Source organism: Variovorax sp. YR750 (assembly GCF_900109805.1).
In the GTDB taxonomy this organism is placed as follows: domain Bacteria; phylum Pseudomonadota; class Gammaproteobacteria; order Burkholderiales; family Burkholderiaceae_C; genus Variovorax; species Variovorax gossypii.
Map to the genome: position 1 here is coordinate 283,858 of NZ_FOBJ01000006.1, position 94,163 is coordinate 378,020.

Sequence of the window (94,163 nt, forward strand, 5' to 3'; positions counted from 1 at the left end):
GTTTGCGCAAACGTTTTCTTTACATAGGATCGCAACCGCGACGCCGTTCATTTCGAGGAGACAGACCGCATGCTGAAGTCCATCCACCCACTGCTCAATGCCGACGTGCTCTACGCCCTGCGCGCCATGGGCCATGGCGACGAGCTGGTGCTGTGCGACGCCAATTTCCCGGCCGACTCGGTCGCTCGCCAGACTTCGCTGGGCCGGCTGCTGCGCATCGACGGCGTGGGCACTACCGAGGCGGCGCGCGCCATTCTTTCGGTGCTGCCGCTGGACAACGCGGTGGACGATCCGGCGCGGCGCATGGAGATCATGGGCGCGCCCACCGAAATTCCGCCCGTGCAGCAGGAGATGCAGCGCGAGATCGACGCGGCCGAAGGGCGCGCACGGCCGATGGGCTCCATCGAGCGCTTCGCCTTCTACGAGGCCGCGCGCCGCGCCTACTGCGTGATCGCCACCGGCGAGCGCCGCTTCTACGGCTGCTTCGTGTTCAAGAAGGGCGTGCTCGCCCCCGAGGCCTGATCGCGATGAGCGCCGTTTCCTCGCATCAGCAACAACAGCACGGCGTGGCCGTGCTCGGCATCTTCGTGGCGGACCTCGCCTTCCGCGCGGCCGACCTCCCGGGCGTGGGCCAGACCATCGCCGGCTCCGGCTTCGCCATGGGCCCCGGCGGCAAGGGCTCGAACCAGTCGGTGGCGGCGGCGCGCGCCGGCGCCCGGGTGACCTTCATCTCCAAGCTCGGGCAGGACTCCTTCGGCGCCAATGCGCTGGCACTGTGGGCGCAGGAAGGCATCACGCCGCGCGTGCCGCAGGTGGCGACGCAGCCGACCGGCGCAGCCTTCATCTATGTGCACGAGGTCACGGGCGACAACGCGATCATCGTGGTGCCCGGTGCGGCGGCGCTCATCGACTCGGCTGACGTCGATGCCGCCGCCGACGCCATCCGTGGCGCGCGCGTGTTCGTCACGCAGCTGGAGCAGCCGGCCGGCGCCGCGCAGCGCGGCCTGGAGCTCGCTCGCGCTGCCGGCACGGTGACGGTGTTCAACCCCGCGCCTGCGCTGCCCTTCGACGACGCCGTGTACCCGCTGTGCGACTACATCACGCCCAACGAGCATGAGGCGGCGGCGCTCAGCGGCATCGCCGTCGAGACCATCGACGACGCGCGCCGCGCGGGCGACTTCTTCCTTTCCAAGGGCGTGGGCTGTGCGCTCATCACGCTCGGGGATAAGGGCGCGCTGCTGCACAGCGCGAAGGAATCGGTGCACCTGCCCGTGTTCCATGCCGGCGCGGTGAAGGAAACGGCCGGCGCGGGCGATGCCTTCAACGGCGGCTTCGCGGCCGCATTGGCCGAGGGAGCGTCGCCGCTGGAGGCCGCGCGCTTCGGCTCGGCCGTGGCCGCCATTTCAGTCACGCGCGCGGGCACCGCGCCGTCGATGCCCACGCGCGCCGAGGTCGACGCGCTGCTGGGCCGGGCGGCAGCCTGAACCGCGAGCCGCAAAGGAGCCTTCCGTGAAATTCAGGTTTTCAGACCGCGAGCTCAACTTCCTGGTCGGCATCAACGTCGCGATTCTCGTGGTCGCCACGGTGCTCTCGAAGGGCGATTTCCTCGACGTCTACAACTTCCAGTCGATGGGCGGCCAGCTGCCCGAACTCGGCCTGCTGGCGATGGGCGTGGCGCTGTCGATGATCTCCGGCAACGGCGGCATCGACCTCTCGGGGGTGGCGCTGGCCAATCTCTCGGGCGTGGTCGCGGCCACGCTGGCGCCGATGCTGGTGGATGCCGATGCCTCGCCGTGGCTCTACACCGGGTCTTTCGCCGCCATCGCGCTGGCGACGGGGCTGGCGGGCGGGCTGCTCAACGGCGTGCTGATCGCGCGTGCGGGGCTCACGCCGATTCTCTGCACGCTGGGCACGCAGCTGCTCTACACCGGCCTGGCGGTGGTGCTCACCGGCGGCTCCAGCCTGCGCGTGGGCAATGCGGAGCCGCTCTCGGCCATCGGCAACGAGAACGTGCTGGGCGTGCCCATTCCGTTCGCGATCTTCGTGGCGATGCTGCTGGCCGTGGGCTGGCTGCTCAAGCAGAGCCCGTTCGGCATCCGGCTCTTCCTGCTCGGCACCAATGCCAAGGCGGCGCGCTACGCGGGCATTCCGCAGGGCCGCATGCTGATCGCCACCTATGCGCTGTGCGGCGTGCTGGCGGCGGTGGCGGGCGTGATCATCGCGGGCCGCACGGCCAGCGTGAAGTCGGACTACGGCAACTCCTACCTGCTCATCGCCATCCTCATCACCGTGATGGCGGGCGTGCGGCCGCAGGGCGGCTACGGGCGCATGGTGTGCCTGTTCTTCTCGGCCGTGGCGCTGCAGCTGCTGTCGAGCACCTTCAACCTGCTGGGCATTTCCAACTTCTTCCGCGACTGCGCCTGGGGCCTGCTGCTGCTGTTCTTCCTGGCATCGGCGCGCTTCAGCCTGGCCGACCTGCGCAGCTTCGTCCCCGTTTCGCGCACCAGCGCACCGCCGCATCAGCCCCCTCCTGGCGCGACGCAGAGAACCACCGAGGGCTAGGAGACAAACGAACATGCTGAAGAAAACCAAGATCGCCTGCACCGTACTGGCACTCGGCACCGTGGCCTTCGCCTCGGCGCTGCATGCGCAGGGCAAGCCGCAGGACATCGTCACCGTGGTGAAGATCACCGGCATCAGCTGGTTCAACCGCATGGAAGTGGGCGTGAAGGAGTTCGGCAGCAGCACGCCGGGCGTGGCCACGCGCCAGATCGGCCCGGCCCAGTCCGACGCCGCCCAGCAGCAGCGCCTGGTGGAAGACCTGGTGGCCAAGAAGGTCGATGCGATCGCGGTGGTGTCGATGGACCCGCCCACGCTGGAGCCGGTGCTCAAGCGCGCGATGGAGCGCGGCATCAAGGTCGTCACGCACGAGGCCGACAACCAGAAGAACACCATGGTCGACATCGAGGCCTTCGACAACACGGCCTACGGCGCGCGTATCAACGAGCGCCTGGCCGCCTGCATGGGCCAGCAGGGCAAGTGGACCTCGCTGGTCGGCTCGCTGGGCAGCCAGTCGCAGGTGCAGTGGGCCGACGGCGGCGCTGCCAATGCGAAGAAGTACCCCAAGATGCAGCTGGTCGACGCCAAGAACGAGTCGCTTAACGACGCCGAGAAGGCCTACGGCAAGGCCAAGGAAATGCTGCGCAAGCACCCGGACCTGAAGGGCTTCCAGGGCTCGTCGTCGCTCGACGTGCTGGGCATCGGCCGCGCGGTGGAAGAGGCCGGCCTGCAGGGCAAGATCTGCGTCTTCGGCACCGGCCTGCCGAGCGAGGCGGCCAAGTTCCTCGAGTCGGGCGCGGTCGGCGGCATCGCCTTCTGGGACCCGAAGGACGCCGGCATCGTCATGAACAAGGCGGCCAAGATGCTGCTCGACGACAAGACCATCACCGACGGCACCGACATGGGCGTGCCGGGCTACAACAAGGTCTCGGTCAAGAAGGGCCCGGGCGTCGGCATCATCGTCACGGGCCAGGCCTGGGTCGAGGTCGACAAGCAGAACTACAAGAAGTACTCGTTCTGAGCTTCCGCCGGCCATGACTCTTACCGCGCCTTCCACGCAAGCAAGCCCGGCAAGCTCAGAGAGCACGGCCGGGCGCCGGGTCTTCCTCGAGGTGCAGGACGTGCACAAGCGCTTCGCGGGCGTGCACGCGCTGCGCGGCATCGACCTCGTCATCGAGGCCGGCGAGATCTACCACCTGCTCGGCGAGAACGGCTGCGGCAAGAGCACGCTGATCAAGATCATCTCGGGCGCGCAGCCGCCGAGCCAGGGGCGCATCGTGATCGACGGGCAGCCGTACGAATCGCTGTCGCCGCTGCAGGTGCTCACGCTGGGCATCGAGACGGTCTACCAGGACCTGTCGCTGCTGCCGAACATGAGCGTGGCCGAGAACGTGGCGCTCAGCGAGCAGCTCGTGGCCACCGGCGGCCGGCTGGCGCGGCGCTTCGACCGCAAGGCGGTCGCGGCCACCGCCACGCGGGCGCTGCAGGCGGTGAAGCTGCCGACCGACGCGGCATTCCTCGCGCGGCGAGTGGACGAAATGCCTATCGCCACCCGGCAGTTGGTGGCCATCGCGCGCGCGGTGGCCACCCGCGCGCGCATGGTCATCATGGACGAGCCCACCACCTCGCTCACGCAGAAGGAGGTGGACAACCTCGTGCACGTGGTCGAAGTGCTGCGCGAGCAGGGCGTGGCCGTGCTGTTCGTGAGCCACAAGCTCGACGAGTGCATGGCCATGGGCGGCCAGGCCATCGTGTTCCGCGACGGCACGAAGGTGGCGCAGGGACCGATCCGCGATTTCACCAAGGCGCAGATCGCGCACTGGATGACCGGCAAGCACCTCGACGGCGAGCGCTACCGCCACGGCACGCATGGCGGCGACGAACTGCTGAAGGTGGAATCGCTGGGCCGCGGCGCGCAGTTCAGCGACGTGAGCTTCGCGCTGCGCAAGGGCGAGATCCTCGGCGTGACCGGGCTGCTCGATTCCGGCCGCAACGAACTCGCGCTGGCGCTGGCCGGCGTGCAGGGCGCCGACCGCGGACGCGTGCTGCTCGACGGCAGGCAGATCGTGCTGAAGACGCCCACCGACGGCATCCGCCAGGGCATCGGCTACGTGCCGGAAGACCGGCTGAGCGAGGGCCTGTTCCTCGACAAGCCGATCCGCGACAACATCGTTACGGCGGTGCTGAACCGCCTGCGCGGTCGCTTCGGCGCGCTCGACATGCGGCAGTGCCAGGCGCTGGCCGAGCGCACCGTGGGCGAGCTGCAGATCGCCACGCCCGACGTCGACCGGCCGGTGCAGTCGCTCTCGGGCGGCAACCAGCAGCGCGTGCTCATCGGGCGCTGGCTGTCCATCGGGCCGCGCGTGCTGATATTGCACGGCCCCACCGTGGGCGTGGACGTGGGCTCCAAGGACACCATCTACCGCATCGTGCAGCGGCTGGCCGAGCAGGGGCTGGGCGTGATCCTGGTGAGCGACGACCTGCAGGAGCTGCTGCAGAACTGCGACCGCATCCTGCTGATGCGCAAGGGCCGCATCGCCAACGACTTCGACGCGCAGGGGCTCGCCGAGAGCGACCTCTACCACGCGCTGGTTTCCGACACACCTTCCCCCGCATTCTCATGACGGCTTCCACCATGCAAGCGCATTCCGCGCCGGCCACGCCGGAATCGGCTCCGCTCCCGCCCGAGGCGCGGTTCTCGCTGCGCGGCTGGCTCGCGCAGCGTCCCTCGGTCTTCACGCTCGCGCTGATCGTGCTGGCGAGCCTGGCGGTGGGCGCCATCAACCCGAGCTTCTTCCAGCTGCCCGTGCTCTTCGACATCGTGCGCGCCTGCACGGTGCTGGGCCTGTTCGCGCTGGGCGTGCTGATCGTGCTGGCCGCCGGCGGCATCGACGTGTCGTTCGCGGCCATCGCGGCGCTCACGATGTACAGCATCACCAAGCTGGTGCTGAACTACTTTCCCGAGGCGCCCATCGCGCTGCTGCTGATCGCCGGCGCGGCGAGCGGCGCGCTGCTGGGCGTGCTCAACGGGCTGCTGGTGCATTGGCTCAAGGCGCCGTCGCTGATCGTGACCATCGGCACGCAGTACCTGTACCGGGGCATCCTGCTGACCTTCGTGGGCACCGTGTTCTTCATGAACGTGCCCGCGCCGATGGACGCCTTCGGCAAGCTGGCGCTGTGGCGCTTCGACACCCCGCAGGGCCTGCACGTGGTGCTGCCCGCCACCGTGCTGGTGCTGGTCTTCGCGGCGGCGCTGACCTGGTGGCTGCTGAACCGCACGCTGATCGGCCGCGCGGTGTACGCCATCGGCGGCAGCCTCGCTATCGCGGAGCGGCTGGGCTACAACCTTCGCACGGTGCACGTCTTCGTGTTCGCCTACGCGGGCTTTCTCTCGGGGCTGGCGGGCATCGTGCACGTGTCGAGCACGCGGCTGGCGAACCCCTTCGACCTGGTGGGCAACGAGCTGGACGTGATCGCTGCCGTGATCCTCGGCGGCGCGCGCATCACCGGCGGCAGCGGTACCGTGGGCGGCACCTTGCTGGGCGTGGTGCTGGTCACGCTGATCAACAACGTGCTGATCCTGGCCGGCGTGCCCAGCACCTGGCAGAAAGTGATCATCGGGGCGTTCATCCTGGTGGCGGGGGGCTTCTTCGCGATGCGCAGGCAGGACTGAGGCTGGTGGCGCTTGTTTTCTCGGAATTTCGACAATCGGAAAAGAAAATCGTATTTTTCCGATTGAATGAAGAGGATTTTTCTCGAAACAAGGGTCTGCCCTAGCGTATTGAGGAAGCACTTCCCCGGAGGGCGGCAGAACAATTCCGGGCATGAATGCCCCACTCAATGCCACCGCGATAAGACGGCCCGGCTACCAACTCTCCGACAACATCTGGGCCGAATCCGGCTCGGTTTTCCTGACCGGCACGCAGGCGCTGATCCGCGTGCTCGTGATGCAGGGCCGGCGCGATGCGCAACGCGGCCTGCACACCCAGGGCTTCGTCAGCGGCTACCGCGGCTCGCCGCTGGGCATGGTCGACCAGGCGATTTGGAAGGCCGGCGCGCGCTTCAAGGAGACGGGCATCCGCTTCGTGCCGGCCGTCAACGAGGAACTGGCCGCCACGCAGGTGCTGGGCACCCAGCGCGTGGAATCGGACCCCGAGCGCACCGTCGATGGCGTGTTCTCCATGTGGTACGGCAAGGGCCCCGGCGTGGACCGCGCGGGCGACGCGCTCAAGCACGGCAATGCCTACGGCTCGTCGCCGCACGGCGGCGTGCTGGTGGTGGCGGGCGACGACCACGGCTGCGTGTCGTCGTCGATGCCGCACCAGAGCGACCACGCCTTCATGGCGTGGCGCATGCCCATCATGCAGCCCTCGAGCGTGGCCGAGTACCTGGAGTACGGCCTGTACGGCTACGAGCTCTCGCGCTACTCGGGCGCGTGGGTCGGCATGGCGGCGCTGTCCGAGGTGGTGGAGAGCGCGGGCACCGTCGACCTGGACGCGATCAACACCCGCGTCGATGCCTGGGAAGACGCCGAGGCGGTGAGCGCCGCCACCGGCCACCGTGCGCCGCCGGACGGCCTGCACTACCGCTGGCCCGACCTGCCTTCGCTGCGCATCGAGTCGCGGCTCGAAGACAAGCTCGCGGCCGTGGCCGCATTCACCAGGCGCAACAGCATCGACCGGCACGTGATCGTGAGCGAGCACGCCAAGGTCGGCATCGTCACCTGCGGCAAGGCGCACCACGACCTGATGGAAGTGCTGCGCCGGCTCGAGCTTTCGCCGGAGCAACTGGCGCGCGCCGGCGTGCGGCTCTACAAGATCGGCCTGAGCTTTCCGGTGGAGCAGACGCGCATCAAGGCCTTCGCGCAGGGGCTGGAAGAGATCCTCATCGTCGAGGAGAAGGGCGCGGTCGTCGAGACACAGCTGCGCGACATCTTCTACAACGCGCCCGCCGATGCGCGCCCCGTGCTCGTCGGCAAGCATGACCGCGAGGGACAGCCGCTGGTGTCGGCGCTGGGCGAGCTGCGCCCGTCGCGGCTCATCGAGCTGGTCGCCCACTGGCTGGCCGTTCACTTCCCCGACAACCACGACCTGGGCGACCACCTGCAGCACGTGCGCGACTTCACGCCGCCGGAGCTGCTCGGCAACGCGAGCGATGCGGTCAAGCGCCTGCCGTACTTCTGCGCGGGCTGCCCGCACAACACCAGCACCAAGGTGCCTGAAGGCTCGACGGCGCGCGCGGGCATCGGCTGCCACTTCATGGCGAACTGGATGGACCGCAGCACCGCGGGCCTCATCCAGATGGGCGGGGAGGGCGTGGACTGGATCTCGCACGCCATGTTCACGAAGACGCCGCACGTCTTCCAGAACCTGGGCGACGGCACCTACTACCACTCGGGTTACCTCGCGATCCGCCAGGCCGTGGCGGCCAAGGCGACGCTCACCTACAAGATCCTGTTCAACGACGCGGTGGCGATGACGGGCGGGCAGCCGGTCGACGGTGTCATCAGCGTGGACGCCATCGCGCGGCAGGTGGAGTCAGAGGGGGTGAGCAAGGTCGTGGTGGTCAGCGATGCGATCGGCAAGTACGACGACATCAAGGGCCGCTTCCCGCAAGGCACCGAGTTCCACGACCGCGCCGCGCTCGACGAGGTGCAGCGCCGCCTGCGCGAGATGGCGGGCGTGACAGTGCTCATCTACGAGCAGACCTGCGCCGCCGAGAAGCGCCGCCGCCGCAAGAAGGGCGAGCTGGCCGATCCGCCCAAGCGCCTCTTCATCAACGAGGCCGTGTGCGAGGGCTGCGGCGACTGCACCGTGCAGAGCAACTGCGTGGCCGTGCTGCCGCACGAGACGCCGATGGGCCGCAAGCGCAAGATCGACCAGACCAGCTGCAACAAGGACTACTCCTGTGCCAAGGGCTTCTGCCCCAGCTTCGTGGGCGTGACGGGCGGCAAGCTGCGTCGCAAGAGCGGCGCGCTGGCAGCGGGGCGCGATGCCTTCCTGCACCGCGTGGCCGCGTTGCCGTACCCGGCGGAGCACGCCTGGACCGCTCCCTACGACCTGCTCGTGACCGGCGTTGGCGGTACCGGCGTGGTGACCGTGGGCGCGGTGATCGCCATGGCCGCGCACCTCGAGGGCAAGGCCGCGAGCGTGCTCGACTTCATGGGCTTCGCGCAGAAGGGCGGCTCGGTGCTGAGCTTCGTGCGGCTGGCCGATTCGCGCGAGCGGCTGCACCAGGTGCGCATCGACACGCAGCAGGCCGACGCGATCCTCGCCTGCGACGTGGTGGTGGGCGCATCGGCCGATGCGCTGCAGACCGTGCGACACGGGCGTACGCGCGTGCTCGCGAACATCCACGAGATTCCGGTCGCCGAGGCGCTGCGCAACCCCGATGCGGACCTGCATGTCGACCTGCTGCTGGAGAAGATGCGCTTCGTGGCCGGCGACGAGCAGGTCGAGACTTTCGACGCGCAGAGCCTGGCCGAGGAGTTCCTGGGCGACACGCTCGCCGCGAACATCGTCGCGGCCGGCTATGCGTGGCAGCGCGGGCTGGTGCCGCTGAGCCTGGAAGCGCTGATGCACGCGATCGAGCTCAACGGCGTGGCGGTTGCCGCGAACCAGTCGGCCTTCTCGTTGGGGCGGCTTGCGGCTGGCAATCCCGAGGCGCTCGATGCGCTGCGCGCCGCGCCCGTTGATGCACAGGCCTCTTCCGCCGACGAACGCCCGCTCGACGTGCTGATCGCCGACGCGCGCCGCCACCTGACGGGCTACCAGAACGCCGCATGGGCGGATCGCTTCGAGACGCGCATTCGCAGCCTGCGTGCGCGCGAGGCCGGGCTGCAGGGCGGCGACGCGAGCCTGCCCTTCACGCGCAACGCGGCGCGCAGCCTGCTCAAGCTCATGAGCTACAAGGACGAATACGAAGTCGCGCGGCTTTACACCGACGGCGCGTTCCTGCAGAAGCTCAACGAGCAGTTCGAAGGCGACCTGAAGCTCGAATTCCACATGGCGCCGCCGGTGCTTTCGCGCGGCGCGCACGGGAAGGCGCCCGCCAAGATCCGCATCGGAAGCTGGATGCTGCCCGCGATGCGCTGGCTGGCGCATGGCAAGCGGCTGCGCGGCACGGCGTTCGATCCGTTCGGGCGTACCGGCGAACGGCGCATGGAGCGCGAACTGATCGCGCACTTCGATAGCCTGCTCGAATCCATATCGGGTGAGCTCTCGGCCGGGAACCAGGCGACGGCCGCGCGCATTGCGGCGCTGCCGCTGTCCATTCGTGGCTTCGGCCACGTCAAGCTCGCGAATTTCGAAGCCGCCAAGGTGCAGGAGGCGGAACTGCTGCACCGCTTCGCGCCGGCGCGCTATCCGAAGCCCGAGCGCACGCCGGCGGCAGGGCAGATCAGGGGGATCGCGATCGTGGCGGGCGCGCGCTGAGGCCGAGGTTCAGCCCACTGCCTTGATGAGCTTGTCGCGCCCCGCCTTCGCGAGCATGGAGGCGACGGCGCACGAAGCGAGCCGCGCGGATTCGGAGTCGGCGCGGCTCGTGAGGATCACGGGCACCTTCGTGCCCAGCACTATGCCTGCCGCATAGGCGCCGCCAAGGAAGGTCAGGCTCTTCGCGAGCATGTTGCCCGCGTCGAGGTCGGGCACGATGAGCACGTTGGCGCGGCCCGCCACCGGCGAATTGATGCCCTTGATGCGCGCGGCCTCGGCGTCGATGGCGTTGTCCATCGCAAGCGGGCCGTCGAGCACCGCGCCGGTGATCTGGCCGCGGTCGGCCATCTTGCAGAGCACGGCCGCATCGAGCGTGGAAGGCACCTTGGCGTTGACCGTCTCCGTTGCCGAGAGCACAGCCACGCGCACCGCCGGCATCAGCAGCGCATGCGCGAGGTCGATGGCGTTCTGCACGATGTCGACTTTTTCCTCCAGCGTCGGCGCGATGTTGATTGCCGCGTCGGAAATGATCAGCGGCTGCGCGTGGCCGGGGATGTCCATCACGAAGCAATGACTGATGCGACGCGAGGTGCGCAGGCCTCCTTCGCGACGCACGACGGCGCCCATGAGCTCGTCGGTGTGGAGGCTGCCCTTCATCAATGCATCGACTTCTCCGCGCAGCGCCATCGCGACGGCTGCGTCGGCCGCCGCATGGCTGTGAGGCGCGTCGACGATCGCGATGCTGGAGAGGTCGATGCCGATCTCGTGCGCCGCGGCTTCGATCTTCGCGCGCGGGCCTACCAGCGTCGGCGCGATGAGCCCCAGTGCTGCGGATGCAAGCGCCGCTTCGAGCGACACCGCGTTGGCCGGATGCACCACCGCAACACGCAATGGAGGAAGGCCGCGCGCGGTTGCGATGAGGCGGTCGTAGTGCGGGTGTGTTGCGAGTGTCGAAGACGCCATGCGGGCTCCTGTGGATGATCGGGACGAGATGAGTTGCCGCAACGGTACTTGAAAAAAAGTTTGTCCAAGCAGTTGACGATTGTGTAAAGACTATTTACAGTCCGCTCCACTCAACGCCAACAGGACACATCGTGAAAGCAGCAAAGATCCGCATCTACAGCACCTGCCCCGTATCGGGCAACGTGTTCGTGCGCGTCGCTTCGCATGCTGTTCTCGGCCTGCAGCCGGTGCTGCAGCAGCTCGATCAACTCCCGTATCCGATGCTCAAGCCGCAGGCCAATCTGTGGTCGTGCGATTACGAGGATCAGGTGCAACCGGGTGGAGGAAGCGCGTAGGCGCAGACCTCCCAAGCTCTCTCCAGCAGAGGCCCGGACACCGAAAGGTTCCGGGCCTCTTTGTTTTTCGTTCAAGCCATTTTTCCGAGCAGCGATCGTGCTGCATGACACAAGGCTCAGGCCTTGTGGACGCTCCTTAAAAATTCGCAAGCATCGAAGCGAGACCGGCCACCGGTACGGATCGTCGCTTCGCACCATCTTTTCTTTCAGCCCTGGTGACGCAATTGGTAGACGTGTCCGCCTTAGAAGCGGAATTCTGGGAGTTCGAGTCTCCCCTGGGGCACCAAATTTTTCTCTGGGTGTAGTGTCAATCTGGTAGACGGCCTGCCTTGGAAGCAGGAGGCTGCAGGTTCAAATCCTGCCACTCAGACCATCTCTTTTCTTTCTTCTTTTTCTCTTACGCGTGTGTAGCTCAATTGGCAGAGCACTGGACTCCAAACCCAACGGTTGAAGGTTCGACTCCTTCCGCGCGCGCCATTTCTTCATTTCTGTTTCAACGTCTCGTTCGTCTAGCGGTCCAGGACCTCGGAGTTTCATCCCGAAGATCGTGGGTTCGAATCCCACACGAGGCACCATTTTTTACCGGCCCTTCGCCTAGTGGTCCAAGGCACCGGGTTTTGATCCCGGGATCCAAGGTTCGAATCCTTGAGGGCTTGCCAGCTTTTCTTCTTTTTCTCTTTTCGTTCCGCTAACTCAGTGGCCAGAGTGCCTCCCTGTCCAGGAGGAAGCCAGGGGTTCGACTCCCCTGCGGAACGCCATTCGTCAATCGGCTTGTCCCTTCATGGATCGTGAGCAGCACTGGCGACTGCAGCGGGCTGTAACCCCGTCTCCTCTGGAATACTTCGTTCGACTCGAAGACGATCCACCATTCTTTCTTCAATCTCAACATCAGGTTCCGGCGCGATAGCAAAGCGGCTGTGCAGCGGATTGCAAATCCGTCCAGCCCGGTTCGACTCCGGGTCGCGCCTCCATCCACACTCTTCAATCCACTTTTCCCCGGTAGCTCAGCTGGTAGATGCGGCGCACTGTTAATGCGCAGGTCACACGTTCGATCCGTGTTCGGGGAGCCAGCAATTCATCGTCAACACCAAAGGAGCGCCGAAGCATGAAACTCCAGGTCCAACCGAACAAGATCGTCGTGCTCTCGGGCTCCGGCGTGAGCGCCGAGAGCGGCCTGCCCACGTTCCGCGACGCCAAGGGCTTGTGGAACAGCTACTCGTGGCAGGAACTCGCAAGCCCCGAAGGCTGGCAGAGGCACCCGGAGGCGGTGCTGGACTTCTACAACGAGCGCCGGCAGAAGGCATGGCAGGCACAGCCGAATGCCGCGCACGCTGCCATTGCATCGCTCGAAGCCGCATATGAAGTCGTGATCGTCACGCAGAACGTCGATGCGCTGCACGAGCGCGCCGGGTCGAGCAACGTGGTGCACCTGCACGGGCAACTCGCCTATGCGCGTGGTACTTCGGAGCCCGAGCCGAAGCGCTATCGCATCGATGGCAGTCCCATTGCCATGGGGCAGTTGTGCGAAGACGGCACCCAGTTGCGCCCCGACATCGTGTGGTTCGGCGAAGCGGTGCAGCACTTCGAGGAAGCCGAGGAGCACGTGGCCACGGCGGCACGCGTGCTGGTGGTGGGCACTTCGCTCACTGTCTATCCGGCGGCATCGCTCGTGCGGTATGCAGACCGCAGTGCGCAGAAGGTGCTTGTGGCGCTCGACATGGAAGAGGTGCCGCACGGCTTCACTTTCCTGCAGGGCAGGGCGGCGGAGCTGGTGCCTGCGCTGGCCGCGAAGTGGTTGAGCGAGGCGCAGAAGGCGTCGTAGCTGCGTTCGATGCCTGCAAATCAAAGGGCCCGCCATCGTGTCGATGGCGGGCCCTTTTTGCATTCGGCGAGGTCAATGAATTGTTTGGTTCTCAGGGTCTGGGCTTTGGCTAATTTTGATTAACTCCTTTGGTCTTCATATTTCGGATGCTCGAAAAATGATTTGTGAGAAATGACTCGAAGAGGAAAGGAATTCGCCCGAATTCAATCGATTTGTCACAGTCAGATCCGAACATCGCATTCACCCAGCCCCGGAGGCGCACGACAACCGTGTTGCCGCAACCGGATTTCAATATTGCCCGCCGCAATGGCGGCAAATGTTCAAGGCGCCCGGAGGGGCGCCACAACCGAGGGAACGATCAATCATGGCAGTAGACATGTTCATGCGCGTCGAAGGCGCGAACGGCGAATCGAAGGACTCGAACCACAAGGAGTGGACGGACATCAAGTCATTTGCATGGGGCGCAACGCAGCCCGGCAACATGGTCAGCGGTGGTGGCGGCGGTGTCGGCAAGGCCAGCTTCAATGATCTGCAGGTTCTGGCGCGCATCGACAAGGCGGCGCCTTCGGTCATGAAGAACTGCGCCAGCGGCAAGCACCTGAGCAAGGTGGAAGTGTCGGTGTGCAAGGCCGGTGGCTCGCAGATCGAATACACGCGCGTCACGCTCGAAGAAGTGCTGGTGACTTCGGTGCAGTACACGGCCGAACAGGGTTCGGACGCCGTGTTCGTTCAGTACTCGTTCCAGGCCGCGAAGGTGAAGCAGCAGTACTGGGAACAGACCGACAAGGGCGGCAAGGGCGCCGAGACGGTGCTGGCCTGGAACATCAAGGAAAACAAGGAAGCCTGATCCTTCCTTGTGTGAACATGAAACGGAAGCCGGTCGCTTCCGTTTCATCGAGCCGCATGAGCCGGCTCGTCGTCCCGACTTTCGTGCGTCGATCCGAATTCCAGGGAGAGTGCCATGCCGACAGGCGCAGCGCGGTCCATCCGCGTCCTGACCGCTTCTTGCGCCGCCATGCCCACGATGGGCGGGCAACCCGCACTGGAGCCCATCGCCATGGAGGGCGACGAAGGCCTGAGCAAGCTGTTTCGCTACACCCTTGCGCTCGGCACACCCGAGCAGGCGGGCTACAACGAGCGGCAGGCTGCCAACGTGAACATCAAGCAGCTCGTGGGCGAAACGCTCACGGCGCACATTGTGCTCGACGGCCGTCCCGGCGCGGGTGATGGCAAGCGGCACATCTCTGGCCTCGTGACACGCGTGCGCTTCCTGCGCCTGGAAAACCGCCGCGCGCTGTACGAAGCGGTGATCGAGCCCTGGCTTACGCTGGCCACGCGCACGAGCGACTACCGCATCTTCCAGAACAAGACCGTGCTCGACATCCTCGGCGAGGTCCTGTCCGGCTACGACTTCGCCCATGAAGTGAAGGCCACCCGCAGCTACCCGGTGCGCGAGTTCCAGGTGCAGTACGGCGAGAGCGACTTCGACTTCGTCGCGCGGCTGATGCACGAGTGGGGCCTGTACTACTACTTCGAGCATGCCGAAGGCGGCCACAAGCTGGTGGTCGTCGACGACATGTCCGCTCATCAGCCGTACGCCAACGCGGGCTACCAGAAGATTCCTTTCTACGGCGCAGACGACACCGTGCGCGCCGAGCACTGCGACCGCTTCAACGCATGCGAGTCGCTGCAAAGCGGCCGGTGGGTCACCGACGATTTCGATTTCAAGCGACCCAAGGCGCGGCTGCAACAGGTGAGCGCCATGCCGCGCAAGACGGCGCAAGGCAGCCAGGAGCGCTATGGCTGGCCGGGCGACTACGTCGTCGAGTCCGAGGGCGAGCAACTGGTGCGCACCCGCATGGAAGAAACCGGCAGCCAGGGCGAGCGCGCCAGCGGCTCGGGCAACCTGCGCGGGGTGGTGCCGGGCTGCCTGATGACGCTGGAGCGGCATCCGCAGGACGAATCCAACCGCGAATACCTTGTCACCGATGCGCACCTGCGGCTGCAGGACATCGGCGATGCGAGTGCGCAGCAGGAGTTCGAGTGCCGCGTGGATTTCGAGGTTTTGCCCAGCAGCAAGGTGTTTCGTGCGCAGGAGCCGGAGGCACCCAGGCCGCGCACCACGGGCCCGCAGACCGCCATCGTCACGGGCCCGGCAGGCCGCGAGATCTGGACCGACGAATACGGCCGTGTAAAGCTCAGCTTTCACTGGAACCGCTACTGCACCAAGGACGAGAACAGCTCATGCTGGGTGCGCGTGTCTTCCCCCTGGGCCGGCACGAATTTCGGCGGCATCCAGATCCCGCGCATCGGGCAGGAGGTGATCGTCGACTTCGAGAACGGCGACCCAGACCGGCCCATCGTGACGGGCCGCGTCTACAACGCCGACAACATGCCGCCTTGGACGCTGCCAGCCAATGCGACGCAAAGCGGCCTGCTCACACGCAGTTCAGAGGGCGCGACGGACGCCAACGCCAATGCATTGCGCTTCGAAGACAAGAAGGGCCAGGAGCAGGTGTGGTTGCACGCCGAGCGCAACCAGGACATCGAGGTCGAGAAGGACGAAACCCACTGGGTCGGCCACGACCGCACGAAGACCATCGACCACGACGAGACCGTGCACGTGAAGCACGACCGCACGGAGACCGTGGACCATGACGAAACCATCACGGTGCACAACAATCGCACCGAGACGGTCGATGGCAACGAGACCATCACCATCCACAAGAACCGCACGGAAACCGTCGACCTCGACGAGACCATCACGGTGCACAAGAACCGCACCGAGACCGTCGACCTCAACGAGACCATCGGCATCGGCATGAACCGCACCGAGAAGGTCGGCCTGAACGAGACGATCAACATCGGCGAGCACCGGACCGTGACCATCGGCGGCGCGAAGATGGAGACCATCGCGCTGGCCAAGGCCGAGACCATCGGGCTCGCGAAGGCGCTGACCATCGGCCTCGGCTACCAGATCACGGTGGGCGCGGCCATGAACACCACCGTCGCGCTGATGCAGACCGAGCAGGTGGGGCAGTCCAAGCGCGTGGACGTGGGCAAGTCGCTGACCCTGCATGCCGGCGATCGCATCGAGCTGGTGTGCGGCAAGAGTTCGCTGGTCATGACCTCGGATGGCGCGGTCTCCATCAGCGGGTCGACCTTCGACTTCTCCGCGAGCGGGCCGGTGCAGATCAGCGGCAAGGACATCGACCTCAACTGAGTGCCTCGCAGTGGAGTTTCGCAACCTCACGCCCTTCGACGCGCTGTGCTTTCGCGCGGCCACGCCGGGCGACCGCGAGTACAGGGTTGTCGCCATGAAGGTCGGCTACAGGCTCGTGCGCGGCAGGCACGGCCGCTGGCAGGCCGAGGTCAACGACGACGACCCGGTGCCGCTGGCACTGGCCGATGCCTACTGGGGCGAGGAGGGCGCATCGAGCCCGCGCGAGGAGAGCGACCTGGCTCCCTACAAGCCACGCTGCGACGTGATCGTGAATGCCACCGCTCATGCCCCGGAGGGAACTCCCGCGCCCGAATGGGAAGTGCGCGTGAAAGTGACGGCCGGCCAGCAATGGGCGCAACCACCGGAGCCGCCCAAGCCGCTGCACCCCGGAGCCCGGCTGACGCCGCAGCAGCACGCCGCATGGGAAGACGAGAAGCGCCGGGCCGAGGCCCTGGCCGCGCCACGCACGGTGCTCGACAAGCGGCTGCTCGTCAGCGGTCCTTCTCTGCTCTATCTGCGCAATGGCCGTGAATGGGCGCGCATTGTTTCGCAGCCCGTCGAGAGTGTGCCTATGCGCTGGGAGCATGCTTTCGGCGGGCGCAGCTTCTTGCGCCGGCCCGACGCTCCCGACGATGAGCCGCCATTGCTGAACGAGGTCTGCTTCTCCAACCCGCTGGGCCAGGGCTGGGTCGACCGGCGTGCCGGCGATCTGGCGCGCCAGGCCGGGCTGCCTGCCGTCGAGCGGATGCCCGCACCCCAGATCGAAGCAGCGCACGAGCGCATGCAACAGCCGGTGCTGGCGAAGCACGCCGGGGTGAATCTGGATGCGCGGGCCATGGCCGAAGTCGCGAAAGGCTATGGCCGCGAACCGGCCGGGCTAGGCGTCGTGGGCCGGGCCTGGGCACCCAGGCTGGCGCTCGCAGGCACCTACGATGACACATGGCTCGCGCAGCGCCACCCCTGGCCGCCGCACGACTTCGACTTCGGCTACTGGAACGCGGCGCCCGCCGACCAGCAGATTCCGTATTTGCCGCCCGACGCGCGCATCGAGCTGTGGAACCTGACCGACCCCGCGTCGGCGCCGGACGGCCACCTGTCGGTCACCCTGCCTGGTCACCGCGCGCTGGTGCTGCTGCGGCTCGACAACGGCGCATTGCTGCCGCTGCCCATGGTCACCGACACCGTGCTCGTGGATGCCGAAGCCCTGACGCTGTCGCTCGTGCATCGCGTGTGGATTCCGTCGGACGCGCCCGTGCGCGTGCTCGAGGCGCGCTTCGAGACCGATCCGCATGCGCCACTGGTTCGTTCCGCGCCACAGCCCGGCCAGACGGCGAACCTGGAGCCCACGCCATGAGCGCCAACGTCGCCGCGCGCAAGCAGGGAGGCTGGAAGGTCGTGAGCCTCGCCCCCGACGTCTGCAAGACGCCCATGGGCAGCTCGATTCCGCCCGTGCCTTACCCCGTGACGGCGCAGCTGAACAGCACGACGTCGGTGGCCCTCAGCGTGCGCGCCAACGGGCATCCGGTGGTGGTGTACGACATGAGCATCGTGCCCACCACCATCGGCGACGCGGCGGGTGCTGCCAAGGGCGTGAAGAGCGGGACCGTGCAGGGCAAGTGCTATCCCAAGGATCACAGCGGAACCGTGCGCGCCGAGGGCAAGCTGGTGGTGCGGCATGACGATCTGTTCTGGATGAACGGGAAGTAGGGCATGACGGAACTCACGACCTCCGCGACCTTCGTCCCGACGGGGGATGGCGGATCGATCGGCATTGCCTTCATTCCGGCCGATGTTCCGAAGCCGGTGGTGATCATGCGGTACCCCACGTACCCACCGCAGGGCGAGCCGACCTCGTTCATTCAGCTCAGCCAGGAAGAGTACGAAAAGCTCCAGCGAGACACGCCCAACGTCAAGCTTCCTGATTTCAAGCCCCGGAAGCCCGGCACCAACGCCAACGGCAACACGCTCGGCCCCGCCGTCGGCGACACCCCGTTCACGCAGGTGCCCGCCAAGCAGGCAAACCCCGAGGTCAAGCCCGAGACGCCGAAGGAAGAGAGCTGGTGGAGCAGTTGGGGCAGTTCGATCACCCACACCGTGCTGGACGTCGGCGGCGTCATTCCCGTGGTGGGCATCTTCGCCGACGGTGCCAACGCGGCGATCTATGCGGCCGAAGGCGACTACGTCAATGCCGCCATCTCCGGCGCATCGGCCGCTGCCAACCTTGTGCCGGGTGGCGGCATTGCAGCCAAGGCAGGCAAGGTCGCGATCAAGGGCGCGCTGAAGGGCGGCGAGCGGGTCGGCATCAAGCAGGCCGAGAAGCTCCTTGCCGAGCGGATCGCGAAAGAGAAGCTCGAGAAAGAAGCAGCGGAGGCCGCGGCAAAAAAGGCCGAGAAGGAAGCCGCAGCTGCAAAGGCCGAATCGGGGGGCGGATCGAAGAACAAAGACACCCAGGTCAAGAAGAAGGTCAAGCCAAAGCCGAAGTGCGGGCAGAAGGGCCCCTACAAGGACCGTTCGAAACACGACAATGAAGGGATGAACTGGGATCACATCCCGTCACAGAAAGCGCTGCTCGAGCGTGCCGCCGAGATCAAGGGAGCACCGCTCACCAAGGCCGAGAAGGCCGCCATTGTCGACAACGCCCCCACCATTGCGACGCCGACCGAATTGCACCGGGACCACAGCGAATCGTTCGGCGGCCGACAGCATCAGAAGATCGACGGCGTCAGGCGCCCGACGAGAGACGCGCAAGACCTGCAGAGAGCCGCCAAGGAGAACACCGAGAAGATCCTCCAGGAGATCGACAAGTACGACCCCGGCTGCAAGGGAAAGTACCGCGAGGCGGCCGAGGAGATCACCAAGATGACCCACGATCAATGGACGAAGTGGCTGAAGCAGGCCATGAAATCGGCTAGAAAATGATTTGAAAGTACAGGAGCGCAACGCATGACACTGAACGAACTACTGCCCTTCCTCGGACATTCCGAGCTGAACGCCAACCTCGATCAACTCCTGAAATCCGCGGGAGCAAGCGTCCAGGCTCTGTCGGCCAAGACACTCCGCGCCGAAGGCTCGGACGCCATCGAGCTCAAGTCGCTGGGGCTCGAACTGGCATTCTGGGAGCGGGAAGGCTACGAACGAAAGATGGGCGCCCCGAAAGACGCGGGCAAGGCGATCCTGGCGGCCGTGTTTGCGTATGGCCCGGGCGGCAAGAGCTTCAAGCCCTACAAGGGGACGGTTCCGTTCAGCGGCGGTCCGATCGCCAAGCGGCAAGATGCGCTGACCGAATTCGGCACGCCGGCCCTGACCGAGGAAGACGACGACGTGGTCGAGTGGGACCAGTGGATCAAGGACGGACTGCAAGTGCGCGCCACCTACAACGACGATGGTTCGTTGTGGAATCTCTCCTTCTCGGTGCCCTTCAAGTGACGCCTTGCGCGCCCTGGTTCCACAGATGAGCAGCCGGACTCACGCCTTCGAGACGAGCAATTACCTGCTGGGCCACGCCTGGCAGAGCGCGCGGGCGCGCGCGCTGGTCGAAGGCTGGGAGCAACTGGAATGGATCGACGACGAGGCGCTGAAGAAAGCCCGCACGGACCATCGCCTCTCGCTCGTGAACCCGGCGCAAGGCATCTATCTGTTCTTCACCGATGCGGACAGCTACGAGGCTCGATATGGGGAGCCTCGCAGCAAGGGCAACTTGATACTGAGCCGGGTTTCGCTGCTGCTGCACTTCGACCCGCAATGGACTCCGTACGCGGGTTCATTGCCTCTCGCGCTCCGCGCCGATGACATGGTTGGCGATGTGCTGCGGCGACTGGGTTCGCCGGTGGAACTGTGGCGGGTAGGCCTGAATGTCTCCAAGGCGCGATGGTCCACGCCGGATGCCGAAGTGGACGTGAGCTTCGAGCGCGACACGGGGCGGCTCAAGCTGGTGACGATGACGCCGCCCCGGGTGGCTCCAGTGTCTGCAAGCGCGATGCCCACACCCGAACAGTTCGCACGGCAGTTCGGCCGGCCGTTGGCCGAGCTGCAGGATGACGCCCAGTTCGCTCCCTTCTCCCTGGGCGAGAAGGCCCGCGAGATTGCCGAGTACGGCGAAGCCGACTACTCCCGGGAGTTCGGCATCGAGCTCTACTTCAAGCCAGGCGCAGAGATGGCGGATGCCGTGCCGGGAGCACCGCGAACCAGCGAACCCTGCCTGAGCGGCGTGCGCTACCGGACGGATCTGGATTTTCAGAGCAGCGGCTACGCAGGCCCCTTGCCATGGGGCTTGCAGATGAGCGACACCGTCGACGTGACGATGTCCAAAGCCGCGGCGCGCCCATTCAAGGAAGCGCTGGATCGCGACGATGGCTATCAGCTGTGGCGCACGGACCTTTGCGATGTTCATGTGCTTTACAGCTTTCTTGAAGATCGCATCTATCGGGTCACGTTGCTTGCGCGTGGGTGTTACGACTAAAGGGTCAAGAGCCAAAAGCCGCATAGCCACGTCGCACTACCCCAAGGAACATCGCTGAAAAGGCGTCTCGCCCGGCCATCATTGTTTCCGTGAAGCAAACTGGCAACAGTTTGCACCACAATGTGTTCATTCTCAGCAATGAACACGATGAGCCCCATCCACGCAGCGCGCGAATATGTCCTTGAGGCCGTCCAGAGACCCGCACTTGCTAGCTCTTTGCCGGAGTCGACCAAAGCCAAAGTGCGGCACTCCAATATCTGGCTGAACCAGTTCAAGCGTGTAGGGGACCTGTTCGCATACCTGAAGCGATTCAGCGCGGACAAGCAGGATGAGACATACCTCGAAATGCATGCGCTTGGGCTGCAGACATTCGAAGATATCGTCGAGCCCTTTGAGAAGCGGTTTGGTGATTGGGTTGGCGACCGAATGCGAGCGTCGGACTTCGTCATCGGTGAGACGTACAGCGCGCATGACATCCTCATCTTCTCGGCGAACTACGACACCCGAGCTGGCGGGATGTTCGTTATCGAGTCAGCTGGTCAGCCGACCGCAGTGGTTATCAAGGCGACGTTGAGCGGGGGGAGATATGCAAACGAATGGCTGGAGCGGGGCCGACGACTGAAGTACTTCCTGAAGAGCAAGACACTGAAGGATGGAAGCGTTCAGTTTGGTGAGCACTTCAAGCCCAATGCCGCGATCTTGAATGTGCCGAGCCTTCCTGTGCTTGCTTTCGTTAGGCAGACGTCAAACGATGGGTTCGTGTACGCAGGGGCGTTCGCGAATCAGCAAATGCACGAGGAGGCTGATGGTGCGAAATGGTTTGAGCTTGTCCTCACGACTTCTGATGAAGTGATCGCGGATGCGGGATATCTGCAGCAAGAGCTGCAGGGCCTTGTGGCCCAGGCATCTACGCGGTCGAGACAGCAGCGCCTTGAGCGTTTGGCTAAGGCGCCGAAGAAGCCCAAAACCATCCGGACCATTTCAACGGCGTACGTGAGGAATCCCGACGTGGTTGCCGAAGTCCTCTTCCGATCAGAAGGGTGCTGCGAAGGGTGCAAGAAGCCAGCGCCGTTTGTCAGCAAGGCTACTGGCGATCCATATCTGGAGGTGCATCACATAACGCCGTTGGCGCAAGGCGGTGATGACACTGTCGACAACGCTTGGGCCCTCTGCCCAAACTGCCATCGCGAAAAGCACTTCGGCTAGCAGCTAGAACGATTCGACTAACCGCTGCTGTATCGCTAGTCCCAGTAGATCAAGCCTGAGCGCCAACACCGCAACGATCACGATCATGCGCGTAAAGTCGATGCGATCCCCAATTTGTTCACTGCATGGAGTCGCCGGCTAGCGCGGTTCTCCCATACATTTGAACGACCGCTGCGCCTCACGGCGGGACATCGATGCACACCGCGGCGATGTCGATGTGAGGCACAAAAGGCGACGGCCAAGGTGCGCTAACACCATGGCCGTCTGACCACTCAACGTGCAACAACTTTGGAAGAGCGCACATCAAATGGCTGATCGAATTATCGCCGGGCAAAACACGCCCACCCCTGACGACGAAACCCGCGAGCAAGACGCGTCAGACATTCTTGAGAACAAGTTGTCTCAACTGCAATCTCTGTTGAGTTGCTGCTACGGGGATTGCAGCGAATGGTTCGATGCGATTGGGGCGAGGCATCGAGACAACATCATGTGGATTGCGGCTGACTTGGCCGACGATGCATCGAGACTGCACCAGCGAGCAATGGCGGAAAGAATCTAGCAGCGTGCGTCAGGATTGATCTTCTGGGTGGTTTGCTGGTCGATCGATCTGGCATCGTAGGTTACTAATCTCGAACAAAGGCGGTTGAACGTTACGATCCGCCGCATGAAATCGCTGCCATTTGCCGAACTGCCGCCGGAGACTCCGCTGACCGCTTGGCACGACGCTCTTGCGGGTGATTCTCAAACGAGTTCTGAACGGTACTTAACGGCGCTTGCTCGGAGAGCATTTCTTACGCTTTGGAGTTATCCAAATGTGTTCACGGATGAGGGGCGAAGCCGAGGGAAAGGAGATGGCAAAGAGCTTTGCGATCTGCTGGTCATTTTTGGTAGCGACATCCTAATTTTCTCGGACAAGCAATGCGAATTCATCCCGCACGCTGACGTCAGCGTGGCGTGGGGGCGTTGGTATAAGCGAGCCATAGAGAAATCAGCTAACCAGTTGGCCGGTGCGAAATCTTGGATTCTTCGATATGCTGATCGGCTTTATTTGGACAAGCAATGCCAACATCGATTGCCAATTGAACTGCCCGGTATCGAAGATTGCCGAATTCACCTGATTGCAGTCGCAAAAGGCGCCACTGAGCATGCCGCTAGGTACTGGAAAACCGTCGCGGTAGAACTTGCGGAGATGGAGGGTTTGTTCGATGCGGTGTCTGGCCCCAGCTCCGGCAGCTTGATGATCCGTACTGATATTGAGGGTGCTGAGCACAGAGCGGCACCCTTCCAAGTAGGGTGGCCGCTTGGAAGAGGGCACATGGTTCACGTGTTTGACGAAGAGACGCTCGATGTAGTTTTGGGTGAGTTGGACACCGTCCCTGACTTTGTTGCATATCTTCGTAAGAAGGAGGAGTTCTTTAGGCGAGAAGATGCACTTCTCATAATTCCCGGTGAGGAGGATCTACTTGCCTGCTATCTCTCGTCATCAACTTACGAGTTTGACGGGCCGAAATTCCCCGACATACCCGTTGGCGCAGCATTTCTTTTAGGCGAGGGTGAGTGGAAGGCGCTAAGAATTAGCAAGCGCTACCGGAATCGAGTGAAGGCAAATCGGGTCAGCTATCTATGGGACGCGCTCATTGAATTTCAGACCTCGCACATATTGGCCGGATCGTCAGGCGTAGTTCGTTCATCAGCTTCGCTAGAAGGTCTCGCTTCTTTGGTGCAGCAGGAAACGATTCTTCGCAAGATGGCAGAAGAACCTCGATCTACTCGGCGAATGCTTGGGGCGGCCGTCGATCGAGCGCGCAGTGTCAAAAAGAAAGATGCGCGATACACATCAACCGTGCTTGGACGCAGCAATGGCACGAGGGCATATGTGGTCATGACATTGCCGAAGCCTCATTACATGTCGTACGAAACGTATCGAGAGCATCGGCAGCGTCAACTGCTGATCTATTGTGAGGGATGCAAGCTCAAAAATCCGCACTTGAAGGAAGTACTTGGCATCGCGATGGAGCCCTATTCGACCAGAACGGTCTCAGTGGATTTCTTGCTCATGATCGTACGCGACGAAAATCTGGTGGCTGACTCGGCTGAAATTCTTCAACGGCAGTTGGACGAAGAAGGTATGTGGCAGCCAGAGTCAATAAAGTGGTCGCGAGTTTCGCTTAGCGAGCTTCCTGGCGGGCCATCTCTATGGAGCAAGGTTTGGGCGACGCTGCTCAAGCGTATGCGCTCCTAGGTCATTGTTGCCTTTGCCAGGTTGCAAGAGCTTGAGGTTGGATGCACCCTAATAACGCGGCGCACCTTCTGCTTCATCTCGTTTAGCTTGAGACCGCCCGAGCGGCGCAGAGAGAGCACTTTCTTGTGTGCCCCCATGTGAGCTTTGTGAGCAGGCTGCGCTGTCTCGTCGAACAGGAGGACAACCCTATCTGGAGCCTCATCACACTGCACGCGTTTCAGACGGCAGTCCGGATCACCCTCAATTTGTTGCTGCACTTTGTCCCAGCCGCCGTCGCCAAGTTCGCTATGGAGAATATGCCCAAGCAAGGAATACGGGGCTCATTGAGAATCTCCATAAGATCGAGCCACGTGACAATCAATAGATGAAGGCTGCCTGAGTTGATTCGCTTAGACCGCGACCGCACAAGGAAAAAGCCCGCTACCTTTTGGATAGCGGGCTTTTAATCTTGGTGCCGGAGAGATGAATCGAACACCCGACCTTCTCATTACGAATGAGCTGCTCTACCGACTGAGCTACACCGGCGAAGCCTCAGATTATAGCCAAGAAATCACGCTTTCTCGGCGTGGTACTGCGTCAAACGCTCAACTTCGTTTCTAGAACCCAACATCACGCTCACCCGCTCATGCAGTTTCGTGGGCTGCAGGTCCAAGATGCGCTGCTTGCCGTTGGTGGCCGCGCCGCCGGCCTGCTCGACCAGCCAGCTCATCGGGTTGGCCTCGTACATCAGGCGCAGCTTGCCGGCCTTTTCGGGCTCGCGCTTGTCCCACGGGTACATGAAGACGCCGCCGCGCATCAGGATGCGGTGCACGTCGGCCACCATGCTGGCGATCCAGCGCATGTTGAAGTCCTTGCCGCGCGGGCCTTCCTTGCCGGCCAGGCATTCGTCGATGTAGCGCTTCACGGGCTCGTCCCAGTGGCGCATGTTGCTCATGTTGATCGCGAATTCCTTGGTGTCGGGCGGAATCTGGATGTCTTCCTGCGTCAGCACGAAGCTGCCCTGTTCGCGGTCGAGGGTGAACATGGCCACGCCGTTGCCCACGGTCAGCACCAGCGTGGTCTGCGGGCCGTAGATGCAGTAGCCGGCGGCCACCTGCTGGGTGCCCGCCTGCAGGAAGTCGGCTTCCTGCACGCCGGGGTGGTCGTCGGGTTTCTTCAGCACGCTGAAGATGGTGCCGATGCTGACGTTCACGTCGATGTTGCTGCTGCCGTCGAGCGGGTCGAACATGAGCAGGTATTCGCCCTGCGGGTAGCGGTTGGGCACCACGTAGATGCTGTCCATTTCCTCGCTGGCCATGGCCGCGAGGTGGCCGCCCCATTCGTTGGCCTCGATCAGCACTTCGTTGGCGATGATGTCCAGCTTCTTCTGGATCTCGCCCTGTACGTTCTCGCTCTCGGCCGTGCCGAGCACGCCGCCCAGCGCGCCCTTGTTGACGGCCTGGCTGATGCTCTTGCAGGCGCGCGCGACCACTTCGAGCAGCAGGCGCAGCTGGCCGGGAATGAGGCCGTCGGCACGCTGTTGTTCGACGAGGTAGCGGGTGAGGGAAATCTTTTGAGCCATGTGTCTTCCGGGTTCGGGTTGCTTCTTCAGTTGCCAGCCAGGGCGCGGGTCACGACTTCATGCGTGTCCTTGCTCAGGTCGGGCTTGGCTGCCACGCGGGCAATCGCCTCGCGAGCGGCGCTGCGGTACGGCTCGGCCAGCTTGCTCCAGCGGTCGAGCGCGCGCGCGAGGCGGGCGGCAACCTGCGGGTTGATGGCGTCGAGCTCGATCACGCGCTCGCTCCAGAACACGTAGCCGGCCGCGTCGGGGCGGTGGAAGGCGCCGGGGTTGGCACTGCAGTAGCTGAAGATCACGCTGCGCGCGCGGTTCGGGTTCTTCAGCGAGAAGTCGGGGTGCTTCATCAGCTGCTTCACCAGCGGCAGGATGTCGCCGCCGCGGTCGGGCGCGCCGGCCTGCAGCGAGAACCACTTGTCGATGACCAGCGCCTCGTCCTTGAAGATGGCGTGGAAGCGCGCGAGCGCCTGCGCCGCCAGGCTGTGGCCCGACGCCACCAGCGCGTTGAGGGCGTTGAAGCGGTCGGTCATGTTGCCCGCGTCCTTGAAGCGCTGCAGCGTCTTGCCCGGCCACACGACGTCGCCCGAGGAGCGCGCCGCCAGGCACAGAAAGTTGAGCGCCATGCCGGCCAGCGCGCGGCGGCCCGAGGAGGTCGGGTCGGGGCTGTAGGCGCCGGTGTCGTGGTTCTCTTCATACGCCCACTGCCAGTCGGCGAAGAGGGCGGTGGCCAGCTGGGCGCGCATGGCTTCGCGCACGAGGTGCACGCGTTGCGGGTCGACCACGTCGAGCTGCTCGGCGATGTAGGTTTCCGACGGCAGCGTGAGCACCAGTTCCTTGAAGGCGGCGTCGAGCTGCGGGTTGCGCAGCACGCTGCGCATGGCGTCGATGTAGGCGTCGTTCAGCACCGGCGTGGTGTCGGTGGCCAGGGCGGCAATGCCTTGCAGAGCGGCGCGCAGGCCTAGGCGCTGGCCGGCTTCCCAGCGGTTGAACGGATCGGGGTCGTTGGCCAGCAGGGTGAGCAGCTGGGCGTCGGTGTACTCGAAGTCGAGGATCACCGGCGCGCTGAAGCCGCGCAATATGGAGGGCACCGGCTCTGCGTCGAGACCCACGAAGGTGATCTGCTCGCCGGCGCGCGACAGCACCAGGGTGCGGGTGCCGCGGGTCACGTCGCCTTCGCCTTCGAGCTGCATCGGCAGCTCGCGGCCGCTCGCGTCGAGCAGGCCGATGTTCAGCGGAATGACGAAAGGTTCCTTGGTCGGCTGGCCCGGCGTGGGCGGGCAGCTCTGCACCACGCTCAGGGTGTAGCTGCGGTTCTGCGCGTCGTACACGCCATGGGCGGCAAGGCGCGGCGTGCCGGCCTGGCTGTACCAGCGCTTGAACTGGGGCAGCAGGCGGGCGAGTTCCGACTCGGGGTTCGCGTCGGCAATGGCCTGCGCGAAGTCGTCGCAGGTCACGGCCTGTCCGTCGTGGCGCTCGAAGTAGAGCGTGATGCCCTTCTCGAAGCCCTTGCGGCCGACCAGCGTCTGCATCATGCGAACCACCTCGGCACCCTTTTCGTAGATGGTGACGGTGTAGAAGTTGCTGATCTCGATGTAGCTGTCGGGCCGCACCGGGTGGGCCATGGGGCCGGCGTCCTCGGGGAACTGGGCGGTGCGCAGCACGCGAACGTCTTCGATGCGCTTCACGGCGCGGGCCGAGGCGTCAGCGCACAGGTCCTGGCTGAATTCCTGGTCGCGGAAGACGGTGAGGCCTTCCTTCAGCGAGAGCTGGAACCAGTCGCGGCAGGTCACGCGGTCGCCGCTCCAGTTGTGGAAGTACTCGTGGCCGACCACGCTCTCGATGTTGCTGTAGTCGGCGTCGGTGGCGGTGGCCTGGTTGGCCAGAACGTACTTCGTGTTGAAGATGTTCAGGCCCTTGTTCTCCATGGCGCCCATGTTGAAGTCGCTGGTGGCGACGATCATGAAGCGGTCCAGGTCCAGCGGCAGGCCGAAGCGGGCCTCGTCCCACAGCACCGAGTTGATGAGCGAATTCATCGCGTGCTCGGTCTTGTCGAGGTCGCCGGCGCGCACGTACACCTGCAGCAGATGCTCCTTGCCGCTGCGCGCCTTGATGCGCTGCTCGCGCGCCACCAGCTTGCCCGCCACCAGGGCGAACAGGTAGCTGGGCTTCTTGAACGGGTCGACCCATTTGGCGAAGTGGCGGCCCTCGGGCAGCTCGCCTTGCTCGACCAGGTTGCCGTTCGACAGCAGCACCGGGTAGGCGGCCTTGGCCGCGCGAAGGGTGACGGTGTAGCTCGCCATCACGTCCGGACGGTCGAGGAAGTAGGTGATGCGGCGGAAGCCCTCGGCCTCGCACTGCGTGAAGAAGGTGTCTTCGCTCACGAACAGGCCCATCAGCTTGGTGTTCTTGATGGGGCAGCAGGTGGTGAAGATCTCGAGCTCGAAGCTGTCGGGCAGGCCGTCGATGACGAGCTGGTCGCCCTCCATGCGGAACGATGCGCCCTGGCCATTGACCAGCACGCGCGCCAGGTTCAGCTCGTCGCCGTCCAGGCGCAGCGGCTGCACCGGCGCCTCGGGGTTGCGGCGCATCTGCATGCGGTTGAGCACGCGGGTCTTGGCGGGGTCGAGGTCGAAGGTCAGGTCGACGGTGTCGATCCAGTACGCCGGGGCGGCGTAGTCTTCGCGGCGGATGGCGATGGGTTGGCCTTGTGCGTCACGTAGCAGCATCGAGGGTCTCCAGAAAGTTCGAATGGGCGAGTTCGTCGTAGTCGCGAACCGCGGCGATCACATGGGGGCCGGCCAGCTCGGCGGCGGTATGGGTGCTGCAGACGGCCACGGCGCGCATGCCGCCGCGGCGGGCGGCCTCGATGCCGAAGGGGGCGTCTTCGAAGACGATGCAGCGCTCGGGCGCAACGCCTATGCGGCGCGCGGCTTCGAGAAAGATGGCGGGCGTGGGCTTGCCGCTGAAGCCCTCGTCGCCGCCCACGATGGCCAGCGGCAGCGGGTCCATCTTCAGGCGCGACATGGCGAACTCGATGTTGTGCCTGTCGCCGGCCGTGCCGACCGCCACCTTCAGGCCGCGCGCAACGGCGGCCTTGGCGAAGGCGGTGAAGCCTGCCACCTCGGTGAAGTTGTCGCTGAACATGGCGCGGTAGATCTCTTCCTTCTCGTGCACCATGGCCTGGCACTCGGCGTCGGAGAGTTCGCGCTCGAACAGCTCGCGCATGCACTCGGTGCCGGTGCGGCCCGTGGTGCGCGCGAGGATGTCGCTCACGTCGAGTTCGAGGCCGTGGCGCGCCACGAACTCCACCCACGACCGCGCATGCCAGGGCATGGAGTCGATCATGGTGCCGTCCATGTCGAAGATGAAGGCTTCGACCTTGCCACCCTTCAGGCTTTGCAGGCTCATCGGTTTTACACGCCCTGCTTGAGAGAGGCTTCGATGAACACGTCGAGGTCGCCGTCGAGCACCTTCTGCGTGGCCGAGACTTCGACGTTGGTGCGCAGGTCCTTGATGCGGCTGTTGTCCAGCACGTAGCTGCGGATCTGGTGACCCCAGCCCACGTCGGTCTTGCTGTCTTCGAGCTTCTGCTGTTCTTCCTGGCGCTTGCGCATCTCGTGGTCGTACAGACGCGAGCGCAGGCGCTTCCAGGCCACGTCGCGGTTGCTGTGCTGGCTGCGGCCGTCCTGGCACTGCACCACGATGCCGGTCGGGATGTGCGTCAGGCGCACGGCCGAGTCGGTCTTGTTGATGTGCTGGCCGCCGGCGCCGCTGGCGCGGAAGGTGTCGGTGCGCACGTCGGCCGGGTTGATCTCGATCTCGATGGAGTCGTCGATCTCCGGGTACACGAAGATGCTGGCGAAGCTGGTGTGGCGGCCACCCGAGGAGTCGAACGGCGACTTGCGCACCAGGCGGTGCACGCCGGTCTCGGTGCGCAGCAGGCCGAAGGCGTAGTCGCCTTCCACCTTGATGGTGGCGCTCTTGATGCCGGCGGTGTCGCCGGGCGTCTCGTCTTCGAGCTGCGCCTTGAAGCCCTTGCGCTCGGCGTACTTGGTGTACTGGCGCAGCAGCATGCTGGCCCAGTCGCAGGCCTCGGTGCCGCCGGCGCCGGCCTGGATGTCGATGAAGGCGTTCAGCGGATCGGCCGGATTGCTGAACATCCGGCGGAATTCGAGCTGCTTGATGTCGGCCTCGAGCGTCTCGGCGTCATCGGAGATGGCCTGCAGGCCGGCGATGTCGCCGTCTTCCTTCGACATCTCGTAGAGCTCGGTGTTGTCCGACAGGCCGCTGGTGAGCCGGTCGAGCGTGACGACCACGTCGTCGAGCGACTTCTTTTCCTTGCCCAGTTCCTGGGCCTTCTTCGGGTCGTTCCAGACGTTGGGATCTTCGAGCGATGCGTTGACCGTCCTCAGGCGTTCGGCTTTTGCATCGTAGTCAAAGATACCTCCGTAAATCGACCGTGCGGGCGCTCAGGTCCGCAAGCATTGCGCCGATTTGGTTGATTTGTTCTGCGTCCATGGGGTGTCCTGACTGTCTGGCTGTGTAGGGGAGGGTGTCCCGGGGGAACCCGCCATTTTCTCACGGGTGACAGATGACCCCGGAAGCAGCGTTATTCAAGCTGGAAGTCCACGCTGATCGTGGCCGTGATGCTGATCTGGCCGACCGACAGGTCACCTTCGCCGCCTTCGCCCTGGCCGCCGGAGCGCGGGGCCACCTGCATCACGTTCTGCTGCATCAGCTGGCCCTCGTTTCGGTAGCGGCCGGCCCAGCCGCCCCAGTTCCAGCCCGAGCTTTCGCTGATCCGCATCGCGCGGCCGCGCTTCACGCCCAGCTGGGAGGTCAGCGCGTCGGCCTTCTCGCGCGCCGCGATCACCGCCAGCTCGCGGGCCTTGTCGCGGTGCTTGCGCATGTCGGTGTTGCGGAATTCGATGTTCTCGACCTGGTTCACGCCCACCGCGTACAGGTCGGTCAGCAGCGGCTCGAAGGTGTCGAGCTTCGTGACCTTGATGCCGATGCTCTTGTGGGCCACGTAGGCCTTCGGGACGGTATAGCTGCTCTGGTAGTCGTACGTGGGCTGGACGTCGATGTAGTTGACCTGCACGCTCTTCTCGGGGATGCCGTAGCGCTTGATGACCGCCAGTGCCTTGGCGATGCGCTCCCGGTTGTCGGTCGTGGCTACCTGCAGGTTCTTGTCCCGGCTCTCGACGCCGACCGTGAGATAGACCTCGTCCGGCGCCACGCGCACGGCGGCCGAGCCGCTCACGCTGATCTGGCCGGGGGCCTGGTTGCCGGCTTCCCTGGGTGCGAGCTGCGCCGGAGCGGTGGTCGCGGCGGCCAGCGCGAGGGCGCCAAGGCCGGCGGAAAAGGTGCGTCGAGAGAACATGGAAAGGACCCTCCGGGTTGATGAAGCCCGAAAGATACCTTCAGACACATGTCAGGCGTAAAAAGAAAAAGCCCCCGGCGCGGCGCGAGCGCACGGGGGCAAGGGGGACAACCGGGTGCGTGTCAGAACGCCGGAACCAGCGAGCCCTTGAACTGGGTCTCGATGAAGCTCTTCACCTCGGGCGACTGGTAGGCCGCCACGAGGCGCTTGGCCCAGGGCTTGTCCTTGTCGGCGCGGCGCACGGCGATCAGGTTGGCGTAGGGGCTCTTCGGCGATTCCTTGATCACCGCGTCCTTGTTCAGCGACAGCCCGGCCTTCTCGGCGTAGTCGTTGTTGATGGAGGCGATGGTCAGGTCGTCCAGCGAGCGCGGCAGCTGGGCCGCGTCGAGGGCCACCAGCTTCAGCTTCTTGGGGTTGGTCACCACGTCCAGCGGCGTGGCGTTGTTGTTCTTCACAGCGTCGGGCTTCAGCGTGATCAGGCCGGCCTGCTGCAGCAGCAGCAGGGCGCGGTTGCCGTTCGACGGGTCGTTCTGGATGCCGACCGAGGCGCCGTCGGGCAACTGGTCGATCGACTTGATCTTGCGCGAGTAGAAGCCCAGCGGCGCGGTGATGGTCAGGCCCACGGGCACGATGTCGAAGCCGCGCGCCTTGTTCTGGTTGTCCAGGAAGGGCTGGTGCTGGAAGGCATTGGCGTCGAGGTCGCCCGAGGCCAGCGCGGCGTTGGGCAGCTGGTAGTCGTTGAACACCACGACCTGGATGTTCAGCCCGTCCTTGGCGGCGACCTTCTTGACCACCTCGAAGATCTGCTCGCCGTTGCCGACGGAGACGCCGACCTTGATCGAGTTCTTGTCCTGTGCGAAGGCGCTGCCGCCGGCGAAGAGGGCGACTGCCAGGGTAGCGAGGGCAAAGGTGCGGCGGCGGAAATTGGTGTGCATGTCGTTGCGCGAATCGAAAAAATGAAGGCGCGAATGTGGCATTGCCCGGTGCCGAAGGGAACGAACCAATGCTCATATCCATATGGCCCATATGGCGACGGAAAGCGGTGTAGGCTGTGCCCTTATGTGCTTTGGTGCATAAGCAAGCGCCGATTTGTTCGTTCCCTTTCGCTGCGTTTCTTTTCATACTCGGCACCTTTTTGCGAACCTACGCGACTTGCGCCATCCGCTCGGGCCGCGCTTCTTCTCCATGACCCACCCTACGCCTGACGAGGGCCGCGGCGATCACGCGGCGCCAGTCATCCGTCTCCAATCGGTGCAGAAATCGTTCGCCTTGCCCAACGGCGAGGTGTTCGACGCCGTGCAATCGCTGTCGCTCGACATCCAGCAGGGCGACGTGTTCGGCCTGATCGGCAAGAGCGGCGCCGGCAAGTCCACGCTGCTGCGCCTCATCAACCTGCTGGAGCGGCCCGACGCGGGCCGCGTCTTCGTCGGCGGGCGCGACCTCACCACGCTCTCGCGCAGCGAGCTACGCGACACGCGCCAGAACATCGGCATGATCTTCCAGCAGTTCAACCTGCTGCAGAACGCCACGGTGTTCGACAACGTGGCCTTCCCGCTGAAGATCCATGGCCGCCACTCCAAGGCCGAGATCGACGCCCGCGTGCGCGAATGCCTGGCCCTGGTCGGCCTGGCCGAGAAGATCGACACCTACCCGGCCCAGCTTTCCGGCGGCCAGAAGCAGCGCGTGGCGATCGCCCGCGCGCTGGCGCCGCGCCCGCAGGTGCTGCTGTGCGACGAGCCCACCTCGGCGCTCGACTCCGAGACCACGCGCTCGCTGCTGGAAACGCTGCGCGACATCAACCAGAAGATCGGCGTGACCATCGTGATCGTCACGCACGAGCTGTCGGTGGTCGAGGTGCTGTGCCGCAACGTGGCCATCCTCGAGAAGGGCCGGCTGGTGGAGCAGTTCGCCGTCGACGCCGCGGGCGACGCCGAGCGCAAGACCGCGCTGGGCCGCGAGATCGACGAGCTGGTGCGCCGTCGCGAGCGCGAGGCGCGCGAATCCCGTTCCGCGCAATCATCCGCCCAGGTGGGCGCGCAGGAGCTGGCCTATGTTTGAGAACATCGCCCCCATCCTCCCCGAACTCTGGGTCGCCACCGGCCAGACCTTCATGATGCTGGCCATCGGCCTCTCGGCCGCCGTGCTGATCGGCGGGCCGCTGGGCATCCTGCTGTTCCTGCTGGGGCCGGGCCAGTCGCTGGAGAACAAGCCGGCGTTCCTGGTGCTCAACTGGCTGGTGAACACGGTGCGTTCGTTCCCCTTCATCATCCTGCTGGTGGCGCTGGTGCCGTTCACGCGGGTGATCGCGGGCACCTCCATCGGGCCGCTGGCCGCCGCGGTGCCGCTGTCGTTCGCGGCCATTCCCTACCTGGCGCGGCTGGTCGACCAGTGCCTGCGCGAAGTGCCGCGCGGCGTGATCGAGGCGGCCCACGCCATGGGCGCGACCGAGCTGCAGATCGTCTGGCGCGTGCTGCTGGTCGAGGCCCGCTCGGGCCTGGTGCTGGCGCTGACGGTGCTGGCCGTGAGCTTCCTCTCGTACTCGGCCGTGGCCGGCGTGGTGGGCGGCGGCGGCATCGGCGACCTGGCCATCCGCTACGGCTACTACCGTTTCCAGACCGACGTGATGGTGCTCACCGTGGCACTGCTCGTGGTGCTGGTACAGATCCTGCAATTCGCCGGCAACGCCACGGCACGCAGGCTCGACAAGCGCTGATCCCTCTTTCCCTTTTCACTGTTTCTCCAATCTCATGAAGACCGTTTTCCTGCGCCGTTCCGTTCTCACCCTGTCGCTGGCAGCCCTTTCGCTGGGCGGCCTCTCGCTGCAGGCCCACGCGCAAGACCCCGCCAAGAAGAACCTCGTGATCGGCGGCACCGCCGGTTCCAACACCGACCAGCTCAAGGCCGGCATCGTGCCCATCCTCGAGAAGAAGGGCTACAAGGTGAAGCTGGTCGAGTTCAACGACTACGTGCAGCCCAACCTCGCGCTGGCCCAGGGCTCGCTCGACGCCAACTTCTTCCAGCATCAGGTCTACCTGAAGAAGTTCGCTGCCGACCAGAAGCTCGACCTCGCCGAACTGGTGCAGGGCCCGATCGCGCCCATGGGCGTGTACTCGACCAAGCGCAAGACGCTGGCCGACGTGAAGGAAGGCGACCGCGTGACGCTGCCGAACGACCCGAGCAACCTGGCCCGCGCGCTGGTGCTGCTGGAGCAGAACAAGCTGATCACCATCAAGGCCGGCATCGACCCGCTGCGCGCGTCCGAAAAGGACGTGGCCGAGAACCCGAAGAAGCTGAAGTTCATTCCGCTCGAAGCCGCCCAGCTGCCGCGTTCGCTCGGCGACACCGAGTACGCCATCGTCAACGGCAACTTCGCGATTTCGTCGGGCCTGAAGCTCACCGAGGCCGTGGTGCTCGAGAAGACGCCCGACTACTACCTGAATGTGGTCGCCGTGAAGACCGCCGACAAGAACACCCAGTGGGCCAAGGACATCGCCGAGGCCTACCGCTCGAAGGAGTTCAAGGCGGTGGTCGACAGCAAGTTCCAGGGCTACGCGAAGCCCAGCTTCCTGCAATAACTCTTCCTTCAGAAAAGGACGCCCCATGCCCGTTCTGGCCGTATTCGATGCTCAGGGAAGCTGGCGCGACACGCACGTGTGCGACGGCTGGATCACCGAACACCTGGCCGGGCAGGGCGTGAGCTGGGGGCGCGGCAAGAAGAAGGGGCAGCGCGTGCTCGAGAGCGCGGGGCTGTTCTATGTGCCGACCGCCGACGGCTATCTGGGGCTGCTGCTGGAGGCCGGCGAATGGGCCTCGATGCCGGTGGGCAAGCCGCATTTCTTCGATGCGGGCGAGGCCGAATCCATCGAGGGCCTGCCCGCGGAGCTGCCGCTCTTCGAGGCCTTCGTCGAGGAAGTGCTGTCGCTCACGGGCAACGACGCCGACGAGGAGTGACGAAAAGGAAAACGAAAAAGGCCGCGGTTCTCGCGGCCTTTTTCTTTGCCTTGCCTGTCGCGCTTCAGGCAGCCAGTCGTTGCGCCGTTCGCCCGCCAGGCCGCGCCAGCCCCAAGTGGTCGCGCAACGTGCGCCCTTCGTACTCCGTGCGGAAGATCCCGCGCTTCTGGAGGATCGGCACAACGCCGTCGACGAAATCCTGCAGCCCGTGCGGCAGCGCATCGGGCATCAGGTTGAAGCCGTCGGCCGCGCCGGCCCTGAACCATCGCTCGATGTCGTCCGCGATCTGCTCCGGCGTGCCCACGATCACGCGGTGCCCGCCGCCGCCCGCGAGTTCGCGGATCAGCTGGCGTACCGTGTAGCCGTGCGTGCGGCCGGCAGCGACCACCGCGTTGAAGAAGGTATGGTTGCCGTTGCCATTGGCGGGCAGGGGAAGGTTGTCTGGCAGGCGCTCGTCCAGCTTCAGCCGGTCGGGCGTGATGCCCAGCGTGCCGGCGATGCGCGTCAGGCTGTAGTCCCACGGAATCAGGTCGACCAGCTCGTCGCGCCGGCGGATGGCTTCGGCCTCGGTGGAGCCGACGATGGTGGTCAGGCCCGCGAGCACCTTCACCGCGTCGGGGCCGCGACCCAGCTCGGCGGCGCGAGTCTTCAGGGCGCGCGCATAGGCCAGCGATTCCTCGAAGGACTGCGAGGCCGAGAACACCGCCTCCGCGTGGCGCGACGCCAGCTCGCGCCCGTCGGCCGAAGCTCCGGCCTGCACCAGCACCGGGTGCCCCTGCGGCGGTCGCGGCAGGTTCAACGGTCCCTGCACCGCGAAGTGCTCGCCGCGATGTGCGATGGCTTGCACCTTCGCCGTGTCGATGAAGCTGCCGGTGGCCTTGTCGCCGACGAAGGCGTCGTCCTCCCAGCTGTCCCACAGTGCCTTCACGATGTCGGTGAACTCCGAGGCGCGTGCGTAGCGCTTCGCATGGTCGGGCACGGCGTCGAAGCCGAAGTTGCGCGCCGAGGGCAGGTCGGCCGTGGTCACCATGTTCCAGCCTGCGCGGCCGCCGCTCACGTGGTCGAGCGTGGCGAAGCGGCGGGCGATGTTGAAGGGCTCGTTGTAGCTGGTCGAGGCGGTGGCTATCAGGCCGATGTGCGTGGTGGCCGCGGCCACGCAGGCCAGCAGCACCGTGGGCTCCAGCGCGGTGATCGGGCGGAAGTGGATCTGGTCGACGATGGCCGCGTTGTCCGCGAGGAACACCGCGTCGAGCTTGCCCGCCTCGGCGATCTGCGCCGTGCGGATGTAGTGCGCGATGTCGGCGAAGGCCCGCGGGTCGCTCTCCGGCAGGCGCCACGCCGAGGGCACGAAGCCCGAATGCAGGATGTTGACGTTGAGGTGCAGCTGCCGCGGCCGGGTCTTGTTCGGAAGGCTCATTGCGAGAAGTAGTCCGGCAGCCGGTAGCCGGCCCATGCCGGGTTTGCCTTGAAGAAGCGCTGGAACTCGGCCGACTGGTAGGCGGCTGCGATGTCCTGCGCGAACTTCGCCTTCTCGTTGCTGCGCTTGACGGCCACCACGTTCACGTAGGGCAGCGTCATGTTCTCAAGCTTCAGTGCCTCGGTCAGCTTCAGCCCCGAGGCGATCGCGAAGTTGCCCTGCACGGCGGCGATGTCGGCATCAGCCAGCGAGCGCGGGGCCTGCGCCGCTTCGAGCGGCACCAGCTTCAGGCGCTTGGGGTTGGCCACGATGTCGCGCTCCGACACCGAGATCGGGCTTACGCCCGGCTTGAGCGTCACCCAGCCGATGCCCGCGAGGATGTTGAGCGCGCGCGCCGCGTTCACCGGATCCGAAGGCAGCGTGACCGTGGCGCCGTCGGGCACCGTGTCGAGCGACTTGTGGCGCTGCGAGTAAAGGCCCATCGGCGGTGTCGGCACGTGCACCACCGGCACCAGGTCGAAGCCCTGCTGCTTGTTGGTGGCCTCGAGATACAGCGTGTGCTGGAAGATGTTGGCGTCGATCTGCCCGCGCTCCACCGCGTCGTTGGGCTGCACGCCCTGGCTGAACTCGACGTACTTGACGGTGTAGCCCAGCTTCTTCAGCTGGGGCTCGATGCCGTTGGTGAAGGCATCGCGGTACGGGCCGGGCATGAAGCCCACGCGCAGGTCGGCGGCGTGGGCGGAAAGCTGGAGCGCCAGGCCGAGGGCGAGGCCGCCCAGCGGCAGGGCAAGGCGGCGCAGCCACGAAGCGGAGGGCGCGCGCGAAGGGGAAGGCATGAAAACAACTCCGGAGAACGGCGAAAGGAGCTGGGCACTCTAGGCCGCGATGCCTGCGCGGCGAACGAAGATTTGCGCGCTTCCTTATCCGCTGGCCGGATATGGGGCCGGCCCGGTTCCGGCTACCCGGGCTGCGCCCGAGGCTTTCAGGGCGACAGGATCATCACCTTGCACTGGCTGGGCACGATCCGCATGCCCACCATGTTGCCCCGGTTCTGCGTGCTCAGGCTGGTCATGCGCGTGGCCGGCGTGCCCTTGACCAGCACGGTGAACGCACCCGTCACGTGCCGCGACTGGCTCATGAAGGTCTGCGAGACGATGCCGCCGCCCGCGCCCGTGGTGTCGCCCAGCGTGATCGGCGTGGTGGTTGCCATGTTGTGCGCGGGCATGCACATGAAGAGGATGTTCCAGGCGTTCGGCACGGCCGTGGGGCCGAACGCCATGTTGGGGTATGGAATGGGCGCCATCGCGGCGGGCGGCGTCTTGCAGACGTCGGGAAAGGCGAGGTCCATTCCCATCAGCTGGCAGTTGGCGAACATGGCGGTGCTCCTTTCGGCGGGGGACGGGTCAGCCCATGTGGATCTGCGCGGCATCGACCTTGACGAGGTCGCTCGCAGTGACCACCGTGTGCCGGGCGTGCAGGCGCGCCGTGCCGCCGGCTTCGCAGTCGAGATGGCCGACGCGGACCTGTTCGGTCTCGTCCACCACGCGCAGCGCCCTGCGTGCCATCTGCACCACGCGGTCCGCCACCGACTCGAAGACCTGGCCGACCAGCCGCAGCCGGCCCACCGTCGCATCGAGCGCCTGGCCGGTGAAGCGCATGTCGTCGACACGGCACTGGCCGCTGTCGGCCTGGAGGTTCCACTGCGCGGCCCGCATCTGCAGCTCCGCGCCGCTGCTCAGCCGCAGGCCGCCCGGGCTCTCGATCGAGAGTGCGCCGGCAGCATCGAGCCGGCTGACCGAACCGTCGGCTTGCTCGAGCACTGCGATCAGATACACCCGGCTGCGGTCGGGCCCGGAGAGCAGCACGGTGTCGCCCGCCTCGGGCCGCAGCAGGCAGCTGGCCGCGCGGCGGCAGCGCCAGGTTTCGCCGTGCTCGTCTTCCACCTCGAGGTTCGCATCGGGCAGCGAGGCCGTCAGCCGGCCGACGAAATGGACCGGCGCGGCGGTCGTCGCGGGGGCAGGGCGCAGTGGAACGACATTCATGGCTGATTCCTTCTCGATGTTGGTTGGTGTGTTTCTTCGGAAAGCGGGTTGTCGGATGCGGGGTTCAGTGCGGGCCGGACCAGGCCTGCGCCTTGAAGAGTTCGGGCTCGTTCTCGATGATTCCGGCGCGGCTGGAGAACCGGGCGCCTTGCTGCTGCGCGCGATGCAGGCGGGTGCGCAGGAAGTGCGCGCCACCGAGGTCGGCGCCGCTCAGGTCGGCATACGAAAGGTCGGCATCCTGCATCGCGGCATCGCGGAAGCTCGCGCCGGCACAGCGTGCGCGGTGGAACACGCAAAGCGGCAGGCGGGCTCCCGAGAAATCGGCGCGTTCCAGCAGTGCTTCCGCCCAGATCGACTGGTCGAAGCGTCCGCCCCTGCAGTCGGCGTCGCCGAGGTCGGCCTCCGGAAACAGGGCCTGGCACGCGTCCGCGTTCGAGAAGTTCGCCCGCTTCAGCGTCGCGCCCTTGAAGTTGGCCTGGGTGAGCGTGGCACCGCCGAAGTCGGCGCCGTCCAGGCGGCTGTCGGTGAACTGGCACATCGGCAGCGAAAGGCCGGCGAAGCGCTGGCCGCTCAGGTCGCACTCCAGGAACATCGCGTTCGTGGCCGACGCGCCCTGGAAGACCGCCGTCCTCAGGTCGAGCCGGTGGAAGGTCACGTAGGCCAGCGCCGCGCCGCTGAAATCGGCGCGCCCGAGCTGCGACTCCATGAAGCTCGCCCGTTCGAACCGGGAAGACCCGAGGCGGCTTTCCGCCAGCTCGCAGCGAAAGAACCGGGTGTAGTCGAGCCTTGCCTCCACGAAGCTGGCCTGCGCCGCATGGCATTCGGCGAAAGAGGCTCCCTCCAGCATGGCGGCTTCGAGCCGCGCGGCATCGATGCGGCTGCGGAAGAACTGCACTTCCTTCAGGCGAGCGAAGGAGAAGTCGCAGCCCGACAGCCTGCAATGCGAGAGCGAGCTGCCCTCGAGGTCGGCGTGCGAGAAGTTCGCGTCGCCGAAGTCGACGTCGTCCATCATCGCGCCCGAGAGGTCGAGGCCGCTCAAGTCCCATCCCCTGCAGTCGGCGCTGCCGACCTGGATGCCGTGGCGGACCTTGTCGACGAGTTCATCGCGGGTCATTCGGCGGAAGGGGCGCGTCGCGCGGGCAAGGTTCGGGCGTGCTGCGTGTAGGCGCCGAGCAGGTGGGTGGTGCCGTCGATCAGGCTTTGCGACACGTCGGTGCGGAACAGGTTGGCTCCGCTGAGATCGGCCTGCGTGAAGACCGCCTTGGAGAAGTTGGCATCGATGAGGTTGGCGCCGCGCAGGGTGGCGCCGGTGAGGTCGGCGCGTACGAAGAGGCTTTCGCCGGCGACGAGCCGTTCCAGGTTGGCCTCCTGCAGCGCGCATTCGGAGAAGTCGCAGTTGTCCAGGCGCGCCTGTGCCAGGTCCGCGCGCGTCAGCGGCGTGGTGCGCAGCCCGCAGTGCCTGAGCACGCAGCGGCGCAGGACGGCTCCGGCGAGCGTGCTTCCGTGCGCGAAGCTGCAGGCGTCGAGCCGCGCGTCGGAGAAATCGGTCGACCGGCTGCAGTCGGTGGTGACGAAGCCGCAACGCACCAGTGACGCGTTGACGAAACGCACGTCCGCCAGCGTGCATTCGAGCCACACCACCTGCCGGAAGGAGGCTCCGTCGAAGGCGATGCCGTTCATGCGCAGCTTCGTCAGGAACACCTGGTGCCAATCGGAGCCACGGAAGTCGCACCGGCTCATCTCGCTCTCGGCCAGGCGCGTCTGGTCGAAAGTGGTGTTGGCCATGTTGCATGACTCGAAGCGAGCCTTTTCGCAGTTGGCCCCGCTCAGGTCGGCGCCGGAGAAATCCGAGAACTCGCATTGCGCGCCGCCGAGGTTGGCATTGCGCAGGATCGCATTGGCCAGCGAGGCGCGCGACAGCCTGGCGCGGGCCAGCACCGCGCCGCTGAAGTCGGCGTTCGCGAGCAGGGCTCCCTCGAGGTTGGCGTCTTCGAGGGCGGCGCCGGAAAAATCCGCTCCGCTCAGGTCCATGCCCGAGAGGTCGGCGCCGACAAGCCGCATGCCGCGGAAATCGCGCTCGCCGGGAGCCGCCGCCGCCAGCTGCCGGCGCAGCTTCGCGGAGCGGAACGAGGGCATGGGCGGCGCGGGGTCGAAGAGGTGGGCACCGTGGAGGTAGCCCTGCCTGATCTGCACCGTCATCCGCTGCGTGGTTCCGGCGGGTATGAGCGCGGGGGGCGGTCCCGAGGTGGCTGGCGCGGCGGCAAGCTGTTCGAGCTGCCGGATGAGCGCGTCCGGATCGAAGCGCTGCGGCTGCCCGCGGCTCTTGTCGAGCAGCGCCGGGTCGATTTCTTCTTCCTGCCTGCGGCGCATCTGCGCGCCTTCTGCCTCGAGCTTGCGTCGGGCTTCCATCATTTCTTCCTGCATTCGCTCGAAATACTCGGGCACGTCGTCGAAGGCCAGCGGCGCGGCTGGAGGCAGGGGCGCTGGCAGGTATTTGTCGGGGTCCACGCCCAGCGCGATGAGTTCGGCTCGCCGGCTTTCGTGGTCGCGCTGCTGTCCGGCGCGGAGGTTGCGCACCAGCGGCCGTGCCATCGGGTCGGGTGCGTCGAGGACGCTCCAGTTGCCGAGAATGGCCTTGGGCGCGAGGTCGCTGTCGCGAAAGGCGAGCAGGCCGCCTCGCGCGGTGTCCAGCCGCTGGAGCAGCACGGACTGGTAGTGCTCGGGCGTGCGCGGCTGCCGGGGCAACTCCAGCGCCGGCATGATGTGCCGCACGTCCGCCGCGTCGTCCTCGCGCACCGGCAGCACGCCATGCCAGACGAGCGCCACGCGCTCGCGATGCGGAAAGAACCAGGCGGTGGTCAGCCGCAGGCCGATCTCGCGCAGCCCGTTGCCCTCCTTGTCGAAGCTCGCGAAGCAGCGCGCGCGCCAGTCGGGCAGGGTGCCGGCCAGCACCGGCTTGTCCGGGTGCATGTTGAGGATCTCGTAGGGAGCACCTGGCGGCAGCTCCTGCAGGGCCGGCCAGCGCTGGTCTTCGGGCGCGGCGTTGAAGAAGCGCCAGTCCATGTCCGGGGCGAAACCGGGGAAGTGCCGGTCCAGCCAGTGCTGCCCGAAGCTGCTGCCCATCAGGGCCATGCGCCGGGGGCTGTCGATGGGCACCGGGCCGAAGCTGGCGGGTGCCACCTCCTGCCCGCGCGAGCGCACGCGCCCATGAACGGCTTCCACGTTGGGCGCGCGGCGGGTGCGCACGCCGTTGACCGTCTCGTCGAACGCGCCAATGCCGGTGGGGTTCTCCGGCACGTCGGGCCCGCCGTAGGCATGCGCCCAGTCCAGCGGCATCGCCTCGAAAGGCTGCGGCGCGCTCAGACGGCCGTCGAGCCAGTAGCGGTCGCCGGATACGTGCAGGGACTTCTCCAGGCCGGCGACGCGCAGGCGCACGGCGCACGCGGTCTTGTCCTGCTGGTGGCGGGTGTATGCGTGGCCGCTCGCCAGCACTTCCGGCATGCACTTGGGCACGCCCATGTCGAACACGCCCATGCCGCCGATTTCCTCGCCGACGGTCTGCCACAGCTCCTGGTCGGCCATGAGCTTGGGTTCTGCTTCCAGGCTGGCGAATGCCGTGACGGCCACGCCGAGCTGGTCGACGCCCTGCCAGCGGTAAGGCCGGGTGAGGATGCCAAGGCGCAAGGGCTTGACGGTCTTCATCGGCCGGCAGCCTCCGCGGGTGGACGAGGCCGGGAGCTGTCTGCGCCGTGGTGGACCGGCGAGTTGCCACGACGCTCGAGGACGACTTCACGGCTCGCCGGGTCGAAGCGCACGGCGATGGCTTTTCCGGCCGCGTGGTCGGGCAGGTCGGGCAGGGCGATGGCGGTGGTCTGGTCGACGTCGAAGGCCTCGTTGCTCGCCGTGGCCTGCACGCGAAGATGCAGCTTCGCGATCGCCCAGGTGGTGCCCTCGCCCGAGAGGCGCTGGCCCGTGTCGTGAAGGGAGATCACCTGCGCCATGGCGGGCGTGCCGTTCGCGAGGATGCCGACGGCCTTGCGCGTGCGCGCGAGTCTTGCGGAATGCCGGCGGCGCTCGCGCACGAGCGTGACGCACAGGGTGAACGCCAGCCACGCAAGCAGCGGAGCCAGCACCCACCAGATCGAGAAGGAGACATCCGGCATCCGGCCTGGGCGCTCAGCCGAAGAGCACGAAGCCCTTGAGCGCGCCCCAGAAGCCTCCGGCGTGCTCCTCGGCCACCACGTTCGAGAAGCTCACGGCGCCGAAGTTGGCCTGGTGCGCGTACATGTTCAGGATCTGCGCGGTGGCGTCCATCTTCTTGATGTTGCTCGTGATCGTGAGGCCGGCGTTGCTGTTGTTCACGCCGTAGGTCGCGCTCGAGAGGCCGGTGGCCAGCACGGCCGTGGGCGACCAGTCCCACAGCAGCACGCGGTTCACGCGCTTGACGTGATTGCCCTCGAAGGTGAAGTCGCCGCTGGCCTTGATGTCGACGTCGCCCGCCGTGGCCTCGATGGTCACCTTCTGCGCCTTGCCGTGGTAGTTGCCGGACGAAACGGTCGAGTTGTGGTCGCCCGTCTCGATGGTTTCCTCCAGGCCGCCCTTGATGTTGTCCTTGCCGCCGCCGCCCACGACGTCGCGCTGCCAGCCGGTCTGGTAGGTTTCCTGCCGGTTGCCGGCGAGCGTCTTCAGTATGGAGTTGCCGGTGTGGATCTCCTCGTCCATGCCCTCCTTCACGTCGACCAGCAATCCCTTGTCGAAGGTCTCGTGGCGCAGGCCCGCGTTGACGACGACCTCCGACTGGCCGCTGAGCACCGTCTCCTTCGAGCCGAGCCTGGTGGTGGTCTCGATGCGGTTGTCGAAGAAATGCTCGGTGAGCGCGCCCGAGACGGTGAGCTTCGAGCCGTTGCGGTACTCGGCGGTGTCCTTCTGCTTGACGATGGTGTCGCGGGTGCGGTCGACGGTGAGGGTGTCGGTCTTCAGGACGTGGGTGTTGCGGTGGCCGTCGATGGTCTCTGTCTCGTCGTTCTCGACGTGGATCCTCAGGTCGTTCTCCACGTCGATCTCGAAGTCCTTCTCGGCATGGATTCGCACCAGCTCGCAGCCCGGCGCGTCGTCAAGGATGAACTCGTTGGCGTTGGCGGCGGAGCCGTCCCTGCTGCGGCTGACGAAGCCGCTCACCGTGACCTTGGCCGGCAGCTCCAGCGGCGGCATCTGGTCGGCGTTGTAGACGCGGCCGATGATGATCGGCCGGTCGGGGTGTCCTCCGATGAAGTCGACCACCACCTCCTGGCCCCGGCGCGGATGGTTCACTGCTCCGTAGTTCGAGCCGGCCCAGGCGCTGGACACGCGCACCCAGCACGAGCTGTTCTCGTCGCTCTTTCCGTAGCGGTCCCAGCGGAACTGCACCTTCACGCGGCCGTACTGGTCGACCCAGAACTCCTGTCCTGCCTTGCCCACCACGGTGGCTGTCTGCGGGCCGTTGGCGCGCGGCATCGGCGTCACGCGCGGCGCGCGAAAGGCGCAGCTGGCGGGCTGCACCGCGAAGTCGAAGCTGCAGGAGCCGGGTTCGCTGCCGCTCGCATAGCCTCCCTCGCGCAGCGCATAGGAGACCGACACCACGAGGTACTCGCGGTTGTCGTCCTCGCGCGGGCAGTTCTGCATGGTGAAGCGGTAGCCGGGCGCCATGCCGCGCACATTGGTGTGGCCGATGTCGCGCTCGGCCTGTGCCTGCGCCTCCTCGAGGCGGATGCGCGCGTAGTGCTCGCCCTGCTCGGACTCGCTGAAGCCGCCGAGCCATTCGTACATCTCGTACTGGCCGTGATCGCCGCCGCGCGGCTGGTTTCGCACGTTCATGAGATCGGCGCGCGGCTTTTTGAAGTCGAAGTCGTCCACCACGTAGCTGCCGGGGCGGATTTCTTCCGTGACCTGCCACTGGTCGATCACTTCCTGGAACGGGGCCAGGTCGCGGTCGGTGGCGAGGTAGCTGATCTTCGGATAGGCCGGCAGGGGCTCGTGCGCGCCGATGTCGTCGGCCAGCACCAGCGTGTGCTGGTTCTTCGCATGCTCGAAGAAGTAGTAGATGCCTTCGTGCTCCATCAGGCGACTGACGAAGGCGAAGTCGGTTTCCTGGTACTGCACGCAGTATTCCCACTGCCGGTAGCTGCCGCCGAGCCTCTTCTCGAAGGCGAAGCCGTAGTCGGCGAACACCTCCTCGAGGATCTCGACCACCGACTTGTTCTGGAAGATCTTGCAGTCGCTGCTGCGCGTGAGGTACCAGAGCCAGGGCCGCACGCTCGCGCGGTAGACGATGTGGCGCGAGGTGTCGCCTTCCTTGCCGATCATCGTGAAGCGAACGATCTGGCCGTTGAGGAAGCGCGGTTTCCCGGCCGTCTGTATCTCGAGTGCGAGAGGCTTGCCGAGCACTGCCTTCATGTCGATCGACATGCTCGGGCTCAGCAGGTCGACGTCGAACTCGAACAGTTGCGACAGCCCCTCCATGCCGCGCATGGAGCGGAACATGAGCTGCTCTTCGCCCAGCGGCGTGTGGGCGCGTACGACTCTGGTCATTCGAGGACTCCCTTTCGCTCAAGAACACCCAAGACGTGCCGGCTGCACCAGCATCGACCACCGCGCGTGCACCTGCAGGCCGTGTTTGCGAACTTAGGTGTGAAACGTTTGCTCGCCTGGGCGCGCACGCGCACCACGGTCTGCCTCATCGTTGTGCCAACGAAGCGGCGTGAGGCTTTCTTTGCAAGTAGCAGGCCAAGAGGCCGAGCAGCCGCGCCGGCCGCGATGTCGCGCCGCGCGTGGAAGAAAAAGGGAGTAGGGGGAGTACCAGGCCGCGGCCGGCTTCTTCAGGCGATGAACTCTTCGATCATCCGCGCGACGATGCGGGGCTGGTCGTGATGAAGCATGTGCCCCGCATCCGCGAGCCGCTCGATGCGAGCGTTGCCGACCGACTTCAGCCGCTCGTGGAATTCGTCGAGCGTGTAGCGGTTCTTCCACCAGCCGTGCAGGCTGTCGTCGGAGGCTTCGACCATCAGCAGCGGCGCGGTGATGCGCGAATACAGCGCCAGCGTCTCGTCGACGCGGAAGATGTGTGCGTTGACGATCTTGTGCGCCGCCTCGCCGAGGATCTGCCAGCGCTCGCTGCCGTCGGGCTGCGCGTGGTTCACCGACCAGTGGCTGGCGAGCCAGGCGGCCTTGTCGGGCGTGAGGCGCGGGTTGGTCTTCATGAGGCGGCGGGCCACGCCGTCCACGGCCGAGTAGCCGGCCAGCGCCATCTCGCCGCGGTGCAGGCGCTTGAGTTCGTCGATCCACTGGCCGTAGCGCGCGGGGGCTTCGTCGGGCTTGCGCGCGGGCATGCCGAAGCCTTCGAGGTTGACGAGGCGGCGGATGCGCTGCGGCCGCACGCCGGCGTAGTGCATGGCGACGTTGCCGCCCATGCTGTGGCCGACGAGGTCGACCTGCCGGCCGCTTTCGCCTTCGCCCGCGTAGTGGTCGAGCAGCCATTCGAGGTCCGCCAGGTAGTCGGCGAGCCAGTAGTTGTCGACGCCGCCGCCGTCGGTGAGGCCGAAGCCGCGCCAGTCGGGGGCGATGATGAAGCGGTCTTCCTCCATCGCGTCGACCACGAACTGCCACGACGCCGCCACGTCCATCCAGCCGTGCACCAGCACCAGCGGCGGGCGCGCGTCGGAAGGCTGGCCCCACAGCCGCACGTGGTAGCTGAGGTTGCGCACGGGCACGAATTCGCTGCGGGAGGGGCGGAGGGCTTGGTACATGGGCGTCGATGATAAGGAGGCCTTTGTACTGACGCAGTCCGGCACAGGACAGTGCCCGGGGGCGCGGCGCTCGGGTTTTGGCGGGGCCGTCTGCGGGCTGCGGACCGGGGCGGTAGCATCCCGCGCATGAAAAAGATCCAACTCGGTCAAAGCGACCTGCACGTCACCCCGATCTGCCTCGGCACGATGACCTTCGGCGAACAGGTCGACGAGCCCACCTCCCATGCCATCCTGAGCCGCTCGCTGGAACGGGGCGTCGACTTCATCGACACCGCCGAGATGTATTCGGTGCCCACGCGCAAGGAAACCTACAGCGTCACCGAGACCATCATCGGCAACTGGTTCGCCGCCAACCCCGGCGCGCGCGAGAAGCTGGTGGTCGCGACCAAGGTGGCCGGTCCCTCGCGCGGCATGCCCTGGGTGCGTGAAGGCAGCGGCATGACGGCCGCGGACATCGAAGCCTCGTGCAACGCCAGCCTGAAGCGGCTGCGCACCGACGTCATCGATCTCTACCAGATCCACTGGCCCGAGCGCCACGTGCCCCTCTTCGGCAACATCTACTACGACCCGGCGAAGGAAACCTCGAAGACGCCGATCCACGAGCAGCTGGAAGCGCTGGGCAAGCTGGTGAAGGCGGGCAAGGTGCGCGCCATCGGCCTGTCGAACGAAACGCCCTACGGCGTGCACGAGTTCGTGCGACTGGCAGAGCAGCACGGTCTGCCGCGCGTGGCGACGGTGCAGAACGTGTACAGCCTCATCAGCCGCGGCTACGAGAACGGGCTGGACGAGACGATGCACCGCCTGGGCGTGTCGCTGCTGGCGTATTCGCCGCTGGCCTTCGGCCTGCTGACCGGCAAGTACGACCAGAGTGGCATCGAGGGCCCGGACGCACCGAAGGGCGCGCGCATCTCGAGCTACGAGTCGGTGCGCAAGCAGCGCTGGGGCCGCCCCGATTCGCTGCGCGCCGCCAAGCGCTACAACCAGCTCGCGCGCGACAACGGCCTGACGCCGACGCAGCTGGCGCTGGCCTTCTGCTACACGAAGTGGCAGGTGGCGAGCACGATCATCGGCGTGACCTCGCTGGCGCAGCTGGAAGAAGACCTGGACGTGTACGGCACCACGCTGTCGCCGGAAGTTCTGGCGGAGATCGACAAGATCCGCTGGGACATCCGCGATCCGGCGGCATGAGCCAAGGCTGCCGGTGCGACTGAGTCGGCTTCCTCGTCTTCTCGGACGCCTCGCGCTTGCGGCGTCGCTGGGGGCTGCTTCTCAATCGGTCTGGAGTTCTTCGCCGGTTGCCTATTACGTTGACGCCGCGTTCCCGTTGAATGCTGCAGAGATCGGAGGCGATCAGCTCGATGCGCTGGAGGTGTTGCTGTGCCGGTTTGGCAGCACCCAGCTCGAAACAGCCGTTGTGATCGGGCATGCGGCTGCGGACGAGCGCAATCCCGAACTGATCGCCAGACGAAGGGCGGAGCGAGTCGGGGAGTGGTTGATGGCGAATGCCGGATGGACGGCTGCACAAATCTATACGGAGGGAAAGGCTGCGAAACAGCCGGTCGCGACCAACACCACCAGTTTGGGACGCGCCAAAAACCGGCGAGTGGAAATCGAGTTGGTTCGCGCTTCAAACAGGGGCGCGCCGCTGCGACAGGATTGCCGACCCGTTTGGCAGGACCAGCTTTTCTCGCTGAGCGGTGAATCCGCGATGGTGATGGCCCGTGCGCTGGTGCGTTCGGGGCGAGTGTCGGCGGACGCACCTCTTTCGGCAGCACTGCAGGCCAGGCGCCTCGACTTGTTCGAGGCTTTGGCGAGCCAAGGGGCGGGACTGAAGCTCACGCCGGTTCAGCATGAAGGGGTCGCGCGGCGCGCATTGCAGTCCGGGCAGATCGACTATTTCAGGCATTGGATCAAGACGCCTGATTTCGCGGCAAGACGAGGCGAACTCGAAGAGCTGTTCCTCGCAACTTGCGAAAGCCGCGGCAGCGAAGGCGAATTGGCGAAACTGGTCGCCGAACTGCATGGGGAAGGGCTGGCAATTGGTGATGAGAAAGCACTGGCCTGTGCGGTTTGGCGGAAGTCCCCGGTGTTGGCTGAGGCCTATTTGAATGCTGGGGCCGCGCGGTTCATGACGCCGCAGGTGGTCGTGGACGCCGGGCGGGCACCAGCGGTGTTGGCGCGACTGTTGGTCAGAGGTGCCGATCCGCGCGCTCGCACTGCCATCGGCACGATGCTGTTTCACACCATGCGCCTCGACACGACAGCCGATGTCCGGCGTCTCGTGGATCTCGGGCTGGACATCAACGCGCAGGGCCGTACTTTCCCGAGCAACCGGGAAACTACGCCGTTGAGGGAGGCGCTCTCCTATGCATCCGTCGAGGTGCTCGACGCGATGAGGCAGGCCGGCGCACGCCTCGAGGGCGCAGGGCCGCTCGAGGAGTTTCGAGGCAATCCGGATGCGCAACTCTGGCTGCTTCGCCATGGTTCTCCGGTCACTGATGCGGGCAGAACGGTTGTCCAGATTGCAGCGCAGGACAAGGGTGCCGTGCAGGTGCTCGCGGCCTTGCGAGAGCGAGGTGTCGACGTGGGCGCGCAGAATACGTCCGGGCAGAGTGCCCTCGGAATCGCGATCGAGCGGTATCGGCCTGACGTGGTTCGCTTCCTGGTCGACGCCGGCGTCGATACCCAAGGGATCGTTACCTATCGGGTGCGCACACCGAAGTCGGCGCTCGAAGTTGCCGAGAGTTTGTCAGTCATGGCGCATCCTGTATCCATCAGCGGAATGCCTGCTCCCGAGCCTTTCTTCAGTCCCGATTTGCAGCAGCGAAAAGACCTGATCATCGAGATCCTGCAAAGCACGAAGCGATCTGATGCCACCTTGTGACGGCTGATTCAGCGAGCGCATTCACCGCTTGCGGCGGCCAGGGCGAGCGCGGGCAGGCTCAGCAGGCCCATGCCACCGCCCTTGAACTCGCCTTTCCTGCAGTCGCCGCGGGCGGCGCCCGAGACGCCCGCGCTCAGCGGGGAATCGAAAGCGGAGCGCGGGTTGCCGTTGAGGTCCTGGTTGGCCTGGTCGGCGAAGGAGTGTTCGCGGCCTATGTCGCGCAGCGCTCGGCGGGCGCTTTCCGAGTGAAGGATCAGCGGCGGTGGTGGTGCGGCGCTCGCGGACTGCGGCGCTTCTGGGTCTGTCGTCGGAGCATCGGTTGCGGGCGGCGCGTTGCCGCGCAAAGGTTTAGGCGTGCGGGCGGCGCCTGTAGGCGGTGAAGGTGCCATCGGAGCGCGTACTACCGCTTCCTTCGGTGGTGCCGGTGGCTCGACTTTCACCCTGGGAGTGATCTGCACCAGCGCCATCACGATGCGCCTGGCCGGATGAGCGCTATTGCCTTCGTGCGGTCTGGTGGCGATCACCAGCAGCCAGAGCACCGCCGCGTGCATCGCCACCACGGCCAGCACCAGCGCCGGCAGCGCGGGGCGGCGCATCAGTCCGTGGGCGGCGGCTGCCACTCGAGCAGGTCGCCGGGCTGGCATTGCAGCACCTCGCAGATGCGCTCCAGCGTGTCGAAGCGCACGCCGCGCACCTTGCCGCTCTTGAGCAGCGACAGGTTCTGTTCGGTGATGCCGACGCGCTCGGCCAGTTCGCGCGATCGCATCTTGCGGCGGGCGAGCATCACATCGAGGTTCACGACGATGGGCATGGCGGGGTCAGACGAAGCCTGCGTTGTCGTCGGCCAGGCGGCGCGCCTCGGCCATGACCCGGGCGATGGCCACGAGCACGGCGCCGAACAGGATGTGCAGGCAGTCGAACCAAGCGATGCTGATCGCCAGGAAGCGCTGGCCCGGCGGGTAGCCGATGCTGAGCGCGACGGTCATCAGTCCGCGCGCAAGCGGGAGCAGCAGGGCCAGCAGCAGCACGGCCCAGGCAAAGCGCACCAGCGCATCCTGCGCCGTGGCGCCGAAGACGCGGCCACGGCCGTATTCGCCGAACAGTCGCCACAGATGCAGCAGCGCATAGAGGCCGCCGCCCACCGGCAGCAGGCTGACCAGCGCGGTGCGCCAGCGGCCCGCCGCGTCGGTCGGCAGGCTGGGCAGGCCGAGGAAGCTGCCGATGCCGAAGACGTCGAGCCAGTCGCTGGCCGCGAGCAGCAGCACGGGTTGCACGAGCAGCAGGGCAGCCCCGGCCAGGACGAGCGCCTGCACGACCTGCGCGTGGCGCTTCAGGTAGAACGAGGGCGTGGCGGCCGAGGCTGGCGTATGCTGCATGAGTGAGCCGGTATTCAATGCAATACGGCAAGTTTTTATCGTAAAACAATAAATTTCCTGAAGCATTCCTGAAGCCGTCCCTGAAACCGGGCGGCCGCCGAGATGGCCAAGAAGAGCACCCACACCTCCGAGACACCCGCCACCCAGCTGCTGCGCGCGCACAAGATCGCGTTCACCGAGCATCCCTACGAGTACGTCGAGCACGGCGGCGCGCAGCGCGGCGCCGAGATGCTGGGGCTCGACCCATTCACCGTCATCAAGACGCTGGTGATGCAGGACCAGGACGCCAGGCCGCTGATCGTGCTGATGCACGGCAACCGCACGGTGTCGACCAAGAACCTCGCGCGGCAGATCGGCGCCAAGTCGGTCGAGCCCTGCAAGCCCGAGGTGGCGCAGCGGCACAGCGGCTACATGGTGGGCGGTACTTCGCCCTTCGGCACGCGGCGCGAGATGCCGGTGTACGTGGAGTCGAGCATCCTGGAGCTGCCGCGCATCGTGCTCAACGGCGGGCGGCGCGGCTACCTGATCGGCATCGATCCGCAGGTGTGCGTGGCGCTGCTGGGCGCGAAGCCCGTGCAATGCGCGCTGGCAGAATAGCCGCCGCCATGGCGACATCACCGTCTTCCAACTCCGGTTTCTTTCCTCCGCTCTGTCCGGCCAACGAGGGCGGCGGGCCGTCCTTCGAGGTCGAGTTCAACGACGGCAAGAAGGACTGGACCGAGGTCTTCGACCTCACCGACCTGCTGCTCGAAACGCTGGAAGCACGCGGCCACGCGCCGGCACGCGAGCGCGAAGGCTGGCTGCGGCTGCCCGACAGCGGCCTGTGGCTGTGGCCGCAGATCACCAGCTACTGGGCCAACTCCGACGGCAGCGTGCGCACCAGCAGCACCATCGAGGTGGCGCATGCCGAGCTGCTGCCGCAGGGACTCTTCGAGTTCCAGCATTCCCTCGGCGCCGACATCGCGGCCTCGCTGACCCGGGGCTTCGATCTCTGGGCGCAGGTCGACCTGGTCGTGTTCCTCGACGCGCTTTCGGCCGATGCGGCCGGCCTGAGCCACTGCACCTCGATGCAGATGAACTGGAGCGCGAAGGAGGGCGAGGGGCAGCCGGCTCGCGAGCGGCGCGTGCTCTTCGGGCCGGTGGCGCACCAGCATGCGAAGGAAGCCACGGAAGAGGAAGAGCATCCGTTCTGCCCCTGCTGCCTGTTCACCAACACCTGGGACGCCTTCAAGCCGCAGATCGAGTCGGACGGCCTCTATGGCGTGCGGCTCTATGCCGCGCGCGACGCAGAGGGCGAGGTGCAGGCCGATTGCCGCATCAACGGCGAGGACTGGCCCGCCGGCGCCGATGCCCTGCGTGCCTATGCGGCGCAATGGCCCGACCGCGGCTTCGAATTCCGCAAGCAGTACGTCGTGATCCAATCGCCGCCCGGGGCGTAGATTGCCCGATACGCCGAACACAGAACAACAACCATCCCCGCGGAGTGCCGTCTTGAGCTTCACCTTGCCTTCCATCATTGCCATCGTGGCGTCGTACCTGATCGGCTCGCTTTCCTTCGCCGTCATCGTCAGCAAGGCGCTCGGCATGGCCGACCCGCGCAGCTACGGCAGCAAGAACCCCGGCGCCACCAATGTGCTGCGCTCCGGCAACAAGGGCGCGGCGCTCGCCACGCTGCTGCTCGACGCACTCAAGGGCTGGGTGCCGGTGTTCCTCATCCACCAGTTCGGCGCCCAATGGGGGCTGGGCGGGGGCGTTGCCGCGGTGGCCGGCGTGGCCGCGTTCCTCGGCCATCTCTACCCGGTCTTCTTCGGCTTCCAGGGCGGCAAGGGCGTGGCCACGGCCGCCGGCGTGCTGGTGGGCGTCGCGCCCTGGCTCGGGCTGGCCACCGGCGCCACCTGGCTGATCATCGCGATCTTCTTCCGCTATTCGTCGCTGTCGTCGCTGGTGGCAGCTTTCTTCGCACCGGCCTACTACCTGATCGGCGGCGGCATCGCATGGCCGCTGGACCGCACGGCGCTGGTCGCGATCATCGTCATGAGCCTGCTGCTGATCTGGCGGCACCGCGAGAACATCCGCCGGCTCGCCGCCGGCACGGAGTCGAAGCTCGGCTCCAAGAAGAAACCAACCTGAACCGAAGAAAGAACACGTCCATGGCTTCCATCACCCGCTACCACGTCGGCCCGCGTCTCTCGGAGACGGCCGTGCACAACGGCACCATCTACCTCGCGGGCCAGGTGCCCGACGACACCACCCAGGACATCCGCGGCCAGACCACGCAGGTGCTCGGCATGGTCGACCGCCTGCTGGCCGAGGCCGGCAGCGACAAGTCGCGCATTCTCATGACGCAGATCTTCCTGGCCGACATCAACGACATCACCGCGATGAACGAAGTGTGGGACGCATGGATCCCGGCCGGCAACACGCCGCCGCGCGCCACCGTGCAGGCCAAGATGGCCAACGCAGCCTACAAGATCGAGATCGTGGTGACGGCCGCCCAGGCCTGATCCGACAGGGTTCTTTTCGCGAGGGCCGCCGCGCACGGCCGCCCGAAGCGGCCGGCCCGCCCCCGGCAGGGGGTTGGCGAAGCGCACGCAGTGCGCGCAGCCTGGGGCGAGCAATCAATACCGCTTTTCGAGGACCATCTGGTCCGCGTCGCGACGCATCGAGAAGCGGTTGATGAAGCTGTTGCCCAGCAGCACGAAGGGCATGGCCTGCTGCGAGACGATGGCGTCGATGTCGTACACCTCCACGTCGCCCACGCGCACCGACTGCAGGCGCAGCTTGTAGCCGGTGGCCGTGCCGTTGGCGGTGTTCATCAGGACGCGCTGGCCCTTGCTGTAGTCCAGACCGATGCGCTGGGCGTCGTCGGCCGACAGCGCGATGGCCGTCGCGCCCGTGTCGAGCATGAAGGTGACCGGCCGGCCGTTGATTGAGCCCTGCGTCATGAAGTGCCCGCGGCTGTCGGCCGACAGAACCACGCGGTTTCCGCCTCCGCCAGAGCCGCCTCCGCCGCCGATGCTGACCGGCGTGTCCATGCGCAGGTTGACGCGCTTGCCCTCCAGCTCGACCACGGCCTGGTCCGCCTGCAGCGACACCAGCTTCACGCCCTGGTAGCTCTCGCCGACCGCCACTGTCTTGGGCGGGTTGCCGTTCACGATCAGGATCGCGCGGCTGCCGATGCTGCCGGTCAGGGTGACCGAGCCGGCCGCGTGCGCCACGGCAGCGGCAATGAAGAGCTGCGCTGCGACGACGAGTTTTTTCATACGAGGCTTGCTACTCCAAGTGCCGGTTGTTCGGCGTGAATAGACCAGGAATACCGCGGAACCCGCTCCACCGGGCCGCCGGTATTGCCCCCGGCGAGGGGGTTGGCGGCCACACGAAGTGGGCAAGCCTGGGGGTGTGCGTCAATCCCTGAAGTTGTTGAACGTGAGGGGCATGTCCGGCACGTCCTTCTTGATCAGTGCCATGGCCGCCTGCAGGTCGTCGCGCTTGGCGCCGGTGATGCGCACCGCGTCGCCCTGGATCGCGGCCTGGACCTTGAGCTTGCTGTCCTTGACGATGCGGGTGATCTTCTTGGCCTGGTCGCTCTCGATGCCGCTCTTGACCTTGATGACCTGCTTGACCTTGTCGCCGCCCATCTTCTGGACGTCGCCCTTGTCGAGGAAGCGCACGTCGACGCTGCGCTTGGTGAGCTTGTTGCGAAGGATGTCCTCGACCTGGACGAGCTGGAACTCGGCGTCGCCGATCATGGTGATTTCCTTGTCCTTGAGCTCGACGGCGGCGGCCGTGCCCTTGAAATCGAAGCGCGTTGCGATTTCCTTGGCGGTGTTCTCGACTGCGTTCTTCACCTCGGGAAGGTTGGGCTCGCAGACGGTATCGAAGGACGGCATGGACTCTCTCCTGAATTCTTCACGGGTGCAGATGAGACAATTCTCCCATGATCGTGGAGTCCAACGTCCCGCTGCAGCCCTACAACAGCTTCGGCATCGTCGCGCGCGCGCAGAACCTGGCGCGCATTGCCGGCGAGGCCGACCTGGCCGCGCTGCATGCCGATCCGGCATGGCGCGACGCGCCCCGTTTCGTGCTGGGTGGCGGCAGCAACATCGTGCTGACGGGCGACGTGAAATCGCTGGTGCTGAAGGTCGAGATCAAGGGCCTGCGGCTGCTCGAGGAAACACCCCGCGCCTGGATCGTGGAAGCCGGTGCCGGCGAAACCTGGCACGACGCTGTCGAGTGGATGGTGCGCAACGGCTACCCGGGGCTGGAAAACCTGGCGCTCATTCCGGGCACGGTGGGCGGCTCGCCGGTGCAGAACATCGGCGCCTACGGCGTCGAGCTGCAGGACCGCTTCGATTCGCTCGACGCCTTCGACCTCGAGACCGGCCGCAGCTTCACCCTCGATGCCGCCCAATGCGCCTTCGGCTACCGCGACTCGGTCTTCAAGCACGTGCGCAGCGGCCCGAACGATTTCGGGCTGGCGGGCAGGGCGGTGATCACCCGGGTGCGCTTTCGCCTGCCCAAGCCCTGGAAACCCGTGGTCGGTTACCTCGATCTCGAGCGGAAGATGGAGGAAACCGGCAACTTCACGCCGAGCGCGCAGGACATCTTCGACTGGATCTGCGCCATCCGCCGGGCCAAGCTGCCCGACTGGCGCGTGCTGGGCAATGCCGGCAGCTTCTTCAAGAACCCGACCGTCACGCCGGAGCAGTGCGCCGACATCATCGCGCGCGACCCGAAGATCGTGCACTACCCGATGGACGACGGCAGCATCAAGCTGGCTGCCGGCTGGCTCATCGACGCCTGCGGCTGGAAGGGCAAGTCGGTGGGCAACGCCGGTGTCTACGAGCGGCAGGCGCTGGTGCTGGTCAATCGCGGCGGCCGCGAGAACCCGGTGACGGGCGGCGAGGTGATGACCCTTGCCAAGGCCATCCAGACCAGCGTGTACGAGCGTTTCGGCATCCGGCTGGAGCCGGAGCCGGTGGTGGTCTGAGCTGACGCCGGCGCCAGCATGGATCTCGACTTCCTCCACCTGAATTTCCGCCGCCGCATTGGCGCACTGGTATGGGCCCGACGGGCCGTGCCGCTCGTCGCGCTGCTGGCGCTCTTCCTCGGAACGCGGCGGTGGGGATCGATGGTGGCGGTGATCGTGTTCGCGCTGCTGTTCGCGGCGGTGCTCAAGTTCCTCGAGAACAGCCTGCGGCGCCAGTTCATCCGCGAGGCCCGGCTGCCGCCCTTCCTGATCGGCAAGCTCTGCGAGGCGCATCCGCAGCTCAGCCGGCGCGACGCCGAACTGGTGCTGCGCGGCCTGCGCCAGTTCTTCATGGCGCACCTGCGCAGCGACCGCAAGTTCGTGGCGATGCCCTCGAAGGTGGTCGACACGGCCTGGCACGAGTTCATCCTGCACACGCAGGGCTACCAGAACTGGTGCAAGGCGGCCTTCGGCGGCATGCTGCATCACAGCCCGGCCGAGGTGCTGGGCAGGGATGCCCGGCGCAACGACGGCCTGCGCCGCACCTGGTACTGGGCCTGCAAGGAGGAGAGCATCGATCCGCGCAAGCCGGGGCGTCTGCCATTGCTGTTCGCGCTGGACATCAAGTTCGCCATTGCGGGCGGGTTCCACTACGTGCCCGACTGCCGTGCGGTGGAGCGGCACATCGGCTCGGACGCCCACTGCGGAACCAGCTTCGGCGAGTCGTCTTCGTCGGATGGCGGCAGCGCCGGCGATGCCGGCGGGTTTGGCGGCAGCGAGTCGTCGAGCAGCGGCGATGGCGGCTCCAGCGATGGCGGTTCGTCCGACGGCGGTGGCGGATGTGGCGGTGGCTGCGGCGGAGGCGGCGGGGACTGACATCGCAGTGCGCCTGCAATGGCAATGAAAAACGGGCCCCGAGGGGCCCGTTGTCGTTTCTGCCTCGCGCGGGAGGCAGAGGGGAGGTCGATCAGCTCGCGTCGCCGTCGTTCGCCAGCTTCGGCAGCGCCGCGCCTTCGTTCGGCGACAGCAGGCCGACCTGCGTGTAGATGCCCAGCTTCTCGCGCGTGTCGGCGATGTCGAGGTTGCGCATCGTCAGCTGGCCGATGCGGTCCAGCGGCGTGAACGCGCCCTCGACCTTCTCCATGCTCAGGCGCTCGGGTTTGTACGTGAGGTTGGCCGACTCGGTGTTCATGATCGAGTAGTCGTTGCCGCGGCGCAGCTCGACCGTCACTTCGCCGGTGATGGCGCGCGCCACCCAGCGCTGGGCCGTCTCGCGCAGCATGATGGCCTGCGGGTCGAACCAGCGGCCCTGGTAGAGCAGGCGGCCGAGCTTGCGACCGTTCTCGCGGTACTGCTCGATGGTGTCCTCGTTGTGGATGCCGGTGACCAGGCGCTCGTAGGCGATGAACAGCAGCGCGAGGCCGGGAGCCTCGTAGATGCCGCGGCTCTTGGCCTCGATGATGCGGTTCTCGATCTGGTCGCTCATGCCCAGGCCGTGGCGGCCGCCGATGCGATTGGCCTCTAGGATCAGGTCGACCAGGTTCGAGTAGCGCACGCCGTTCAGCGCGACGGGCACGCCTTCCTCGAAGCGCACCGAGACGGTCTCGCGCTTGACTTCGACTTCGTCCTTCCAGAAGGCCACGCCCATGATCGGCTGCACGATGGTGATGCCGCTGTTCAGGTGCTCCAGGTCTTTCGCCTCGTGCGTGGCGCCGAGCATGTTGGAGTCGGTGGAATAGGCCTTCTCGGCCGACATCTTGTAGGCGAAGCCGGCCTTCTGCATGAACGCCGACATCTCGGCGCGGCCACCCAGTTCGTCGATGAAGACCTGGTCGAGCCAGGGCTTGTAGATCTTGAGGGCAGGGTTGGTCAGCAGGCCGTAGCGGTAGAAGCGCTCGATGTCGTTGCCCTTGTAGGTGCTGCCGTCGCCCCAGATGTGGACGTCGTCTTCCTTCATGGCCGACACCAGCATCGTGCCGGTGACGGCGCGACCCAGCGGCGTGGTGTTGAAGTAGGTGACGCCGGCGGTGGTGACGTGGAAGGCGCCGGCCTGCAGGGCGGCGATGCCTTCGTTGGCCAGCTGCGCGCGGCAGTCGATCAGGCGGGCGTTCTCGGCGCCGTAGAGCATCGCCTTGCGGGGGATCTCGTCGTAGTCGGGCTCGTCGGGCTGGCCGAGGTTGGCGGTGTAGGCGTAGGGAATGGCGCCCTTGTTGCGCATCCAGTGGAGCGCCGCGCTGGTGTCCAGGCCGCCGGAGAAGGCGATGCCGACCTTCTGGCCGGCGGGAACGTTTTGGAGGATGGTCGACATGTCTGGGTGGTCCGGTTGGCGTTGTTTCGGGCGGCTCAGCCGAAATGACAGATGTAGCTGTAAGGCTCGCCGGTGACGCGGATCTTGAAGCTCGAGTTGCCGGGCACGTTGAACTTCTGGCCGGGGCCCGAGGCGACCCACTCGTCGGAACCCGCGAGCTGGTATTCGCAGCTGCCGGCGGTGCCTTCCATGATCTCGGGGGCGCCGGTATTGAAGGTGAGGGTGGACGGCAGGATCACGCCGACCGATTTCTTCGTGCCGTCCGCGAGGGTGAGGCTGTGGCTCACGCACTTGCCGTCGAAATACACATTGGCCTTGGTGGCCACTGCGGCGCTGTTCAGAGTGTCGGTAGTCGTCGTCATTGGGTGGCGCCGGCGGGTTGGCTGCCGGCGAATCGAGGACGCACCGCACCAGCGGCGCACCCGTCAAGGGTTGGAAAAGTCCTCGATTTTAGGGGTTCGGGCGGCTCGGGCCGCCGGCCGGCGAATCAGCGGTGCCAGCCGCGATAGCCCCAGCCGCCGCGGTAGTAGCCGCCGCCCCAGCCGCGCGAGTACCCGAGGTTCAGCGAGATGCCGACCGGCGGGTAGGCGTACGGGTAGGCATAGGGGTACGTGTAGGCCGGTTCCACGTAGACCGGGGCGCTGTACACGGGAGCGGCGTACACCGGAGCCGGCTGGTAGACCGGTGCCGGCTGGTAGACCGGTGCCGGGGCGTTGGAGACGACGACGCCGGGCTCGGGCACCACGTTGTCCCACGGCGAGCCGCCGGACTGCGGGGCATAGCCGCCGCTGTTGGCTTCGACCGGGTACGCCTGCAGCTGCGATTGGGGCACCACCGGGGAGGTCGTCACACCCGTCACGCCATAAGCGCTGGCCTGGATCGGGATGGTCGCGCCCGGCCGGGTGTTCATGCGGGTGGTGTACTGGCGTCCGTTGTATTCGTACGTGACGTTGTAGTTGACGTCGCTGCCGGTCGTTTCGCGGATCGGGGTGGCGGAGATCACCCGGGCCTGGACCACCTGGTTCTGCTGTGCATGAACGAGGCCGGTGCCGGCGGCCAGCATGCCGGCGACCGAAATGCCTGCGAGAGTGCGAAAAGTGCGATTGTTCATGGTGTGTCTCTCCTGCGGATCGAGGTTCGACGCCGGGCGGCAGGTCGGGTTCCGGGATTTACACGGCGTTGACAGCCCAGGCTTCGGCGTCGAATCCCGTCGTAACGGGCTTTTCCGGGCCCCAGTTGACCACCGGCCGCTTGATCAGGCTGGGGTTGGCCAGCAGCACGGCACGGGCGGAGGCCGCGTCGACCACGCCTTCGCGGGTGGCTTCATCGAGCTTTCGCCAGGTGGTTCCCTTGCGGTTGACCAGGGCCTCCCAGCCGGGCTTCTTGAGCCACTGGTCGAGCTCGGCCTCGGGAACGCCCTGTTTCTTGAAGTCGTGGAAGGCGTAGTCCACGCCGTGTTCGTCGAGCCAGGCGCGGGCGCGCTTGACGGTGTCGCAATTCGGAATGCCGTAGAGGGTTGTCATGGCCGCGATGATGCCCCGGCCGACGGGTCGGCGACAATGCCCGCCTCCATGGAAACCCTGAACGACTGGCTCGAGCGCGCCGAGCGACTCCATCCTAAGAACATCGAGCTCGGACTCGAGCGCGCCAAGGAAATGGCGCAGCGCCTCGGCCTGCGTTTCGGCTGCCCCGTCATCACGGTGGCGGGCACCAACGGCAAGGGCTCGACCTGCGCCATGCTCGAATCGATCCTGACGCACGCGGGCTACCGCACGGCGGTGTTCACCTCGCCGCACCTGGTGCGCTTCGAGGAGCGGCTGCGGCTCCTGGGCGAGGCGGTTGATGCTTCCAAACTGATAGCAAGCTTCGAGGTGGTGGAAAAGGCGCGCGGCGAGATGCCCCTGACCTATTTCGAATTCACCACGCTCGGCATCCTGCACTGCATGATCGAGCAGAAGCCCGACGTGGCGATCCTCGAGGTCGGCCTGGGCGGCCGGCTCGACGCGGTCAACATCATCGACACCGACTGCGCCGTCATCACCAGCATCGACCTCGACCACATGGAATACCTCGGCCCCGACCGCGAGAGCATCGGCTTCGAGAAGGCCGGGATCATGCGCCCGGGCAAGCCGGTGGTCGTGAGCGACCCGGTGCCGCCGCAGAGCGTGATCGACCACGCCAACGCCATCGGCGCCGACCTCTGGCGCTTCGGAACCGACTTCAACGTCTCGGGCGACAAGCAGCAGTGGGGCTGGTCGGGACGGGGGCGGCGCTACAGCGGGCTGGCCTATCCGGCCCTGCGCGGCGCCAACCAGCTCATCAATGCGGCCGGCGTGCTGGCGGCGCTCGAGGCGCTGCGGCCGCAGCTGCCGGTCACGGCGCAGGCCGTGCGCAACGGCTTCGCGATGGTCGAGCTGCCGGGCCGCTTCCAGATCGTGCCGGGCGAGCCGGCGCTGGTGCTCGACGTGGCGCACAACGCGCACGCCGTGGCCGCGCTGGCCGAGAACCTCGACGCGATGGGCTTCTATCCGACCACGCACGGCGTGTTCGGCGTGATGGCGGACAAGGATCTCGCGCCCATCCTGGCGCGCATCGGCCCGCTGATCGACCGCTGGTACTTCACCGACCTGCCCACGCCGCGCGCGGCCAAGGCGGCCGATCTGCTGGCTGCCTGGCAGGCGCAGAACAAGCGCACCGATGCCTCGGGCAGCGTGCACGCGAGCCCCATGGAAGCGCTGGGCGCGGCCATCGGACAGGCGGGGGCCGCTGATAGAATCGTGGTCTTCGGATCGTTCTTCACCGTGGGTGGCGTGCTCGAAAACGGCACCCCCCGGCTGCAAGCCAAACACCTGTCGCCGGGCGGCTGACCGTCGGGCCGTACACACCTTCTGGCGCAACCTCGCTGCACTCCTTCAGGGATCGAACTTCATGGCGTTTTTCAAGTTCCGCACGCGCGGCCAGCAAGGCAACGAAGGACGAGGCGCCCCGGCAGCCGTCCCGGCGGAAAGTGTCGAAACCATGCGTCGGCGTGCGCGCCACCGGCTGCTCGGCGCGGCGGTGCTGGTGCTGCTGGGCGTGATCGGCTTCCCGCTGCTGTTCGATACCCAGCCGCGGCCCGTGTCGGTCGACATTCCCATCGAGATTCCCGATCGCAACAAGGTCAAGCCGCTGCCGGTGCCCGCCACGCCGGCGCCTGCCGCGACCACCTCGCCGGCTGCGCCCGACAACAGCGGCAGCTCGCGCGTCGCCTCGTCGTCTTCCGGCGGCATGATCACAGAAACCGCCGACGGCACCGTGATCGACCCCGGCAAGCCCTTGCCCGCCACGCCGCCCGTCGCGGCCGTGGAACCCAAGCCCGAACCGAAGCCGAAGCCCGAGCCCAAACCGGAGCCGAAACCGGAAGCGAAACCCGAACACAAGCCGGAATCCAAGCCCGAGGCCAAGCCGAAGCCGGAACCCAAGCCCGAAGCGAAACCCAAGCCCGCCGCCGCGGACGACGGCGCCCGGGCCCGCGCGCTGCTCGAAGGCAAGCCCCTCACCGCTGCCGCGGCCAAGCCTGCCGCAGCCGACGAGGGCGGTCGCTTCGTGGTGCAGGTCGGTGCCTTCGCCGATGCCGACAAGGCGCGCGAAGTGCGCCAGAAGCTCGAGAAGGCCGGTCTCAAGACGTATGTGCACGTGGCCAAGACAGCCGACGGTGAGCGCACGCGTGTGCGTGTCGGCCCCTTCGGCTCGCGTGCCGAGGCTGACCGCGCCGCCGAGAAGGTCAAGGGCTTGTCTTTGTCGGCCGCGATCCTCACGTTGTAAGGGCCGTCGCCCGCTGTCGCCGTTGCCGTGGCCTTGTTCGACTGGATCGCCGTCGCGCTCATCGGGGTGTCGATGCTTCTCGGCCTGATGCGCGGGCTGGTGTTCGAAGTGATTTCGCTGATCGGATGGGTGGCCGCCTTCATCGCAGCCCAGTGGCTGGCGTCGGGCGTGGCGGCATGGCTGCCGTTCGGCGACCCGCAGGGGGCGTGGCGCTACCCGCTGGCCTTCGTGCTGGTGTTCGTGGCGGTGGTGTTCGGCGTGGGGCTGGTGGCAGCGCTCACGCGAAAGTTGATCACGGTCGTGGGTCTGCGGCCGGTGGACCGGATTCTGGGAGCGGCGTTCGGCGCGGCGCGGGGCGTGGTAGCCCTGCTCGTGTTCGCCGTCGTTGTCCATTTGCTGGTGTTGAGCGACAGTGCCTGGTGGCACGAATCGCGCAGCGCCATTGTTCTCGATGCGGCATTGCAGGGCCTCAAGCCCTCGCTGCCTGAAAAGTTGGCAAGCTACCTGCCCTGAGAGGAATAGTTCATGTGTGGAATCGTCGGCGTTGTCAGCAACGCACCCGTCAATCAGCTGCTCTATGACGCGCTGCTGCTCCTGCAGCACCGCGGCCAGGACGCCGCAGGCATCGTCACCCTGCAGGAACGCAAGTTCTTCATGCACAAGGCCAAGGGCATGGTCCGCGACGTGTTCCGCACGCGCAACATGCGCGCGCTGCCCGGCAGCGTGGGCCTGGGCCAGGTGCGCTACCCGACCGCCGGCAACGCCTACAGCGAGGAAGAGGCCCAGCCCTTCTACGTGAACGCGCCCTTCGGCATCGTGCTCGTGCACAACGGCAACCTGACCAACGCGCATGCGCTGCGTTCGGAGCTGTTCTCCACCGACCACCGCCACACCAACACCGAGAGCGACTCCGAAGTGCTGCTCAACGTGCTGGCCCACGAACTCGAGCGCGCGTCTCGTGGTGTGCCGCTGCATCCGGCCGAGGTGTTCGCCGCGGTCAAGAGCATGCACAAGCGCCTGCGCGGCTCTTATGCCGTGGTGTCGCTGATCGCGGGTCATGGCCTGCTGGCCTTCCGCGATCCGTACGGCATCCGTCCGCTGTGCATGGGCCGCAGCGCCGACGGCACCGTGATGGTTGCGAGCGAATCGGTCGCGCTGGAAGGCTCGGGCCATACCTTCGAGCGCAACATCAACCCGGGCGAGGCCGTGTTCATAGACCTCGAGGGCAATGTGCATTCGATGCAGTGCGCCGAGTCGCCGACGCTCAACCCCTGCATCTTCGAATTCGTCTACCTGGCGCGTCCGGACTCGGTGCTCGACGGCATCTCGGTCTACCAGGCGCGCTTGAACCTGGGCGAGACGCTGGCCAAGCGCGTGGTGTCGACCGTGCCGCCGAACCAGATCGACGTGATCATCCCGATCCCCGAGTCGAGCCGCCCGAGCGCCACGCAGCTCGCGCACCTGCTGGGCGTGCCGTACCGCGAAGGCTTCGTGAAGAACCGCTATGTCGGCCGCACCTTCATCATGCCGGGGCAGGGCGTGCGCAAGAAGTCGGTGCGCCAGAAGCTCAACGTGATCGGCAGCGAGTTCAAGGGCCGCAACGTGCTGCTGGTCGACGACTCCATCGTGCGTGGCACCACCAGCCGCGAAATCGTGCAGATGGCGCGCGATGCCGGCGCCCGCAAGGTCTACCTGGCCAGCGCCGCGCCGCCGGTGCGCTACCCCAACGTCTATGGCATCGACATGCCGACCAAGGACGAGCTGGTGGCGCACGACCGCACTGTCGAAGAAATCCGCGAACTGATCGGCTGCGACGCGCTGATCTACCAGGACGTCGACGCCATGAAGCGCGCCATCGGCTCGCTCAACACCAAGCTCGACGGCTTCGACGCATCGTGCTTCGACGGCGTGTACGTGACCGGCGACATCGACACCGATGCCATCTCCCGCATGAACGGCAACCGTCCCCGCATCGAAGAGACCGAAGAGGATTCCTCGCGCCTCGCGCTTCCCAATCACAGCGAGTGAGAGCAGACGAAGTGACCGACGACGAACGAACACTGCCGCCGGGGTTGCATCCCGACACGCTCGCGCTGCGCACCGGCCTCGCGCCGAGCCAGTACGGCGAGCATTCCGACGCGCTCTTCCTGACCAGCGGCTTCGTGCAGCCCGACGCCGAGACCTCGATGCGCCGCTTCGCGGGCACCGAGCCGGGCTTCACGTACTCGCGCACCTCGAACCCGACGGTGACCAGCTTCGAGCAGCGCATCGCGGCGCTCGAGGGCACCGAGGCGGCGATCGGCGCTTCGACCGGCATGGGCGCGATCCTCATGATGTGCATGGGCCTGCTGAAGGCCGGCGACCATGTGGTCTGCTCGCGCTCGGTATTCGGCTCGACGCTGAACCTGTTCGGTAAGGAGTTCGCCAAGTTCGGCGTCGAGACCACATTCGTCTCGCAGACCGACGTTGCCGAATGGCGCGCGGCCGTCAAACCCAACACCAAGCTGCTGTTCGCCGAGACGCCCACCAATCCGCTCACCGAGGTCTGCGACATCCGCGCGCTGGCCGACGTGGCGCATGCGGCGGGCGCGCTGCTGGCGGTCGACAACTGCTTCTGCACGCCGATCCTGCAGCGTCCGGCGGCGCTGGGCGCCGACCTCGTCATCCACTCGGGCACCAAGCACCTCGACGGCCAGGGCCGCGTGATGGCGGGCGCGATCTGCGGTCCTTCGAAGCTCATCGTCGACGTGTTCGGACCCATCGTGCGTACCGCCGGCATGGCGCTGGCGCCGTTCAATGCGTGGGTCGTGCTCAAGGGCATCGAGACGCTCGGCATCCGCATGAAGGCGCATTGCGCGAACGCGATGGACATCGCGCAGTGGCTCGAGAAGCAGCCCGGCATCGCACGCGTGTACTACCCCGGGCTCGCTTCGCATGCGCAGCACGAACTGGCCATGCAGCAGCAGTCGGGGCAGGGCGGTGCGGTGGTGTCGTTCGACGTGGTCGGCGATTCGCCCGAAACGGCGCGCGCCAATGCCTTCCATGTCATGAACAGCACGCGCGTGGTGAGCCTCGCCACCAATCTCGGCGACGTGAAGACCATCATCACGCATCCGGGCACCACCTCGCACGGCCGCCTGACCGAAGCGCAGCGCCAGGCCGCCGGCATCGGCCAGGGGCTGATCCGACTCGCCGTCGGCCTCGAGCATGCCGAAGACATCAAGGCCGACATCACGCGCGGCCTGAGCACCCTGAATCCACGATAACGAAATGACCGGCAAAGTACGCACCCGCATCGCACCATCCCCCACGGGTTTTCTTCATCTGGGCACGGCACGCACGGCCCTCTACTCGTGGGCCTATGCGCGCCACTATGGCGGCGAGTTCGTGCTGCGCATCGAGGACACCGACGTGGCCCGCTCTACGCAGGACTCGACCGACCAGATCCTCGCGTCGATGCACTGGCTCGGCCTCGAATACGACGAAGGCCCGATCTACCAGATGCAGCGCCTGGAGCGTTATCGCGAGGTGATCGCGCAGATGCTCGCGGCCGGCACGGCCTACTACTGCTACTGCACGCCGGCCGAGCTCGACGAGATGCGCGAGGCGCAACGCGCGCGCGGCGAGAAGACGCTGTACGACCGCCGCTGGCGTCCCGAGCCGGGCAAGGTGCTGCCGCCCGTGCCCGAAGGCGTGCCGCCGGTGGTGCGCTTCTGCAATCCGCCCGAAGGCGATGTCACGTGGAACGACCTCGTGAAGGGTGAGATCACCATCAACAACCGCGAGATCGACGACCTCATCATCCTGCGGCCCGACGGTGTGCCGACCTACAACTTCGCGGTGGTGGTCGACGACTGGGACATGAACATCACGCACGTGTTCCGCGGCGACGAGCACATCAACAACACGCCGTGGCAGATCAACATCTTCCGCGCGCTCGGTGCATCGCTGCCCGAGTTCGGCCATGTGCCGGTGATTCTTGGCGACGACGGGCAGAAGCTCTCGAAGCGTCGTGGCGCAGTGAGCGTCACTGCCTATGAAGACAACGGCTACCTGCCCGAAGCGATGCTCAACTACCTTGCGCGCCTTGGCTGGAGTCATGGCGACGACGAGCTCTTCACGCGCGAGCAGATGGTGAGCTGGTTCGATGGTTCGCACCTGTCGAAGAGCCCCGCGCAATGGGATGCGGCCAAGCTCGCGTGGGTCAACGCGCAGTACATCAAGGCGAAGAGCGGCGACGAACTCGCGCCGCTCGTTGCAGCACAGTTGCAGAAGCGCGGCATCGTTGCGGACGAGCGGCTGCCTGCGATTTGCGCGCTGTTCAAAGACCGTTGCGAGACCACGGTTGCGCTCGCCGATTGGGCTGTTGCGTTCTATGCGGACATCACAGTGACCGAAGCAGATCGCGCGCAGCACATCACTGACGCAGTGAAGCCCGCAATCGCAACGCTCGCTGAAAAAATGATGACGGTCGCGTGGGATAAGGCCTCGATCGCAGTTATGATCAAGGAAGTCCTCGCGACACACGCATTGAAGATGCCGGTGTTAGCGATGCCAGTACGAGTGCTTGTGATGGGAACACCGCAAACACCGTCCTTGGATTCAGTCCTCGAAATTTTTTCCCGCGAAAAAGTTATCGAACGATTGAGAAAGGCCTGAAATTCGGGCTATAATCTGAGGCTCGACACCCACACGGGGGTATAGCTCAGCTGGGAGAGCGCTTGCATGGCATGCAAGAGGTCAGCGGTTCGATCCCGCTTACCTCCACCAGAGTGTCGAGATGGTTAGAGATGCTGATCGCAGCACGTCCAAGGTTTTGACCCTATCGTCTAGAGGCCTAGGACACCACCCTTTCACGGTGGCTACCGGGGTTCGAATCCCCGTAGGGTCGCCAGTTTCACTTCAGTGAAGCTGGCACGAGTCGTCAACACTCGGTTCCGCAAGGAACGAACGTTGTCTACCAGGAGTGGTAGTTCAGTTGGTTAGAATACCGGCCTGTCACGCCGGGGGTCGCGGGTTCGAGTCCCGTCCACTCCGCCAGTCAGAAGCCCTTGCAGCTCAATGAGTTGCAAGGGCTTTTCACTTTCTGGCCTCTTCTCTTCTTCCCTCTATTCGATCAGCGGACTCGGGCGCATCACGCCCGCGAGTTGCTGTTTGCCCGACAGCAGGAAGTCGATGAAGGCACGCACGCGGCGCGGCATCGAGCGACTCGCCGGATAGACCAGCGATGCAAGCTTTGGCGCAGGCTCGAAGTCCTGCAGCAGTCTTTCCAATCGACCGCTCGCGATGTGCTCGTTCACGACGAACATTGGCAGGTGCGCGATGCCCAGTCCTGCCACTGTCATCGCCGCAAGGTGATGCATGTCGTCCGAGCGCACATCGGCGCGCGTCTCGATCTGCAGCGGCCCTTCCGGTGTCTTGAAGTTCCATGACTCCTCCCGACCATCCGGCCGCGCATAGGCCAGGCACTGGTGCGCGAGGAGTTCTTCAGGTCGTGATGGCCGCGGCTTCTCTCTGAAACACGCTGGAGCCGCAACGGTGACGAATTGCCCGTATCCCAACGGACGCGCCACGAGGCTCGAATCGGGCAGGGCGCCCACGGCTATCGCGACGTCCAGCCCCAGATCGAAGATGTCCGACAGCAGCATGGTCGACACGATCTCGATGCGCAGTTTCGGATGTCGCGCGAGCAGAGCCGGCAGCATCGGCGCAACAACGAATGTGCCGAAGAGCGGCGGCAATCCCACGCGCACGGTGCCGGACACCGCGTACGCGCCCGCCCCGGCTTCTTCCGCCGCTTCCGCCAGCAGTTCGAAGGCTCGCGCGCAACGTTCATGAAACGCCATGCCTTCCTCGGTCAGATGCAGCGCCCGCGTCGTGCGCGTCAGTAGCTGCACGCCGAGGTCGCTCTCGAGTCGACCGATGGCTTTGCTCACGGCCGACGGCGTCATCGCGTGCAGCGCCGCGGCGGCAGTGAAGCTGCCCGCGTTGGTCACCGTCACGAATACGCGTGCATCGGCTTCCGATATGGGCAACTCGTGAGTCCGGCTCATCAGTCTTGTGCCTTCAGCCTGCTTTTTCATGAAGCTCCTCGCGGCCACCATTCGTGGCGTGCACATCGATCACATCGACACAGCCCGTCTGACCATCAACAGGAGCCGATCATGAAACTCTTCTACAGCCCCGGTGCTTCTTCATTGTCCCCGCACATCGTGCTGCACGAGGCCGGCCTGAGCGCGGAGATGATCCGTGTCGACCTCGAAACCAAGACGCTGCCTTCCACCGAGCAGAGCTATCTGCCGATCAACCCCATGGGCAAGGTGCCCGCGCTCGAGCTCGACGACGGCGAGGTGCTGACCGAAGGCATTGCCGTGCTGCAGTACCTTGCCGATCTCGCTCCGGCGTCGCAGCTTGCACCGACGGCCGGCACCATGGCGCGTCATCGTTTGGCCGAGGCCCTGAGCTTCGTCGCGACCGAGCTGCACAAGGGCTTCGCGCCCATGTTCGATCCCGACGTGCCGGCAAGCTACAAGCAGAGCCTCATCGCCGACACCCGGGCCTTCGAGCGCGTCGCATCGCTGGTGCAGCCGGGGCCGTACATCCTCGGCGAATGCTTCACCATCGCGGATGCGTACCTCTATCCAATCCTGCGTCTCGGCCGTCATGCAGGACTCGATTTCTCGCCGTGGCCGGCGATCGTCCGCTACATGGAATCGGTCGCGAAACGCCCCGCCGTGCATGCAGCAATGCAGGCAGAAGGACTGATCGAAGATCGATAGATGAAGGTTTGAAGCGACCGCGTTACATCCGGGCTCTCGCAGTCGAATAAACTCCGCCCCGCTTGCAGCTTGTATTCGTGCTGCGCCGCCATAGGCAACATGGCGAAATTAAACCTATCAGGAAACTCAGTTGAACCGCATCGAACTCGTCGAAAAAATCGCCGCCGCCCACAACCTCAGCAAGGCAGAAGCCGCGCGCGTTCTCGAGACCATCACCAGCTCGATCGTCGCCGCCGTGAAGAAGGACGACCCCGTCCAGATCGTCGGCTTCGGCACTTTCAAGCAAGTGGCGCGCGCCGCTCGCTCGGGCTTCAACCCCAGCGCCGGCACCAAGATCAAGATCGCCGCACAGAAGGTGCCGAAGTTCGTGCCGGGCGCAGCCTTCAAGGCCGCCGTGGACCCCAAGGCTGCAAAGCGCAAGGCCGACAGCAAGGCTGTGGCCGCCAAGCCCGCAGCAAAGAAGGCTGCCGCGCCCGCCAAGAAGGCCGCCGCTGCCAAGAAGAAGTAAGAAGCAGTGACGAAAGCGTCGCGGCCATGCGCTGCGAACGCAGAAACGAAAACGGCCCGAAAGGGCCGTTTTTTCATGGGCGGCGCACTTTGCCTGCCAGTGCGCGAATTCTTCCTCAGTCGGGTTGGATCACGCCCTCGCTCAGATAGCGTTCGTACTCGGCGATCGGAATCGCCGTCGTCTGCATGTTGCCGGCGTCGCCCCAGCTCAGCACGGCGCTGTCAGGCGCCAGTTGAATCTCGATGGGGCCCTGGGGAATGAGGATCAGGGGGCCGTCGCCAGCCCGATATTCGACATTTCCTGTGACTTTCGCATTGGCTGCCATGGCTTCGTTCCTCGGGATGTTGGGGAATGCGGGGGACGGAACCCAAGCGTATAGGAATCCGGTGTCCTGCGGGTGCTTTGGCGTGCGCTTATCCGTGCAGATCGAATGGCTGTCCGCCGGGTGATGGCACGTCATACCGGCGTCACGTGCCGCGTGGCACGCTCGCGCCTCGAATGACGAAGCCCATCCGAAGATTTCTTGCGCTGTCGATTGCCTGCCTCGCGATCCTGGCGGCGGTCGTCGGATGGCACCTGGCCTGTGGCAGTGCCACCGAAGTCCGCGTGGCCGACGCAGCTCCGTCGCTCGAAATCCGATGGCACGGCGGAGGCATCGTGCTGCAGGGAACGGTGCAGGACGTCGCCACCCAGCGCTCCCTCGCGGAAGGCGCGGCCGCGCGCCTGGGCGGCGAGAGCGACCAGGTGACCGACTGGCTCGACATCACGCCCACCGCGCCGCCGGTGGCAGACGCGGCGGCGCTCGCCAAGGTCATCCTCCTCGGACAGGAGGGCTGGCACCTGCAGCGTCGGTCGACCGAAGGCTTGCTCGCGGTGCAGTCGCCGACCGACGAGCGCAGCATGCAGGCAAAGGCGCTCCTGCAGGCTGCATTCGGCCCTGGCATCGCGATCCGCCTCGTGCAGTTGCCCTGAGCGGCGACGACGCCTCTTTGGATCTTCTCGCCCCGTCATGGGGCCTTCATGGCCTCGTCATGAGTCGTGTCCAGCATCCGCTGCGGCATTTCCAAAAACCGAGGAGAGAGGTTCCCATGCACCCATCGTTGAAGCACTTCGCCCTCGCCGGCGTGGTGGTGGCTTCGCTGACTGCCTGCGGCGGCAGCGGCAATTCGAACAATTTCATTCCTTTCGTGCCGCCACCCACGGCCGGCAATCTTCCGGCACCTGCGCCCGCCGTTCCCGGCAGCATGGACGTGAAGCTCATCGCCTTCAACGACCTGCACGGCAACCTCGAGCCGCCGAAGCTGTCGATCACCGCGCCCGCCAAGAGCGGTGGCACGGTGCCCGTGCCTGCCGGCGGCGCGGCCTACATGGCTTCGGCCATCGCCTCGCTGAAGGCGCAGAACCCCAACAACGCCGTGGTCTCGGCCGGCGACATGATCGGCGCGTCGCCGCTGGTCTCCGCGCTCTTCCTCGACGAATCGACCATCGAAGCCGTCAACGCGATGAAGATCGACTTCAACGCGGTCGGCAACCACGAGTTCGATAAGGGCCAGACCGAACTGCTGCGCATGAAGAACGGCGGCTGCGCGAAGAACACCGCGCTCGAGCCCTGCCGCGTGAACAAGAGCTTCCCGGGCGCCAACTTCGGCTTCCTCGCAGCCAACACCGTGAAGGGCGACGGCAACACGCTGTTTCCCGCAACCGGCATGAAGACCTTCGCGAAGGACGGCGCCACGGTGAAGGTGGCCTTCATCGGCATGACGCTGAAGGGCACGCCGAACATCGTGACGCCGGCCGGCGTTGCGGGCCTCACTTTCAAGGACGAAGCCGACACGGCCAACGCGCTGATTCCGCAGCTGAAGTCGCAGGGCGCGGACGCCATCGTCGTCGTCATCCACGAAGGCGGCACCACCACCGTGGGCTACAACGACAAGAGCTGCACGGGCCTGAGCGGCGACATCCTGCCGATCCTCAACAAGCTCGACTCCGCGGTCGACGTCGTGATCTCGGGCCACACGCACCGCTCCTACGTGTGCGACTACGGCAAGACCAATCCGGCCAAGCCTTTCCTGCTGACCAGCGCGGGCCAGTACGGCACGCTGCTGACCGACATCAACCTCACCATCGACACGAAGACGCGCAAGGTGACGGCCAAGACCGCCGACAACGTGATCGTGCAGGGCGAGGCCTACACCAGCGGCGCCACCACCGTTGCGCTGACCGACCAGTACCCTGTCTTCGGCAAGAACCAGGAAGTGGCTGCGCTCATCAGCCAGTACCTCGCGATTGCGGGGCCGCTGGTGCAGCGCGTGGTGGGCTCGCTCACTACGACGGCTACGCGCGCGCAGGACCCGCAGACCAAGGAAAGCGTGCTGGGAGACCTGATCGCCGATGCGCAACTGGCCGCAACCAGTCCGGCCGGCAAGGGGGCTGCGCAGATCGCCTTCATGAACCCGGGCGGCGTGCGCGCCGACCTCGCGCCCGCCGGCGACGGCAGCGTGACCTACGGCCAGATCTTCGCCGTGCAGCCCTTCGGCAACAGCCTCGTGGTGAAGACCATGACCGGCGCGCAGATCAAGGCAGTGCTGGAGCAGCAGTTCAACAGCGGCTCCAACACCACGACTTCGCCCAAGGTGCTGCTGCCTTCCGCAAGCTTCAAATACAGCTTCAACCTTTCGGCACCCGCTGGTTCACGCATCACCAACATGTCGCTCAACGGCACCGCGATGGCCGACGGCACAAGCTACCGCGTGACGATGAACAGCTTCCTGGCCACCGGCGGCGACAACTTCACCGCCTTCAACCAGGGCACCGACGCGCTCGGCGGCGACCAGGACGTGGATGCCCTGGAGGCCTACATCAAGGCGAACAGCCCGCTGGCGCCTCCGACGCCCAACCGCATCTCAGTCTTGCCCTGAGCAGGCGGTGAACGAGGGGGCAGGCTGTGTTCAGACAGCCTGCCCCTCAGGATGTGCCCACCTCACGGACCTCGAGCGAGACCGCGCGAGCCATAGGCAGCTGAACACGGCCTGCAGCAAGGCAATCGCGACACAGGGCACGGCAACCCCCAGCAGGAGCCCGAAGCGCGGCTCCAGCGCATGGAAAAGGCCAAGCACGAACAGCACTTGCACGAGGTAGTTCGCCCATGCCATGCGTCCCATGGGGGCGAGCTTGCACAGCCGTCGACGCCAGCGCGGTTGCTGGAACATCAGCACGAATGCCGCGATGCCGAACGTGAACAGAGCCGGCGCGATCGATGCGGGACCTTGCGGCAGCGCGATCGCGACAAGGCTGACGGCAAGTGCAGCCTGCAGCAGGCGAGCCCACAGGTGCCGGTACGCAACCGACTCCTTCAGCATGCGTTGCACGAGCAGGCGCACGGCTCCAGTCTTTTCGTCGGGCCCGTCGACCCGCGTCGCGAAGCTCACGCCGAAGAGCAGCGCGAGGAGGGCGGCGGACGTTGCGGCGAACTCGAGCGCCGAAGTGCTGAACAGATTGAGCACAGGCGCGCAGAGCAGTGCGAAGCCGCGCAGCGCGTCCGGCAGTGCGAGGCGGCGGACGCTGCCGGCGCGAGAGTGGCGCGGAAACCTTGCGAGATCGAGTGTCATGGGAGTGCGCGAAGTCGGTTCGATGCCAGATCGCGGACGGCCTTGTGCAGCCGCCCGCACCAGAGCCGCGATGCTACGAACCCGCATTGCACGAACATTGCGCCTGATTCGGTAGGACGAGCGGCCATCGGTTCATCGACGCCGTGACCTTGCGTAGGCCGATGCCTTCAACCGGATTTGCACGGTTTTCGCGGACTTAGCATGAGCCGATCTGCCATCGCAGGCAGAGTTCTCGTTCATTGCCGATCCATGTTCTCAACAAGGAAAGGATTCCGTCATGAAAGCCATGAACTTCCGAACGCTGGCGTTCTCGTCCATCGTGGCGGCGTGCAGCCTGGCATTCGTCGGGTGCACCACCACGCGGCCGCAGGACCAGGCCAGCAGCGCGTCTTCGCGCACTTCCATCGACGCTCAGGTCGATGCATCGCTCTCCAAGCTGTACGACTCCGTGAAGGGCTCGCGTGAGCTGGTAGCCAGGTCGAGCGGCGTGCTGGTCTTCCCCGCCGTGGTGGGGGCCAGCATGGGCGTGGGCGCCGAGTACGGGCGGGGCGCCCTGCGCGTGAACGGGCGCACGCAGTCCTACTACAGCACGACCGCCGGCTCCGTGGGATTCCAGGCCGGTGCGCAGTCGAAGGCGGTGATCTATGTCTTCACCACCCAGGCGGCGCTTGACCAGTTCCGTAACAGCAAGGGCTGGACGGCCGGTGCGGATGCCACCGTGGCACTCGCAACCATCGGGGCCAACGGCAGCATCGACACGAACACCCTTCGCCAGCCCGTGGTGGGATTCGTGATGACCAACGTGGGGCTTGAGGCCGGCGTTTCGCTGTCGGGCGCGAAGATCAGCGCGATCCAGCCCTAGTCAGCCCTGGTAGAGAAACCCGCCGGTCCTGAGTGGACCGGCGGCGAGCTCAATGCCCGAGCTGCGCCTGCAGCTCGGCGACCTGCCTGCGCAGGGATTCGTTCTCGGCAGTGAGTTCCGCCACGCGCTGTTGCAGCGCCTGAAGCGTGTCCACGCTGCCTTCGTCGTCGGAAGGCGCTTCGGCGGATTCCGCGCGCGGCTTCTTCTTCGACTCGCGCACGCGCTTGGCTGCCTGCTTGAGTTCGTCCTTGCCGGCGTTCGCGGCCGAGACCTGCTCTTCGGCCGGCAGCGTGGCCACGGCCGCCGCGGTGTTGATCGAGATCACACCCGATTTCACGGCCGCCACCAGTTCCGGCGCAGCCTGCTTCTGGATCTTCTCGATCATCACGACCTGACTGCTGCTCAGGCGCGCAGCCTTGGCGATGGCCTCGCGACTGTTGAGCGGCGCGGGCGGCGGCAGGGACGCCGCAGCCGCATCGTCTTCCGGCGTCGCGTCGGCGGGCGGATCGACGTCGAACGGCGCGTCCGACGAGGAGGCTGCCGACTCCGCCGGTGCCATTGCTGAACGGCTGCGCTGCTGGTCGACGATGTCCTTCTTCCTCAGCGCGAGCACGCCGCGCAGATAGTCCGAAATGCTGCGCCGGCCCAGGTGCTGGTCGATCATCCAGAGGTGTACGTCCTCGATGGTCTTGAAGCGCGGGTTCTGCACGGTCTTGAACGGCAGGCCATGTTTCTGGCAGATGCCGTAACGGTTGTGGCCGTCCACCAGCACGTCGCCCCACAGCACCAGCGCGTCGCGGCAACCCTCGGCGAGGATGCTCCGCTCCAGCGCCTCGTGTTCCTCCGGTGTCATGGGGTCGATATAGGCTTTGAGTTCTTCGTTGACGACGATGTTCATGGGGACGCGATCGGGATAGGGGCGGCATTTTAGGTGGCGCCGCCGGCCCGCCCGGCGTGGGCCGGAGCTGTCTCGCTTTCGGCCGTTCAAACGTCTAATGAAGTGAGAGATAAGGGGAGGAGCAACTGCAAGAGCAGGCCTTCTTTTGTCCAAAGATGGTAATAGTTCTTATTTGCATTATCTCAAATTGAATACTTCAGGAGTACCCATGGACATGTCGCTTCAGCCAGCCGAGCCCACGCTGGGGGAGGTCTTCATCGCAAACCGTGCCCAGCTCCAGCGCGTCGCGCAAAAAATCGTCCGTACCGCGGACCTCGCCGACGAAGTGCTGCAGGACGCGTACCTCAAGCTCGCCGACGGCGCCTCGGTGCGCGACGTGCGCAAGCCGCTCGGCTATTGCTGCCAGGTGGTCCGCAACGTGGCGTTCGACTATCACCGCCACAACTCCGTCGAGGCCAGCTATCGCACCTACTGCGAGGACGTCGAGCTCGTGAGCCCGCCGAGCAACGATGCGCCCGAGCGCGTGCTCGACGGGCGCCAGGCGCTGGCGGCGATCGATCGGGTGCTCGAGGCGCTGCCCGCGCGCACCCGCATGGCCTTCGAGCTCAACCGCCTCAGCGGCATGACCCAGCGCGAGATCGGCGTGCGCCTGGGCTGCTCCGCCACGCTGGTGAATTTCATGATCAAGGACGCCGACGCGGCCCTGGAAAGCTGCCGCTATCTGGTCCAGGGTGGCTGAATCCGCCGCGCCATCGGCGATACGATGTCGCCGATGACAAAGACGGACAAGGATCACGACCCGGTCTGGCAGGCTGCATGGACCTGGGTGCGCCGCCAGCACGAGCGCGGCGGCCTCGGCGACGCGGCAAGCGAGGAGTTCGCACGGTGGCTGGCCGAGAGTCCTCTTCACCGCAAGACCTACGACGAGGCGGCCCGTCTCTGGCTGCTCGTGGGCCTCGTGCCGCCCGCCAACGACGTTCCTCCGCCGGACGACACGGAAGAGCCCGCCGGGCGGTAGCCGCCGCTGTCGTCGGGCTTCGCGCTTTTCCTTCCCGTTCCCCGCCACCCGCTGTTTTCCCGCGGCCCGGCCGCGGCGCAGCCGCGACCTCGCGCGGCCGCCGGACCTGCGTCAACAGTCCTAAACACCCGGCCTCCTGCCCCGTCATGTATCGCAAGGGAAGGTGCCCGTGCCCCGCCGAGCGAAACGCGCGGCGGACGGCGCGGGGTTTCCTCGCCCGCCGATCTCAACAACCCAAGAGGACCGCACATGTCTACCAGCTGCTTCGACCGTGAGGACGAGACCTTCATCGTTCTCGTCAACCACGAAGAGCAATACTCGATCTGGCCGCAATGGAAGGCCGTGCCCGGCGGCTGGAAGGCCGTCGACGGCGTGCAGGGCGACAAGAAGACCGTGCTCGACTACGTCGAGAAGAGCTGGACCGACATGCGCCCGAAGTCGCTGCGCGACTGGATGGCGCAGCAGGAAAACACCTCCGCTGCAGCCTGAGGAGCGAATGCAGGCTCCTCTCTCGCTGCTGTGCCTGCCCTGCGCGGGCGCCAGCGCCACCATGTACCTGCGCTGGCGGCGCGTGCTGCCGCGCTGGATCGAGGTCGTGCCGATGGAGCTGCCCGGTCGTGGCGGCCGCCTGGGCGAGGATTTCGTCCAGGACTTCGATTCCATGGTCTCGCTGCTGTGCGCCGAGCACGATGCGGCGCTGCGCGGCAACTTCGCGCTTTTCGGTCACAGCATGGGCGCCTTGCTGGCATGGGGCATCGTGCAGCGCCTGCGTGCGAAGGGGCGTTCCCTGCCCAAGGCGCTGCTCGTGTCCGGCAGCGCCGCGCCCTCGCACCGCGACCCCGACCGCTTCGTCGACATGAACGACGACGAAGCCCTCGTCGGTGATCTGCGCAAGCAGGGCGGCACGCCCGAGGAGCTCTTCGACAGTCCCGAGCTGCTGCGCATGACGCTCGACACGCTGGCCGCCGACTACCGAGTGTGCGAAAGCTTCGCGCACTCGGGCGATGCGCCGCTGCCGCTTCCGCTGCACGTCTTCGCGGGGCGTCAGGACGACATCGAGCCCTGGCGCATGGAGGCCTGGTCCGGCGAGACCGCGAACCCCGGCTTCACGCTCGACTGGTTCGAGGGTGGCCATTTCTTCATCCGGCAGCACGAGACCCGGGTGCTCGCCGCGCTGGTGCAGCGCCTGGCCCGGTCGGTGGCGGGGGAAGCCCATGCGCCTCGTGCCCTTGCATGACTCGCTGCCGCCGGGCTGCGCCGTGTCGCCGGTCCGGCAAATCAAGGAATCGATGTGAATCCGATGCATCCCGTGGACTTCGTGAGCCACCTGCGCGACCTGGCCGCACGCCGGCCCGATGACACGGCGCTGATCGCCGTGACCGACCGCGAAGGCGCGCCCCTCGACACGCCCGTCAGCTACCGCCGGCTCGACGAGCGGGTGCGCGGCCTCGCGGCACGGCTGCAGCAGTCCTGCGGTCGCGGCGAGCGCGCGCTGATCATGCTCGACAACTGCGACGACTACGTCGTGAGCTTCTTCGCCTGCCTCTATGCGGGTCTCGTCGCCGTGCCCGTGTTTCCGCCCGAGTCCACGCGCAAGCGTCATCTGGGCAAGCTCGAAGGCATCGCGGCAGACGCCGGTGCCTGCTGCGTGCTGACCCACGCCGCCATCAAGGCATCCATCGCCGCCGTTGCCGATGCCTTCACCAGCGTGCCGCTGATCGCGGTGGACGAGATCGGCGGCGAGGACGCCGACCGCTGGGCGCCGCACACGCCGGCGGCCACCGACATCGCCTTCCTGCAATACACCTCCGGCTCGACTTCCGCGCCAAAGGGCGTCATGGTCACGCACGCCAATCTCATGGCGAACATGCGCGCGATCGAGGAGGGGCTTTCCGTCCGTCCGGACGATCTCTTCGCAAGCTGGCTGCCGCTGAACCACGACATGGGCCTGATCGGTGGCCTCCTGCAGCCGCTGCACCGGGGCATTCCGGTGGTGCTGATGTCGCCCCGCTATTTCCTCGAGCGGCCCGTGCGCTGGCTCGAGGCCATCTCGCGGCATCGCGCGACCATCAGCGGCGGCCCCGACTTCGCTTATCGCCTGTGCCTCGAGCGGGTGTCGGAAGCCCAGTTGCAGAAGCTCGATCTGTCGAGCTGGAGCCTGGCGTTCTCGGGCGCCGAGCCCGTGCGTGCCGACACGCTGCGCGAGTTCAGGAGGCAGTTCGCGCCCGCGGGGGTCGCTGCCGGCGCGGTGTATCCCTGCTACGGCCTTGCCGAATCGACGCTGTTCGTGACCGGCGGGCAGCGCGGCTCGGGCATGGTCGCGCAGGACTTCTCGAGCCAGGCGCTCGCGCGCGGCGTCGTAGAGATCGAGGCCGAAGGCACCACGCTGGTCGGCTGCGGCCGCACCGTCTCCGGCCACGCGGTGCGCATCGTCGATCCAGCCTCGCTGGCCGCGTGCGACGCGGGCGGCATCGGCGAGATCTGGGCCACCGGCCCCAGCATCGGAAGCGGCTACTGGAACAAGCCCGAGGTCTCGCAGAAGACCTTCGTCGAGCATGACGGCGCCAGGTGGCTGCGCACCGGCGACCTCGGCTTCGTGCACGACGGCCAGCTCTACGTGGCCGGGCGCATCAAGGACATGATCATCGTGCGCGGCCACAACCTGTACCCGCAGGACATCGAGCGGATGATCGAGCTCGAGGTCGACATCGTGCGCAAGGGGCGCGTGGCGGCCTTCGCGGTCGATGGTCCCGACGGAGAGGGCATCGGCCTGGCCGCAGAGGTATCGCGCAGTACGCAGAAGCTGGTGAAGCCCGAGGCGCTGGTCGAAACGCTCAGCGCTGCGGTGAGCGAGCAGTTCGGCGAGCCGCTGTCCGTCGTCATGCTGCTCAACCCCGGCGGCATGCCCAAGACCACCAGCGGCAAGCTGCAGCGCGGCGCCTGCCGGCAGGGCTGGATCGACCGAACGGCCGACGCCTATGCGATGTACGCGCATGGCGAGTTCGTGCTCGGCGGTTCCGCTGCGGCGAGCACGCCTGTCGCGGAGCCGGCGCTGGACGAGGTCGAACAGTCCGTCGCGGCGATCTGGAGCGAAGTGCTGCGCGGCGATGCCCGGTCCGCGCGGCCTTCCTTGAAGCGGGACACGCACTTCTTCATTCGCGGTGGCAACTCGCTCGCCGCCACGCAGGCGGCGGCCCGCATCGCCGACCGCTGGGAAGTCGAATTTCCCGCGCGCTTGCTGTTCGAGCGCCCCCGATTGGGCGATCTCGCGGCGGAGGTGCGCAACGCGCTCGCCGCCGGCCACCGCAAGCCGCGCAGCCTGATCCCTGTTCTGCCCGCCGAGCGCCGTGCGGGGCCGCTCGCGCTGTCGCATGCACAGGAGCGCCAGTGGTTCCTGTGGCAGCTCGACCCGAAGAGCACGGCGTACCACGTCAGCGTTGCGCTGGACCTTTCGGGCCCGCTCGACGTCGTTGCGCTTGGCGCGGCCTTCGACGGCCTGGTCGAGCGCCACGAGAGCCTGCGCACCGTGTTCCGCGCGGCGGCGGATGGAGCCGTCAGCCAGTGGATCCAGCCCGCCCATCGGCTCGCGCTGCGGCAGGTCGACCTGCGCGCATTGCCCCTCGAGGCGCGCGATGCCGCTGCCGCGCAGCACGCAAGCCAATGCCACGCCGAGCCCTTCGATCTTGGTGAAGGCCCGCTCTTGCGCGCGGTGCTGGTCCGCGTCGACGAAGCGCGGCATCTGCTCGTCGTCGTCACGCATCACATCGTGTCCGACGGCGCTTCGATGCAGGTGCTGATCGACGAACTCGGCGCAGCCTATGCCGCTCGCGCCAAAGGCGAGGCGCCGCAGTTCGCGCCGTTGCCGATCCAGTACGCCGACTACGCCCTCTGGCACCGCGACTGGCTCGCCGCGGGCGAAGCCGCGCGCCAGCTCGGCTACTGGCGCGCGCAACTGGGCGACGAGCACCCCGTGCTGGCGCTGCCCACGGACCATCCACGGCAGGCAGTGGCGAGCTATCGCGCCGCCAGCCATGCCTTCGAAATCGACGCCGTGCTCGTCGAGCGGCTGCGGGTCACCGCGCAGGAGCAGGGGGCGACCCTGTTCATGGCGCTGCTGGCCGGCTTCCAGGCGCTGCTGCACCGATACACCGGCCAGCAGGACGTGCGCGTCGGCGTGCCGGTCGCCAACCGCCACCGCCCCGAGACAGCAGGCCTGGTCGGCTTCTTCGTCAACACGCAGGTAATTCGCGCCGGAGTGCACGGCCGCATGAGCCTCGCGCAACTGCTGGCGCAGACGCGCGAAGCCGCGCTCGGCGCGCAGGCTCATCAGGACCTGCCGTTCGAGCAGCTGGTCGAGGCACTGCAACTGCAGCGCAGCCTGAGCCACAGTCCCTTGTTCCAGGTGATGCTCAACCATCTGCGCGAAGACGCGGACATGGCGGGCGTATTGCCCGGCCTGCATGCGCGCGAGCACCGCGTGGCCGACGGTGCCGCGCAGTTCGAGCTCGTGCTCGACATCCGGGAGCGCGCTGACGGCAGCACCGGAGCGGTGCTCACCTATGCGGCGGAGCTGTTCGACCCCGCCACCATCGGCCGCATGGCTGCGCACTACCGCGCGCTGCTGCAGGCGCTGGCGACGCAGTCCGCACAGGCCCTCGGAGAGGTGCAGTGGCTCGATGCCGGCGAGCAGCGCCAGCTGGGCGACTGGTCCGCGGGCGAGCGGCAGTCGTTGAGCGCTCAGCACGTGCATCGCCTGTTCGAGCAGCACGCCCGCAAGAGTCCCGATGCCGTCGCCCTCATCGACGGCGATGCCCAGTCGAGCTATGCCGCGCTGAACGAGCGCGCCAACCGCCTCGCGCACCGGCTGATCCGCGAGGGCGTGAAGGCCGGCACCATCGTCGCCGTGGCCATCGAGCCCGCCGTCGATCGTGTGGCAGGTCTGCTCGGCGTGCTGAAGGCCGGCGGCACCTACCTGCCGCTGGACCCGTCTCATCCCGCGCAGCGGCTTGCGCAGTTGCTGGAAGACAGCGGCGCCGCGGTGCTGCTCTCGACCGGCCGGCATGCGGCGGAGCTGCCCCCGGGCGTCGCGAGCGTCATGCTCGACGAGGCGGAGCTCCGGAATGAAGCATCCGCCGATCCCGACGTCGCGCTGCACGACAACCATCTCGCCTACGTCATCTACACCTCCGGCACCACCGGCCGGCCCAAGGGCGTGGGCGTGCCGCACGGCGCGCTGTCGATGCATATCCAGTCGATGGCGCAGGCCTGCGGCATGCGCGCCGAAGACCGCTCGTTGCAGTTCGCGCTGCCGCACGTCGACGCGGCCGTCGAGCAATGCCTGCTGCCGCTCGCCAGCGGCGCAGCCCTCGTGGTGCAGCAGCAGTGGTGTTCGCTGGCCAGCGAGCTCGATGCACTGCTGCAGCGCCACCGTGTGAGCGTGGTCGACCTGCCGCCGGCCTATGCCCGCCAGCTGGTGCAGGGCCAGGCGCCGTTCGCGCATTCCGTGCGGCTCGCGCTCTTCGGTGGCGAGGCCTGGACCGGCGAAGACCTGGCGCTGATCCGCCGCGTGCTGCGCCCCGAACAGATCGTCAACGCCTACGGCCCGACCGAGGCGGTCATCACGCCCACCGCGTGGCGCGGAACCGCGCACGACGAGATGCAGGGCAAGGCACAGGGCTATGTGCCCATCGGCCGGCCGGTCGGCCATCGCACCGCGCATGTGCTCGATGCCGGCATGCAGCCCGTTCCCCCGGGCGTTCCCGGCGAGCTGTACCTCGGCGGCGAGGGGCTCGCGCGCGGCTACCTGGGCCGCGCGGCCCTTACGGCCGAGCGCTTCGTCGCCGATCCCTTCGACGCGGAGGGCGGCAGGCTCTACCGCACCGGCGACCTCGTGCGCTGGCGCGGCGACGGCCAGCTCGAATACCTCGGCCGCCTCGACCACCAGGTGAAGATCCGCGGCTTCCGCATCGAGCTCGGCGAGATCGAAGCCCGGCTGCGCGAACACGACGCCGTGCGCGAGGCGCTCGTGCTCGTGCACGACGGCGAAGCCGGTGCTTCGCTGGTGGCCTACGTTTCGCCGGCACCCGCCGCCCGGATCGACGCCGCCGCGCTCAGGGAGCAACTGGGCCGCGTCCTGCCCGACTACATGGTGCCTTCGGCCATCGTGGCGCTCGACAGCTTCCCGCTCACCGCGGGTGGCAAGGTCGACCGCCGCGCGCTGCCCGTGCCCGTCCTGGCGAGCCGCCAGGACTACGAGGCCCCGCAGGGCGACGCCGCCGAGACGCTGGCCTCGATCTGGGCCGGGCTGCTCAAGGTCGAGAAGGTCGGCATGAACGACAACTTCTTCGACCTCGGCGGCAATTCGCTGCTGGTGATCCGCATGCACCGCCTGATGGAAGAGCGGCTGAGCCCCGGCCTGACGGTGGTCGACCTCTTCAAGTACCCGACCGTCGGCGCGCTCGCACGGCGCATCGAGCAAGGCCGCGGCGCTGTGCAGCCTGCCGGCAAGGACGACAACGGGGACGGCGACAGCGAACAGGCCCGCGCCCAGCGCCAGCGCGCCGCCTTGCTGCAGCGCCGCCGTCCCACCGAAAGAAGCATCTGATGCAAGACCAGACACCGCCGCCCGGACTCACGGGCATCGAGATCGCCATCGTCGGCATGGCCGGCCGCTTTCCGGGCGCGCCGGACGTCGACGCCTTCTGGCGCAACATCCGCGACGGGGTCGAGTCGGTCACCGTCTTCAGCGACGAGCAGTTGCGCGCGCGCGGCGTGCCAGAGCGCACGCTGGCCGACCCCGACTACGTGAAGGCCGGCGTGCTGTTCGAAGGCTTCGACCAGTTCGACGCAGGCTTCTTCGGCTATTCGCCGCGCGAGGCCGAGCACCTCGATCCGCAGCAGCGCATCTTTCTCGAATGCGCATGGGAGGCGCTGGAGCACGCCGGCTGGAAGGCCGGAAAAGGCAACGCATCGGTCGGCGTCTACGCAGGCGACGGCCCGAACCTCTACCTCATGCGGCACCTGCTGCCTGCCTTCGGCGTCGATGCGGGCACCGGCATCGCCGACATGCTGGGCCTGATGAGCGGCAACTCCGCCGGTTCGCTGTGCACGCGCGTGGCCTACAAGCTCGACCTGCGCGGCCCGGCCGTCAGCGTGCAGACCGAATGCTCGACCTCGCTGGTGGCCGTGCACATGGCCTGCCAGGCGCTGCTGAGCCACGACTGCGACATGGCGCTGGCCGGCGGCGTATGGCTCAACCTGCTGCAGGAAGGCGGCTACCGCTACCAGAGCGGCGCGATCCTCTCGCCCGACGGCCACTGCCGCGCCTTCGACGCGAAGGCCGCGGGCACCGTCATCGGCAGCGGCGCTGGCATCGTCGCGCTCAAGCGGCTGGAAGAGGCGCTGCGCGACGGCGACACCATCCATGCCGTCATCAAGGGCAGCGCCGCCAACAACGACGGCTCGGACAAGATCGGCTTCACCGCGCCCAGCGTACAGGGGCAGGCCAGTGCGATCCGCGCCGCGCAGATGGTCGCGGATGTGCCCGCCAGCACCATCGGCTACGTGGAGGCGCACGGCACCGGCACCACGCTCGGCGATCCGATCGAGATGGCCGCGCTGATGCAGGCCTTCGCGAGCGGCGGGGCCACTGCGAAGGGCCAATGCGCCATCGGATCGGTCAAGACCAACATCGGCCACCTCGACGCCGCCGCCGGCGTGGCCGGCCTCATCAAGGCCGCTATGGCCCTGCGGCACAGGACGCTGCCCCCCAGCCTGCACTTCGAGCAGCCCAATCCGCAGATCGACTTCGAGAACAGCCCGTTCTACGTGAACACCGAGGCCAGGCCCTGGCCGAAGGGCGCCGCGCCCCGCCGGGCGGGCGTCAGCTCCTTCGGCATCGGCGGCACCAACGTGCACGTCGTGCTCGAAGAGGCGCCCGAAGCGCCGGCCATTGCAGCGGCGCCGGAAGAGCAGGGCGGTTGGCAGGTACTGCCGCTGTCCGCGATGAGCGCAACCGCCGTACGGCAGGCCGCGCAACGACTCGCGGCGCATATCGAGGCGCATCCGGACACCGCACTGGCCGACGTCGCGCACACGCTGCAGACGGGCCGCCGTGCCTTCGCCCACCGCTGCGCCGTGGTGGCCGGCGAGTCCCGGTCCGCCGCGCGCATGCTCGCTTCCGGCGAGGGCGTCCTTGCCGGCGCGGCGCCCGCGCCCGAACAGCCGCCCGAGATCGCCTTCCTGTTCCCCGGCGGCGGCACGCAGCACGCGAACATGGGCCTGGCGCTCTACCGCGACGACGCGCGGTTCCGCGAAGACATCGACCGTTGCTGCGAACTGCTGCGCCCCGAGCTGGGCATGGACCTGCGCGAGCTGCTGTTCCCCGCGCCGGACTCGGAAGCCGAGGCCGACGCGCGGCTCTTCGACATCGCCTTCGCGCAGCCCGCCCTCTTCGTCATCGAATATGCAATGGCGCATTGGTGGATGCGGCGCGGCGTGCGCCCCTCCGTGATGATGGGCCACAGCCTCGGCGAATACGTTGCGGCCTGCCTGGCGGGCGTTTTCCGGCTGGAGGACGCGCTGCGCGTGGCAGCCCTGCGCGGCCGCCTGCTGCAATCCATGCCGCCCGGCGCGATGACGGCGGTGCCGCTCTCGCAGGCGGAGCTCGCGCCCTTCCTGGTCGATGGCTGCGACCTCGGCGCTGCCAACGGCGAGCAGCTGTGCGTGATCTCCGGCCCGCTCGAAGCCATCGAGGCCGCCGAAGAGAAGCTGCGCGCGCAGGGCCACTTGCCGCGCCGGCTGCATGTGTCCATCGCCTCGCATTCCGCGATGACGCAGCCGCTGCTCGCCGAGCTGGAACAGCTCATCGCCTCGGTGCCCCGGCAGGCACCGAAGATCCCGTTCATCTCCAACGTCACCGGCAAGCTCATCATGGCGGAGCAGGCGGTCAGCCCGGGCTACTGGGCGCAGCATCTGCGAGGCACGGTGCAATTCACGGCCGGCCTGCGCACGCTCTTCGAGGTGCCGGGGCGCGTGGTGCTCGAAGTCGGCCCCGGCGAAACGCTCGCCGGCCTGGCGCGCCAGCACCCCATGGCCGCATCGGCCGCCGGTGTGCTTGCCAGCCAGGCTCACCCGCAGCAGCGCGCGCGCAATGCGCAGCAGATCGCCCAGGCGCTCGCCGGCCTCTGGCTCGCGGGCGTGGACATCGACTGGGCGGCCTGCCACGCCGGCCAGGCGCGGCGTCGCGTGCCGCTGCCGGCCTATCCGTTCCAACGCAGGCGCTACTGGGTGGACGCGCCCGATGCCGCATCGGCGAAGTCGTCGCGTGCGAAGCCTTCCGATGCGTTCTACGCGCCGTCTTGGAGGCGCGTCGAGCCGCTGATGCTCGCGGTGACCGGCAATGCGGCCGGCAACGCGCCCGATGCGGGCTGCGTGCTGGTCTACGGCGACAGCCGCAGCTTCACCGGCCATCTCGTGCGGCACCTGCGTTCGCAGGGCCGTACGGTGATCGTGGCCGAACGCGGCCGGGCCTTCGCACGTACCGGCCGTGAAGGCTGGACGTTGCGTGCCGGCGAACGCGACGATCATGCGCAGCTGCTGCGTGAGGCCGAAGCCGACTTCGGCTCCGTCACCGCCATCCATCACCTGTGGTGCCTCGACGAGGTGCCCGCCGTGCAGCCGCAGCCGGAACTGCTGGAACGCAGCTTCTTCAGCCTGCTGGCGCTCGTGCAGGCGCTCGACACGCGCACGGCCGCGGCCGCCGCCGGCAAGCTGCCCATCGCCATCGTTGCGAACCAGATCGAGGACATCACGGGCGCCGAGGCGCTGTGTCCCGAGAAGGCCACACTGCTGGGCATCGGCAAGGTGATCGGGCAGGAGTGCCCGCGCGTCCATTGCCGGGTGATCGATGTGATGCTGCCCGCGCCCGAAAGCGACGCCGAGACTTTGCTGGTCGAACAGATCGCTGCCGAGGCCGCCGCATTGCGCGACGAGCCCGGCGAGCCGCTGCTGGCCTACCGCGGCGCGCACCGCTGGGCCAGGACCTACGAGCCCGCGCCGCTCCCCGCCGCAGCCCAGCCGCGCCTGCGCCGGCAGGGCGTGTACCTGATCACCGGCGGCCTGGGCGGCGTCGGCCTCGCCATCGCGAAACACCTGGCGCAGCACTGGCAGGCCAGGCTGGTGCTGCTCGGCCGCACCGCGATGCCGGAGCGCGCTTCATGGCCTTCGCTGGCCGCCGATGCGAGCCAGCCCGGAGCGCAGCGCACGAGGCTGCGCCAGCTGCTCGAACTCGAAACGCTGGGTGCGCAGGTGCTGACGCTGTCGGCCGACGTGTCGGACGCCGCCCAGCTGCAGGCAGCCCTTGCACTGGCGAATGCGCGCTTCGGCGCGCTGCACGGCATCGTCCATGCGGCGGGCGATGCCGGCGGCGGCATGATGGCCCAGCGCACGCGCGCGCAGGTCGACACCGTCTTCTCGACCAAGGTGCGCGGCACGCGCGCGCTGCTGGACGCCGTGCGCGGCCAGCCGCTCGACTTCGTGCACCTCTGCTCCTCCATCTCCAGCGTGGCCGGCGGCCTGGGCATGAGCGACTACGCCGCGGCCAACGCGTACCTCGACGCCGTGGCGGTCGCCCAGGCGCGGTCTGGCGGCTGTCCGGTCTTCTCGATCAACTGGGACGCATGGCGCGGCCTGGGCATGGCCGAGAACATGAAAGTGCCCGACGGCATCGGCATGGACGGCCCCGAAGGCGCGCGCACCTTCGAGCGCATCGTCAACGGCCCGCTGCGGCCGCAGACCGTGATCTCCACCACCGACCTCGCGGAGCGCCTCGGCCCCCTGGACAACGGCATGCTCGACCTGCTCGATGCAGCCGGCGAGCAGCCCGCCGCGAGCGGCGCCAGCCATCCGCGCCCCGCGCTGCAGACGCCTTTCGTCGCTCCCGAGGGCGAACTCGCGAACGCCCTGGCCGCGCTGTGGACCGAGCGCCTGGGCATCGCACCCATCGGCATGGACGACAACCTGTTCGAGCTCGGCGGCGATTCGCTGGTCGCCATCCAGTTGCTGTCGCGCATCCGCAAGGCCTACGCGGTCGAGCTGCATCCCAGCGAGTTCTTCAAGGCGCCGACCATCGCGGGCCTGATGGCGCGCATGCCGGCCAAGGACGCTCCGGCGAAGCCGCAGCCGGCCGCCGCGATGGAGATCGCACCCGTGCCGCGCACCGGCGCGCTGCCGCTGTCACCGATGCAGCGCCGCCTCTGGCTGGTCGACCGGCTCACCGATGCCGGCAACGTGACGGGCCGTGCTGCCTACAACATGTCGGCAGGGTTGGCCCTGCACGGCGAACTGAAGATTGACGTGCTGCGTGCTGCCATCGACGCCGTCGTGGCGCGGCACGAGGTGCTGCGCACCGTGTTCGCGGAAGACGAAGAGGGCGAGCCCGTGGCGGTGATCCGCTCCGGCGTGAGCCTGGACATCCCGCTCGTCGAGATCGGCGGCGCGGACAGGGCCGATCGCCAACGCCGCTACGCCGCGCTGTTCGACGAACTCGTGCGCATGCCCTTCACGCTGGCCGAGGGGCCGCTGATCAAGGCGACCGTCGTGCGCCTCGGCGAACACGAGCATGTACTGGTCCTGGTGGTGCATCACATCGTGTTCGACGGCTGGTCGATCGCGGTGTTCGCGCGCGAGCTGGGCGAGTTCTACGAGCGGGCCCTCCGCGACCAGCCGCTGCAGCTCGCGCCGCTGCCCGTGCAGTACGTGGACTACGCCGCGTGGTACGACCGCGCATTGGCGTCGGATGCATTCGCTCCCAAGGCCGCGTTCTGGCGCGACTACCTGCGCGGCGCACCGCAGATGTCGAGCCTGAAGCCCGACCACGAGCGTCCGGCCACTGCATCGCACGCCGGCAGCTCGGTGGTGCTCGAGCTGTCGCCAACGCTGTCCCAGGCGCTGGGCAAGCTTGCGCGCGAGTCCGACGCCTCGCTCTTCACGCTGCTGCTGTCGTCCTTTTTCCTGTTCTTTCACCAGGTCTCGGGAGCCGACGACATCGTGATCGGCACCGACGTCGCGGGCCGCGGCCACCCGGACCTCGAACAGCTGCTGGGCTTCTTCGTCAACGTGGTGCCGGTGCGTTCGCGCATGACCGACAGGCAGGCCGGCTTCGGACAATGGCTCGCGCAGACCAGGCAGCAGACGCTCGCCGCCATGGACCACCAGGACGTGCCCTTCGACCAGATCGTGGAGCAGTCGGGCGCGCGCCGCGCGCGCAACAGCAATCCGCTGGTGCAGGTGCTCTTCGTCCTCCAGAACACACCCGAGATCCGGTTCGCCATCGAAGGCGCCGAGGTCGAGGTGCTGCCCCAGCAGATGAACGAATCCAAGTTCGACCTGGCGGTGTTCGCCAGGGAACAGGCCGGCGCGCTCACCGTCGAGTGGGTGTACGCCACAGACCTGTACCGACGGGAAACCGTCGAAAAGTTCACCGCTTCGTGGCACGCGCTGCTGGAGCGGATCGTCGCAATACCGGGCCAGGCCGCCGAGGCCATCGACGCGCTGGCCCCCAGGCAAACGCAGGAGCGAATCAGCATGAATACCGCCAAACCCGCAGACACCGCCGGCACCCCCGGCAAGATGGACAAGCTCGGCAAGCTCGACAAGCTGGGGAAACTCGGCAAGGCAGCCAGCCTCGGGGAAGGCCGCGAGCCGCAGCGCGCCGCCGCGCGCCCCGTGGTCCAGACATCCTTCCTGAAGCCCGGCGCCGAATTCCCCATCGTGCTGCAGGCCACCACGGCCGACCTCGACACCGTGGCCTGGGCGAAGAGCCAGGCCGACTACATCGAGATGCTGGTCGCGAAGCATGGCGGCATCCTTTTCCGCAACTTCGGGCTGAAGACGCCGCAGGACTTCGAAGCCTTCGCCGAGGCCATCGAGCCCGAGCTGTACGGCAGCTACGGCGACCTGCCGAAGAAGGAGGGCGGCAAGAAGACGTACCGCTCCACGCCGTATCCCGAGCGGCAGATGATCCTGTATCACAACGAGAGCTCGCACCTCGACCGCTGGCCGCGCAAGCAGTGGTTCTTCTGCGAGCTGCCTTCGCCCGTGGGCGGCGCCACGCCCATCGTCGACTGCCGCGAGATGCTGCGCCGCCTGCCGGCCGACATGGTGGCCGAGTTCGAGCGCAAGGAGCTGCTGTACGTGCGCACCTTCACGCCGGGCCTGGACGTGAGCTGGCAGGACTTCTACAAGACCGACCGCAAGGACGACGTGGAAGCCCGCCTCGCCGCCGCCGGCATCGCCTGGCGCTGGCTCGACGGCGACACGCTGCAGACGCGCACGCGCTGCCCGGCGGTGATCCGCCATCCGCTGACCGGCGAGAAGGTTTTCTTCAACCAGATCCAGCTGCACCACGTGGCCTGCCTCGAAGCGCAGGTGCGCGAGGACCTGCTCGCCATGGGCGGCATCGACCGCATGCCGCGCCACGTGACCTACGGCGACGGCTCGCCCATCGCCGACGAAACCATGGCCGTGGTCGGCCGCGTGTACGAGGAATGCGCGGTGCGCTTCGAATGGCGGCAGGGCGACATCGTCATGCTCGACAACATGCTCGCGGCCCATGCGCGCGATCCGTACGAAGGCCCGCGCAAGATCGTGGTGGCGATGGGCGCGATGTTCGACCGCGCCGCGCTCGAAGGCTCGGCAAGTCCCGTGGCCGATGCGCGGCTGGCCGACGAGCAGGGGGCATGAGCGTGAGCACAGCGATGACCGACAGCTCCGACGCAACCTTCCCGCTCAGTCCCGAGCAGCGCGCGGTAGCCGCCGGCGCGGCCCGGCTGCTCCTCGTGGCAGCCATCGACGGCGTGCTCGATGCGCCGCGCGTGCGCGTCGCGGTGGAGAGCGTGCTGCGCGCCCACGGTGCACTGTGCGCCTCCGTCCGCCAGGTGCCGGGCTACCGGGGGCTTCGGCTGCAGTATTCCGAGGAGATGCCGCCGCTGAAATGGCAGGAGGCCGACCTGGGCACGGCGGCCGCCGATGGCGCGTCGCTCGACGCGTGGCTCGCCGCCTTCAATGCGGAGCCGCTGGCGATGGAGCGCGGCGAACTGGTCGGCGCGGCGCTCGTGCGCACGGGCGAGGCCAGCCACGCGCTGGCCCTGTCGGTGAATCCGCTGGCAGCCGACCGGGAAAGCCTGCAGAACCTGTTCGCCCAGATCGCCACGGCCTGCCTGGGCGAAGGCAGCCTCGATCCGGAGGACACCTTCCAGTACGCGCGATTCGTCGAATGGCGGCAGGACCTGCTCGAAGGTGAGGACGCTGCCGACGGGCGTGCCTACTGGCAGCGCCTTGCGGCCGATGCCGCGACGCTCGCGCCGCCACGGCTGAACGGACGGCTCGACGGCACCGGTTCGGAGACGGGGCATCGCATCAGCGCATCCGGCGCCATCGACGCTGCACTCGCGGACCGGGTGGCCGCGCGCGCCGATGCGCTCGGCACGCAGCCCGAGACCCTGCTGCAAGCCGCATGGTGGCTGATGCTCGCGAGGCTGGACGGCACGGGCCGCTTCATCGGCGGCTGGCAGCACGACTGCCGGCGCGACTACGAGCCGATGCAGGGCGCGGTCGGCGTGTTCGACAAGGTGCTGCCGTTGGTGGTCGACGTGGCGTCCGAGGAATCCTTCTCGAGCTGGGTCGGCAGGCTGGACGCCGCGCTGGCGGCGCACGTGGACGCGCAGGAGTACTGGTCCGTCGATGCGCCGCCGTTCGCGACGCACACTGTCGCCGGCTTTGCGTCGCATGAAGCGCTGCAGCCTCGGGGCGAAGCGCCGCAATGGCGCCTTGCCGTGCTGCCCGGTCCGATGCCTTGCTTCGAGCTCGCGTTGCAAGCCGCGTGGAGGGGCGAGGGCGCTGAGCTGTCGCTGCACGCCGATGCCGCGCGCCACGGCAAGGTGGCGCTGGAGCGCCTGCTGCTGCAGTTCGTCACCCTGCTCGAAGCCGTGGTCGATCAGCCCGATGCGCCGGTCGGCGGGCTGTCGCTGGTCGGGCCGAAGGAGCGCGAGCTGCTGCTCGCCCTGAACGACCAACGCATCGACGCCGGGACGCAGACCGTTGCCGATCGCATCGCGCATTGGGCCCGGACCACGCCCGACGCTCCTGCGCTCGAAGCCGGCGGGCAGCGCCTGAACTATCGCGAGCTCGACGGCCGCATCAACCGCCTCGCGCACTGGCTCGCCGTACAGGGCGTGGCGCCGGGTTCCATCGTTGCGCTGAACCTTCCCCGCTCGATCGAGCTGCCGGTTGCTATGTTCGCCGCCTGGCGCGCGGGCGCCGCCTACCTGCCGCTGGAGCCCGGATGGCCCGAGGCGCGCCGTGCCGCCGTGCTGGCCGATGCGCGGCCGGCGCTCGTGCTGGATGTTGCCACGCTGCCTGTGCTCGACGGCATGCCCGACGGCATGCCCGCTCACCGCATCGCGCCGCAGGACCTGGCGTACGTGCTCTACACCTCCGGCTCCACGGGCAAGCCCAAGGGCGTCGCCATCGAGCAGGCGCAGCTCCTGAACTACGTCGCCGCGGCCTCGACCGCGATGAAGCTCGACGGCCGCCGCCGCTGGGCGCTCACGAGCTCGGTGGTGGCCGACCTGGGCAACACCGCGTTGTTCGGCGCTTTCTTCAACGGCGCCTGCCTGGTCGTCGCGGGCGAGGACGAAGCCAAGGGCGCCGATGCCTTCGCACGCTTCATGGCCGCGCACGAAGTCGACGCGATCAAGATCGTGCCCTCGCACCTCGAAGCGCTGCTCGAATGCGAGTCGCCGCGCCTGCCGCGCACGCTGGTGCTGGGCGGCGAGGCTGCGCCGCGCGCACTGATCGAGCGCATCGCGCGGCTTGCACCGCAGTGCGCCATCTACAACCACTACGGGCCGACCGAGACCACGGTGGGCGTGATGGTCCATGCGGTGCCGGCCGGTTCTCAGCTGTCCGCGCAGCTGCCGCTGACGCAGGTGCTCGCCAACAACCGCGTGCACGTGCTCGACGAATCGCTGCGCCTCGTGCCGGCGGGCGGCCTCGGCGAGGTCTACATCGGTGGCGCGCAGCTGTGCCGGGGCTACCTGAACCGCGAGGCGGGCGAGGCTTTCGTGGCCGACCCCTTCCGTCCTGGCGAGCGTCTCTACCGCACCGGCGACCTAGCCCACGTGCTGGCCGATGGCGGCATCTGCCTCGCGGGCCGTGCGGACCACCAGGTGAAGATCCACGGCTTCCGCGTGGAGCCGGCCGAGATCGAGTCGGTGCTGCTCGCGCAGCCGGGCGTACGGCAGGCGGTGGTGCTGGCCGCGCCCGATGCGGCGGGTGCGATGACGCTGTCCGCCTTCTTCGTCTCCGATGCGGCACTGGCCGACGGCCGTGCCCTGCGCGAGCAACTGGCCGCTCTGCTGCCCGCGCACATGGTGCCGGCGAGCTTCACCGCGATGGAATCCTTCGCGCGCCTGCCCAACGGAAAGATCGACCGGCTGGCGTTGGCCGCCATCGCGCCCGCCGCAGCCGGGCGCAAGGCGCGCGTGGAGCCGCGCGACGCACTCGAAGCCGTGCTCGCCGACGGCATGGCTTCGCTGCTGGGCAGCGGCCCCATCGGCGCGGAGGACGATTTCTTCGAGCTCGGTGGCCACTCGCTGCAGGTCATCAAGCTCGTGGCGCGCATCCGCAAGCTGCTGCAGGTCGAGGTGGCGGCGGGCGTGGTGTTCGACCACCCCACGCCGGCCGCGCTGGCGACCGCGCTGCGTGAAGGCAGTGACGATGCCGGGCTGCTCGAGCAGCGGGCGCAGGCGGCGCGGCAACCCGAGGAAGCAGAAGTGGGTGAGGCAGCATGAGCATCGGCATCGTCCGCACGGTGCGTGATGGCGATGCCGTCGCGCTTTCCTATGCGCAGGAGCAGCTTTGCTTTCTGCAGAAACTCGAGCCCGGCCTCACGGCCTACAACCTGCCGCGCGTCTTCCGGCTGGAGGGGGCGCTCGACGCCGATGCGCTGGAGCGCGCGTTCCAGGCGGTGATCGCGCGGCACGCTATCCTCCGCACCAGCTTCTTCGAGCAGGACGGCGTGCCGATGCAGCGGGTGCACGCATCCGCGCCGTTCGCGCTGGAACGCATCGATCTCTCGGGGCTGCCGGCCGAAGCACAGAAGCAGCCGCTGGACGAAGCCGTGTGCCGCACCGCCGCGCACGTGTTCGATCTCGGCGCCGCGCCCGCGCTGGTCGCACGGCTGGTGACGCTGGGCGGCGGGCGGCATGTGCTGGCCGTGTGCCTGCATCACGTCGTGTCCGACGCATGGTCGAACCCGATCCTCGCCAACGACCTGGCCCGGGCCTATAGGCTGGCTCTGCGCAGCGGCGATGCGGTCGAGCTGCCGCCGCTGTCCGTGCAGTACGCCGACTATGCGGTGTGGCAGCGCGCCGGCGTGCAGGGCGGCGCGCTGGCGGGCCAGCTCGAACACTGGAACAGGCATCTGGGCCCGGAGGTTCCCGCGCTCGACCTGCCGACCGACCGCACGCGCGGCTCCCGGAAGACCTTCGCGGGAACGGCGCTGGGTTTCGAGTTGCCGCCGGCGCTGGCACTCGCGGTGCAGAAGTTCTGCCGCGCCGAGAAATGCACGCCGTTCGTGGCGCTGCTGGCGGCCTGGCAGGTATTGCTGTCGCGCCAGAGCGGGCAGGGCGACTTCGCCGTCGGCGTGCCCAATGCCGGCCGGCACCATGAGGAAGTGAGCGAACTGCTCGGCTTCTTCGTGACCACGCAGGTGTTCCGCGCGAGGCTCTCGCCACGGCAGAGCCTGCGCCAGGTCTGCCGGCAGGTCCGCGCCGATGCGCTGGCCGCACTCGACAACGCCGACCTGCCTTTCGAAGTGCTGCTGGCGAACCGCAAGGACCGTCGCGACCCGGCGCGTAGCCCGCTGTTCCAGGTGATGTTCGGCGTGCAGATGTCGGGCGAGGCCGTGGCGCTCGATCTCGAGGGCGTGCGGGCCGAGCTGGAGGAATTCGACGACGCGGGTGCCAAATTCGATCTCTCGCTGGACTTCTATATCGACCCGCAGGGTGTTCGCGGCCGGCTCGAATACAACACCGACCTGTTCGAGGCGCACACGGCGCAGCGTCTGGTCGACGGCTATATCCGGGTGCTGGAGACGCTGGCTTCCGACCCCGACCGCCTGCTCGCGAACCTGGTCCTGACGAGCGAGGCCGAGCGCGCGCAGCTGATGGGCTGGAGCGAGAACCCGCAGCACCGCGACCACGTCGAGCCGGTGCACCGCCTGATAGGCCGGCAGGCAGCCCGCACGCCGGATGCGCAGGCTGTGGTGTTCGGCGAAGCCTCTCTGAGCTACGCGCAGCTAGATGCCCGGGCGAACCGCCTGGCGCACCGCCTGATCGCACTGGGCGTTCGCCCCGACACCCCTGTGGGCATCGCGCTGGAGCGCAGCATCGAGATGGTGGTGGGCCTGCTGGCCATCCTCAGGGCCGGCGGCGCCTACGTGCCCATCGACCCCGAGTACCCGAAGGACCGCATCGCCTACATGCTCGAGGACAGCGGTGTCTCGCTGCTGCTCACCCAGAGCCACGTCGCCGCGACGATCCCCGTGCGCGACGGCGTGCAGACGATCGAGCTGGACCGCCTGGACCTGGAGACCGGCCCCAGCGTCGACCCCGACGTGTCCCTGCACGGCGAGCACCTGGCCTACGTCATCTACACCTCCGGCTCCACCGGCCGGCCCAAGGGCGCGGCCAACCGCCACCGCTCGCTGTACAAC

Annotated in this window: 79 protein-coding genes and 12 tRNA genes; 61 read left to right on the plus strand and 30 right to left on the minus strand. The window is 66.8% G+C overall.

Features of this window, described 5'->3' with window-relative positions:
* Positions 1–69 precede the first annotated feature (69 nt).
* The 7 genes from BMY35_RS14980 to BMY35_RS15010 all read left to right on the plus strand — a co-directional run bounded on the left by BMY35_RS14980 (position 70) and on the right by BMY35_RS15010 (position 9,992).
* A complete protein-coding gene (locus tag BMY35_RS14980) occupies positions 70–522 on the plus strand; it encodes an RbsD/FucU family protein (protein WP_093200198.1) in 453 nt (150 codons plus the stop codon).
* A 5-nt stretch (positions 523–527) separates the two neighbouring features.
* Positions 528–1,484: a ribokinase gene (locus BMY35_RS14985; RefSeq protein ID WP_093200199.1), complete on the plus strand. Its 957-nt coding sequence runs from the start codon at positions 528–530 to the stop codon at positions 1,482–1,484.
* Positions 1,485–1,509: 25 nt separating this feature from the next.
* Entirely contained in the window at positions 1,510–2,562 is a 1,053-nt protein-coding gene (locus BMY35_RS14990; protein ID WP_093200200.1) for an ABC transporter permease, read from the plus strand.
* Between the two features lie 13 nt (positions 2,563–2,575).
* On the plus strand, positions 2,576–3,580 hold the full coding sequence (locus tag BMY35_RS14995; protein WP_093200201.1) for a substrate-binding domain-containing protein: 1,005 nt from the start codon (positions 2,576–2,578) through the stop codon (positions 3,578–3,580).
* Between the two features lie 13 nt (positions 3,581–3,593).
* Positions 3,594–5,183: a sugar ABC transporter ATP-binding protein gene (locus tag BMY35_RS15000; protein ID WP_256228485.1), complete on the plus strand. Its 1,590-nt coding sequence runs from the start codon at positions 3,594–3,596 to the stop codon at positions 5,181–5,183.
* Positions 5,180–6,232 (plus strand): ABC transporter permease, encoded by a 1,053-nt coding sequence (locus BMY35_RS15005; protein WP_093200205.1) that lies wholly within the window; start codon positions 5,180–5,182, stop codon positions 6,230–6,232. The genes BMY35_RS15000 and BMY35_RS15005 overlap by 4 nt, the downstream gene beginning before the upstream one ends.
* A 151-nt stretch (positions 6,233–6,383) precedes the next feature.
* On the plus strand, positions 6,384–9,992 hold the full coding sequence (locus tag BMY35_RS15010) for an indolepyruvate ferredoxin oxidoreductase family protein (RefSeq protein ID WP_093200208.1): 3,609 nt from the start codon (positions 6,384–6,386) through the stop codon (positions 9,990–9,992).
* 9 nt (positions 9,993–10,001) lie between these two features.
* Here BMY35_RS15010 and BMY35_RS15015 read toward each other — a convergent pair whose 3' ends face one another.
* The gene (locus BMY35_RS15015) at positions 10,002–10,955 is read right to left on the minus strand and encodes a phosphate acetyltransferase (protein WP_093200211.1); all 954 of its coding nucleotides are present in this window, start codon (positions 10,953–10,955) and stop codon (positions 10,002–10,004) included.
* Between the two features lie 131 nt (positions 10,956–11,086).
* Here BMY35_RS15015 and BMY35_RS15020 point away from each other — a divergent pair, with 131 nt between their 5' ends.
* The 20 genes from BMY35_RS15020 (at position 11,087) to BMY35_RS37700 (ending at position 24,242) form a co-directional block, all read left to right on the plus strand.
* Positions 11,087–11,290 (plus strand): hypothetical protein, encoded by a 204-nt coding sequence (locus tag BMY35_RS15020; protein ID WP_093200214.1) that lies wholly within the window; start codon positions 11,087–11,089, stop codon positions 11,288–11,290.
* A gap of 209 nt (positions 11,291–11,499) precedes the next feature.
* Positions 11,500–11,576: transfer RNA gene (locus tag BMY35_RS15025), tRNA-Leu, on the plus strand.
* A 9-nt stretch (positions 11,577–11,585) separates the two neighbouring features.
* Positions 11,586–11,663, plus strand: a tRNA-Pro gene (locus BMY35_RS15030).
* Between the two features lie 28 nt (positions 11,664–11,691).
* Positions 11,692–11,767: transfer RNA gene (locus BMY35_RS15035), tRNA-Trp, on the plus strand.
* A gap of 21 nt (positions 11,768–11,788) precedes the next feature.
* Positions 11,789–11,865: transfer RNA gene (locus BMY35_RS15040), tRNA-Glu, on the plus strand.
* An 8-nt stretch (positions 11,866–11,873) separates the two neighbouring features.
* Positions 11,874–11,949 (plus strand) — tRNA-Gln (locus tag BMY35_RS15045).
* A 23-nt stretch (positions 11,950–11,972) separates the two neighbouring features.
* Positions 11,973–12,048: transfer RNA gene (locus BMY35_RS15050), tRNA-Asp, on the plus strand.
* Positions 12,049–12,187: 139 nt separating this feature from the next.
* Positions 12,188–12,261 (plus strand) — tRNA-Cys (locus BMY35_RS15055).
* A 22-nt stretch (positions 12,262–12,283) separates the two neighbouring features.
* Positions 12,284–12,360 (plus strand) — tRNA-Asn (locus BMY35_RS15060).
* A 35-nt stretch (positions 12,361–12,395) separates the two neighbouring features.
* Positions 12,396–13,112, plus strand: a complete 717-nt coding sequence (locus BMY35_RS15065) for an SIR2 family NAD-dependent protein deacylase (RefSeq protein WP_093200215.1) — start codon at positions 12,396–12,398, stop codon at positions 13,110–13,112.
* Positions 13,113–13,476: 364 nt separating this feature from the next.
* Entirely contained in the window at positions 13,477–13,959 is a 483-nt protein-coding gene (locus BMY35_RS15070) for an Hcp family type VI secretion system effector (RefSeq protein ID WP_093200216.1), read from the plus strand.
* A 114-nt stretch (positions 13,960–14,073) separates the two neighbouring features.
* A complete protein-coding gene (locus BMY35_RS15075) occupies positions 14,074–16,335 on the plus strand; it encodes a type VI secretion system Vgr family protein (protein ID WP_143080680.1) in 2,262 nt (753 codons plus the stop codon).
* 10 nt (positions 16,336–16,345) lie between these two features.
* Positions 16,346–17,689 (plus strand): DUF2169 family type VI secretion system accessory protein, encoded by a 1,344-nt coding sequence (locus tag BMY35_RS15080; RefSeq protein WP_093200217.1) that lies wholly within the window; start codon positions 16,346–16,348, stop codon positions 17,687–17,689.
* Complete coding sequence (locus BMY35_RS15085; protein ID WP_093200218.1) at positions 17,686–18,042, plus strand: DUF4150 domain-containing protein; 357 nt, start codon at positions 17,686–17,688, stop codon at positions 18,040–18,042. The genes BMY35_RS15080 and BMY35_RS15085 overlap by 4 nt, the downstream gene beginning before the upstream one ends.
* 3 nt (positions 18,043–18,045) lie before the next feature.
* Positions 18,046–19,254, plus strand: a complete 1,209-nt coding sequence (locus BMY35_RS15090) for a hypothetical protein (protein ID WP_093200219.1) — start codon at positions 18,046–18,048, stop codon at positions 19,252–19,254.
* A gap of 24 nt (positions 19,255–19,278) precedes the next feature.
* Entirely contained in the window at positions 19,279–19,761 is a 483-nt protein-coding gene (locus tag BMY35_RS15095) for a hypothetical protein (protein ID WP_093200221.1), read from the plus strand.
* A 4-nt stretch (positions 19,762–19,765) separates the two neighbouring features.
* On the plus strand, positions 19,766–20,794 hold the full coding sequence (locus BMY35_RS15100) for a hypothetical protein (RefSeq protein ID WP_093200223.1): 1,029 nt from the start codon (positions 19,766–19,768) through the stop codon (positions 20,792–20,794).
* 147 nt (positions 20,795–20,941) lie between these two features.
* The gene (locus tag BMY35_RS39060; RefSeq protein ID WP_305727978.1) at positions 20,942–22,000 is read left to right on the plus strand and encodes an HNH endonuclease; all 1,059 of its coding nucleotides are present in this window, start codon (positions 20,942–20,944) and stop codon (positions 21,998–22,000) included.
* Between the two features lie 307 nt (positions 22,001–22,307).
* Positions 22,308–22,559, plus strand: a complete 252-nt coding sequence (locus tag BMY35_RS15110; RefSeq protein ID WP_093200230.1) for a hypothetical protein — start codon at positions 22,308–22,310, stop codon at positions 22,557–22,559.
* Positions 22,560–22,664: 105 nt separating this feature from the next.
* On the plus strand, positions 22,665–24,242 hold the full coding sequence (locus BMY35_RS37700; RefSeq protein ID WP_143080682.1) for a hypothetical protein: 1,578 nt from the start codon (positions 22,665–22,667) through the stop codon (positions 24,240–24,242).
* A gap of 449 nt (positions 24,243–24,691) precedes the next feature.
* On the opposite strand, the gene BMY35_RS15125 is transcribed toward BMY35_RS37700, so the two are convergent.
* The 7 genes from BMY35_RS15125 to BMY35_RS15155 all read right to left on the minus strand — a co-directional run bounded on the left by BMY35_RS15125 (position 24,692) and on the right by BMY35_RS15155 (position 32,115).
* A tRNA-Thr gene (locus tag BMY35_RS15125) sits at positions 24,692–24,767 on the minus strand.
* 25 nt (positions 24,768–24,792) lie between these two features.
* Positions 24,793–25,803 carry a class 1 fructose-bisphosphatase gene (locus BMY35_RS15130; protein WP_019658239.1) on the minus strand — a complete coding sequence of 337 codons (1,011 nt, stop codon included), beginning with the start codon at positions 25,801–25,803 and terminating at the stop codon, positions 24,793–24,795.
* A gap of 26 nt (positions 25,804–25,829) precedes the next feature.
* Entirely contained in the window at positions 25,830–28,523 is a 2,694-nt protein-coding gene (gene pepN, locus BMY35_RS15135) for an aminopeptidase N (RefSeq protein ID WP_093200242.1), read from the minus strand.
* Entirely contained in the window at positions 28,510–29,205 is a 696-nt protein-coding gene (locus BMY35_RS15140) for an HAD family hydrolase (protein ID WP_093200244.1), read from the minus strand. The genes pepN and BMY35_RS15140 overlap by 14 nt, the downstream gene beginning before the upstream one ends.
* Positions 29,206–29,210: 5 nt before the next feature.
* Positions 29,211–30,315 (minus strand): peptide chain release factor 2 gene (prfB, locus tag BMY35_RS15145; RefSeq protein ID WP_143080683.1). Its coding sequence is split into 2 segments (ribosomal slippage): positions 29,211–30,233 and positions 30,235–30,315, totalling 1,104 coding nucleotides; the frame shifts between segments, so codons are not numbered across the junction.
* Positions 30,316–30,406: 91 nt separating this feature from the next.
* Positions 30,407–31,180 (minus strand): SIMPL domain-containing protein, encoded by a 774-nt coding sequence (locus BMY35_RS15150; RefSeq protein WP_093200250.1) that lies wholly within the window; start codon positions 31,178–31,180, stop codon positions 30,407–30,409.
* Between the two features lie 122 nt (positions 31,181–31,302).
* The gene (locus BMY35_RS15155) at positions 31,303–32,115 is read right to left on the minus strand and encodes a MetQ/NlpA family ABC transporter substrate-binding protein (RefSeq protein WP_093200483.1); all 813 of its coding nucleotides are present in this window, start codon (positions 32,113–32,115) and stop codon (positions 31,303–31,305) included.
* A 250-nt stretch (positions 32,116–32,365) separates the two neighbouring features.
* Between BMY35_RS15155 and BMY35_RS15160 the strand changes: the two genes are divergently transcribed.
* From BMY35_RS15160 to BMY35_RS15175, 4 genes are read left to right on the plus strand one after another with little or no spacing between them, the layout of a single operon-like run.
* Positions 32,366–33,238, plus strand: a complete 873-nt coding sequence (locus BMY35_RS15160) for a methionine ABC transporter ATP-binding protein (protein ID WP_093200485.1) — start codon at positions 32,366–32,368, stop codon at positions 33,236–33,238.
* The gene (locus BMY35_RS15165) at positions 33,231–33,893 is read left to right on the plus strand and encodes a methionine ABC transporter permease (RefSeq protein WP_093200265.1); all 663 of its coding nucleotides are present in this window, start codon (positions 33,231–33,233) and stop codon (positions 33,891–33,893) included. The genes BMY35_RS15160 and BMY35_RS15165 overlap by 8 nt, the downstream gene beginning before the upstream one ends.
* Before the next feature lie 34 nt (positions 33,894–33,927).
* On the plus strand, positions 33,928–34,755 hold the full coding sequence (locus BMY35_RS15170; RefSeq protein WP_093200268.1) for a MetQ/NlpA family ABC transporter substrate-binding protein: 828 nt from the start codon (positions 33,928–33,930) through the stop codon (positions 34,753–34,755).
* 25 nt (positions 34,756–34,780) lie between these two features.
* Positions 34,781–35,131, plus strand: coding sequence for a hypothetical protein (locus BMY35_RS15175; RefSeq protein WP_093200271.1), 351 nt, complete (start codon positions 34,781–34,783; stop codon positions 35,129–35,131).
* A 64-nt stretch (positions 35,132–35,195) separates the two neighbouring features.
* Here the strand turns inward: BMY35_RS15175 and BMY35_RS15180 are convergent, their stop codons facing one another.
* The 9 genes from BMY35_RS15180 to BMY35_RS15220 form a co-directional block, all read right to left on the minus strand.
* Positions 35,196–36,548, minus strand: a complete 1,353-nt coding sequence (locus BMY35_RS15180) for an LLM class flavin-dependent oxidoreductase (RefSeq protein WP_093200274.1) — start codon at positions 36,546–36,548, stop codon at positions 35,196–35,198.
* A complete protein-coding gene (locus BMY35_RS15185; protein WP_093200277.1) occupies positions 36,545–37,384 on the minus strand; it encodes a MetQ/NlpA family ABC transporter substrate-binding protein in 840 nt (279 codons plus the stop codon). The genes BMY35_RS15180 and BMY35_RS15185 overlap by 4 nt, the downstream gene beginning before the upstream one ends.
* 146 nt (positions 37,385–37,530) lie before the next feature.
* Entirely contained in the window at positions 37,531–37,923 is a 393-nt protein-coding gene (locus BMY35_RS15190) for a DUF4150 domain-containing protein (protein WP_019658249.1), read from the minus strand.
* Positions 37,924–37,951: 28 nt separating this feature from the next.
* On the minus strand, positions 37,952–38,590 hold the full coding sequence (locus BMY35_RS15195; RefSeq protein ID WP_093200280.1) for a DUF3540 domain-containing protein: 639 nt from the start codon (positions 38,588–38,590) through the stop codon (positions 37,952–37,954).
* A gap of 64 nt (positions 38,591–38,654) precedes the next feature.
* Positions 38,655–39,704 (minus strand): pentapeptide repeat-containing protein, encoded by a 1,050-nt coding sequence (locus tag BMY35_RS15200; RefSeq protein WP_093200283.1) that lies wholly within the window; start codon positions 39,702–39,704, stop codon positions 38,655–38,657.
* The gene (locus BMY35_RS15205; RefSeq protein ID WP_093200286.1) at positions 39,701–42,292 is read right to left on the minus strand and encodes a DUF2169 family type VI secretion system accessory protein; all 2,592 of its coding nucleotides are present in this window, start codon (positions 42,290–42,292) and stop codon (positions 39,701–39,703) included. The genes BMY35_RS15200 and BMY35_RS15205 overlap by 4 nt, the downstream gene beginning before the upstream one ends.
* A complete protein-coding gene (locus BMY35_RS15210; protein WP_093200289.1) occupies positions 42,289–42,753 on the minus strand; it encodes a hypothetical protein in 465 nt (154 codons plus the stop codon). Before BMY35_RS15210 ends, BMY35_RS15205 begins: the two co-directional genes overlap by 4 nt.
* Positions 42,754–42,766: 13 nt before the next feature.
* Positions 42,767–45,157 (minus strand): type VI secretion system Vgr family protein, encoded by a 2,391-nt coding sequence (locus BMY35_RS15215; RefSeq protein ID WP_093200292.1) that lies wholly within the window; start codon positions 45,155–45,157, stop codon positions 42,767–42,769.
* Positions 45,158–45,444: 287 nt separating this feature from the next.
* Complete coding sequence (locus BMY35_RS15220) at positions 45,445–46,371, minus strand: alpha/beta fold hydrolase (protein ID WP_093200295.1); 927 nt, start codon at positions 46,369–46,371, stop codon at positions 45,445–45,447.
* A 126-nt stretch (positions 46,372–46,497) separates the two neighbouring features.
* Between BMY35_RS15220 and BMY35_RS15225 the strand changes: the two genes are divergently transcribed.
* On the plus strand, positions 46,498–47,559 hold the full coding sequence (locus tag BMY35_RS15225) for an aldo/keto reductase (protein ID WP_093200298.1): 1,062 nt from the start codon (positions 46,498–46,500) through the stop codon (positions 47,557–47,559).
* Positions 47,560–47,572: 13 nt separating this feature from the next.
* Positions 47,573–49,255: an OmpA family protein gene (locus BMY35_RS15230; RefSeq protein ID WP_093200301.1), complete on the plus strand. Its 1,683-nt coding sequence runs from the start codon at positions 47,573–47,575 to the stop codon at positions 49,253–49,255.
* Positions 49,256–49,263: 8 nt separating this feature from the next.
* On the opposite strand, the gene BMY35_RS15235 is transcribed toward BMY35_RS15230, so the two are convergent.
* From BMY35_RS15235 to BMY35_RS15245, 3 genes are read right to left on the minus strand one after another with little or no spacing between them, the layout of a single operon-like run.
* On the minus strand, positions 49,264–49,875 hold the full coding sequence (locus BMY35_RS15235; RefSeq protein WP_143080685.1) for a superantigen-like protein SSL4: 612 nt from the start codon (positions 49,873–49,875) through the stop codon (positions 49,264–49,266).
* Positions 49,851–50,066 (minus strand): helix-turn-helix domain-containing protein, encoded by a 216-nt coding sequence (locus BMY35_RS15240; RefSeq protein WP_093200308.1) that lies wholly within the window; start codon positions 50,064–50,066, stop codon positions 49,851–49,853. Before BMY35_RS15240 ends, BMY35_RS15235 begins: the two co-directional genes overlap by 25 nt.
* 7 nt (positions 50,067–50,073) lie before the next feature.
* Positions 50,074–50,631, minus strand: a complete 558-nt coding sequence (locus tag BMY35_RS15245) for a DUF2975 domain-containing protein (protein WP_093200311.1) — start codon at positions 50,629–50,631, stop codon at positions 50,074–50,076.
* A 102-nt stretch (positions 50,632–50,733) separates the two neighbouring features.
* On the opposite strand from BMY35_RS15245, the gene BMY35_RS15250 reads away from it, so the two are divergent.
* The 4 genes from BMY35_RS15250 to BMY35_RS15265 are packed head-to-tail and all read left to right on the plus strand — an operon-like array spanning position 50,734 to position 53,135.
* The gene (locus tag BMY35_RS15250; RefSeq protein WP_093200314.1) at positions 50,734–51,228 is read left to right on the plus strand and encodes an aminoacyl-tRNA deacylase; all 495 of its coding nucleotides are present in this window, start codon (positions 50,734–50,736) and stop codon (positions 51,226–51,228) included.
* 8 nt (positions 51,229–51,236) lie between these two features.
* On the plus strand, positions 51,237–52,070 hold the full coding sequence (locus tag BMY35_RS15255) for a DUF6348 family protein (RefSeq protein ID WP_093200317.1): 834 nt from the start codon (positions 51,237–51,239) through the stop codon (positions 52,068–52,070).
* A gap of 52 nt (positions 52,071–52,122) precedes the next feature.
* On the plus strand, positions 52,123–52,761 hold the full coding sequence (gene plsY, locus BMY35_RS15260) for a glycerol-3-phosphate 1-O-acyltransferase PlsY (protein WP_093200320.1): 639 nt from the start codon (positions 52,123–52,125) through the stop codon (positions 52,759–52,761).
* Between the two features lie 20 nt (positions 52,762–52,781).
* Positions 52,782–53,135: a RidA family protein gene (locus tag BMY35_RS15265; protein WP_093200323.1), complete on the plus strand. Its 354-nt coding sequence runs from the start codon at positions 52,782–52,784 to the stop codon at positions 53,133–53,135.
* A gap of 114 nt (positions 53,136–53,249) precedes the next feature.
* Here the strand turns inward: BMY35_RS15265 and BMY35_RS15270 are convergent, their stop codons facing one another.
* Positions 53,250–53,894, minus strand: coding sequence for a retropepsin-like aspartic protease family protein (locus tag BMY35_RS15270; protein ID WP_093200326.1), 645 nt, complete (start codon positions 53,892–53,894; stop codon positions 53,250–53,252).
* A 141-nt stretch (positions 53,895–54,035) separates the two neighbouring features.
* On the minus strand, positions 54,036–54,521 hold the full coding sequence (locus tag BMY35_RS15275; protein WP_093200329.1) for a YajQ family cyclic di-GMP-binding protein: 486 nt from the start codon (positions 54,519–54,521) through the stop codon (positions 54,036–54,038).
* 47 nt (positions 54,522–54,568) lie between these two features.
* Here BMY35_RS15275 and murB point away from each other — a divergent pair, with 47 nt between their 5' ends.
* Both murB and BMY35_RS15285 read left to right on the plus strand, forming a co-directional pair.
* Entirely contained in the window at positions 54,569–55,621 is a 1,053-nt protein-coding gene (murB, locus tag BMY35_RS15280) for a UDP-N-acetylmuramate dehydrogenase (protein WP_093200332.1), read from the plus strand.
* Positions 55,622–55,639: 18 nt separating this feature from the next.
* Positions 55,640–56,476, plus strand: coding sequence for a glycine-rich domain-containing protein (locus BMY35_RS15285; RefSeq protein WP_093200335.1), 837 nt, complete (start codon positions 55,640–55,642; stop codon positions 56,474–56,476).
* A 91-nt stretch (positions 56,477–56,567) separates the two neighbouring features.
* Here the strand turns inward: BMY35_RS15285 and argG are convergent, their stop codons facing one another.
* The 4 genes from argG to BMY35_RS15305 form a co-directional block, all read right to left on the minus strand.
* On the minus strand, positions 56,568–57,908 hold the full coding sequence (gene argG, locus BMY35_RS15290) for an argininosuccinate synthase (RefSeq protein WP_093200338.1): 1,341 nt from the start codon (positions 57,906–57,908) through the stop codon (positions 56,568–56,570).
* A 35-nt stretch (positions 57,909–57,943) separates the two neighbouring features.
* Entirely contained in the window at positions 57,944–58,270 is a 327-nt protein-coding gene (locus BMY35_RS15295) for a pyrimidine/purine nucleoside phosphorylase (protein ID WP_093200341.1), read from the minus strand.
* A 125-nt stretch (positions 58,271–58,395) separates the two neighbouring features.
* A complete protein-coding gene (locus BMY35_RS15300; RefSeq protein ID WP_093200344.1) occupies positions 58,396–59,019 on the minus strand; it encodes a glycine zipper 2TM domain-containing protein in 624 nt (207 codons plus the stop codon).
* A 58-nt stretch (positions 59,020–59,077) separates the two neighbouring features.
* Positions 59,078–59,431, minus strand: a complete 354-nt coding sequence (locus BMY35_RS15305) for an ArsC family reductase (protein ID WP_093200347.1) — start codon at positions 59,429–59,431, stop codon at positions 59,078–59,080.
* A gap of 36 nt (positions 59,432–59,467) precedes the next feature.
* On the opposite strand from BMY35_RS15305, the gene folC reads away from it, so the two are divergent.
* The 9 genes from folC (at position 59,468) to BMY35_RS15350 (ending at position 66,752) form a co-directional block, all read left to right on the plus strand.
* Positions 59,468–60,775 (plus strand): bifunctional tetrahydrofolate synthase/dihydrofolate synthase, encoded by a 1,308-nt coding sequence (gene folC, locus BMY35_RS15310; protein WP_093200350.1) that lies wholly within the window; start codon positions 59,468–59,470, stop codon positions 60,773–60,775.
* A gap of 61 nt (positions 60,776–60,836) precedes the next feature.
* Entirely contained in the window at positions 60,837–61,712 is an 876-nt protein-coding gene (locus BMY35_RS15315) for an SPOR domain-containing protein (protein ID WP_093200353.1), read from the plus strand.
* Positions 61,713–61,739: 27 nt separating this feature from the next.
* Positions 61,740–62,225, plus strand: a complete 486-nt coding sequence (locus BMY35_RS15320; protein WP_093200356.1) for a CvpA family protein — start codon at positions 61,740–61,742, stop codon at positions 62,223–62,225.
* Between the two features lie 12 nt (positions 62,226–62,237).
* On the plus strand, positions 62,238–63,740 hold the full coding sequence (gene purF / locus BMY35_RS15325; protein ID WP_093200359.1) for an amidophosphoribosyltransferase: 1,503 nt from the start codon (positions 62,238–62,240) through the stop codon (positions 63,738–63,740).
* 11 nt (positions 63,741–63,751) lie between these two features.
* The gene (locus BMY35_RS15330; protein WP_093200362.1) at positions 63,752–64,978 is read left to right on the plus strand and encodes an O-succinylhomoserine sulfhydrylase; all 1,227 of its coding nucleotides are present in this window, start codon (positions 63,752–63,754) and stop codon (positions 64,976–64,978) included.
* A 4-nt stretch (positions 64,979–64,982) separates the two neighbouring features.
* Positions 64,983–66,371, plus strand: coding sequence for a glutamate--tRNA ligase (gltX, locus tag BMY35_RS15335; protein ID WP_093200365.1), 1,389 nt, complete (start codon positions 64,983–64,985; stop codon positions 66,369–66,371).
* A gap of 35 nt (positions 66,372–66,406) precedes the next feature.
* A tRNA-Ala gene (locus BMY35_RS15340) sits at positions 66,407–66,482 on the plus strand.
* A gap of 48 nt (positions 66,483–66,530) precedes the next feature.
* Positions 66,531–66,606, plus strand: a tRNA-Glu gene (locus tag BMY35_RS15345).
* Between the two features lie 69 nt (positions 66,607–66,675).
* A tRNA-Asp gene (locus BMY35_RS15350) sits at positions 66,676–66,752 on the plus strand.
* Positions 66,753–66,820: 68 nt separating this feature from the next.
* Here the strand turns inward: BMY35_RS15350 and BMY35_RS15355 are convergent.
* The gene (locus tag BMY35_RS15355) at positions 66,821–67,795 is read right to left on the minus strand and encodes a LysR family transcriptional regulator (protein ID WP_177213646.1); all 975 of its coding nucleotides are present in this window, start codon (positions 67,793–67,795) and stop codon (positions 66,821–66,823) included.
* An 81-nt stretch (positions 67,796–67,876) separates the two neighbouring features.
* Between BMY35_RS15355 and gstA the strand changes: the two genes are divergently transcribed.
* Both gstA and BMY35_RS15365 read left to right on the plus strand, forming a co-directional pair.
* On the plus strand, positions 67,877–68,491 hold the full coding sequence (gstA, locus tag BMY35_RS15360) for a glutathione transferase GstA (RefSeq protein WP_093200371.1): 615 nt from the start codon (positions 67,877–67,879) through the stop codon (positions 68,489–68,491).
* Between the two features lie 130 nt (positions 68,492–68,621).
* Entirely contained in the window at positions 68,622–68,999 is a 378-nt protein-coding gene (locus tag BMY35_RS15365; RefSeq protein ID WP_093200374.1) for an HU family DNA-binding protein, read from the plus strand.
* Positions 69,000–69,114: 115 nt separating this feature from the next.
* On the opposite strand, the gene BMY35_RS15370 is transcribed toward BMY35_RS15365, so the two are convergent.
* Positions 69,115–69,324 (minus strand): hypothetical protein, encoded by a 210-nt coding sequence (locus BMY35_RS15370; protein WP_093200377.1) that lies wholly within the window; start codon positions 69,322–69,324, stop codon positions 69,115–69,117.
* 173 nt (positions 69,325–69,497) lie between these two features.
* On the opposite strand from BMY35_RS15370, the gene BMY35_RS15375 reads away from it, so the two are divergent.
* The gene (locus BMY35_RS15375; RefSeq protein WP_093200380.1) at positions 69,498–69,971 is read left to right on the plus strand and encodes a hypothetical protein; all 474 of its coding nucleotides are present in this window, start codon (positions 69,498–69,500) and stop codon (positions 69,969–69,971) included.
* Between the two features lie 116 nt (positions 69,972–70,087).
* Positions 70,088–71,917, plus strand: a complete 1,830-nt coding sequence (locus BMY35_RS15380; protein WP_093200383.1) for a bifunctional metallophosphatase/5'-nucleotidase — start codon at positions 70,088–70,090, stop codon at positions 71,915–71,917.
* A 30-nt stretch (positions 71,918–71,947) separates the two neighbouring features.
* Here BMY35_RS15380 and BMY35_RS15385 read toward each other — a convergent pair whose 3' ends face one another.
* Positions 71,948–72,607 (minus strand): DUF418 domain-containing protein, encoded by a 660-nt coding sequence (locus BMY35_RS15385; RefSeq protein ID WP_218152997.1) that lies wholly within the window; start codon positions 72,605–72,607, stop codon positions 71,948–71,950.
* 277 nt (positions 72,608–72,884) lie between these two features.
* Here BMY35_RS15385 and BMY35_RS15390 point away from each other — a divergent pair, with 277 nt between their 5' ends.
* Entirely contained in the window at positions 72,885–73,469 is a 585-nt protein-coding gene (locus tag BMY35_RS15390; RefSeq protein WP_093200389.1) for a BPSL1445 family SYLF domain-containing lipoprotein, read from the plus strand.
* 49 nt (positions 73,470–73,518) lie between these two features.
* On the opposite strand, the gene BMY35_RS15395 is transcribed toward BMY35_RS15390, so the two are convergent.
* Complete coding sequence (locus tag BMY35_RS15395) at positions 73,519–74,367, minus strand: ParB N-terminal domain-containing protein (protein WP_093200391.1); 849 nt, start codon at positions 74,365–74,367, stop codon at positions 73,519–73,521.
* 208 nt (positions 74,368–74,575) lie between these two features.
* Here BMY35_RS15395 and BMY35_RS15400 point away from each other — a divergent pair, with 208 nt between their 5' ends.
* The 8 genes from BMY35_RS15400 to BMY35_RS15435 form a co-directional block, all read left to right on the plus strand.
* Entirely contained in the window at positions 74,576–75,106 is a 531-nt protein-coding gene (locus BMY35_RS15400; RefSeq protein ID WP_093200394.1) for a sigma-70 family RNA polymerase sigma factor, read from the plus strand.
* 33 nt (positions 75,107–75,139) lie between these two features.
* A complete protein-coding gene (locus BMY35_RS15405; protein ID WP_093200397.1) occupies positions 75,140–75,385 on the plus strand; it encodes a FecR/PupR family sigma factor regulator in 246 nt (81 codons plus the stop codon).
* Positions 75,386–75,634: 249 nt separating this feature from the next.
* Positions 75,635–75,874, plus strand: coding sequence for an MbtH family protein (locus tag BMY35_RS15410; RefSeq protein ID WP_093200400.1), 240 nt, complete (start codon positions 75,635–75,637; stop codon positions 75,872–75,874).
* A 7-nt stretch (positions 75,875–75,881) separates the two neighbouring features.
* Positions 75,882–76,622 carry a thioesterase II family protein gene (locus BMY35_RS15415; protein WP_093200403.1) on the plus strand — a complete coding sequence of 247 codons (741 nt, stop codon included), beginning with the start codon at positions 75,882–75,884 and terminating at the stop codon, positions 76,620–76,622.
* 63 nt (positions 76,623–76,685) lie between these two features.
* Positions 76,686–81,989, plus strand: a complete 5,304-nt coding sequence (locus BMY35_RS15420) for a non-ribosomal peptide synthetase (protein WP_093200406.1) — start codon at positions 76,686–76,688, stop codon at positions 81,987–81,989.
* Positions 81,989–89,128, plus strand: coding sequence for a type I polyketide synthase (locus BMY35_RS39115; RefSeq protein ID WP_093200409.1), 7,140 nt, complete (start codon positions 81,989–81,991; stop codon positions 89,126–89,128). Before BMY35_RS15420 ends, BMY35_RS39115 begins: the two co-directional genes overlap by 1 nt.
* A complete protein-coding gene (locus BMY35_RS15430) occupies positions 89,125–92,238 on the plus strand; it encodes a non-ribosomal peptide synthetase (RefSeq protein ID WP_093200411.1) in 3,114 nt (1,037 codons plus the stop codon). Before BMY35_RS39115 ends, BMY35_RS15430 begins: the two co-directional genes overlap by 4 nt.
* Positions 92,235–94,163, plus strand: a 1,929-nt coding sequence (locus BMY35_RS15435) for a condensation domain-containing protein (protein ID WP_143080686.1), incomplete at its 3' end; no start/stop codon positions are given. The genes BMY35_RS15430 and BMY35_RS15435, both read left to right, overlap by 4 nt.

Excerpts from the sequence above, each read along its gene's own strand:
- BMY35_RS14980 (WP_093200198.1), top strand. The coding sequence starts at position 70 with ATGCTGAAGTCCATCCACCCACTGCTCAATGCCGACGTGCTCTACGCC.
- BMY35_RS14985 (WP_093200199.1), top strand. The coding sequence starts at position 528 with ATGAGCGCCGTTTCCTCGCATCAGCAACAACAGCACGGCGTGGCCGTG.
- BMY35_RS14995 (WP_093200201.1), top strand. The coding sequence starts at position 2,576 with ATGCTGAAGAAAACCAAGATCGCCTGCACCGTACTGGCACTCGGCACC.
- BMY35_RS15000 (WP_256228485.1), top strand. The coding sequence starts at position 3,594 with ATGACTCTTACCGCGCCTTCCACGCAAGCAAGCCCGGCAAGCTCAGAG.
- BMY35_RS15005 (WP_093200205.1), top strand. The coding sequence starts at position 5,180 with ATGACGGCTTCCACCATGCAAGCGCATTCCGCGCCGGCCACGCCGGAA.
- BMY35_RS15010 (WP_093200208.1), top strand. The coding sequence starts at position 6,384 with ATGAATGCCCCACTCAATGCCACCGCGATAAGACGGCCCGGCTACCAA.
- BMY35_RS15015 (WP_093200211.1), bottom strand. The coding sequence starts at position 10,955 with ATGGCGTCTTCGACACTCGCAACACACCCGCACTACGACCGCCTCATC.
- BMY35_RS15065 (WP_093200215.1), top strand. The coding sequence starts at position 12,396 with ATGAAACTCCAGGTCCAACCGAACAAGATCGTCGTGCTCTCGGGCTCC.
- BMY35_RS15070 (WP_093200216.1), top strand. The coding sequence starts at position 13,477 with ATGGCAGTAGACATGTTCATGCGCGTCGAAGGCGCGAACGGCGAATCG.
- BMY35_RS15075 (WP_143080680.1), top strand. The coding sequence starts at position 14,074 with ATGCCGACAGGCGCAGCGCGGTCCATCCGCGTCCTGACCGCTTCTTGC.
- BMY35_RS15085 (WP_093200218.1), top strand. The coding sequence starts at position 17,686 with ATGAGCGCCAACGTCGCCGCGCGCAAGCAGGGAGGCTGGAAGGTCGTG.
- BMY35_RS15090 (WP_093200219.1), top strand. The coding sequence starts at position 18,046 with ATGACGGAACTCACGACCTCCGCGACCTTCGTCCCGACGGGGGATGGC.
- BMY35_RS15095 (WP_093200221.1), top strand. The coding sequence starts at position 19,279 with ATGACACTGAACGAACTACTGCCCTTCCTCGGACATTCCGAGCTGAAC.
- BMY35_RS39060 (WP_305727978.1), top strand. The coding sequence starts at position 20,942 with ATGAGCCCCATCCACGCAGCGCGCGAATATGTCCTTGAGGCCGTCCAG.
- BMY35_RS15110 (WP_093200230.1), top strand. The coding sequence starts at position 22,308 with ATGGCTGATCGAATTATCGCCGGGCAAAACACGCCCACCCCTGACGAC.
- BMY35_RS37700 (WP_143080682.1), top strand. The coding sequence starts at position 22,665 with ATGAAATCGCTGCCATTTGCCGAACTGCCGCCGGAGACTCCGCTGACC.
- BMY35_RS15130 (WP_019658239.1), bottom strand. The coding sequence starts at position 25,803 with ATGGCTCAAAAGATTTCCCTCACCCGCTACCTCGTCGAACAACAGCGT.
- pepN (WP_093200242.1), bottom strand. The coding sequence starts at position 28,523 with ATGCTGCTACGTGACGCACAAGGCCAACCCATCGCCATCCGCCGCGAA.
- BMY35_RS15140 (WP_093200244.1), bottom strand. The coding sequence starts at position 29,205 with ATGAGCCTGCAAAGCCTGAAGGGTGGCAAGGTCGAAGCCTTCATCTTC.
- BMY35_RS15150 (WP_093200250.1), bottom strand. The coding sequence starts at position 31,180 with ATGTTCTCTCGACGCACCTTTTCCGCCGGCCTTGGCGCCCTCGCGCTG.
- BMY35_RS15155 (WP_093200483.1), bottom strand. The coding sequence starts at position 32,115 with ATGCACACCAATTTCCGCCGCCGCACCTTTGCCCTCGCTACCCTGGCA.
- BMY35_RS15160 (WP_093200485.1), top strand. The coding sequence starts at position 32,366 with ATGACCCACCCTACGCCTGACGAGGGCCGCGGCGATCACGCGGCGCCA.
- BMY35_RS15165 (WP_093200265.1), top strand. The coding sequence starts at position 33,231 with ATGTTTGAGAACATCGCCCCCATCCTCCCCGAACTCTGGGTCGCCACC.
- BMY35_RS15170 (WP_093200268.1), top strand. The coding sequence starts at position 33,928 with ATGAAGACCGTTTTCCTGCGCCGTTCCGTTCTCACCCTGTCGCTGGCA.
- BMY35_RS15175 (WP_093200271.1), top strand. The coding sequence starts at position 34,781 with ATGCCCGTTCTGGCCGTATTCGATGCTCAGGGAAGCTGGCGCGACACG.
- BMY35_RS15180 (WP_093200274.1), bottom strand. The coding sequence starts at position 36,548 with ATGAGCCTTCCGAACAAGACCCGGCCGCGGCAGCTGCACCTCAACGTC.
- BMY35_RS15185 (WP_093200277.1), bottom strand. The coding sequence starts at position 37,384 with ATGCCTTCCCCTTCGCGCGCGCCCTCCGCTTCGTGGCTGCGCCGCCTT.
- BMY35_RS15190 (WP_019658249.1), bottom strand. The coding sequence starts at position 37,923 with ATGTTCGCCAACTGCCAGCTGATGGGAATGGACCTCGCCTTTCCCGAC.
- BMY35_RS15195 (WP_093200280.1), bottom strand. The coding sequence starts at position 38,590 with ATGAATGTCGTTCCACTGCGCCCTGCCCCCGCGACGACCGCCGCGCCG.
- BMY35_RS15200 (WP_093200283.1), bottom strand. The coding sequence starts at position 39,704 with ATGACCCGCGATGAACTCGTCGACAAGGTCCGCCACGGCATCCAGGTC.
- BMY35_RS15205 (WP_093200286.1), bottom strand. The coding sequence starts at position 42,292 with ATGAAGACCGTCAAGCCCTTGCGCCTTGGCATCCTCACCCGGCCTTAC.
- BMY35_RS15210 (WP_093200289.1), bottom strand. The coding sequence starts at position 42,753 with ATGCCGGATGTCTCCTTCTCGATCTGGTGGGTGCTGGCTCCGCTGCTT.
- BMY35_RS15215 (WP_093200292.1), bottom strand. The coding sequence starts at position 45,157 with ATGACCAGAGTCGTACGCGCCCACACGCCGCTGGGCGAAGAGCAGCTC.
- BMY35_RS15220 (WP_093200295.1), bottom strand. The coding sequence starts at position 46,371 with ATGTACCAAGCCCTCCGCCCCTCCCGCAGCGAATTCGTGCCCGTGCGC.
- BMY35_RS15225 (WP_093200298.1), top strand. The coding sequence starts at position 46,498 with ATGAAAAAGATCCAACTCGGTCAAAGCGACCTGCACGTCACCCCGATC.
- BMY35_RS15240 (WP_093200308.1), bottom strand. The coding sequence starts at position 50,066 with ATGCCCATCGTCGTGAACCTCGATGTGATGCTCGCCCGCCGCAAGATG.
- BMY35_RS15245 (WP_093200311.1), bottom strand. The coding sequence starts at position 50,631 with ATGCAGCATACGCCAGCCTCGGCCGCCACGCCCTCGTTCTACCTGAAG.
- BMY35_RS15250 (WP_093200314.1), top strand. The coding sequence starts at position 50,734 with ATGGCCAAGAAGAGCACCCACACCTCCGAGACACCCGCCACCCAGCTG.
- BMY35_RS15255 (WP_093200317.1), top strand. The coding sequence starts at position 51,237 with ATGGCGACATCACCGTCTTCCAACTCCGGTTTCTTTCCTCCGCTCTGT.
- BMY35_RS15265 (WP_093200323.1), top strand. The coding sequence starts at position 52,782 with ATGGCTTCCATCACCCGCTACCACGTCGGCCCGCGTCTCTCGGAGACG.
- BMY35_RS15270 (WP_093200326.1), bottom strand. The coding sequence starts at position 53,894 with ATGAAAAAACTCGTCGTCGCAGCGCAGCTCTTCATTGCCGCTGCCGTG.
- BMY35_RS15275 (WP_093200329.1), bottom strand. The coding sequence starts at position 54,521 with ATGCCGTCCTTCGATACCGTCTGCGAGCCCAACCTTCCCGAGGTGAAG.
- murB (WP_093200332.1), top strand. The coding sequence starts at position 54,569 with ATGATCGTGGAGTCCAACGTCCCGCTGCAGCCCTACAACAGCTTCGGC.
- BMY35_RS15285 (WP_093200335.1), top strand. The coding sequence starts at position 55,640 with ATGGATCTCGACTTCCTCCACCTGAATTTCCGCCGCCGCATTGGCGCA.
- argG (WP_093200338.1), bottom strand. The coding sequence starts at position 57,908 with ATGTCGACCATCCTCCAAAACGTTCCCGCCGGCCAGAAGGTCGGCATC.
- BMY35_RS15295 (WP_093200341.1), bottom strand. The coding sequence starts at position 58,270 with ATGACGACGACTACCGACACTCTGAACAGCGCCGCAGTGGCCACCAAG.
- BMY35_RS15300 (WP_093200344.1), bottom strand. The coding sequence starts at position 59,019 with ATGAACAATCGCACTTTTCGCACTCTCGCAGGCATTTCGGTCGCCGGC.
- BMY35_RS15305 (WP_093200347.1), bottom strand. The coding sequence starts at position 59,431 with ATGACAACCCTCTACGGCATTCCGAATTGCGACACCGTCAAGCGCGCC.
- folC (WP_093200350.1), top strand. The coding sequence starts at position 59,468 with ATGCCCGCCTCCATGGAAACCCTGAACGACTGGCTCGAGCGCGCCGAG.
- BMY35_RS15315 (WP_093200353.1), top strand. The coding sequence starts at position 60,837 with ATGGCGTTTTTCAAGTTCCGCACGCGCGGCCAGCAAGGCAACGAAGGA.
- purF (WP_093200359.1), top strand. The coding sequence starts at position 62,238 with ATGTGTGGAATCGTCGGCGTTGTCAGCAACGCACCCGTCAATCAGCTG.
- gltX (WP_093200365.1), top strand. The coding sequence starts at position 64,983 with ATGACCGGCAAAGTACGCACCCGCATCGCACCATCCCCCACGGGTTTT.
- BMY35_RS15355 (WP_177213646.1), bottom strand. The coding sequence starts at position 67,795 with ATGAAAAAGCAGGCTGAAGGCACAAGACTGATGAGCCGGACTCACGAG.
- gstA (WP_093200371.1), top strand. The coding sequence starts at position 67,877 with ATGAAACTCTTCTACAGCCCCGGTGCTTCTTCATTGTCCCCGCACATC.
- BMY35_RS15370 (WP_093200377.1), bottom strand. The coding sequence starts at position 69,324 with ATGGCAGCCAATGCGAAAGTCACAGGAAATGTCGAATATCGGGCTGGC.
- BMY35_RS15375 (WP_093200380.1), top strand. The coding sequence starts at position 69,498 with ATGACGAAGCCCATCCGAAGATTTCTTGCGCTGTCGATTGCCTGCCTC.
- BMY35_RS15380 (WP_093200383.1), top strand. The coding sequence starts at position 70,088 with ATGCACCCATCGTTGAAGCACTTCGCCCTCGCCGGCGTGGTGGTGGCT.
- BMY35_RS15385 (WP_218152997.1), bottom strand. The coding sequence starts at position 72,607 with ATGACACTCGATCTCGCAAGGTTTCCGCGCCACTCTCGCGCCGGCAGC.
- BMY35_RS15390 (WP_093200389.1), top strand. The coding sequence starts at position 72,885 with ATGAAAGCCATGAACTTCCGAACGCTGGCGTTCTCGTCCATCGTGGCG.
- BMY35_RS15395 (WP_093200391.1), bottom strand. The coding sequence starts at position 74,367 with ATGAACATCGTCGTCAACGAAGAACTCAAAGCCTATATCGACCCCATG.
- BMY35_RS15400 (WP_093200394.1), top strand. The coding sequence starts at position 74,576 with ATGGACATGTCGCTTCAGCCAGCCGAGCCCACGCTGGGGGAGGTCTTC.
- BMY35_RS15405 (WP_093200397.1), top strand. The coding sequence starts at position 75,140 with ATGACAAAGACGGACAAGGATCACGACCCGGTCTGGCAGGCTGCATGG.
- BMY35_RS15410 (WP_093200400.1), top strand. The coding sequence starts at position 75,635 with ATGTCTACCAGCTGCTTCGACCGTGAGGACGAGACCTTCATCGTTCTC.
- BMY35_RS15415 (WP_093200403.1), top strand. The coding sequence starts at position 75,882 with ATGCAGGCTCCTCTCTCGCTGCTGTGCCTGCCCTGCGCGGGCGCCAGC.
- BMY35_RS15420 (WP_093200406.1), top strand. The coding sequence starts at position 76,686 with ATGCATCCCGTGGACTTCGTGAGCCACCTGCGCGACCTGGCCGCACGC.
- BMY35_RS39115 (WP_093200409.1), top strand. The coding sequence starts at position 81,989 with ATGCAAGACCAGACACCGCCGCCCGGACTCACGGGCATCGAGATCGCC.
- BMY35_RS15430 (WP_093200411.1), top strand. The coding sequence starts at position 89,125 with ATGAGCGTGAGCACAGCGATGACCGACAGCTCCGACGCAACCTTCCCG.